The sequence below is a fragment of the Streptomyces sp. NPDC001890 genome, assembly GCF_042891445.1.
Lineage (GTDB): Bacteria > Actinomycetota > Actinomycetes > Streptomycetales > Streptomycetaceae > Streptomyces.
On sequence record NZ_JBIATE010000007.1, the window covers coordinates 1 to 111,861 of the forward strand.

At 72.1% G+C, this 111,861-nt stretch carries 105 protein-coding genes (1 of these 105 only partly in view); 49 read left to right on the plus strand and 56 right to left on the minus strand.

Annotated elements, in window-relative coordinates:
- Nucleotides 1-189: 189 nt before the first annotated feature.
- A complete protein-coding gene (locus tag ACFYY1_RS19465) occupies nt 190-711 on the minus strand; it encodes an EF-hand domain-containing protein (RefSeq protein WP_388586916.1) in 522 nt (173 codons plus the stop codon).
- Between the two features lie 95 nt (nt 712-806).
- A complete protein-coding gene (locus ACFYY1_RS19470; RefSeq protein WP_388586919.1) occupies nt 807-1,181 on the minus strand; it encodes an STAS domain-containing protein in 375 nt (124 codons plus the stop codon).
- 262 nt (nt 1,182-1,443) lie between these two features.
- On the opposite strand from ACFYY1_RS19470, the gene ACFYY1_RS19475 reads away from it, so the two are divergent.
- A complete protein-coding gene (locus ACFYY1_RS19475) occupies nt 1,444-2,019 on the plus strand; it encodes an RNA polymerase sigma factor (RefSeq protein ID WP_388586922.1) in 576 nt (191 codons plus the stop codon).
- Nucleotides 2,016-3,392, plus strand: coding sequence for a zf-HC2 domain-containing protein (locus ACFYY1_RS19480; RefSeq protein WP_388586925.1), 1,377 nt, complete (start codon nt 2,016-2,018; stop codon nt 3,390-3,392). Before ACFYY1_RS19475 ends, ACFYY1_RS19480 begins: the two co-directional genes overlap by 4 nt.
- Nucleotides 3,393-3,413: 21 nt before the next feature.
- On the opposite strand, the gene purU is transcribed toward ACFYY1_RS19480, so the two are convergent.
- Both purU and ACFYY1_RS19490 read right to left on the minus strand, forming a co-directional pair.
- Entirely contained in the window at nt 3,414-4,292 is an 879-nt protein-coding gene (gene purU, locus ACFYY1_RS19485) for a formyltetrahydrofolate deformylase (RefSeq protein WP_388586927.1), read from the minus strand.
- A gap of 28 nt (nt 4,293-4,320) precedes the next feature.
- The gene (locus ACFYY1_RS19490; protein ID WP_388586930.1) at nt 4,321-4,824 is read right to left on the minus strand and encodes a hypothetical protein; all 504 of its coding nucleotides are present in this window, start codon (nt 4,822-4,824) and stop codon (nt 4,321-4,323) included.
- Nucleotides 4,825-4,941: 117 nt separating this feature from the next.
- On the opposite strand from ACFYY1_RS19490, the gene ACFYY1_RS19495 reads away from it, so the two are divergent.
- Nucleotides 4,942-6,222 (plus strand): ABC transporter substrate-binding protein, encoded by a 1,281-nt coding sequence (locus ACFYY1_RS19495; protein ID WP_388586933.1) that lies wholly within the window; start codon nt 4,942-4,944, stop codon nt 6,220-6,222.
- 63 nt (nt 6,223-6,285) lie between these two features.
- Here ACFYY1_RS19495 and ACFYY1_RS19500 read toward each other — a convergent pair whose 3' ends face one another.
- Nucleotides 6,286-7,869 carry a hypothetical protein gene (locus ACFYY1_RS19500; RefSeq protein ID WP_388586935.1) on the minus strand — a complete coding sequence of 528 codons (1,584 nt, stop codon included), beginning with the start codon at nt 7,867-7,869 and terminating at the stop codon, nt 6,286-6,288.
- 194 nt (nt 7,870-8,063) lie between these two features.
- Entirely contained in the window at nt 8,064-9,446 is a 1,383-nt protein-coding gene (locus ACFYY1_RS19505) for a transcriptional regulator (protein WP_388586938.1), read from the minus strand.
- Nucleotides 9,447-9,799: 353 nt separating this feature from the next.
- On the opposite strand from ACFYY1_RS19505, the gene ACFYY1_RS19510 reads away from it, so the two are divergent.
- From ACFYY1_RS19510 to ACFYY1_RS19520, 3 genes are read left to right on the plus strand one after another with little or no spacing between them, the layout of a single operon-like run.
- Nucleotides 9,800-10,471 carry a bifunctional DNA primase/polymerase gene (locus ACFYY1_RS19510; RefSeq protein ID WP_388586941.1) on the plus strand — a complete coding sequence of 224 codons (672 nt, stop codon included), beginning with the start codon at nt 9,800-9,802 and terminating at the stop codon, nt 10,469-10,471.
- A 41-nt stretch (nt 10,472-10,512) separates the two neighbouring features.
- On the plus strand, nt 10,513-11,352 hold the full coding sequence (locus ACFYY1_RS19515) for an ABC transporter ATP-binding protein (RefSeq protein WP_388586944.1): 840 nt from the start codon (nt 10,513-10,515) through the stop codon (nt 11,350-11,352).
- Nucleotides 11,349-13,001 carry a transporter gene (locus ACFYY1_RS19520; protein WP_388586946.1) on the plus strand — a complete coding sequence of 551 codons (1,653 nt, stop codon included), beginning with the start codon at nt 11,349-11,351 and terminating at the stop codon, nt 12,999-13,001. Before ACFYY1_RS19515 ends, ACFYY1_RS19520 begins: the two co-directional genes overlap by 4 nt.
- Nucleotides 13,002-13,090: 89 nt before the next feature.
- Here ACFYY1_RS19520 and ACFYY1_RS19525 read toward each other — a convergent pair whose 3' ends face one another.
- Together ACFYY1_RS19525 and ACFYY1_RS19530 are read right to left on the minus strand one after the other, a co-directional pair.
- Nucleotides 13,091-13,984: an alpha/beta hydrolase gene (locus ACFYY1_RS19525; protein ID WP_351261875.1), complete on the minus strand. Its 894-nt coding sequence runs from the start codon at nt 13,982-13,984 to the stop codon at nt 13,091-13,093.
- A 669-nt stretch (nt 13,985-14,653) separates the two neighbouring features.
- Nucleotides 14,654-15,346, minus strand: coding sequence for a metal-dependent transcriptional regulator (locus ACFYY1_RS19530; protein WP_388586949.1), 693 nt, complete (start codon nt 15,344-15,346; stop codon nt 14,654-14,656).
- Between the two features lie 216 nt (nt 15,347-15,562).
- On the opposite strand from ACFYY1_RS19530, the gene ACFYY1_RS19535 reads away from it, so the two are divergent.
- Nucleotides 15,563-16,318, plus strand: a complete 756-nt coding sequence (locus ACFYY1_RS19535) for an SIS domain-containing protein (protein WP_388586952.1) — start codon at nt 15,563-15,565, stop codon at nt 16,316-16,318.
- A gap of 75 nt (nt 16,319-16,393) precedes the next feature.
- Here the strand turns inward: ACFYY1_RS19535 and ACFYY1_RS19540 are convergent, their stop codons facing one another.
- Nucleotides 16,394-17,752, minus strand: a complete 1,359-nt coding sequence (locus ACFYY1_RS19540; RefSeq protein WP_388586955.1) for a PAS domain-containing protein — start codon at nt 17,750-17,752, stop codon at nt 16,394-16,396.
- A gap of 579 nt (nt 17,753-18,331) precedes the next feature.
- On the opposite strand from ACFYY1_RS19540, the gene iscB reads away from it, so the two are divergent.
- Nucleotides 18,332-19,705: an RNA-guided endonuclease IscB gene (iscB, locus tag ACFYY1_RS19545; RefSeq protein ID WP_388587542.1), complete on the plus strand. Its 1,374-nt coding sequence runs from the start codon at nt 18,332-18,334 to the stop codon at nt 19,703-19,705.
- 251 nt (nt 19,706-19,956) lie between these two features.
- On the opposite strand, the gene pdxH is transcribed toward iscB, so the two are convergent.
- On the minus strand, nt 19,957-20,583 hold the full coding sequence (gene pdxH, locus ACFYY1_RS19550) for a pyridoxamine 5'-phosphate oxidase (RefSeq protein WP_388587544.1): 627 nt from the start codon (nt 20,581-20,583) through the stop codon (nt 19,957-19,959).
- A gap of 220 nt (nt 20,584-20,803) precedes the next feature.
- On the opposite strand from pdxH, the gene ACFYY1_RS19555 reads away from it, so the two are divergent.
- Together ACFYY1_RS19555 and ACFYY1_RS19560 are read left to right on the plus strand one after the other, a co-directional pair.
- Nucleotides 20,804-21,913: a citrate synthase 2 gene (locus ACFYY1_RS19555; RefSeq protein ID WP_388586958.1), complete on the plus strand. Its 1,110-nt coding sequence runs from the start codon at nt 20,804-20,806 to the stop codon at nt 21,911-21,913.
- Between the two features lie 494 nt (nt 21,914-22,407).
- Entirely contained in the window at nt 22,408-23,052 is a 645-nt protein-coding gene (locus tag ACFYY1_RS19560; RefSeq protein ID WP_388586961.1) for a hypothetical protein, read from the plus strand.
- Nucleotides 23,053-23,121: 69 nt separating this feature from the next.
- On the opposite strand, the gene ACFYY1_RS19565 is transcribed toward ACFYY1_RS19560, so the two are convergent.
- The 10 genes from ACFYY1_RS19565 to ACFYY1_RS19610 form a co-directional block, all read right to left on the minus strand.
- Entirely contained in the window at nt 23,122-23,709 is a 588-nt protein-coding gene (locus tag ACFYY1_RS19565; RefSeq protein WP_388586964.1) for a hypothetical protein, read from the minus strand.
- A 194-nt stretch (nt 23,710-23,903) separates the two neighbouring features.
- Nucleotides 23,904-24,449, minus strand: a complete 546-nt coding sequence (locus ACFYY1_RS19570; protein WP_388586967.1) for a GNAT family N-acetyltransferase — start codon at nt 24,447-24,449, stop codon at nt 23,904-23,906.
- 78 nt (nt 24,450-24,527) lie between these two features.
- Nucleotides 24,528-25,121, minus strand: a complete 594-nt coding sequence (locus tag ACFYY1_RS19575; protein ID WP_388586970.1) for a TetR/AcrR family transcriptional regulator — start codon at nt 25,119-25,121, stop codon at nt 24,528-24,530.
- A complete protein-coding gene (locus ACFYY1_RS19580; RefSeq protein ID WP_388586973.1) occupies nt 25,109-25,846 on the minus strand; it encodes an enoyl-CoA hydratase family protein in 738 nt (245 codons plus the stop codon). The genes ACFYY1_RS19575 and ACFYY1_RS19580 overlap by 13 nt, the downstream gene beginning before the upstream one ends.
- A 26-nt stretch (nt 25,847-25,872) precedes the next feature.
- A complete protein-coding gene (locus ACFYY1_RS19585; RefSeq protein WP_388586976.1) occupies nt 25,873-27,486 on the minus strand; it encodes a 4-coumarate--CoA ligase family protein in 1,614 nt (537 codons plus the stop codon).
- Nucleotides 27,487-27,555: 69 nt separating this feature from the next.
- Nucleotides 27,556-28,728 carry an acyl-CoA dehydrogenase family protein gene (locus ACFYY1_RS19590; RefSeq protein WP_388586979.1) on the minus strand — a complete coding sequence of 391 codons (1,173 nt, stop codon included), beginning with the start codon at nt 28,726-28,728 and terminating at the stop codon, nt 27,556-27,558.
- The gene (locus ACFYY1_RS19595; RefSeq protein ID WP_388586981.1) at nt 28,725-30,806 is read right to left on the minus strand and encodes a biotin carboxylase N-terminal domain-containing protein; all 2,082 of its coding nucleotides are present in this window, start codon (nt 30,804-30,806) and stop codon (nt 28,725-28,727) included. Before ACFYY1_RS19595 ends, ACFYY1_RS19590 begins: the two co-directional genes overlap by 4 nt.
- 7 nt (nt 30,807-30,813) lie before the next feature.
- Nucleotides 30,814-32,421 (minus strand): acyl-CoA carboxylase subunit beta, encoded by a 1,608-nt coding sequence (locus ACFYY1_RS19600; RefSeq protein ID WP_388586984.1) that lies wholly within the window; start codon nt 32,419-32,421, stop codon nt 30,814-30,816.
- Between the two features lie 54 nt (nt 32,422-32,475).
- Nucleotides 32,476-34,191 carry an acyclic terpene utilization AtuA family protein gene (locus ACFYY1_RS19605; protein ID WP_388586987.1) on the minus strand — a complete coding sequence of 572 codons (1,716 nt, stop codon included), beginning with the start codon at nt 34,189-34,191 and terminating at the stop codon, nt 32,476-32,478.
- Nucleotides 34,188-34,985 carry a TIGR03084 family metal-binding protein gene (locus tag ACFYY1_RS19610; protein WP_388586989.1) on the minus strand — a complete coding sequence of 266 codons (798 nt, stop codon included), beginning with the start codon at nt 34,983-34,985 and terminating at the stop codon, nt 34,188-34,190. Before ACFYY1_RS19610 ends, ACFYY1_RS19605 begins: the two co-directional genes overlap by 4 nt.
- 204 nt (nt 34,986-35,189) lie before the next feature.
- On the opposite strand from ACFYY1_RS19610, the gene ACFYY1_RS19615 reads away from it, so the two are divergent.
- The gene (locus ACFYY1_RS19615; protein WP_388586992.1) at nt 35,190-35,708 is read left to right on the plus strand and encodes a hypothetical protein; all 519 of its coding nucleotides are present in this window, start codon (nt 35,190-35,192) and stop codon (nt 35,706-35,708) included.
- 28 nt (nt 35,709-35,736) lie between these two features.
- On the opposite strand, the gene ACFYY1_RS19620 is transcribed toward ACFYY1_RS19615, so the two are convergent.
- Nucleotides 35,737-36,168: a DUF3592 domain-containing protein gene (locus tag ACFYY1_RS19620; protein WP_388586994.1), complete on the minus strand. Its 432-nt coding sequence runs from the start codon at nt 36,166-36,168 to the stop codon at nt 35,737-35,739.
- A gap of 82 nt (nt 36,169-36,250) precedes the next feature.
- Entirely contained in the window at nt 36,251-37,231 is a 981-nt protein-coding gene (locus ACFYY1_RS19625; protein ID WP_388586996.1) for a DMT family transporter, read from the minus strand.
- 163 nt (nt 37,232-37,394) lie between these two features.
- Between ACFYY1_RS19625 and ACFYY1_RS19630 the strand changes: the two genes are divergently transcribed.
- Nucleotides 37,395-38,297 (plus strand): LysR family transcriptional regulator, encoded by a 903-nt coding sequence (locus ACFYY1_RS19630; protein ID WP_388586997.1) that lies wholly within the window; start codon nt 37,395-37,397, stop codon nt 38,295-38,297.
- Nucleotides 38,298-38,367: 70 nt separating this feature from the next.
- Here the strand turns inward: ACFYY1_RS19630 and ACFYY1_RS19635 are convergent, their stop codons facing one another.
- The 6 genes from ACFYY1_RS19635 to ACFYY1_RS19660 form a co-directional block, all read right to left on the minus strand.
- Nucleotides 38,368-38,523, minus strand: coding sequence for a hypothetical protein (locus ACFYY1_RS19635; protein ID WP_388586999.1), 156 nt, complete (start codon nt 38,521-38,523; stop codon nt 38,368-38,370).
- A gap of 169 nt (nt 38,524-38,692) precedes the next feature.
- Complete coding sequence (locus ACFYY1_RS19640) at nt 38,693-38,893, minus strand: hypothetical protein (protein ID WP_388587001.1); 201 nt, start codon at nt 38,891-38,893, stop codon at nt 38,693-38,695.
- Nucleotides 38,894-39,126: 233 nt separating this feature from the next.
- A complete protein-coding gene (locus tag ACFYY1_RS19645; protein WP_388587003.1) occupies nt 39,127-39,963 on the minus strand; it encodes a helix-turn-helix domain-containing protein in 837 nt (278 codons plus the stop codon).
- Nucleotides 39,964-39,972: 9 nt separating this feature from the next.
- Nucleotides 39,973-40,707, minus strand: coding sequence for a DUF6879 family protein (locus ACFYY1_RS19650; protein WP_388587006.1), 735 nt, complete (start codon nt 40,705-40,707; stop codon nt 39,973-39,975).
- A gap of 181 nt (nt 40,708-40,888) precedes the next feature.
- Nucleotides 40,889-41,695, minus strand: coding sequence for a MarR family transcriptional regulator (locus ACFYY1_RS19655; protein ID WP_388587009.1), 807 nt, complete (start codon nt 41,693-41,695; stop codon nt 40,889-40,891).
- Between the two features lie 532 nt (nt 41,696-42,227).
- Nucleotides 42,228-45,161, minus strand: a complete 2,934-nt coding sequence (locus ACFYY1_RS19660) for an FAD-binding and (Fe-S)-binding domain-containing protein (RefSeq protein WP_388587012.1) — start codon at nt 45,159-45,161, stop codon at nt 42,228-42,230.
- Between the two features lie 294 nt (nt 45,162-45,455).
- Between ACFYY1_RS19660 and ACFYY1_RS19665 the strand changes: the two genes are divergently transcribed.
- The 8 genes from ACFYY1_RS19665 to ACFYY1_RS19700 all read left to right on the plus strand — a co-directional run bounded on the left by ACFYY1_RS19665 (nt 45,456) and on the right by ACFYY1_RS19700 (nt 52,886).
- Nucleotides 45,456-47,000 carry a sensor histidine kinase gene (locus ACFYY1_RS19665; protein WP_388587014.1) on the plus strand — a complete coding sequence of 515 codons (1,545 nt, stop codon included), beginning with the start codon at nt 45,456-45,458 and terminating at the stop codon, nt 46,998-47,000.
- Nucleotides 46,997-47,434: a roadblock/LC7 domain-containing protein gene (locus tag ACFYY1_RS19670; RefSeq protein ID WP_388587016.1), complete on the plus strand. Its 438-nt coding sequence runs from the start codon at nt 46,997-46,999 to the stop codon at nt 47,432-47,434. The genes ACFYY1_RS19665 and ACFYY1_RS19670 overlap by 4 nt, the downstream gene beginning before the upstream one ends.
- Entirely contained in the window at nt 47,431-47,796 is a 366-nt protein-coding gene (locus tag ACFYY1_RS19675) for a DUF742 domain-containing protein (protein WP_388587017.1), read from the plus strand. Before ACFYY1_RS19670 ends, ACFYY1_RS19675 begins: the two co-directional genes overlap by 4 nt.
- Complete coding sequence (locus ACFYY1_RS19680; RefSeq protein WP_388587019.1) at nt 47,777-48,430, plus strand: ATP/GTP-binding protein; 654 nt, start codon at nt 47,777-47,779, stop codon at nt 48,428-48,430. The genes ACFYY1_RS19675 and ACFYY1_RS19680 overlap by 20 nt, the downstream gene beginning before the upstream one ends.
- The gene (locus tag ACFYY1_RS19685) at nt 48,427-49,707 is read left to right on the plus strand and encodes a cytochrome P450 (protein WP_388587020.1); all 1,281 of its coding nucleotides are present in this window, start codon (nt 48,427-48,429) and stop codon (nt 49,705-49,707) included. Before ACFYY1_RS19680 ends, ACFYY1_RS19685 begins: the two co-directional genes overlap by 4 nt.
- Nucleotides 49,704-50,912: a cytochrome P450 gene (locus tag ACFYY1_RS19690; protein ID WP_388587022.1), complete on the plus strand. Its 1,209-nt coding sequence runs from the start codon at nt 49,704-49,706 to the stop codon at nt 50,910-50,912. Before ACFYY1_RS19685 ends, ACFYY1_RS19690 begins: the two co-directional genes overlap by 4 nt.
- A 96-nt stretch (nt 50,913-51,008) precedes the next feature.
- The gene (gene serC / locus ACFYY1_RS19695) at nt 51,009-52,127 is read left to right on the plus strand and encodes a phosphoserine transaminase (protein WP_388587024.1); all 1,119 of its coding nucleotides are present in this window, start codon (nt 51,009-51,011) and stop codon (nt 52,125-52,127) included.
- A 147-nt stretch (nt 52,128-52,274) separates the two neighbouring features.
- Entirely contained in the window at nt 52,275-52,886 is a 612-nt protein-coding gene (locus ACFYY1_RS19700; protein ID WP_388587026.1) for a Uma2 family endonuclease, read from the plus strand.
- Here ACFYY1_RS19700 and ACFYY1_RS19705 read toward each other — a convergent pair whose 3' ends face one another.
- Both ACFYY1_RS19705 and ACFYY1_RS19710 read right to left on the minus strand, forming a co-directional pair.
- A complete protein-coding gene (locus ACFYY1_RS19705; protein ID WP_388587029.1) occupies nt 52,887-53,291 on the minus strand; it encodes a DUF4259 domain-containing protein in 405 nt (134 codons plus the stop codon). It abuts the gene before it with no gap.
- Nucleotides 53,292-53,381: 90 nt separating this feature from the next.
- Nucleotides 53,382-54,383 (minus strand): WD40 repeat domain-containing protein, encoded by a 1,002-nt coding sequence (locus ACFYY1_RS19710; RefSeq protein ID WP_388587032.1) that lies wholly within the window; start codon nt 54,381-54,383, stop codon nt 53,382-53,384.
- A 58-nt stretch (nt 54,384-54,441) separates the two neighbouring features.
- Between ACFYY1_RS19710 and ACFYY1_RS19715 the strand changes: the two genes are divergently transcribed.
- Complete coding sequence (locus ACFYY1_RS19715; RefSeq protein WP_388587034.1) at nt 54,442-55,128, plus strand: GDSL-type esterase/lipase family protein; 687 nt, start codon at nt 54,442-54,444, stop codon at nt 55,126-55,128.
- Between the two features lie 22 nt (nt 55,129-55,150).
- On the plus strand, nt 55,151-55,780 hold the full coding sequence (locus ACFYY1_RS19720) for a histidine phosphatase family protein (RefSeq protein WP_388587036.1): 630 nt from the start codon (nt 55,151-55,153) through the stop codon (nt 55,778-55,780).
- Between the two features lie 4 nt (nt 55,781-55,784).
- On the opposite strand, the gene ACFYY1_RS19725 is transcribed toward ACFYY1_RS19720, so the two are convergent.
- Both ACFYY1_RS19725 and ACFYY1_RS19730 read right to left on the minus strand, forming a co-directional pair.
- Nucleotides 55,785-56,414, minus strand: coding sequence for a helix-turn-helix domain-containing protein (locus tag ACFYY1_RS19725; RefSeq protein WP_388587038.1), 630 nt, complete (start codon nt 56,412-56,414; stop codon nt 55,785-55,787).
- A 47-nt stretch (nt 56,415-56,461) separates the two neighbouring features.
- Nucleotides 56,462-57,052: a TetR/AcrR family transcriptional regulator gene (locus tag ACFYY1_RS19730; RefSeq protein ID WP_388587547.1), complete on the minus strand. Its 591-nt coding sequence runs from the start codon at nt 57,050-57,052 to the stop codon at nt 56,462-56,464.
- A 378-nt stretch (nt 57,053-57,430) separates the two neighbouring features.
- Here ACFYY1_RS19730 and ACFYY1_RS19735 point away from each other — a divergent pair, with 378 nt between their 5' ends.
- On the plus strand, nt 57,431-58,186 hold the full coding sequence (locus ACFYY1_RS19735; protein WP_388587041.1) for a class I SAM-dependent methyltransferase: 756 nt from the start codon (nt 57,431-57,433) through the stop codon (nt 58,184-58,186).
- Between the two features lie 76 nt (nt 58,187-58,262).
- Here the strand turns inward: ACFYY1_RS19735 and ACFYY1_RS19740 are convergent, their stop codons facing one another.
- From ACFYY1_RS19740 to ACFYY1_RS19750, 3 genes are all read right to left on the minus strand, one after another.
- Nucleotides 58,263-58,913 carry a hypothetical protein gene (locus tag ACFYY1_RS19740; protein ID WP_388587043.1) on the minus strand — a complete coding sequence of 217 codons (651 nt, stop codon included), beginning with the start codon at nt 58,911-58,913 and terminating at the stop codon, nt 58,263-58,265.
- Nucleotides 58,914-59,033: 120 nt separating this feature from the next.
- Nucleotides 59,034-59,618, minus strand: coding sequence for an isochorismatase family protein (locus ACFYY1_RS19745; protein WP_388587046.1), 585 nt, complete (start codon nt 59,616-59,618; stop codon nt 59,034-59,036).
- Nucleotides 59,619-59,696: 78 nt separating this feature from the next.
- Nucleotides 59,697-60,314, minus strand: coding sequence for a hypothetical protein (locus ACFYY1_RS19750; protein WP_388587049.1), 618 nt, complete (start codon nt 60,312-60,314; stop codon nt 59,697-59,699).
- Between the two features lie 87 nt (nt 60,315-60,401).
- Between ACFYY1_RS19750 and ACFYY1_RS19755 the strand changes: the two genes are divergently transcribed.
- Together ACFYY1_RS19755 and ACFYY1_RS19760 are read left to right on the plus strand one after the other, a co-directional pair.
- Nucleotides 60,402-60,680 carry a type II toxin-antitoxin system Phd/YefM family antitoxin gene (locus ACFYY1_RS19755; protein ID WP_388587051.1) on the plus strand — a complete coding sequence of 93 codons (279 nt, stop codon included), beginning with the start codon at nt 60,402-60,404 and terminating at the stop codon, nt 60,678-60,680.
- A gap of 4 nt (nt 60,681-60,684) precedes the next feature.
- On the plus strand, nt 60,685-60,963 hold the full coding sequence (locus ACFYY1_RS19760) for a type II toxin-antitoxin system RelE/ParE family toxin (protein WP_388587054.1): 279 nt from the start codon (nt 60,685-60,687) through the stop codon (nt 60,961-60,963).
- Nucleotides 60,964-61,058: 95 nt separating this feature from the next.
- On the opposite strand, the gene ACFYY1_RS19765 is transcribed toward ACFYY1_RS19760, so the two are convergent.
- Nucleotides 61,059-63,035 (minus strand): serine/threonine-protein kinase, encoded by a 1,977-nt coding sequence (locus ACFYY1_RS19765; protein WP_388587057.1) that lies wholly within the window; start codon nt 63,033-63,035, stop codon nt 61,059-61,061.
- Nucleotides 63,036-63,168: 133 nt separating this feature from the next.
- The gene (locus ACFYY1_RS19770; protein WP_388587060.1) at nt 63,169-63,663 is read right to left on the minus strand and encodes a hypothetical protein; all 495 of its coding nucleotides are present in this window, start codon (nt 63,661-63,663) and stop codon (nt 63,169-63,171) included.
- 437 nt (nt 63,664-64,100) lie between these two features.
- Between ACFYY1_RS19770 and ACFYY1_RS19775 the strand changes: the two genes are divergently transcribed.
- Together ACFYY1_RS19775 and ACFYY1_RS19780 are read left to right on the plus strand one after the other, a co-directional pair.
- Nucleotides 64,101-66,176 (plus strand): N-acetylmuramoyl-L-alanine amidase, encoded by a 2,076-nt coding sequence (locus ACFYY1_RS19775; RefSeq protein ID WP_388587548.1) that lies wholly within the window; start codon nt 64,101-64,103, stop codon nt 66,174-66,176.
- A 102-nt stretch (nt 66,177-66,278) separates the two neighbouring features.
- Nucleotides 66,279-67,274 carry an aldo/keto reductase gene (locus ACFYY1_RS19780; protein ID WP_388587062.1) on the plus strand — a complete coding sequence of 332 codons (996 nt, stop codon included), beginning with the start codon at nt 66,279-66,281 and terminating at the stop codon, nt 67,272-67,274.
- Between the two features lie 84 nt (nt 67,275-67,358).
- Here ACFYY1_RS19780 and ACFYY1_RS19785 read toward each other — a convergent pair whose 3' ends face one another.
- Entirely contained in the window at nt 67,359-67,886 is a 528-nt protein-coding gene (locus ACFYY1_RS19785; protein ID WP_388587065.1) for a PadR family transcriptional regulator, read from the minus strand.
- 142 nt (nt 67,887-68,028) lie between these two features.
- On the opposite strand from ACFYY1_RS19785, the gene ACFYY1_RS19790 reads away from it, so the two are divergent.
- Nucleotides 68,029-68,805 carry an alpha/beta fold hydrolase gene (locus tag ACFYY1_RS19790; protein WP_388587551.1) on the plus strand — a complete coding sequence of 259 codons (777 nt, stop codon included), beginning with the start codon at nt 68,029-68,031 and terminating at the stop codon, nt 68,803-68,805.
- Nucleotides 68,806-68,929: 124 nt separating this feature from the next.
- Here the strand turns inward: ACFYY1_RS19790 and thpR are convergent, their stop codons facing one another.
- The 3 genes from thpR to ACFYY1_RS19805 form a co-directional block, all read right to left on the minus strand.
- Complete coding sequence (gene thpR / locus ACFYY1_RS19795; protein WP_388587068.1) at nt 68,930-69,505, minus strand: RNA 2',3'-cyclic phosphodiesterase; 576 nt, start codon at nt 69,503-69,505, stop codon at nt 68,930-68,932.
- Nucleotides 69,506-69,751: 246 nt separating this feature from the next.
- The gene (locus ACFYY1_RS19800; protein WP_388587071.1) at nt 69,752-71,086 is read right to left on the minus strand and encodes an MFS transporter; all 1,335 of its coding nucleotides are present in this window, start codon (nt 71,084-71,086) and stop codon (nt 69,752-69,754) included.
- A gap of 95 nt (nt 71,087-71,181) precedes the next feature.
- Nucleotides 71,182-71,622: a MarR family winged helix-turn-helix transcriptional regulator gene (locus ACFYY1_RS19805; protein WP_072485764.1), complete on the minus strand. Its 441-nt coding sequence runs from the start codon at nt 71,620-71,622 to the stop codon at nt 71,182-71,184.
- A 145-nt stretch (nt 71,623-71,767) separates the two neighbouring features.
- Between ACFYY1_RS19805 and ACFYY1_RS19810 the strand changes: the two genes are divergently transcribed.
- Entirely contained in the window at nt 71,768-71,983 is a 216-nt protein-coding gene (locus ACFYY1_RS19810; RefSeq protein WP_072485765.1) for a ribbon-helix-helix protein, CopG family, read from the plus strand.
- Here ACFYY1_RS19810 and ACFYY1_RS19815 read toward each other — a convergent pair.
- A complete protein-coding gene (locus tag ACFYY1_RS19815; RefSeq protein ID WP_388587076.1) occupies nt 71,976-73,430 on the minus strand; it encodes an NCS2 family permease in 1,455 nt (484 codons plus the stop codon). The genes ACFYY1_RS19810 and ACFYY1_RS19815 overlap by 8 nt on opposite strands.
- Before the next feature lie 212 nt (nt 73,431-73,642).
- On the opposite strand from ACFYY1_RS19815, the gene ACFYY1_RS19820 reads away from it, so the two are divergent.
- A complete protein-coding gene (locus ACFYY1_RS19820) occupies nt 73,643-73,930 on the plus strand; it encodes a DUF2530 domain-containing protein (RefSeq protein ID WP_388587078.1) in 288 nt (95 codons plus the stop codon).
- 265 nt (nt 73,931-74,195) lie between these two features.
- Nucleotides 74,196-76,598, plus strand: coding sequence for an HAD-IC family P-type ATPase (locus ACFYY1_RS19825; RefSeq protein WP_388587553.1), 2,403 nt, complete (start codon nt 74,196-74,198; stop codon nt 76,596-76,598).
- Between the two features lie 34 nt (nt 76,599-76,632).
- On the opposite strand, the gene ACFYY1_RS19830 is transcribed toward ACFYY1_RS19825, so the two are convergent.
- The 4 genes from ACFYY1_RS19830 to ACFYY1_RS19845 form a co-directional block, all read right to left on the minus strand.
- Nucleotides 76,633-77,406 (minus strand): DUF5707 domain-containing protein, encoded by a 774-nt coding sequence (locus ACFYY1_RS19830; RefSeq protein WP_388587081.1) that lies wholly within the window; start codon nt 77,404-77,406, stop codon nt 76,633-76,635.
- 173 nt (nt 77,407-77,579) lie between these two features.
- On the minus strand, nt 77,580-78,467 hold the full coding sequence (locus ACFYY1_RS19835) for a calcium-binding protein (RefSeq protein WP_388587084.1): 888 nt from the start codon (nt 78,465-78,467) through the stop codon (nt 77,580-77,582).
- A gap of 233 nt (nt 78,468-78,700) precedes the next feature.
- The gene (locus ACFYY1_RS19840) at nt 78,701-81,910 is read right to left on the minus strand and encodes a sacsin N-terminal ATP-binding-like domain-containing protein (RefSeq protein ID WP_388587556.1); all 3,210 of its coding nucleotides are present in this window, start codon (nt 81,908-81,910) and stop codon (nt 78,701-78,703) included.
- A 366-nt stretch (nt 81,911-82,276) separates the two neighbouring features.
- Nucleotides 82,277-83,212 carry a DUF3027 domain-containing protein gene (locus ACFYY1_RS19845; RefSeq protein ID WP_388587087.1) on the minus strand — a complete coding sequence of 312 codons (936 nt, stop codon included), beginning with the start codon at nt 83,210-83,212 and terminating at the stop codon, nt 82,277-82,279.
- Nucleotides 83,213-83,809: 597 nt separating this feature from the next.
- Here ACFYY1_RS19845 and ACFYY1_RS19850 point away from each other — a divergent pair.
- From ACFYY1_RS19850 to ACFYY1_RS19865, 4 genes are read left to right on the plus strand one after another with little or no spacing between them, the layout of a single operon-like run.
- Nucleotides 83,810-85,243 carry an MFS transporter gene (locus tag ACFYY1_RS19850; RefSeq protein WP_388587090.1) on the plus strand — a complete coding sequence of 478 codons (1,434 nt, stop codon included), beginning with the start codon at nt 83,810-83,812 and terminating at the stop codon, nt 85,241-85,243.
- Between the two features lie 27 nt (nt 85,244-85,270).
- Nucleotides 85,271-85,750: a DUF2771 domain-containing protein gene (locus ACFYY1_RS19855; protein ID WP_388587093.1), complete on the plus strand. Its 480-nt coding sequence runs from the start codon at nt 85,271-85,273 to the stop codon at nt 85,748-85,750.
- A gap of 29 nt (nt 85,751-85,779) precedes the next feature.
- On the plus strand, nt 85,780-86,484 hold the full coding sequence (locus ACFYY1_RS19860; protein ID WP_388587095.1) for a futalosine hydrolase: 705 nt from the start codon (nt 85,780-85,782) through the stop codon (nt 86,482-86,484).
- Nucleotides 86,465-87,325, plus strand: coding sequence for a 1,4-dihydroxy-6-naphthoate synthase (locus ACFYY1_RS19865; protein ID WP_388587098.1), 861 nt, complete (start codon nt 86,465-86,467; stop codon nt 87,323-87,325). Before ACFYY1_RS19860 ends, ACFYY1_RS19865 begins: the two co-directional genes overlap by 20 nt.
- Before the next feature lie 19 nt (nt 87,326-87,344).
- On the opposite strand, the gene ACFYY1_RS19870 is transcribed toward ACFYY1_RS19865, so the two are convergent.
- Nucleotides 87,345-87,728 carry a cold-shock protein gene (locus ACFYY1_RS19870; protein ID WP_093540351.1) on the minus strand — a complete coding sequence of 128 codons (384 nt, stop codon included), beginning with the start codon at nt 87,726-87,728 and terminating at the stop codon, nt 87,345-87,347.
- A gap of 239 nt (nt 87,729-87,967) precedes the next feature.
- On the opposite strand from ACFYY1_RS19870, the gene ACFYY1_RS19875 reads away from it, so the two are divergent.
- Complete coding sequence (locus ACFYY1_RS19875) at nt 87,968-88,192, plus strand: hypothetical protein (protein ID WP_266730718.1); 225 nt, start codon at nt 87,968-87,970, stop codon at nt 88,190-88,192.
- Nucleotides 88,193-88,410: 218 nt separating this feature from the next.
- Nucleotides 88,411-88,758, plus strand: a complete 348-nt coding sequence (locus ACFYY1_RS19880; protein ID WP_358944701.1) for a hypothetical protein — start codon at nt 88,411-88,413, stop codon at nt 88,756-88,758.
- 263 nt (nt 88,759-89,021) lie between these two features.
- On the opposite strand, the gene ACFYY1_RS19885 is transcribed toward ACFYY1_RS19880, so the two are convergent.
- Nucleotides 89,022-89,228 carry a DUF397 domain-containing protein gene (locus ACFYY1_RS19885; RefSeq protein ID WP_388587102.1) on the minus strand — a complete coding sequence of 69 codons (207 nt, stop codon included), beginning with the start codon at nt 89,226-89,228 and terminating at the stop codon, nt 89,022-89,024.
- Nucleotides 89,225-90,076 carry a helix-turn-helix transcriptional regulator gene (locus tag ACFYY1_RS19890; RefSeq protein ID WP_388587105.1) on the minus strand — a complete coding sequence of 284 codons (852 nt, stop codon included), beginning with the start codon at nt 90,074-90,076 and terminating at the stop codon, nt 89,225-89,227. The genes ACFYY1_RS19885 and ACFYY1_RS19890 overlap by 4 nt, the downstream gene beginning before the upstream one ends.
- Before the next feature lie 211 nt (nt 90,077-90,287).
- On the opposite strand from ACFYY1_RS19890, the gene ACFYY1_RS19895 reads away from it, so the two are divergent.
- Nucleotides 90,288-90,722, plus strand: coding sequence for an ATP-binding protein (locus tag ACFYY1_RS19895; RefSeq protein ID WP_388587108.1), 435 nt, complete (start codon nt 90,288-90,290; stop codon nt 90,720-90,722).
- Nucleotides 90,723-90,734: 12 nt separating this feature from the next.
- Here ACFYY1_RS19895 and ACFYY1_RS19900 read toward each other — a convergent pair whose 3' ends face one another.
- Nucleotides 90,735-91,352, minus strand: coding sequence for an HAD family hydrolase (locus ACFYY1_RS19900; RefSeq protein ID WP_388587110.1), 618 nt, complete (start codon nt 91,350-91,352; stop codon nt 90,735-90,737).
- A gap of 153 nt (nt 91,353-91,505) precedes the next feature.
- Between ACFYY1_RS19900 and ACFYY1_RS19905 the strand changes: the two genes are divergently transcribed.
- From ACFYY1_RS19905 to ACFYY1_RS19920, 4 genes are all read left to right on the plus strand, one after another.
- The gene (locus ACFYY1_RS19905; protein ID WP_388587112.1) at nt 91,506-92,516 is read left to right on the plus strand and encodes a FecCD family ABC transporter permease; all 1,011 of its coding nucleotides are present in this window, start codon (nt 91,506-91,508) and stop codon (nt 92,514-92,516) included.
- Nucleotides 92,513-93,619 (plus strand): FecCD family ABC transporter permease, encoded by a 1,107-nt coding sequence (locus ACFYY1_RS19910; protein ID WP_388587114.1) that lies wholly within the window; start codon nt 92,513-92,515, stop codon nt 93,617-93,619. The genes ACFYY1_RS19905 and ACFYY1_RS19910 overlap by 4 nt, the downstream gene beginning before the upstream one ends.
- A gap of 26 nt (nt 93,620-93,645) precedes the next feature.
- On the plus strand, nt 93,646-94,503 hold the full coding sequence (locus tag ACFYY1_RS19915) for an ABC transporter ATP-binding protein (protein WP_388587559.1): 858 nt from the start codon (nt 93,646-93,648) through the stop codon (nt 94,501-94,503).
- Nucleotides 94,504-94,646: 143 nt separating this feature from the next.
- Nucleotides 94,647-95,633, plus strand: coding sequence for an ABC transporter substrate-binding protein (locus ACFYY1_RS19920; protein WP_388587117.1), 987 nt, complete (start codon nt 94,647-94,649; stop codon nt 95,631-95,633).
- A 55-nt stretch (nt 95,634-95,688) separates the two neighbouring features.
- Here ACFYY1_RS19920 and ACFYY1_RS19925 read toward each other — a convergent pair whose 3' ends face one another.
- Nucleotides 95,689-96,861, minus strand: coding sequence for a hypothetical protein (locus tag ACFYY1_RS19925; RefSeq protein ID WP_388587120.1), 1,173 nt, complete (start codon nt 96,859-96,861; stop codon nt 95,689-95,691).
- 85 nt (nt 96,862-96,946) lie between these two features.
- Here ACFYY1_RS19925 and ACFYY1_RS19930 point away from each other — a divergent pair, with 85 nt between their 5' ends.
- The 3 genes from ACFYY1_RS19930 (at nt 96,947) to ACFYY1_RS19940 (ending at nt 101,927) form a co-directional block, all read left to right on the plus strand.
- Nucleotides 96,947-99,415 (plus strand): helicase C-terminal domain-containing protein, encoded by a 2,469-nt coding sequence (locus tag ACFYY1_RS19930; protein ID WP_388587122.1) that lies wholly within the window; start codon nt 96,947-96,949, stop codon nt 99,413-99,415.
- 118 nt (nt 99,416-99,533) lie between these two features.
- Entirely contained in the window at nt 99,534-100,076 is a 543-nt protein-coding gene (locus ACFYY1_RS19935) for a hypothetical protein (protein ID WP_388587125.1), read from the plus strand.
- A gap of 198 nt (nt 100,077-100,274) precedes the next feature.
- Nucleotides 100,275-101,927: a DNA repair helicase XPB gene (locus tag ACFYY1_RS19940; protein ID WP_376632232.1), complete on the plus strand. Its 1,653-nt coding sequence runs from the start codon at nt 100,275-100,277 to the stop codon at nt 101,925-101,927.
- A 51-nt stretch (nt 101,928-101,978) separates the two neighbouring features.
- Here ACFYY1_RS19940 and ACFYY1_RS19945 read toward each other — a convergent pair whose 3' ends face one another.
- The gene (locus ACFYY1_RS19945; RefSeq protein WP_388587127.1) at nt 101,979-102,362 is read right to left on the minus strand and encodes a hypothetical protein; all 384 of its coding nucleotides are present in this window, start codon (nt 102,360-102,362) and stop codon (nt 101,979-101,981) included.
- 72 nt (nt 102,363-102,434) lie between these two features.
- Nucleotides 102,435-102,626, minus strand: coding sequence for a hypothetical protein (locus ACFYY1_RS19950; protein ID WP_388587129.1), 192 nt, complete (start codon nt 102,624-102,626; stop codon nt 102,435-102,437).
- 477 nt (nt 102,627-103,103) lie between these two features.
- On the opposite strand from ACFYY1_RS19950, the gene ACFYY1_RS19955 reads away from it, so the two are divergent.
- Nucleotides 103,104-105,197 carry a HelD family protein gene (locus ACFYY1_RS19955; protein ID WP_388587131.1) on the plus strand — a complete coding sequence of 698 codons (2,094 nt, stop codon included), beginning with the start codon at nt 103,104-103,106 and terminating at the stop codon, nt 105,195-105,197.
- Nucleotides 105,198-105,296: 99 nt separating this feature from the next.
- Here the strand turns inward: ACFYY1_RS19955 and ACFYY1_RS19960 are convergent, their stop codons facing one another.
- A complete protein-coding gene (locus ACFYY1_RS19960; protein ID WP_388587133.1) occupies nt 105,297-105,986 on the minus strand; it encodes a copper homeostasis protein CutC in 690 nt (229 codons plus the stop codon).
- Between the two features lie 246 nt (nt 105,987-106,232).
- Here ACFYY1_RS19960 and ACFYY1_RS19965 point away from each other — a divergent pair, with 246 nt between their 5' ends.
- Complete coding sequence (locus tag ACFYY1_RS19965; protein ID WP_388587136.1) at nt 106,233-108,524, plus strand: heavy metal translocating P-type ATPase; 2,292 nt, start codon at nt 106,233-106,235, stop codon at nt 108,522-108,524.
- Between the two features lie 70 nt (nt 108,525-108,594).
- Here the strand turns inward: ACFYY1_RS19965 and ACFYY1_RS19970 are convergent, their stop codons facing one another.
- Nucleotides 108,595-109,467, minus strand: a complete 873-nt coding sequence (locus ACFYY1_RS19970) for a biotin-dependent carboxyltransferase family protein (RefSeq protein WP_388587138.1) — start codon at nt 109,465-109,467, stop codon at nt 108,595-108,597.
- Nucleotides 109,464-110,129 (minus strand): allophanate hydrolase subunit 1, encoded by a 666-nt coding sequence (locus ACFYY1_RS19975; RefSeq protein ID WP_388587561.1) that lies wholly within the window; start codon nt 110,127-110,129, stop codon nt 109,464-109,466. Before ACFYY1_RS19975 ends, ACFYY1_RS19970 begins: the two co-directional genes overlap by 4 nt.
- A gap of 289 nt (nt 110,130-110,418) precedes the next feature.
- Here ACFYY1_RS19975 and ACFYY1_RS19980 point away from each other — a divergent pair, with 289 nt between their 5' ends.
- Nucleotides 110,419-111,105 (plus strand): hypothetical protein, encoded by a 687-nt coding sequence (locus ACFYY1_RS19980; RefSeq protein WP_388587141.1) that lies wholly within the window; start codon nt 110,419-110,421, stop codon nt 111,103-111,105.
- Between the two features lie 80 nt (nt 111,106-111,185).
- Nucleotides 111,186-111,861, plus strand: the 5' portion of a protein-coding gene (locus ACFYY1_RS19985) for a Cmx/CmrA family chloramphenicol efflux MFS transporter (RefSeq protein WP_388587563.1). The gene runs 557 nt beyond the window's last position; 676 of the gene's 1,233 nt are visible here — the first part of the coding sequence; it begins with the start codon at nt 111,186-111,188; the stop codon falls past the right edge of the window.

The following is a 111,861-nucleotide window of genomic DNA, read 5'->3' on the forward strand; positions in this document are numbered from 1 at the left end:
GGGGGGGGGGGGGGGCGGGGGGGGGGGGGGGGGCGGGGGGGGGCGCCCCCCCCCCGGGGGGGGGGGGGGGGGGGGGGCCGGCGGGGGGGGGGGGGGGGGGGGGGGGGGGGGGGGGGGCGGCCCCGGGGGGGGGGGGGGGGGGGGGGGGGGGGGGGGGGGGGGCCCCCCCCCACCCCCTGTCCGTACGTCCTACGCGTCCGGGGCGATCACCGTGAAGTAGCCGGCGAGCGCCGACACCGCCTCGTCCTCCACGATCCAGCCGTCCTGGTCCGCGTCCAGGCTCCGCGCGGCGAGCCGAGCCGTCCCGGCGTCCGCGCCCAGCACCCGCAGGGCCCGCTCGACGGCGGGCACGGCCGCCTTGCCCCGGCCGTCCCCGTCCGCCACCGCGATCGCCGCCCGGAGGAAGGGCCGGGCGATCTCCGCGAAGCGCTCCGGGTTGTCGCGCAGCCGTTTCACGGCCCCGCCCACGAACTCCTCACGGGTGACGCGCTGGTCCCCGTCGACATCGGCGATGCCCGCCATGCCCTGCCAGAACGCCTCGGCCCCGGTGTAGAGCGCCTGGCCCTTGTCGCAGCGTGCCGTCGTGCCGAACTCGGCGAGCAGACGGGCCGCGGCGGCGTTGAAATCCGCGCGATCGATGTATCCGTTGCCGTCCTGGTCGAAGGCGGCGAAGCGGTGGGCGATCTTGCGCTCGTACTCTGCGCTGTCCATGCGGGGAGCGTACGACGCCGGAAGGCGCCACGTGTCACTTACACGCTCCACCGATGTGACAACCCGGTCACCCGGTCACCCGGTCATCGCCGGTCTCACGCGGAGAGCGGCCGGGCCCGGTCGTCGACGGCCGTGTCCCAGTCGGGGTAGACGTCGAAGAGCCGGCGCACGCCGAGGGCGGCGAGCACCCGGTTGACGTGCGAGCCCTCCTCCGCGCCCCGGGCCGGCAGGATCAGCCGCAGCCGGCCCCCGCAGGAACGCATCAGCCGCCGGGCGGCGATCAGCACGCCGACCCCGCTGGAATCGCAGAACAGGACCTCGGAGAGGTCGAGCACCACGTCGTGGCGGCCGACGGCGACCGCGTCGTGGACGGACTGGCGCACCGCGGGCGACGTCAGCAGATCCAGCTCGCCGCGTATGTGCAGCACGGTCCATTCGCCCTGCACGGTCTCGGCCACCCTCAAAGTCACGCGACCGACCCTCTCGTTCCGGGGATTCCGACGATCCGGAAGTTTCCGTTCCTTCTCGCGGCTGCCCCGGCCGCGCCTTCATGAAACACCGAACGGCCTGTCAGGACACAGGCGGATTCAGGCAGAAATGATCACTTCACTATCATCCCAGGCCTTTTCAGGGGCGTACTTGCCGTAAAGGGACGTGCACGTCCGACACCGCCGACTACATTCGATGTGACGAGGGGAACAGGGCAGGCAGAGGGAACGGGTCGGGGGTCACATGGCCAGGAACGCACCGCCCCGCTGGGACCGCAAGATGCAGCAGCGGCTGGCACGCGGTGAGGCGGCGGCTCTCGGTGAGCTCTACGACCGGTTCGCCTCGCTGGTGCACAGCCAGGCCCATCGGATGCTGGACGACGAGACCGCTGCCGACCTGGTGACCCGCGAGGTCTTCGGCTACGTGTGGGAGAACCCGGACGCGTACGACCCCCAGCAGGGCTCGATGCGCTCCTGGGTGGCCCGGCTCACGCACCGTCAGTCCGTGCGGCGGCTGCGCGAGGAGCACGGCCGGCTCGACGACCCGGACGACGAGGGGAGCGACCTGGAGGAGCGGGTGCACCGGGCCACGGTCGCGGCCCGCGCCGACTACATCGTCGCGTCCATGCCCGCCCCGCTGCGGGCCGCGCTGGAGCTCGCGTACATCCAGCGCCGGGACTACCGGCAGACCGCGGCCGACCTCGGGGTCACCGAGGACGAGGCCCGCCGCCGGCTCCGGCTCGGGCTGCAACTGCTCTCCACCGCACACACCCGCCCGCTCGAAGGGACGTCGCCGCCCGGATACGGACGGCCCCTGTGACCGGCGACGACGAGGCGGGCGGGCGCGGCGACGACGAGGTGCGGGGCGCCCGGCGCATACCGGGACCCCGGGCCGCCGCGGACGACTTCGACCTCTCCGCCTTCCCCCTGCCGCCGCCCGTCCCCGCGACCCCGCCCGAGAAGCCGCGACCGGCCTCACCGCCGACGACACCGGAACCGGAAACCGCCGTGGCACCACCGGACCCAACGGACCCGTCGACCCCGTCGGACCCATCAGCGCTGTCGGACCCGCCGGTGCTGGCGCACCGCGTCCTCAAGGCGCTCCTCGGCGCGTGGGCCCTGGCGGCCTGTTCGGCCCAGGAGACCGAGGCCGTCGAGGCGCATCTGACCGAGTGCGCCGCCTGCGCGGACGAGGCCCTGCGGCTGCGCGACGCGGTCGGCCTGCTGCACACCGACCGCAGCCTGGACCTCGACCCGACGCTGCGCACCCGGGTGATCGACGCCTGCCTGAGCCGCCGCCCGGCCGACATCCCGGTGCCGGACTGGGCTTCCCCGTACGACGCGGAGACCGCGCGGCTCGACGCGCTGCTCCGGGACATCGGCAGCGCGGAGTGGCACGCCCCGGTGCGCCTGAAGTGGTTCGAGGGCGAGCAGGAGGCCGGCCGCAAGACCACGGTCGCGGGCGTCATCGGTCATCTCATGGCCGTCGACGGACTGATCGGCACCGCCCTCGACCTCGAAGTACCGCTCGGCGAAGGGGTCCTCGGCCTGGGCGCCGACTGGCCGCTCTCCCCCACCGGACGCACCGAGAAGTACTGGTCCGCCGCGCGGCGGCCGCCCACCCGCGCGGTCCACGAGCCGTGGCGCGCGCAGAGCCACACCCTCATCCGTACGGTGTCCTTCGCCGGCCGCGGGGTCTCGGAGCTCTCCGTCTCGTACGGCGACTTCGCCCTCCCGATGCACGACGCCCTGCTGGACCGGGCCTTCGAGTGCTGGGTGCACGGCGGCGACATCGCGGAGGCGGTGGACTATCCGTACGAGGCGCCGTCCGCCGCCCACCTCAACCGGATGATCGACCTGGCGGCCCGGCTGCTGCCCGCCGCCCTCGCCGAACGCCGCAGGACCGGTCTCGCCGGGCCCGCCCGGCAGCTGGTGACGGCCGGGTCACCGGGCCGTTCGCTGCATCTGGAGGTCGAGGGCTCGGGCGGCGGCGACTGGTACATCCCGCTGGACTCCCCGGCCGCGCTCGGCTCCCCCGCGCACACCGTGGCGCAGGTCGCGCTGGACGGTGTGGAGTTCTGCCAGCTGGTCGCCGGGCACGTGTCGCCGGTGGAGGCGGCGGCCGGTCAGGAGGGCGACCGCGAGGCCATCCGCGACGTGTTGTGCGCCGCGGCCTCGCTGAGCCGCCTCTGAGGGACAGCCCTTGGGGGCGACCTACGCGAAGATCACCGTACGGCGGCCGTTGAGCAGGATGCGGCGCTCCGCGTGCCACTTCACCGCCCGCGCCAGCGCCTGGCACTCCACGTCGCGCCCGATGGCGACCAGCTGGTCCGGCGTGACGCCGTGGCCCACCCGCTCGACCTCCTGCTCGATGATCGGCCCCTCGTCGAGGTCCGCGGTCACGTAGTGCGCCGTCGCACCGATCAGCTTCACCCCACGGGCGTGCGCCTGGTGGTACGGCTTCGCACCCTTGAAGCTCGGCAGGAAGGAGTGGTGGATGTTGATGATCCGGCCGCTCAGCTGCTTGCAGAGATCGTCCGAGAGGACCTGCATGTAGCGGGCGAGGACGACCAGCTCGACGTTCTCCGCACGGACCAGCTCCAGCAGCTCCGCCTCCGCGGCGGCCTTGGTCTCCTTGGTCACCGGGATGTGCCGGAAGGGAACGTTGTACGAGGCGACGAGCTCCGCGAAGTCCGTGTGGTTGGAGACCACGGCGGCGATCTCGACCGGCAGCGCCCCGATCCGGGAACGGAACAGCAAGTCGTTGAGGCAGTGCCCGAACTTACTGACCATCAGCACGACCCGCATCCGCTCCGCGGAGCGGTGGATCTGCCAGTCCATCCGGAAGGAGTCGCCGACCGCCGCGAAGCTGGCCCGCAGCTTCTCCACGGTCACCGGGGCGTCCGCCGAGAAGTGGACCCGCATGAAGAACAGACCCGTGTCGTGGTCGCCGAACTGCTGGCTGTCCTCGATGTTGCAGCCGGTCATGAAGAGATAGCTCGACACGGCATGCACGATGCCCTTTTTGTCGGGGCAGGAGAGAGTGAGGACGTACTGCTCGGGGGCGGTGTCGGCAGGGTGCGGCGCGGTCATCCCCGTAGCGTGCCACACCGGCCCGGAATCAGGCCGACCTGGTCATGATGCGGAGCACGTCGAGGGAGCGCGGCGGCGTGTCGGGGTCCTCGCCGTCGTTGCCCGCGAGCAGCACATGGGCCTCGCGGGCGGCCTGTACGGCCTCCTGCCAGCCGTGGTGCTCCAGATACGCCGAGACGGGGGCGTCGGCGCCGACCTGGTGCATGATGCGCAGCACCCGGAGCACGGCGACGTCGACGAGGGCGGCCTCGTCGGCGTCGCGGAAGATCGTTCCGATGTACTTCTCGGCGGACCAGTTGTCCAGCCAGGTGTCCTCGACCAGGCGGTACACGGCGTCGGTGACGTCGCCGTACCCCTCCCGGCCGGTCAGCCAGCACTCGTGGTGGAAGACGGGGTCGGAGAGCATGTGCAGCGCCGAGCGCACGTTGCTGCGCCAGCGCCACCAAGGCATGTCATTCAGCGGCATGCCGCCCATGGTGGAGGAGCGACGGCCGCGACGGGAAGAGTTCTCCGAACCTTGCTGCACGGTCATCGATCGTACGTTCCCTTTTCCGCCGCCCGCATCGCCCCCCGCAATTCACCCGGATGTCACCGAGCGTTGAGCGGAGCACACAGCGGCGTTACCCCGCGGCCGGAAATGTTCAGGCCCATGACCGGATGGCGACGCCCCACCTCCTCCCGCCCCTACAAGCTCCTCACAAGTGCGGCGGCGGCCGGGGCGTTGCTGATCACCGGTTGCGGCGTACTCCCTGGGGCCACGGGGGGCTCCAGGGAGCCCGTCACCGTGGTGACCTGGGCCCCCGGCGGGGTCGCGGGGCCGGACACGGTGAACATGGCGGGCATGACCGCCATGGCCCGCGCCTATGCCCGCTGGGCCAACGCCGACGGCGGGCTGGACGGTCACAAGCTCCGCGTCGTCACCTGCGACGAACAGGACACCTCGGCCGGGGCGGCGGACTGCGCCCGGCTGGCCGTCAAGGAGAAGGCGGTGGCGGTCGTCGGCTCGTACAGCCGGCACGGGACATCGTTCATGTCGCTGCTGGAGGCCGCCGGAATCCCCTACATCGGCGGTTACGGCGCTTCCGACGAGGAGTTCAGCAGCTACAACTCCTTCCCGGTCAACGGCGGCCAGCCCGCCCTGCTCGCGGGCAACGCCCGCCAGCTGGCCCGCAGTTGCGAGCGGGTGTCCGTGGTCCGGCCCGACACCCTGAGCGGCGACGGCCAGGCGTGGCTCCTCAAGACCGGCCTCACCGAGGCCGGCCGGCCCGCACCCGCCGACATCCGGGCCCCGGAGTCGGCCACTGCGTACGACGGGGCCGCCGCGTCCGCGCTCCGGGCGGCGGGGGCGTCCCACGGCTGCGTGACGGCCGTGCTCGGGAAGCGCACGGAGACCTTCTTCGACTCCTTCCGGCGGCTCGAACCGTCGTACGGGAGCGTCCGGATCTCCTCCGTGCTGGGCAGCGTCGACCAGCCGCTGATCGACAGCACCGGCGGCCGGAACAGCCCGTTCGAGGGGGCGTACATCACCGGTTGGTACCCGGAATCGGGCGACGCCCGCTGGGACCCGATGCGCGAAGTGATCCGCGAGCACGCCTTCGGCGACAACCGGATCGACCCGGACGACACGGGGGTGCAGACCACCTGGATCGCGTACACGGTGCTGAAGGAGCTCGTGAAGGCGATCGACTCCCCGCAGATCACCCCCTGGAAGCTCACCTCCGCCCTCAGCAAGGGCACCGCGGTCGGGACCGGCGGCCTGACCCCGGTGCTGCGCTGGGGCTTCACGGACGTGCTGGGCTCGTCCTCGTACCCCCGGATCGTCAACACCAGGGTGACGTATCAGGTGGTGCGGGACGGCCGGCTCGTCGCGGACCGGAAGGGCTTCATCGACGTCTCGAAGACCTTGTCGGACGCCAGCGCGACGCGCTGACCCGCGGCACCCGCCCGGATGAGCAGGGCGGGCGCCGCGGGAGGTGCACCGCGGGACGTCCCGTCAGAGCTGGGTGGCCGCCCGCTGGGTCAGTCCGTACTTCGTCGCGATCGAGTTCCACAGCCCGGACGCCTGCTGCTTCTGCTTGCTCGCCTCTTCGCTCTGCTGGGTGGCCGCCTGCGTCTCGGAGGTCGTACGCGCCCGCCCGTGCTTGCACACCTTCTTGCCGTTCTTGGCCTGCCCGGCCCAGTTGGCGTAGTGCTCGTCGGCTGCGGCGGAGGCCTGCCACGCCTTGGTGAGGGAGGCGGTCAGCTGGGCGTGGTTCGGCAGCTTGTCGACGGACAGCCCTTCGAGCCGGGTCACCAGATCGCGGCGCTGCTGGGCGGCGCCCTTCAGATCGGTCACGGCCTGGTCCAGATCCGTGCAGCTCTTCGTCTTCTCGACGGCCCCGATGACCGCGGCACGGCTGTCGTTGCTGTCCGCGAGGAGCTTGTCGAGCGCCTCGGCCTGCGGCTTCGCCGGATCGGCGGCGGCCTGCGTGGAGGGCTCCCCGGCGGGTGAACTCGCCGCGGCGACCGACTGCTTGTCGTCCTTGCCCTTCTCGTCGTCGCCGCCGCTCAGCAGCGCGCCCGCGCCGAGCCCGACGACGGCACAGCCGACCACGACCGCCGCGATGAGCGTGACGTGCGGCCGCTTCCTGCGCGGTTGCTGCGGCTCCTCGCCCATCGGCTGGTACGGGGCCTGCGCGGAGTGCTGGGCCTGCGCGGCGCCCTGGTACTGCGGCGGGGCGCCCTGGTGCTGCTGCCGGGGGTCGAGCAGGGGCATCTGCTGGGTGGCGCCCGCCGGTTCGTCGCTGCGGAACAGGTTGTCGAACTCGGCGGGCGGCTGCCGGTCGCCCGGGGCTCCGGGCCTGATGCCGTAAGGGGTGCCGCCGGGGACCGGCGGGATGTACTGGGTCGCCTCGGCGTCACCGCCGTTGCCGGGCTGCTGCTGGTACGCCTGCTGCTGCGGCTGCCCGGCGTGGCCGAGGAACGTCGTCGACTCCGCGGGGTTCTCCGGCGGCAGCCCGCCCGGCACGGGCCCACCGGGCACCGGCGCGATGTACTGCGTGGCCTCCGCGTCCCCGCCCGCGCTCATCCCGGGCACGGCCTCGGGCGGCAGCGGCTGCGCGAACGACTGCGGCGGCTGGGGCTGTTGCGGCATCTGCGGCGGCTGCTGCCCCTGGTGCGGCGGCTGCATGTGCTGCGGCATCGGCTGGGGCTGGTGCGGCGGCTGCTGCATGTGCTGCTGCGACTGGACGGGCGGCAGCGGCTGGGCCTGCGGCATCTGGGCGTGCTGCGGGGCGGGCGGCTGCCCGTACCCCTGCCCCGGCTGCACCTGGCCGTACTGCTCCTGCCCGTACGGCCCCTGCCCCTGGGCGGGCCCCTGGGGCAGGTGCTGCTGGTGCTGCTGCTGCTGCGAGGGGTCCTGGTGCGCCGCCTGCGGCCCCCAGGGCTGCCCCCACGGCTGGCCGCCCGCCGGGGCGGCCTGATCCGCCGGCCCCCCTGGTATCCAGGGCTCGCCGCCACCTGCGGGCAGCACGACACCTTCGTGCGTGGGTCGTACAGCAGGGAGCTGCTGCTCGTCACCCTGTCCGCTCTGCGTCACCGGGACTCCTACGTGTGAACCTACGGAATCGTCGGCTCACGCTATCGGGTGGTTGCCGCCGACCGCCAAGCGTGTGTTGTCACTCACCAGCCCTTCACAAGCGCGGTGCCGCCCGGCGCTCCCAGGACGCAGGTCGAGGGGGCACCCGGACGCGTCCACCGGCCGGGCCCCGCCCCGGGCCCTCCCGGCCCCGGTCAGGCCGCCTGGAGCTCCAGGCGGGCGCCGAATTCGCGCACCGCCGACTCGTCCCCGTACGGGATCAGCCGCTGCTGCAGATCGTCCAGATATTCCGCTCCCCGGCTGGAGCGCACCGACCCCAGCAGCTCCATCGCCCGCGTGCCCGTGTGGCAGGCCTGCTCCACCTCGCGCATCTGGACCTGGGCCGTGGCCAGCAGCACCAGGCCGATGCCCCGGCGGCGGGTCCGGGACTCCGGGTGACCGGCCAGGGACTCCTTCGCGCGGCGCGCGGCGGCCTCCGCCTGGCCGAGGTCGCGGTGGCAGTGCGCCAGCTCGTCCGCGAGATAGGCGTGGTCGAAGTGGGCGATCCAGTCGGGGTCGTCGCCCGTGCCCGGTTCGGCCCGCTCCATGGCCGCAAGCGCCCGGCCTGTCACCGCCTGGCAGGTGCGGGCGTCGCCCAGCAGGGCGTGTCCGCGCGCCTCCGCCGCGTAGAACATCGCCTCCGCCCTCGGGGTGACGCGCCCGCGCGCGCCCTCCTGCGCGGCCCGCGCCAGCTGGGCGATCTCCCGGGGGTTGCCGAGCTGCGCGGCGAGATGGCTCATCGAGGCGGCCAGCACATAACCGCCGTACGCCCGGTCCCCCGCCGCCTGGGCCAGGCGCAGCGCCTGGATGTAGTAGCGCTGGGCGAGCCCCGGCTGGCCGGTGTCGACGGCCATGTACCCGGCGAGTTCGGTGAGCCGGGCGACCGCCGCGAACAGCTGCCGGCCGACCGACTCGCGGTACGCCCCGGAGAGCAGCCCGGAGACCACGCTGTTCAGGTAGTGCACCAGGACCGGCCGCACGTGTCCGCTGCCGAACCGGTGGTCGAGGTCGACCAGCGCGGTCGTCATCGCCCGCACCGCCTCCACGTCCGAGATCCCGACCCGGGCCCCGGCAGCGCGCGCCACCTGCGGATCGGCGCCGGTGATCAGCCAGTCACGGCTGGGTTCGACGAGCGCGGACGAGGCGACCGCCGAACCGGACAGGAAGTCGCGGCGGCCGACGTCGCTGCGCCACAGCTCGCAGACCTGCTCGATCGCGCCGATCACGGTCGGGGCGAACTGGAGGCCGACGCCGGACGCCAGATTCTTGCCGTTGGCCATCCCGATCTCGTCGATCGTGACCGTACGGCCGAGTTTGCGGCCGAGCGCCTCGGCGATGATTCCCGGTGCCCTGCCGCGTGGTTGCTGTCCGCGCAGCCAACGGGCCACGGACGTCTTGTCGTAGCGCAGGTCGAGCCCACGTTCCGCGCCGACCATGTTGACGCGGCGGGCGAGGCCGGCGTTGGAGCATCCGGCTTCCTGAATGAGCGCCTGGAGCCGTTCGTTCGGCTGGCGGGCGACGAGAGGCCTGGCTGCCATGTTTCCCCCTGAGGCCGCAGTGATCATTGAGCCGATCACTGCCCGGCGAATACGCGGAAAATGCACAGATTCATCGTGTTCGTCACGTGCGTCGTGTTCCTTGTCATTCATGTCGGCATATGACAGAGGCCGACCGTTCCGGACCCGCACGACGACTGTCCGGCGGTTGCCCGTATGTGGCTACCCGCCCCGCCCGGCACCGCCTCACGCGCGCCCCCGCCCATGCATCCATGCGCCCCGTGTGCCGGATCGATACGCCGCGCCCGCGACCGCCACGCCCGTAACCCCGGGTGTTGGCCGTAGTTGTGCTGTGCGTGGAAGAGCCCATCGCAGTCGAAGAGCCCGTCGGAGTCATGGAAGCCGCGAAGGTACCCCAACAGCGGGGCGAGCAACTGCTCGACGCGGCGGTGCGGTACACGGAGGAGCGGCACTGGGACGTGTGCCCGGGCACCTGGCTGGAGGCGGCGGAGGGGAGCGAGCAGTGCTCCTGCGGCGACGCCGGCTGCCCCGCCCCCGGCGCCCACCCCACCGGCCCCGACTGGGCGGGCCAGGCGACCGGGAGCGGGGCCGCGGCCCGCCGGATGTGGTCCAGGCACCCCAAGGCGTCGATCCTGCTGCCCACCGGCCGCAGCTTCGACGCGATCGACGTACCGGAGTCCGCCGGTTTCCTGGCGCTGGCCCGGATGGAACGGATGGGCCTGCCGCTGGGCCCCGTCACCTGCAGCCCCGACCGGCGGATGTTCTTCTTCGTGCTGCCGGGTGCAGCGGCCAAGTCGGACGATCTGGTACGGAAGTTGGGCTGGCGGGCCGCCGCCATCGATCTGGTCGGCCGCGGCGAGGGCCACTACGTCACGGGTCCGCCGACCCGGGTCGGCGCCCGCGGAGCGGTGCAGTGGGCCCGCCGACCCACCCCCGCCAACCGCTGGCTGCCGGACGCGGAGGAGCTCATCAGCCCGCTCGCCTACGCCTGTGCCAGGGAAGCCGCCGACGCGCGGGCCCGCCTCTCCAGGGACACCCTTTCGTAGGCTGGTCCCGGAACACGGGGCCACCGAAAGGCAGAGGCATCATGCGTGACCGCGCAGAGACCGACAGAACGGTACCGGCGGACGGGGCGAAAGAGGCGGGCGGAGCCGGTGAGGCGACGCCCGCCGTTCGCGTACAGGGGCTGTGGAAGCGGTTCGGGGAACAGACCGCGGTCGCCGGGATCGATCTGGAGCTGCCCGCGGGCAGGTTCATCGGCCTGGTCGGTCCCAACGGCGCGGGCAAGACCACCACGTTGTCGATGGTCACCGGACTGCTCCGCCCCGACCAGGGCAAGGTGGAGGTCGCCGGCCACGACGTGTGGCGCGACCCGGTCGAGGTGAAGGCCAGGATCGGCGTGCTCCCGGAGGGGCTGCGGCTCTTCGAGCGGCTCTCGGGGCGCGAACTCCTCGCGTACACGGGCCGGTTGCGCGGGCTGCCGGGCGCCGAGGTCGACCTGCGGGCCACCCAGCTCCTCGATGTGCTCGACCTGGCGGGCGCCCAGCACAAACTGGTCGTCGACTACTCGACCGGCATGCGGAAGAAGATCGGGCTCGCGGCCGCGCTGCTGCACAACCCCGAAGTGCTGTTCCTGGACGAGCCGTTCGAGGGCGTCGACCCGGTCTCGGCGCAGACCATCCGCGAGGTCCTGGAGCGGTACACCCGCTCGGGGGCGACGGTCGTCTTCTCCAGCCATGTGATGGAGCTCGTCGAGTCGCTCTGCGACTGGGTGGCCGTCATGGCGGCGGGCCGGATCCGGGCCCAGGGCACCCTGGCGCAGGTGCGCGGCGACGCGCCCTCGCTGCAGAACGCCTTCCTCGAACTCGTCGGCGCCGGCTCCCGCGCCGCCGACGGCTCCCTCGACTGGCTGGACGGCAAGCGATGAGCGTGCTCGACGCCCCCGTGACGGCCGCCCGCGGCCGGGCCGCGGGCGAGAACCTCGTCCCCGTCTTCGTACGGCTGAAGCTGACCCTGCTGCGGAACGGGCTGCGGCAGTCGGCCGGCCGGCGGGCCGCGTACCTCGCCTCCGTCGTCGTCACCCTGCTGTGCGCCGCGGGCCTGCTGCTCGGGCTGACCGTGCTGCGCGGGCACGCCCACGCCGCGTCCCTCGTCGTGCTGCTGGCGGGGGTGACGGCGGTCGGCTGGGCCGTGATGCCGCTGTTCTTCCCCAGCGGTGACGAGACCCTCGACCCCAGCCGGCTGGTGATGCTGCCGCTGCGGCCGCGCCCGCTGGTCGCGGCGCTGCTGGCGTCCTCACTGGTCGGGATCGGCCCGCTGTTCACGCTCTGCCTGGCGGCCGGGTCGGTGTTCGCGGTGGCGCAAGGGGCGGTCGGCGCGGTGTTCGCGGTGGTGGCCGCGCCGCTCGCGCTGCTGGTGTGCGTGGCGCTGGCGCGGGCCGTGGCCACCGCCAACACCCGGCTGCTGACCTCGCGCAAGGGCCGTGATCTCGCGGTGCTCAGCGGGCTGGTGATCGCGGTGGGCTTCCAGGCCGTCAACTTCGGTGCGCAGCGGCTCGGCCGGGCCGGTGGGCTGTCCACGCTCGACCCGGCCGCGGACGTGGTGCGCTGGCTGCCGCCCGCCTCGGCGATCGGGGCGGTGGACTCGGCGTCGCGGGGCTCGTACGGGCAGGCGTCCCTGCAACTGCTGCTCTCCGTCGCGGCGCTGGCCGGGCTGCTGTGGCTGTGGCAGCGGAGTCTGGTGAAGCTGATGACGGCCCCGGACGGTTCGACGCTGGCCGCCGCCGGGCCGGGGCGCGAGAAGGCCGGCAAGGGCGGCGCGGGCCGCTCTGCGCTTGCCGCGCTGCTGCCCCAGGGGCGCACCGGGACGGTGATGGAGCGCAGTCTGCGGTACATCGCACGCGATCCGAAGACCAAGGCCGCCTGGACCACGGCGCTGGCGATCGGGCTGATCGTGCCGGTCCTCAACGCGCTCCAGGGCACCGGATCGGTCTACTTCGCCTGCTTCGCCGCGTGGATGCTCGGCATCCAGATGTACAACCAGTTCGGGCAGGACACCTCCGCGTTCTGGATGGTGGCGCTGACGATCTCCTCCACCCGGGACGCCTACCTGGAACTGCGGGCGCGGGCGCTGGCGTTGCTGCTGATCACGCTGCCGTACACGATCCTGGTGACGGTGGTGACCGCCGCGATGCTCGACGACTGGGCCGCGCTGCCGGAGGCCATGGGGCTGTCGCTCGCCCTGCTCGGCGGGATGCTGGCGACGGGCGCGGTGGCCTCGGCGAACTTCCCGTACTCGATCCCGCAGGACGGGGCGTTCAAGAACGTGGCGCCGGGGCAGGCCGGGCTCGCCTGGATCTCGATCTTCGGCGGCATGGTCGCGGCGGGGCTGCTCTGCGCACCGCTGATCGCGGTGACGATCTGGCTGCACGTCGCGGACCACGAGCAGTGGCTGTGGCTGCTGCTGCCCGTGGGGGCCGGGTACGGGGCGCTGATCACCTGGGCGGGGCTGCGGGTCGCCGCCCCGCGCACGGCGGACCGGCTCCCGGAGATCCTGGCGGCGGTCAGCAAGGGCTGAGGGCTGCGGTCGGCGAGGGCCTGAGGGCTGCGGTCGGCGAGGGCCGAGAGCGGCCGCCGCCCGGCCTCCGGGGGCGGCCGCGTCGCTCGTCACGGCGAGACGGGCTCGCGCTCCTCCTGCGGGTCCTCGGCGAACTGCTCCAGGAAGGGTTCGACCGCCGCGCGCCAGCCCTCGGGCTGGTCGTAGTGGACGAGATGGCCGGCGTCGGCCACTTCCGCGTACTGCCCGCGCGGCAGTACGCGGACCATCTCCTGGGCCTCCGCCCGGCCCAGCTCGCCGTCGAGCCCGCGGAGCACCAGGGTCGGGCAGCGGACCTGCGCCAGCTCCTCCCAGTGCGCGTCGAACACCCAGGTCGCGCGGGACCGGAGCATCTGGCGGCGGGAGAAGACGGGGCGCCAGCCGTCGGCCCGCTCGGCCATCACCTCGGCGAAGAACTCGCCGCGGGCCGGGTTGGGCCGCTCCACCCAGGGGTCGTCCTCGCCGAACCACTTCCGTACGTCGGAGAGCGTCGCGAACGGCACCGGCCAGGACTTGAACCAGTCCTCCCACTCGCGCTGAGAGGCCGCGCCCAGCGCGGAGGCCCGCATGTCGCAGATGATCAGGGCCCGGACGAGATCGGGGCGCTTGGCGGCGAGCTGCCAGGCCGTGAGCGCTCCCATCGAATGCCCGACGAGGGTGACGGGGGCGAGGCCGAGCTGTTCGATCGCGGCCTCGACGTCGGCGACGTACGCGTCACGGGTGTACGGGCCTTCGGCCGGCTTGTCGCTGCGGCCGTGCCCCCGCTGGTCGAGGCCGACCGCCCGGTGCCGCTCCGTGAGCCAGCGGGCGGTCGAGGCCCAGTGCGCGGCCCGGCCCATCAGGCCATGGAGCAATAAGACCCCGGGGGCGCGCTCGCCCTCCGTGCGCCCCTTGGGCGGGTCGGCGAACTCCCAGGCCGCGAGGCGTACGCCATCGGTCCCGGTCACATCGATGCGCCGCACCATATGTCCTGGCACCCCCTTCTGGTCCTCGATCACCGATTGATCACTGCTCGATCGCCGCCTGGCCGCGTGACGCCAGACTATCGAACTTGTATTCGAAAACTGGCTTCTGCCACCCAACACCGCTCGTTCGAGTGACCGGCTCCAAGGATTGACCGCGGTGGCGCAGGGGAGACCTTCTCCGGGAGGCGGGCCACTCGGGGATGAGGGCCCGTGGGGATCGGCCTTGAGAGCTCGGGGCTCCAGGTCGAAGCAGGGGAGGACAGGCCCCGGCGCCGCGCGGCGCCGGGGCCCTCTGCTTCCGGGAAAGCCGCCGACGGCGATGTGCATCGACGGTCTCCGGCACCGGCGCCGGGTCCAGGGGTGGCGGGGTGCGGTTCACGGGCACTGGCGCACGATTCAGGGGCGGCCTGGACCTCGGCGGTCCGGGCGGCCGGGACCTCGGCGGCCACCCTCCGGTGCACGTGCCGGACCTGCTGGACCTGCCAGTACGACGGGCGCATGCGCCTGCTCCCTCCCCGACCGCGCGGCCAGTTGGCCGACACTCTCAGGTATGCCTCAGCCACAGCCTGGCACGGGATCCGTCCGGGCGCTGCGATTCCGGACGGAAACAGGTGGCGGACGAGCCGCCTCGTCGGCGCCCGGGCACCGACTCCTACCCGCGAGCGGTTCTCAGCGCTTGGCCACGAACACGTGCGAGGCGATCTCGGTGTCCAGCTCCGCCGCCTCACCGCTGCTGCCGACCAGCACACCGCCGGGCGACTGGGTCACGCTGACCACGGAACCGGGCTGCACACCCGCACGCCGCAGCGTGTACATCAGCTGGGCGTCCGTCTGGATCGGCTCACCGATCCGGCGCACGACCACCGTCTTGCCGTCCGTCCCCGGGTCGAGCTCCGACAGGCTCACCATGCCCTCGTCGATGAACGGGTCGGCCTCGGCCTTCTCGCCCAGCTCCTCCAGGCCCGGGATCGGATTCCCGTACGGCGACTCCGTCGGGTGGCGCAGCAGCTCCAGCACCCGCCGCTCCACCGCCTCGCTCATCACATGCTCCCAGCGGCACGCCTCGGCGTGGACCTGCTCCCACTCCAGGCCGATCACATCGACGAGCAGACACTCGGCGAGCCGGTGCTTGCGCATCACGCGCGTCGCCAGGCGGCGCCCCTCGTCGGTCAGCTCCAGGTGCCGGTCGCCCGCGACCTGCACCAGGCCGTCACGCTCCATCCGCGCCACCGTCTGGCTGACCGTCGGACCGCTCTGGTCCAGCCGTTCCGCGATCCGGGCGCGCATGGGGACCACGCCTTCCTCTTCGAGTTCGAGGATGGTGCGGAGATACATCTCCGTGGTGTCGATCAGTCCGGACATTCGTGCCCCTCGATGCTGTGACAGGAAAACGTCGTAAGCGCTGCGCGCTGGCCCTCCCCCAATTCTGACGCATACCGCCGACAACCGTGCCGGGCCGGTCGAACACCGTGCGGCGGAGCCGGGCGGGCGGTATTGACATGTCACTGGTCCAGACCGCAACGTGATCCGCGGCACGGACACCCATGGACACCTCCCCCCGCCGGAAAGGGCTCCTCGATGAGCGACAGCAAGCTGGCCGGTCAGTTCTTCGACGCAGCGATCGGCCTGCTGGAGCGGGTACGCGACGAGGAGTCCGGCAACATCGCGGCCGCCGGTGCCGCGATCGCCGACACCGTCGAGGCGGGCGGCAGGCTCTTCGCCTTCGGCGCCGGACACTCCTCGCTCGCCGCGCAGGACGTCGTCTACCGGGCGGGCGGCCTCGCCCTGATGAACCTGATGGCCGTACCGGGGACGGTCGGCGTCGACGTCATGCCCGCGACACTCGGCTCCGCGCTGGAGCGGGTCGACGGACTGGCGGGCGCCGTGCTGGACTCCAGCCCCGCCGAGGCCGGCGACGTCCTCGTGATCATCTCGCTCTCCGGACGCAACGCCCTCCCCGTGGAGATGGCGCTGAACGCACGGGCGCTCGGCCTGAAGGTCATCGGCGTGACATCGGTGGCGTACGCGGACGGCACCCGCTCCCGGCACGGCTCGGGCGGCTTCCTGCGGGACCACTGCGACATCGTGCTCGACAGCAAGATCGCCATCGGCGACGCGGAGCTGACGCTCGACGGCATCGAGGCGCCGTTCGCCCCCGCGTCGACGGTCGTCACCAGCGCGCTGATGCAGGCCATGATGGCCGCCGCGGCGGAGCAGCTGGTGGCCCGGGGGATCGAGCCGCCCCTGCTGCGCTCGGGCAACGTCGACGGCGGCCACGAGTGGAACGGCCGGGTCATGACGGAGTACCGGGACCGGATCTTCTACCGCCAGTAGGAGGCGGAGCGGTGCCGGGTGACGGGCGACGGCGTCCGCGGGTGACGGGCCGCGGCCCGCGCCGTCGCCGCACCGTCACCGCGTCGTCGCCAGCACCTGCGAGAGGTCCACGGCCGCCGCCACCCGCACCGCCACGCTCTCCGCGTACGCCGCGTCGGGGCGTTCGAACGCGGCGCGATGGGCGGAGCGCAGGAACGTCACCACGCCCAGCGTGCGCCCCCGGCTCCGCAGCACCGCGCACAGCGCGTGCACGGCGTCACCCGGCCACTGCCGCTCGGCCGCCCACACCCCGGCCCCGGACCCGGCACCCGCGCTGGCCCGCACCGACCCCGTACGGTCCACCGCCTGGAGGGCCGGGTGCCCCGCCGCGTACCGCAGCGGAAGGGAACCGCCGGCCACCGGCAGGCACGGCCCCGGCTCACCGGACGGGGTCGCCGCCACCCGCACCAGCCGCTCCCCCGCCACCACATCGACCAGCGCGTGGTCCGCGAAGCCCGCGAGCGCGTAGTCCAGGTACGACGTCGCCGCCTCCATCGGGTCCTCGCACTCGGACGCCGACCGCGAGGCCCGGTGCAGCTGGTTCGACCGGAACCGCATCCGGTCCGCCTCCTGCGCCGCCAGCTTCTCCGCCGTCACGTCCTGGAACAGCCAGCCCACCCCCAGCGGAACCGGCTGCTCGGCGAGCGGCGAGGCCAGCTGCAGAAAACCGCTGCGCCAGCAGCGCCGCCGCTGCCCCTCCGCCGTCCGCAACGTCACCCACAGCTCGGCGGGCGCCGGTGGTGCGCCCTCGGCGAGCACGTGCTGCAACGCGCCCTCCAGGTCCTCGACGCCCTGCGCGATCAGCTCGCCCAGCGGGCGCCCCAGCAGCGTCGTACGGCTGCTGCCCAGCGCCCGTGCCGCGTGCGCGTTGACGATCGTCGGCCGCAGATCCGCGTCGACCAGCACCACACCCCACGACGCGTCCTCGAACAGCGCCTCGCTCAGCGCGATCGACCGCTCCAGATCGATCTGCGCATGCACCTCGCTGAACGCGCAGTACACCCCGGCCGGTCTGCCGTCCGCGCCCCGGACCCCGGCCGACTGGGTCCGCACCAGCACCCGCCCGCCGTCCTTCCGCAGCAGCGCGAACTCGTGCACCCGGCGCCCCGGCGCCTCCATCGCCGCCATCAGCCGCCCCTGCACCTCCACCGCGTCCGCCCGCCGCACCGCCCACCCGGCGAACCCGGGCCGCCCCACGGCCTCCTGGGCGGACCAGCCCAGGATCCGCTCGGCCTCGCGGTTCCAGTGGGTGATCGTGCCGGCCGCGTCGAACGCGCAGAGCGCGGCGTCCATCCCGTCGAGCAGGGCCGCGAGCAACTCGGCCCCGGGCCCCGCCCCCGGCCCCTCGTCGGGCCCGAGCGCCTCGGCCGTTCCACTGCTTGTGGACGCACTCACCCCGTACCCCCCGCAGGACGCATCCGGCATTTCCGCACGTCAGACCATTGAACTCGAACGTGACCCGGCACACACCGACTTCCCGGAAATCGACTCCCCTTCAGGTGCTGGAGCCTGCCGATTAACACATCGAACGATCACACATTCGATCTCCGCTGAAAGATCACGCATCTGTGCGGTGATACCGGCCCATCAAGCCAACTCCGACGCAGGCACGGCTAGCGTCCCTGACCAACGCGAAGAAAGGAGATCACTCGCTCCCGCTCCCTCCGCGCGAGGCGAGCCGAGTGAACAGCCCCAGTCATCGCGATCACCGATCAAAGGCAGGTGCCCTTGATGACTACGTTTCCCGCAGGCGAGCAGACCCACCGAGCTGTGCTTCCTCAGCAGCCCGCACTGGAATCCGTGAGAGCAGACAACCCTGGGAGCAGGGACGAAACGGCTCACGGACATCCCGCCCCCGCGCGGGACACCGGCAGGGAACATGGGCGAGGGGAGACCGACGGACGCGGCACCGGGCGCCGTCGGCGTCACGCCGACAAGGCAGCGAACAGGGACGGTGACGTCCCCCCACAGAACATCACCCGCAACGGCGGAACAGGCGCGGGCAGAGTCTTCGTCCTCGCAAAGGGCGGCGAGCCGCTCATGCCCTGCCACCCCGCCCGCGCACGACAACTACTCACCAACGGCCGCGCCATCGTCGCGCGGCACACCCCCTTCGCCATCCGCCTCAAGGACCGCACGGACGCCGACTCCCACGTCGACGGCGTACAGCTGCGCATCGATCCGGGTTCGAAAGGAACGGGGATCGCGCTCACCGACACGAAACAGGAAACCGCCCCGGACGGAACAGCCACGACCGTACGGCGCGGGCTCATGTCGATCGAACTGCGACACCGTGGCCAGCAGATCCACCGCGCCATGCGACAACGAACCGGATACCGCCGCAGACGGCGCTCGGCGAACCGCCGCTACCGCGCCCGCAGGTCGCACAACCGCACCCGCCCGAAAGGCTGGCTGCCACCCTCGGTACAGCATCGGATCGAGACCACACTTGCGACCGCACACCGTCTCTCCCGATACGCACCGGTCTCCGAGATCCACATCGAGCAGGTCGCCTTCGACACCCACGCCATGAGCGCGGGCCGCGACCTCACCACCGCCGATTACCGCAGCGGCACACTCGCGGGAACCGAGATCCGTGAATACCTGCTTTCCACATGGGGACGCGCCTGCGCCTACTGCGGAGCCTCCGGCGTGCCCCTGAACATCGACCACATCCAGCCCCGCAGCCGCGGCGGCTCCAACCGCGTCTCCAACCTCACGCTCGCCTGCATCAGCTGCAACCAGGCCAAAGGCTCCGCCCGCGTCGAAGACTTCCTGTCCCACCGCCCCACCCGCCTCGCGGCCATCCGCGCACAGATCAAGGCACCGCTCCGCGACGCCGCCGTCATGAATGCGACCAGGCAACTGCTCACAGACGCCCTCGCGGGCCTCGGGAAGCCAGTGCTGACCTGGTCAGGAGGGCGCACGAAGTGGAACCGCACCGCCATGGGGCTGCCGAAGACCCACACGCTCGACGCCCTCTGCGTCGGACAGCTCGACCACGAAGCGGGGAACAGGATCGTCCGCGTACCCCAGCAGGTCCAGGTCATCACAGCGACAGGACGCGGGAGCTACGCCCGCACCACTCCCGACCGGTACGGATTTCCCCGGCTCACCCGTGCGCGCAGAAAGCGGCACCACGGGTTCGCCACCGGCGACCTCGTCCACGCCTCGGTGCCCAGGGGCAAGTGGGCGGGGACCTGGACCGGGCGCATCTCCGTACGCGCCTCCGGAAAGCACAGCCTGGGCACGCCCACGGGCCGCTTCACCGTGTCTCACGTGCACCTGCGGCTACTGCAGCGGGCCGACGGGTACGCGTACAGCTACCAACAGGAAGCCGCCGAATAAATGAGTTGTGGCGTCTCCCGCCCCTTCCTAGGCTGCTGCCACACAGAGAGGAGGTGTTCCGGAAGTGATTTCTTCTCGGACTCGTGAGGTGGCTGCGGGCTGACGCCCGTTCGTCGCGCTCTTTGCAGTGCAGGCCGGTCGTCGGCCAATCCCAAGCAGTCACCGACCCGCAGGCTCGCCGGTAAGTCCGGCCGGCTCCTCCGCAAGGAGGGACCAGAGCCTGCGGGTCTCTGCATGTCCGGGCGGGGCCGCTACGGGCACAGGCGCTCGACGCGCCACTGATCGCCCTCGCGTACGTACCGCAGCCGGTCGTGCAGCCGGTTCTCGTGGCCCTGCCAGAACTCGATGGTGTCGGGGACGACGCGGAAACCGCCCCAGTCCGGGGGCGCGGGGACCTGCTGGCCCTCGGGGTAGCGGGCCGCGAGCTCCTCGTAGCGGGCGAGCAGCTCGTCGCGGGAGCCGATCACCGTCGACTGGGGGCTCGCCCAGGCGCCGAGCTGGGAGCCGTGCGGGCGGGTGCGGAAGTAGGCGGCCGTCTCGTCGCGGCCGACGCGGTCCGCCCGGCCGGTGACGATGACCTGGCGGGCCATCGGGTGCCAGGGGAAGAGCAGCGAGACGTACGGGTTGGCGGTCAGCTCGCGGCCCTTGCGGGATTCGTAGTTGGTGAAGAAGACGAAGCCGCGCTCGTCGTACTTCTTCAGCAGCACGGTGCGCGAGGAGGGCCGGCCCTCGGGGGTGGCGGTGGAGACCACCATGGCGTTGGGCTCGTGGAGCAGCCCGCCGACGGCGACCTGCCGGAACCAGTGGGCGAACTGCTGCATCGGGTCGGCGGCCAGCGTGTCCTCGGTGAAGCCCTCGGAGCGGTACTGCTCGCGCATCGCGGCCGGATCGGTGATGGAATCGGAGGGTGAATCTGCGGTGGGCACGGGGTCATCCTGCCGCAGCGGCGGTCCCGGCCAGGCAAGGAGGGTGGCGCGGGGGCGGGGCCGATTCGAGGTCCTGTGCCGGATGTCACGCTTCCCCGTGTCCCGGGTGACCCGCCAGTATCTGAGGCAGGCCACTGTGGCCCGCGCAGAGCCGTCGACCGAGGGAGCCGCCATGTCCGACTTCGTACCGGGACTAGAGGGAGTCGTCGCGTTCGAGACGGAGATCGCCGAACCGGACAAGGAAGGCGGTGCGCTCCGTTACCGGGGTGTCGACATCGAGGATCTCGTCGGCCATGTGTCGTTCGGCAACGTCTGGGGTCTGCTGGTCGACGGGGCGTTCAACCCCGGTCTGCCGCCGGCCGAGCCGTTCCCGATCCCGGTGCACTCCGGGGACATCCGGGTCGATGTGCAGTCCGCGCTGGCGATGCTCGCTCCCGTGTGGGGTCTGAGGCCGCTGCTCGACATCGATGAGGAGACGGCGCGCAACGATCTGGCGCGGGCCGCCGTGATGGCGCTGTCGTACGTCGCCCAGTCGGCGCGCGGGCAGGGGCTGCCGATGGTCCCGCAGAGCGAGATCGACAAGGCGAACTCCGTGGTCGAGCGGTTCATGATCCGCTGGCGGGGCGAGCCGGACCCCAAGCATGTGAAGGCCGTCGACGCGTACTGGACGTCGGCCGCCGAGCACGGCATGAACGCCTCGACGTTCACCGCCCGCGTCATCGCGTCGACCGGCGCGGACGTGGCGGCGGCGCTGTCGGGTGCGGTGGGCGCCATGTCCGGTCCGCTGCACGGTGGTGCGCCGTCCCGGGTGCTCGGCATGATCGAGGAGATCGAGCGGACCGGCGACGCCATCGCGTACGTGAAGAAGGCCCTGGACAAGGGCGAGCGGCTGATGGGCTTCGGGCACCGGGTCTACCGGGCGGAGGACCCCCGGGCGCGGGTGCTGCGGCGTACGGCCGAGGAGTTGGGCGCGCCGCGCTTCGAGGTGGCGCAGGCGCTGGAGAAGGCCGCCCTGGAGGAGCTGCACGCGCGGCGTCCGGACCGGGTGCTGGCGACGAACGTGGAGTTCTGGGCGGCGATCATGCTGGACTTCGCGGAGGTTCCGGCGCACATGTTCACGTCGATGTTCACGTGTGCCCGTACGGCGGGCTGGTCGGCGCACATCCTGGAGCAGAAGCGCACGGGCCGGCTGGTGCGGCCTTCGGCGCGTTACGTGGGGCCGGGCTCGCGTGATCCGCGGGAGATCCCGGGGTACGAGCAGCTGGCGGATCTGGGGAACTGAGGCCCGGCTCCGGACGGACGGGAGACTCCGCGGCACCCCGTCCGTCCGCTGGCGGCGGAGCGTTCCTCGGCGACGTACCCGACGGCTCCGGTGAGCAGGCCCTCGCGGGTCGGGAAGCAGTGCTGGGCGGCCCCGCGCGAGACGTCGGCGCGCATCGCGACGACGGAGACGGTGGAGCCCGCCCAGCCGTGTTCGACGAGGCCGGCCGCAGGAGCCACGCTCTCCGAGCCGTGCCGCGCCCGTCACGCACCTGTGCCGCACGCCTCGCGCGCGCCCTGTGCCGCACCCGCCGCGCGCCCTGTGCCGTGCCTGTGCCGTACCTGTGGCGAGTCTGTGTCATTCCCGCCACAGCCTGAGATGGCGTCGTGGCGCGCCTCGTTGACGCACCGCCGTCGTCGTGCCGCGTCGGCGCGTCCGGTCACATGGCCGGGTGCTTTGCCCAGTTGAACGTTCCGGCTGCCGTATGGGCAGCCCTCACTGCCAGTTAGGTCAAAATGACACACAAGGGACGCATCGTCTCCGCAGTTGCCCTCTCCACCCTGGCGCTCGGGCTCACGGCCTGCAACGACGGCGAGGACGCGGCATCGACGCAGGACTCGCCGCCGGCCTCCGCCCCGGCGTCGTCCGACCCGGGCAGCAAGAGCCCGTCCGCGGACCCCAGCGACGACGCCGCCGCTCCGGCCGGTGGTGACGTCGCCGCACCGGGCACGAAGTTCAAGATAGGTGACCGAGCGGTCCTGCCGTTCAAGTACGGGACCGACAAGAAGGGCACCGTCGCCGTGACCGTCACGGCGATCGAGAAGGGCGCCGAGGCCGACATGGCTTCCTTCGGTGACAAGGCGAAGGGCATGACGCCCTACTACATCCGGATGAAGGTGGAGAACGTCGGCGGCACCGACCTGTCGTACTCGTCGCTGAGGCTGCGCGGCAAGCTGGAAGGCGGAGGCCCCACGGGCGTCATTCTGATCGGCGACCTCCCGGGCAAGTGCGACAGCGAGACGGCACCCCGCGACTTCACCACCAAGGGCGCGTCGTACGAGACCTGCTCGCTCAGCGCCACGAAGACCGACCCCATCGCGGTCGCCTCGTTCGAGGAGGGTGACGCGTACAGCGACAGCCCGGTCGTCTGGACCAGCTGATCAGCCGTTCCCGTGTCCGCGGGCCGGGCATCCCGTCCCTGACGGCATGCCCGGCCCGCGGCCCACGCTCTACAGCTTCCCGGCAAGGAGCACGGTGCGGTGGCCGCCCAGCTTGCGGCCGATCTCCCGGGTGAAGTCGGACGTGAGCTCCGCCCAGCCCCAGAACGTGAACCCGAGGTACCCGCACGCGTAGTGGTCGTGCTCCCAGCTCCACCGGTCGATCCCGGACGGCCGGGCGCAGGACGGGCAGTCCACGATCCCTTCGCCACCGTCCTCGGCCCAGTCCTGGAACCGCCCCTCGAAGGGATCCCAGGCGGACTCGATGGGCTGCCACACCTCGTCGACCAGCCGGATCTCGGTCCGGCAGAGCGGGCAGGTGGCCGCGCCCGCGTCTCCCTGGCCGCTGTCGAAGACCGTACGGCCGGTCTGGACGTGAAACCCGTTGGACCACAGGTCGACCGGGTCCGGGTCGTCGACGGCCTTGGTGAAGTGCGGGCCGGGGGCGTGACCGTATCCGTCGCCGCCCAGGACGCAGTCGGTGCGCTCGGCCGCCACGATCCCTTCCGCGATCAGCCAGTCCAGGACCCGGGCCCCGAGCTCCTGCGCCTCCCGCTCGGTGGCGTCGAGGTCGACGACCGTCTGGAAGTAGTCCCCCATGATTCCCCCGGTTCCTCAGCGGCCCATGTGTGCGGCCCGAGGTGTCTTCGGGCACCGAGGGCCTGGGCTCGCAGCATCGCATGTTTCTGGGACAGGATGCCGATCGGTCCTGAGGTGGAACGACATCGTCCCGTACCCGGCCATGCACCGGCCCTGCCCCCTGCGGACCCTCACGAACCATGCGCCCCTTTGCGTCAGGGGCGGTTCAGACCCCACGTCTGCAGGACGTACGGCCGTCCCTTCTCCTCCCCCTCGATCAGCGGTACATCGAGCAGGCGGAATCCCGACTTCGTGGCCACCGCGACGCTGGACGCGTTCTCGGCCTCCAGCTCCAGGATCACCTGCTCCACGCCCAGCTGCTCGAAGGCGTACGCGGCCATCACCCGCACCGCCCGCGTGGCCAGCCCCTGGCCGCGGTGGGCCGGGCCGACCGCGTAACCGAGCTCGGTGCCCTCGGGGGCGCGCCGCAGCATCACCTCACCGAGCGCCGCGCCGCCGTCGGTGGCGATCGCGAGCAGGATGGTCGTGCCCTCCGCCCGCAGCCGCCGGGCCTTGTCCAGCCGGGCGCGGGCGGCAGCTTCGTCGAAGGGGGAGACGAGGGGTGTCCAGTACGCGGTGTCGGGGTGGTCGAACAGATCCGGCATCGCGGCCAGGTCGCCTTCGGTCCAGTCGCGCAGGACGATGCCTTCCCCCGTGAGCTCGATGCGCTCGGGAAAGGGTGATGCGGTGGTGCTGCTCATGGTGCGGGCTCCCTGGCCTGTCCGGAACGAGGAAGGATATCCGGGGGCCGACCACGCGCCTGCCCTCGGAGGGGCCTGTCACCCCAGCGCGTCCTCCACCAGCGCGGCCCACTGTGCCACGACCCTGCGGCGCCGGGCCGTGTCGTCGGTGAGTACGTTGGCCAGGCCCAGGCCGCGGGCCATGTCGAGGAGGCCCTGGACGGTTTCGCGTACGCCGGGCTTCGTCTCGTCGGCGGCGAGGAGTTCGACGGCGATGCGGTGGGTCTCACGTCCGACGCGGGCTTCGAGTTCGGTGACCCGGGGGCGCAGGGGTGCCTCGTTGGAGGCGGCCACCCAGAGCTGGAGCGCGGCGCGGAAGAGCGGGCCGGTGTAGAGGTCGACGAGGGCGGCGATCACATCCGTGCGGCCCTGGACGGGCAGGGCGCGCAGGGCGGCGGAGCGTTCCTCGGCGACGTATTCGACGGCTGCGGTGAACAGGTCCTCGCGGGTGGGGAAGTGGTGCTGGGCGGCGCCGCGCGAGACGCCCGCGCGTTCGGCGACGACGGAGACGGTGGAGCCCGCCCAGCCGTGTTCGGCGAGGCAGGAGACGGCCGCTTCGAGGAGCCGGCGGCGGGTGGCACGGCTGCGGTCCTGCTTGGGGGTCCGGTCGGTGGGGGGCGTCACAACTCCCATGCGGGGTCCCGTCGTTCGAGGAAGGCCGTCATTCCTTCCCGGGCCTCGGCGGAGGCGAAGAGGGCCGCCGAGCGGGCGATGAGGTCTTCGGCGTGCTGGTCGAAGTTGCTCAGCACAGTAGCTGTGACCAGCTCCTTCGATGCCGTCAGCCCCTGGGGGGACGCCTTGCGCAGGCCGTCCAGGACGGGGACGAGTGCCTTGTCCACCTCACCGGCGGCCAGGGTGATCAGGCCGATGCGGGCGGCCTCGGTGGCGTCGAAGCGTTCACCGGTGAGGTAGTAGCGGGCGGCGGCGCGCGGGTCGGTGCGGGGCAGCAGCGGCATCGAGATCACGGCGGGGGCCAGGCCCAGGCGGGATTCGGTGAGGGCGAAGGAGGCGTCGGGCCCGGCCGCCGAGATGTCGCAGGCGCTCAGCAGGCCGAGGCCGCCCGCCCGTACGTGACCGGTGACCCGGGCGACGACGGGTTTGGGCAGGGCGACGATCTGCCGCATCAGGGCGACGAAGGCCGCCGGGTCGGGCGGTGCGGTCAGGTCGGCGCCCGCGCAGAAGGTGTTGCCGGTGTGGGTGAGGACGACGGCCCGTACGGTGTCGTCGGCCGCGCAGGCGTCCAGGGCGGCGGTGAGCTCGCCGACCAGGGCAGCGGAGAGTGCGTTGCGGTTGGCGGGCGAGTCGAGGGTGAGGGTGGTGATGCCCCGGTCGTGCGTGGGGCCGGCGAGCGCCGTCATGGGTCGGTCTTCTCCTTGTGGTGTCGTCAGGACCCGGCAGCATTCCTGGGGTGCTTCTCCCGGTCGCGCAGTTCGCGGCGGAGGATCTTGCCGGAGGTGGCGCGTGGGATCGCGTCGATGAATTCGGCCTGCCGGATCTTCTTGTACGGGGCGACGCGCTCGGCGACGTACGCCATGACGTCGTCCGGCGTGAGGTCCGGTGCGGACGGCTGGCGGACGACGTAGGCCTTGGGGACCTCGTTGCCGTCGGCGTCGTGCACGCCGATGACGGCGGCGTCCGCGATCGCCTCGTGGCCGAGCAGCAGTGCTTCGAGTTCGGCGGGGGCGACCTGGTAGCCCTTGTACTTGATGAGTTCCTTGACCCGGTCGACGACGAACAGCCAGCCGTCGGCGTCGACGTGTCCGATGTCGCCGGTGTGCACCCAGCCGTCGGCGTCGATCATGTCGGCGGTGGCCTCGGGGCGGCCCAGGTAGCCCTTCATCACCTGCGGGCCGCGGATCAGGATCTCGCCGTCGGTGCCGGCCGGGGCGTCCTCGGGGTCGTCGCCGCCGAGCCGGGCGATCCGCATCTCGGTACTGGGCAGGAGCCTGCCGACCGCGCCCGGGGGCGGGTTCTCGGCGGAGAGCGGGACGACATGGGTGCCGGGCGAGAGTTCCGTCATGCCGTACGCCTGGCGCACGGGCGGCAGTCCCAGGCGCCGGGAGCAGGCGGCGGCGAGCTCGGCGTCGAGCGGGGCGGCGGCGCTGACGACGTACTCCAGCGAGGAGAGGTCGTACCGCTCGACCGCGGGGTGTTTCGCGAGGGCGAGGACGATCGGCGGGGCCACGTACAGGCCGGTGATCCGGTGCTTCTCGATCGCGGCGAGGAACTGGTCCAGGTCGAAGCGCGGCAGCACGACGACGGTGGCGCCCATCCGCAGCGGGGCGTTCATCAGGGCGGTGAGCCCGTATATGTGGAAGAAGGGCAGAACGGCCAGGATGCGGGCGCCGGGGCCCATGGGGACGAAGGGGCGGAGCTGCTCCAGGTTGGTGCCCATGGAGCGGTGGGTGAGCATGACGCCCTTGGGGGTTCCGGTGGTGCCGGAGGAGTAGGGCAGGGCGGCGACGTCCTCGCCGGGATCGATGGTGACGCGGGGTTCGGGTGCGGTGGTGGCGAGCATGTCGAGTACGGAGGTGTGTCCCTCGGCCCGGTCGCAGACGAGGATCTGCTCGACGGATCCGACGCGTGCGGCGGCCTCGCGGGCCGTGTCCAGGAGCGGGGAGACGGTGACGATCCAGCGGGCGGAGGAGTCGCGGAGCTGTTTGGCGAACTCCTCCGCCGTGGCCAGCGGATGGACGGTGGTGACGGTGGCGCCGGCCCGGGTCGCGCCGAAGAACACGGCCGGGTAGGCGATGGTGTTGGGGCTGTGCAGGGCCAGTACGTCGCCCTTGCGCACCCCGGCCTCGGCGAGCGCCGCGGCGATCTCGCGGTGGAAGGCGTCGAGCTGCCGGTAGGTGAGGGCGGAGCCGTCGTCCGCCGCCCCGTCGATCAGGGCCACTGTGTCGCCGTACGCGGCGGTGGCCTCTCCCAGGACCGCGTCATGGATGGGCAGGTCGAGTACCGGTACGGCGGGGTGGTCGCTGTGGAACACGTGCACCATGGCGGGTCCCTTCGGGGCGGCGGGGTGACGGTGACGGCGGCGGTGGCCTCGGGGACAGACTGCCGTGGCTCAGTACGACTTGGGGAGGCCCAGGGACTGGTGGGACACGTAGTTCAGGATCATTTCCCGGCTGACGGGGGCGATCCGGGCGACGCGGGCCGCCGTGATCAGGGACGCGAGGCCGTATTCGCGGGTGAGGCCGTTGCCGCCGAGGGTGTGCACGGCCTGGTCGACGGCCTTGACGCAGGCTTCGCCAGCCGCGTATTTCGCCATGTTGGCGGCCTCGCCGGCGCCGATGTCGTCGCCGTCGTCGTAGAGCCGGGCGGCCTTCTGCATCATCAGCCGGGCCAGTTCGAGTTCGATGTGGGCCTGGGCGAGCGGGTGGGCGATGGCCTGGTGGGAGCCGATGGGTTCCTTCCACACCTGGCGGGTCTTGGCGTACTCGACGGCGCGGGCGAGTGCGTAGCGGCCCATGCCGATGCCGAACGCGGCGGTCATGACGCGTTCGGGGTTGAGTCCGGCGAAGAGCTGGAGGAGTCCGGCGTCCTCGTCTCCGACCAGTGCGTCGGCGGGGAGGCGTACGTCGTCGAGGACCAGCTCGAACTGCTTCTCCGGGGCCTGGAGTTCCATGTCGATCTGCGAGCGCCCGAAGCCGGGGGCGTCGCGGGGGACGATGAAGAGGCAGGGCTTGAGCCGGCCCGACCGGGCGTCCTCGGTGCGGCCGACGACGAGGGTGGCGTCGGCTGTGTCCACGCCGGAGACGAAGACCTTGCGGCCGGTGAGCAGCCAGTCGGCGTCCGCCCCGGAGCCGTCCCGGCGGGCGGTGGTGGTGATGCGGTGGGAGTTGGATCCGGCGTCGGGTTCGGTGATGCCGAAGGCCATGGTGAGGCTGCCGTCGGCGAGGCCGGGGAGCCACTGCTGCTTCTGGGCCTCGGTGCCGAACCGGGCGATGACGGTGCCACAGATCGCCGGGGAGACCACCATCATCAGCAGAGGGCTGCCGGCCGCGCCCAACTCCTCAAGGACGATGGAGAGTTCGGCCATGCCGCCGCCTCCGCCGCCGTACTCCTCGGGGAGGTTCACGCCGAGGTAGCCGAGCTTGGCGGCTTCGGTCCACAGTTCGCGCGGGTGGGCGCCGTCGCGTACGACGGAGGTCATGTAGTCGCGTCCGTAGCGGTTTCCGAGTGCGGCGACGGCGGCGCGCAGGGCCTGGTGCTCTTCGGTTTCGAGGACGGTGCTCATCGCTTCGGTTCCTCCTGTACGTCTTGCACGACGGTCTGTGCGTCTTGTGCGACGGTCTGTGCGTCTTGTACGACGGCGAGCAGGGTGCCGACCTCCACCTGGAGGCCGGGTGCGGCGTGGAGTGCGGTGAGGGTGCCGGTGGCGGGGGCGAGGATGCGGTGTTCCATCTTCATCGCCTCCAGCCAGATCAGCGGCTGTCCGGCCGTGACCGCCGCCCCTTCGGCGAGCCCGTCCGCGACGCGGACGACGGTGCCGGGCATGGGGGCGAGCAGCGAGCCGGGTTCGGTGCGGTCGGTGGGGTCGGTGAAGCGGGGCAGGGCGGTGAGGGTGTACGAGCCGGTGGCGGTGTCGACGTACGCCTTGTCGCCGTGGACGGCGATGTCGAAGTGGCGGGTGATGCCGCCGGACGGGGTGGTGGCTCGGTCGGTTTCGAGGGTGGTGCCGCCGGGTTCGGCGGTGGTGCGGTCGGTTTCGGCGGTGGTGCCGCCGGTTTCGAGGGTGACGCGGTCGGGCCGGGCGGCGATGACGCGTTCTCCGGTTTCGGGCACGGGGCCGGTGCGGGTGGTGCGGTAGGCGGCCTCGTGTTCGGTGCCGTCGGGTTCGGCGCGGTAGCGCTTGGTCCGGGGCAGGGAGGAGATGTTGCGCCACGCGCCGAAGCGGGCCGGGCCGGGGCCGGGTGCCTGCTGCCGGGCGGCGGCGTCGGCGAGGGCGGCGGCCAGGGCGGCGAGGCGGGGACCGGGATCGTCCGGGGCGGGGGCCGGGGTGAGGGCGTCCAGGTGGCGGTCGTAGAAGCCGGTGTCGAGGCGGGCGGCGAGGAAGTCGGGGTGGCGCAGGGACCGTACGAGCAGCTCGCGGTTGGTGACCGGGCCGTGGATGCGGGCGCGTTCCAGGGCGCGGGCGAGCAGGCGTACGGCCTCGGTGCGGGTGGGGGCGTGGGCGACGACCTTGGCGAGCATCGGGTCGTAGTGGACGCCGATGGTGTCGCCGTCGGTGTACCCGGTGTCGAGGCGCAGGCCCGGCTCGTCGGGTACGTGGAAGGTGTGCAGTGTTCCGGTCTGCGGCTGCCAGTCGCGGGCGGGGTCCTCGGCGTAGAGGCGGGCCTCGACGGCGTGCCCGTGCGGTGCGGGGGGTGCGGTGGTGGGCAGGGGTTCGCCCTCGGCGATGCGGAGTTGGAGGGCGACGAGGTCGAGGCCGAAGACCGCTTCGGTGACGGGGTGCTCGACCTGGAGGCGGGTGTTCATCTCCAGGAAGTACGGGCGCCCGTCGGCGGCGAGCAGGAACTCGACGGTGCCCGCTCCCTGGTAGCCGACGGCGTGCGCGGCGGCCACGGCGGCGTCGTGCAGCCGGCCCCGCAGCGTGTCGTCGAGTCCGGGGGCGGGGGCTTCCTCGATGACCTTCTGGTGGCGTCGCTGGAGCGAGCAGTCGCGGGTGCCGAGCGCCCAGACCCCGCCGTGCCCGTCGGCCATGACCTGGACCTCGACGTGCCGGCCGCGCTCCACGTACGGCTCGGCGAAGACCTCGCCGTCCCCGAACGCGGCCGCCGCCTCGGCGGCAGCCGCCGTCAACCCGTCGGGCAGTTCGGCGAGTTCGCGCACGATCCGCATCCCGCGTCCGCCGCCGCCCGCCGCCGCCTTGAGCAGCAGCGGCAGGTCGTCGGCGGTGGCCCGTTCCGGGTCGACGGGGGCGAGGAGCGGCACCCCGGCGGCGGCCATCAGCTCCTTGGCGCGGGTCTTGGACGCCATCAGGTCGATGGCCTTGGCCGGCGGGCCCACCCAGAGGAGTCCGGCGTCCTGCACGGCGCGGGCGAATCCGGCGTTCTCGGAGAGGAATCCGTAGCCGGGGTGGACGGCGTCGGCACCGGCCGCGAGCGCGGCGCGCACCACGAGGTCGCCGCGGAGGTAGGTGTCGGCCGGGGCGGCGCCGGGCAGCCGTACGGCGGTGTCGGCCTCCCGTACGTGGAGCGCGTCGGCGTCCGCGTCGGAGTACACCGCGACGGTGGCGATGCCGAGCGCCCGGCAGGTGCGGAAGATCCGGCAGGCGATCTCGCCCCGGTTGGCGACGAGGAGGGTGCTGATCATGTCTTCCTCACATCCGGAAGATGCCGAAGCCGCCGCGGGCGCCTTCGACCGGGGCGGTGTGGATCGCGGACAGGCACATCCCGAGGACGGTCCTGGTGTCGCGCGGGTCGATGACCCCGTCGTCGTACAGCCGGCCGGACAGGAACATCGGCAGTGACTCGGACTCGATCTGCTGCTCGACCATGGCGCGCAGTCCGGCGTCGGCCTCGTCGTCGTAGGGCTGCCCCTTCGCGGCGGCGGAGGCGCGGGCGACGATCGACAGCACCCCGGCGAGCTGCTGCGGGCCCATGACGGCGGACTTGCTGCTGGGCCAGGCGAAAAGGAAGCGCGGGTCGTACGCCCTGCCGCACATGCCGTAGTGCCCGGCCCCGTACGAGGCGCCCATGAGCACGGACAGGTGCGGGACCTTCGAGTTCGACACCGCGTTGATCATCATCGCGCCGTGCTTGATGATGCCGCCCTGCTCGTACTCCTTGCCGACCATGTAGCCGGTGGTGTTGTGGAGGAAGAGCAGCGGGATGTCGCGCTGGTTGGCGAGCTGGATGAACTGGGCGGCCTTCTGCGACTCCTCGCTGAACAGCACGCCCTGCGCGTTGGCGAGGATGCCGACGGGGTAGCCGTGGAGCCTCGCCCAGCCGGTCACCAGGCTGGTCCCGTACAGCGGTTTGAACGCGTCGAAGTCGGAACCGTCGACGAGCCGGGCGATGACCTCGCGGGGGTCGAAGGGCACCTTCAGGTCGCCGGGCACGATGCCGATCAGCTCGTCCTCGTCGTACTTGGGCGGCTCGGCGGGGCCTGGATCGGTGTGTGCCTTGCGCCAGTTGAGGCGGGCGACGATCCGGCGGGCCTGGCGCAGCGCGTCCTGCTCGTCGACGGCGAAGTGGTCGGCGAGCCCGGAGGTGCGGGCGTGCATCTCGGCGCCGCCGAGCGATTCGTCGTCGCTCTCCTCGCCGGTCGCCATCTTCACCAGGGGCGGTCCGCCGAGGAAGACCTTGGACCGTTCCTTGATCATGACGGTGTGGTCGGACATGCCGGGGACGTACGCCCCGCCCGCGGTCGAGTTGCCGAAGACGACGGCGACGGTGGGGATGCCGGCCGCGGAGAGCCGGGTGATGTCGCGGAACAGCGCCCCGCCGGGGATGAAGATCTCCTTCTGCGAGGGGAGGTCGGCGCCGCCCGACTCGACGAGGCTGACGCAGGGCAGCCGGTTGGCGAAGGCGATCTCGTTGGCCCGCAGGGCCTTCTTCAGGGTCCAGGGGTTGGAGGCGCCGCCGCGTACGGTCGGGTCGTTGGCGGTGATCAGGCACTCCACGCCCTCGATCACCCCGATCCCGGTGATGAGCGAGGCGCCGACCGTGTACCCGGGGGCCTCGCTGCCCCAGGCGGCGAGCGGCGAGAGCTCCAGGAACGGGGTGTCCTCGTCGATCAGCAGCTCGATGCGTTCGCGGGCCAGGAGCTTGCCGCGCGAGCGGTGCCGCGCCACGTACTTCTCGCCGCCGCCCGCCTGCGCCTTGGTGTGCTCCGCGGCCAGTTCGTCGAGCTTGGCGAGCATGGCCGTGCGGTTGGCGGCGTATTCGGGGCTCGTGCTGTCGAGCGCGGTGGGCAGGACGGTCATGCGTGCACCTCCGGTACGTGGACGGTCATGCGTGCGCCTCCAGTCCGTGAAGGGTCATGCGTGCGCCTCCGGTGCGTGGACGGTCTCCAGCAGCGATACGGGAATGGGCAGGTGCCGGGAGCGCAGCCACTCCCCCACCGCCTTGGCCTGCGGGTCGAACCGGTGCTGGGCGGCGACGCCCTCGCCGAGCAGCCCGTGGACGGTGAAGTTCAGGGCGCGCAGGTTCGGCAGGAGGTGGCGTACGACGGTGAGTCCGGCGGTCTCCGGCAGCAGTTCCCGGAAGCGTTCGACGGTCAGCTCATGGGCCAGCCATCGCCAGGCGTCGTCGTCGACGGCCCACACGCCCACGTTGGCGTCCCCGCCCTTGTCGCCGCTGCGGGCGCCCGCGATCCGGCCGAGCGGGGCGGGCCGGGTGGGCCCGGGGTCCGACAGGGGTGCGGGCAACGGCGGTTGCTCGACGTCCTGGAGCGATCGGGTCGCCGTGGGCGGCACCAGGTCCAGCCGCCTCCCGTCGGGGAGCACGGCGATGTGCGGGACCTCGCCGGCCGGTACGTACCGGGCCTCGAACACCCCGTACGGTGCGCCCTTGCCGGGCGGGGCGGTGACGTGGAAGCCGGGGTAGCTGCCGAGCGCCAGCTCGATCGCGGCGCCGGAGACCGCGCGCCCGACGGTCTCCTGGTCCTGGTCGCGGACGACGAGCCGGAGCAGGGCGCTCGCGGTCTCCTCGGTGGCGGCGTCGGCCCGGTCGGTCCGGGACAGCTCCCACCGCACCTCGTCCGGTTCGGCGCCGGAGCGGGCGAGTGCGTCCGCGAACTGTTCGCGCACCAGCTGGGCCTTGGCCTCGATGTCGAGGCCGGTGAGCACGAAGACGACCTCGTTGCGCCAGCCGCCGAGCCGGTTCAGCCCGACCTTGAGGGTGGGCGGCGGGGCCTCGCCGCGTACGCCGGAGATCCTGACCCGGTCGGGTCCGTCCTGGGTCAGCCGTACGGTGTCGAGCCGGGCGGTGACGTCCGGTCCGGCGTACCGGGCGCCGCCGGTCTCGTACAGCAGTTGGGCGGTGACGGTGCCGAGGTCGACGACGCCGCCGGTGCCGTCGTGCTTGGTGATGACGCAGGAGCCGTCGGCGTGGATCTCGGCCACGGGGAAACCGGGCCGGCGCAGGTCGTGGCCCCGGAAGAACGAGTAGTTGCCCCCGGTGGCCTGGGTGCCGCACTCCAGGACGTGCCCGGCGACGACGGCCCCGGCGAGCGCGTCCAGGTCGCCGGGCCCCCAGCCGAAGCGGGCGGCGGCGGGTCCGGTGACGAGGGCCGCGTCGGTGACCCGCCCGGTGACGACGATGTCCGCGCCCGCGTCGAGGCAGGCGGCGATCCCGGCGCCGCCGAGGTAGGCGTTGGCGGTGAGGAACCCCTCGGGCACAGGGAGGCTGTCGCCCTCCACATGGGCGACGCGCACCGGGACGCCGAGCTTCCGCGCCAGCTCCCGTACGGCGTCGGCCAGTCCGGCCGGGTTGAGTCCGCCCGCGTTGGCGACGATCTTCACCCCGCGTTCGTGGGCGAGCCCGAGTCCCTCTTCGAGCTGGCGCAGGAAGGTGGTGGCGTAGCCGCGCGCGGGGTCCTTGAGCCTGCTCCGGCCGAGGATGAGCATGGTCAGTTCGGCGAGGTAGTCCCCGGTGAGGACGTCGAGGGGGCCGCCGGTGAGCATCTCGCGAAGGGCGTCGAAGCGGTCGCCGTAGAACCCGGAGGCGTTCCCTATCCGCAGCGGTGCGGTCACTTGCCTGCTCCCCGGGGTGCGCGGCCCGGTCCGGCGGGCCCGGCGAACGCCTGGGCGATGTCGAGCCACTGGTCGGCGTCGGGGCCGGTCGCCCGGACGGCGAGGTCGTCGCGGTGCGCGCGCTGGGTGACGAGCAGGCAGAAGTCGACGAGCGGGCCGGTGACCCGCTGCGGCGCGTCCTCGGGCCCGAAGACGACCGGCCCGTGGCCCGGGGCTTCGAGCTCCACCCGGAACTCCTCCCCGGGCGCCTTGATCCCCCGTACCAGATAGGCGTAGTCGCGGGCCCGCACCCCGATCCGGGCGACGTGCCGCAGCCGGGCGGTGGGGGTCCTGGTGGCCCCGAGGGCGTCGGCGACGTCCTGGCCGTGCGCCCAGGTCTCCATGATCCGGGCCGTCGCCATGGACGCGACGCTCATCGGCGGCCCGTACCAGGGGATCCGGGTGCCCGCCGGGGCCCGGCGCAGCACCGCCTCCAGCCGCTCCCGCCCGGCCCGCCACCGCGCGAGCAACGCCTCCGGGTCCAGGGCGGCGGCGATCTCCTCGGCGCCCCGGTCGACGAAGGACTCGGGCGCCTCCATGGCCCTGGCCACCTCCCCCGCGAAGGCGTCGGCATCGGTGGCGGCGAGCAGCGCGACCTCGTCGGTCCAGGTGAGATGGGCGATCTGATGCGCGATGCTCCAGCCGGGGGCGGGGGTCGCGGCGGCCCACTGGCCGGCGCTCAACTCCCGTACCAGTGCGTCGAGTTCCTGGCTCTCGTCGCGCAGATCGTCGATCACGGCTGCGACATCGGGCACGGTGCGCTCCCCTCGGGGCGTGGCGGTGTGCCCAGGAGCATGACAGCGGACCAATAAACAAGCAAGCATGCTTGCATTATTTTCTGCGGATGTTCCTCGGGGCCCTGCGCGATTCCGTACGCCCACAACGGGCGCCGGGCCGCGCGGCGTTACGCTCGTCGCCGTCGTCGCCATCGACGACACGACACGCGGGGGGCGACGTACATGAAGCGTTCGAGGGGGCCGAGCCGTCGCGCCTGGCTGTCGCTGGGCATCGGCGTCGCGGCGGCGGCCGCGGTCGGGGGGACGGTGTACGCCTCCACCGACGGTCCCGTGCCGGACCGCGAGCGGGTGCGGACGGACCTCGCCCCGCTGCGGCGCAGGTTCGGCGAGGCGGGGCGGCTGGGCGGGGCGCACTGGCTGGCGTACGACCGGGACGCGAAGGACCGCGAGTTCCTGCCGAGCCCGGACCCGCGCTACCGGGTGGTGGGCGTGGCCCGGCTGCCCGCCGGGACCGCGGCCCGGACCGTGGCGGACCCGGCGCACGCCTTCGGGCCGGCCGCGCCGCACGGGGTACCGGACGTGCTGGCCGAGTTCCTGCCCGCGCACGCGCGGTGGATGACCAGCGCCTCCTACGACGCGCTGCTCCTGGGCCCCGGACCGGTGGAAGGTCTGACAAAGGGGCGGTTCTTCCTCGACGCGGCGACCGACACCCTGTATTTCGACACCGTCAACCCCAACTGAGGGCGAACGGGGCCGGGGGTCCGGCGGGTCAGCCGACCACGGCGATGACGACCGCCGAGAGCAGGGCGAAGGAGCAGCCCGCCGCGGTGATCACGGCCCTGGCGTGGCGCATACCGAAGGACGGGGCCCGGGTCGTCGCGTCCTCGGGGTTCGCGGCGCTGTAGTGGACGGTCACGAAGTCGCCCCGGGCCGGGGTGAGGCGTGACTGACGTTCCTCGAAGCCGACGGTGCGCCCGTCGTCCGTCCGGAACTCCAGAGTGGGGTGGGTGTACACGAGGGGGCCGCCCTCGGGGCTCTGGACCTCCTCGGTGCGCAGGGAGACGCACCGGGCCTCGGCGGTGAGCCCCTCGGCCCAGGCGGCCCGGAGCCGGGGGCCCTGGAGCTGCCGGTCCAGGGTCCTTCCGAACATCACGGCCGCGCCCGCGGCGACGACGAAATAGACGGCGGCGACGACGATCATGGGCTCCCCCGGCGGGATCTCGCGTGACGGTCCGCCATGGTCCCGTGCGCGGAGCGGGCCGACAAGGGCCCGCCCCGCGATATCAGGCGCGCTTGCGGGGCTTCCCGCGCCGCGTCTGGCTCCGTACCGCGCCCATGCTCGCCCCGATGACGAGGGCGATCGCCAGCGCGTCGGTGGTCGTCAGGGCCTGGTCCAGGATCAGGAAGCCGGCCGCGGCCGCGATCGCCGGTTCCAGGCTCATCAGGATCGCGAAGGTGGGCGCGGGCAGCCGGCGCAGCGCCATGAGTTCGAGGGTGTACGGAAGCACCGAGCTCAGCAGCGCCACCGCCGCGCCCAGCCCGATCGTGGACGGGACCAGCAGTTTCGAACCCGACTCCATGATGCCGAGGGGCAGCGAGAGGACCGCCGCGACGACCATGGCCAGGGCCAGCCCGTCCGCCTGGGGGAAGCGGCGGCCGGTGCGGGCGCTGAAGACGATGTACGTCGCCCACATGGCACCGGCGCCCAGGGCGTAGGCGGCGCCGACCGGATCGAGGCGGTCGAGCCCTCCACCGCTCAGCAGCGCGACGCCGCCCAGCGCGAGCCCGGCCCAGACCACGTTGATCAGGCGGCGGGAGGCGAACACCGAGAGGGCGAGCGGTCCCAGCACCTCCAGGGTGACGGCGGCGCCCAGCGGGATGCGGTCGGCAGCCTGGTAGAAGAGCGTGTTCATGCCGCCCATGGCCAGTCCGAAGGTGAGGACCGTGCCCCAGTCGGCGCGCGAGTGGCCGCGCAGCTTCGGGCGGCAGACGACCATGAGGACGATCGCGGCCACGGCCAGGCGCAGGGTGACGACGCCGAGCGCACCGGCCCTGGGCATCAGCAGCACCGCGACCGCGGAGCCGAACTGGACGGAGAGACAGCCGCCGACCACCAGCGCGACCGGCGCGAGCGCCGCGCCCCGGCCCTTGGGGCGTGCGGGGCCCGCCGCGTCGCCCAGGGCGGAGGCCGCCTCGGGTACGGCGACGGCCGCGGCCCGCTCCACGGCCACAGCGGCCCCTGCTGCACTGCGCTGGTCGTTCACCTGCGGTGTTCCTCCCGAATCCGACAGTTCAACACAATGAACTATGCGATCTAAGATACTGCACCGAACTCCTGCGCTCCGTCCGTGCGGTACGTCCTCTTACGGTAGGTACCTCCGCGTCGCACGTGAAATGTCGACCGGGCTCCGGTTATGCTCCCCGCGCATGAGCATGGGGCGTTACGGACAAAGCGCTGGTCGCGGCATCGAAGTGCGGCATCTGCGTGCCTTTCTGGCCGTGGCCGACGAGGGCAACGTCACTCGCGCCGCCGCCCGGCTCCGCCTCACCCAGCCCGCGGTCTCCCGCACCCTCGCCGCCCTGGAGCGGCACCTCGGCATCCGCCTCGTCGACCGGTCCACCCACCATCTCGTCCTCACCCCCGAAGGCGTCGCCTTCCGGGACAAGGCCGCCGCCGCGGTCGCCGCCTTCGACGAGGCACTCGACCCCGGCGGGCTGCGCCACTGGCCGCTGCGGCTCGGGCACGCCTGGTCGGCGTTCGGCCCGTACACCACGCCGCTGCTGCGCCGCTGGCAGGAGCTGTACCCGCAGACCCCGCTCGAACTGCTGCGGATCGACGACCGCACCGCCGGGCTGACCCGGGGCGAGGTCGATGCCGCGCTGCTGCGGGGGCCCGTCGACGCTCCCGGCCTCGTCACCGAGGTGCTGTTCGACGAGGACCGGGTGGCGGCGGTGGCGGCGGACGGCCCGCTCGCGGACCGCGCCACGCTCCGGCTCGCCGATCTGGCCGACGAGACCGTCGTCCTGAACACCGTCTCCGGCACCACCACCGTCGACCTGTGGCCGCCGGGCGGCCGGCCCACCGCCACTCTCACCGTCGCCAACACCGACGACTGGCTGACCGCCATCGCGGCGGGCCGCGGGGTCGGGGTCTCCGCCGCGTCCACCGCCGGCATGCACCCGCACTCCGGGGTCGCCTACCGCCCGCTGGTCGACGCCCCGTCCGTACCCGTCCTGCTGGCCCGGCGGGACGTCCCGGGGCATCCGGCACTCCCGGCCCTCACCGCCCTCGCCCACGAGATCCTGCGCCAGGACGCCACCGGCGACTGAGCCCCGCCCGCGGCGGACGCTTGCCCGGCACCCCCGCCCAGCAGGCGCTGTCGCTTCCGCGAGGGGGAGCTCAGCGCTGCCGGTCGCGGGGCTGCGGGTACGGGTACGGGTACGGTTTCGGCCGCGCCGACGCGGGCAGCGCGCACGGACGCTCGTGGACGCGGATCGTGATGCCGGGACCGGTCGCGCCGGGGATGTCGTACGTCTTCGACTCCCCGGGAGCCATGGGCTGTTGGCAGTGGTCGCACCTCACCGGCGGCCCTCCCGTCACACCCGGCCGAGCCGGACCGCGACCGGACACGGCGCACACCGGCAGGCAGCGCACGTGCAGGTGTGACCGAGGAATGCCCGGTACGCCTCGTCGCCGCGCGAGCGGACGGTCTTCGTCAGGGGAATCACGTCGGCATGTCCTTCCGGCAGGAACGGGGGAACCAATGGACGGTGGACCCGAATACGTCGATCGCCCGGGGGCCGAGGTCGACGGCGGTTCCGGCGGACAGCGTGACACCGCAGAACACACAGCACACGCCGCGCTGCTGGGCGGTCGACAGCGACGCGACCGGGGGAGGTTCGCGGGATACACCCGTCGCAGTCATCGGAACACCTCCGTCCGGGTCCCCACGCCGCTGTCGGTGCGGACGGGCGCGAGTGCGCCGACTGCCCGCTTGCGGTGAATCAGTGCCGGGTCCGGGGCGCAGGACGCCAGCCGTTCCGAGCCCGGAGCACGTGTCCATAAGGCCATGCCCAGCAGGTTAGGAGCTCAGGAGAATCAGAGGCGGCCACGATTCGCGAATATTCTCTGCCCGCCCAGCGTGATTCCCGATGATGCTCACGAAAGGTTCAGCTGTGCCCGCGCCCGCGCGATCAGCCGGTGCGCGCCGGTCCCGTACACAGCTGATGCGGTGAGGCTGTCCCACACCCGTCGATACACACCGGTGCTCTCGGGGTCGTCGATCCAGAGTTCGGCGTGCCAGTCCTCGACGATGGCCAGCCGGTCGTCATACAGCCAGAACCCCGGCCCCGGCGGGATGGCCACCCGTGCGCCCAGCGGGACGATGCCGAGCCGGACGGTGTCCAGCCCGATCGCGCCGACGAGTCGGTCGAGCTGAGCGGCGAGCACACCGGGAGGGCACACTCCGGCGTGGAGTGCTGCCTCCCACATGACGATGTCGAACGTTCGGCCCGACTGATAAAGCAGGTCCTGGCGGTGCATACGGGCCCGTACCGCTGCCTCTATGTCACGGGGCGACCGATAGAGCGCGGCGAACCCGGTGAAGACGTGCCGGGCGTAGTCCGGGGTCTGGAGCATGCCGACGACCATGGCCCCTTGCCACGCCCGCAGTTCGGCCGATCGCTCGTACTCGACGGTGAGGGCGTCCTGTACCGGTCGGTGACCGGCACTCAACTGGCGGCGCCACGACCGGGTCCGGGTCTCCAGACCCTGGACGTGGGCGTGGAGCTCTTCGGCAGCCTCGGGTCGCCCGATGCCCGTGGCCCACGCCGTGAGGTCATCCGGGGTGGCCGTCTGCCGTCCGGTCTCCAGCTTGGAAACCTTGGCCTGCGGCCACCCCAGCTCGGCCGCCAACGCCCGTTGCGTCGTCGTGCCACGCAGCTCACGGAGCCGACGGCCGAGCGCCTCGCGGGCGTGCTGGAAGTCAGTGCTCACACGGCGAAGTTACCTTTGCACCTGGTCGTAGGGCACGGCGTGGTGCCAGGCGGCCTCGCGGACCTGCGCGTATCGGAGGACATCCACGGGGTTCGTAATCAGCTCGACTCCGGTCATCTCGTCGGCGTTGTCGTGGTGGAGCAGAGCGACAACTCGGCTGTCGAAGATCCAGAAATCTTCTTGGGGCAGTTGGAGTTCGACGGCCCCGCTGCGGAACAGAACGCGGATGTTCTCGCCCACCGCGGCGTTGCGGCGCGCGTTGTCGAGGAGGTAGCGCTGCCCCGGAGTGGGCGGCTCGTCGAGAATGCGGACGCGCTCGAACCGTTTACCGAGCGCGGACTGATCGCGTCGTCCGGTGCACCACGGGTCGTCGAGGTCCCAGTCGACGCGCCCCTCGGCGAGGAACTGCCGATAGGTGTCGGTCTCCTCGTCCGAGGCGTAGCGGCGGCGCGTCTCCAGCCTCCAAGCCGAGTGCTTCAGCTTGGCGAACATGCCTCCGAACGCGTCGAAGGTGATGAACTGGGGCACGTGCACGGGCTCCTTGGGGCCGAAGTTCGCGAGCAGTTCACGCGGGACGGTGACGGCACCTTCTTCGGGGCTGAGGTTGTCGAGCTGGTTGAGTTCGGCTGCGTCGGTAACGCGGTCGCCCTGGACGACGTATCGATCGGTACCAGGGATCTCGTACAAGGTCGGACATCCGTCGTTGCCCGAGTTGGTGCCGACCTTGCGCAGTTTTCGGACCATGAACCCCTCCTGTGGGTAGTGATCTGTGGCGCACCGTAGCCGTGCGGGTCGGCGACACAACAGAGCGCCGGAATCCCCCTGCCGGCCAGGTGGACAGCACCCCTGCCTGCGTTGCGAACGTGACACTTGGGTGGGTGTTCGACACGTTCTGCCGCTTGGCAGGGGGTGCCGCAGCAGCTGCTCAGGCCGGGTCGGGTTCGCGGCAGGGGCGGCAGAGGCCGTCGCGGAACGCTTCGGGCCGCCCGGGTGCGCCGCACTCGGTGCACTCGACCATCAGACGGCACACGGGAGTTCCCGGCGCGGCCGAGGTGGAGGCGGGCAGGCGGGGCGGGAGCTTGTCGCGGAGGCGGCGGCGGACGAAGCCGAACGGGGAGTCGACGGACGCGGGGAGCCCGGCGGTGAGCGCGTGCGTCAGGTAATCGGCGTCCACGCCTCGCGCGAACCACTCGGCGGCCATCTGTTCCAGTGCCGCGCAGTCCGCCACCGAGAGGGCCAGGCGGGAATCGGTACGGCCGAGATGGGCCAGGGCCAGGAAAGCGGGAGAGGGACGCCCCTCGGCCACCTGCGGCACAGGCACCGGCTCCGTGGTGCGTTGTCGCGGCACCGTCGTGAGGGGTGGTTGCGCCAGTACGGACGCGAGCGCTCCGGACGAGGCATCCGCCTCAGGAGCGGTGGGTTCTACGGGAACGCACGGCGGGGGCGCGGTGGTCGCCGCGACCTCTGCGGCCTCCTGCGGTGCAAAGTCGCGTTCCTCGGCGGTCAGGAAGGCGTTCCACCACTCGTTGTCGCGGGCGGTGCGGGACCAGAAGGTGCGGGTGACCCAGCGGACCTGGCCGCCGTTCTCGCCGCTCAGGCACCGGACGTGCCGCAGATGACCGGCCACCCCCAGGGCCCGTAACGCGCTGCCGACGGCCATCTGCCCGTACAGCGGCTGGCTCCGGGCCAGCGACTTGATGTCCATCGCCGCACCGTCGGGCAACGCATCCACGTAACCGGCGATATGCCGCTCACGCTCGGGCAGCAGCGCGAAATCACCCTCGTGGGGCGGTCGTTGCGCCGGGACGGAACGCTTTCCGTATCCGGGCCTGGCCTTCGGGTGGACGCGCGAGGATGCGGACGCGCACGGGGCAGGGCTAAGGTCTGAAACAACCACGGGATCGCCTTTCAGGTGCTCGATCTTGGGGCCAGACCCCGGCCGGTGCTGTAACACCGCGTCGGGGTCGTTCATTTGGCACCGTAAGCAGTCGCGACTCCGCGCCGCAAGTCGGTCACGACTAGTCATACTTGCTGGCCGTGACGGGTCCGGGAGGGTGGGGAGGTTTTCCCAACCACCTTCTTTTCCCCACCGATTGGAAGACACCGCTCGAATCCCGATGCCCGGATCCCGGCCCTCGAAGCCCGAAGCTCAAGACCCGGCCCCGAGCCCCTTCCCGTACCCACGAAGGAGTGAACAGGACCTTCCCGAAGCTCGAAGCCCGGCTCCCGAAGCTCGGGCTTCGGGTCGAGTCACCAGGTACGCGTCATGCCTCGTCGCGCCTCTCTCCGACGCCCCCTCCCGCCCCCTCCGTCAGGTCCTCGTCCAGGCCCTCCGCCAGCAGTTCCGCCAGGTGCCGTGCCCGTACGCCGCCCAGTTGTTCCAGTTGGGTCCGGCAGGAGAAGCCGTCCGCCAGGAAGGCCGTTTCCGGTTCCGATGCTCGCACCGAGGGCAGCAGGCTCTCCTCCGCGCAGGCCACCGATACGTCCCAGTGGCCCCGTTCGAAGCCGAAGTTTCCAGCCAGGCCGCAGCAGCCTCCGCTCAACTCGCCCGTCAGGCTCGCCCGTTCGCGCAGTCGGTGTTCCGCCGCGTCGCCCAGTACCGCGTGCTGGTGGCAGTGGGTCTGGCCGGTGACCGGGCGGTTCAGGCGGGGTGGTTGCCAGTCGGGGGCGTACTCCTCCAGGTATTGGGCCAATGTTCTTACCGAAGCGGCCAGTTCGGCGGCTCTCGGGTCGTCGGGGAGGAGTTCGGGCAGGTCGGTGCGGAGGGTGGCGGCGCAGCTCGGTTCGAGGACGACCAGTGGGTCGCCCGGGAGGAGGCGCATCCGGTCCAGGGTGCGGCGCATGACCTTGCGGGCCTTGTCCAGTTGGCCCGTGGACACGTAGGTGAGGCCGCAGCAGACCCCCCGGCCAGGCAGCAGGGCGGTCCGTCCCGTCGACTCCAGGACCCGGACCGCCGCCCGGCCCACCTCGGGTGACAGGTAGTTGGTGAAGGTGTCGGGCCAGACGGTGACCACCTGGTCGTCGGAGGAGGTCGCCGTCCCCCTGCCCCGGTGCCGGCCGAGCCACCGGGTGAACGTCTGCCGTGCCAGTGCCGGAATCGTGCGCTGTGGGGCGATCCCCGCCAGCCGCTTGGCCAGGCCGGCGAGCGGGCGCATCCGGGCCAGGGCGTTGAGGGCGGGGGCGAACGGGGCGGACAGGCGCAGCCATGTCGGCAGTCGGCCCATCGAGTAGTGCGCGGCCGGGCGCAGTCGCCGCCGGTAGTGGTGGTGGAGGAACTCGGCCTTGTACGTGGCCATGTCGACGCCCACCGGGCAGTCGCTGCGGCAGCCCTTGCAGGACAGGCAGAGATCGAGGGCGTCCCGTACCTCCGTCGAGCGCCAGCCGTCCGTGATCACCCCCTCCCCGTCGAACGCGCCGCCCGCCTCGCCCGCCTCGCCCGCCTCGCCCGCCTCGCCCGTCTCGCCCGTCTCGCCCGCGAGCATCTCGTGCAGCAGCCGGGCCCGGCCCCGGGTGGAGTGGGCCTCCTCGCCGGTCGCCCGGAAGGACGGGCACATCACACCGATGCCCGTCGGCTGCGGCGTACGGCATTTGGCGACGCCCACGCAGCGGCGTACCGCCGCCGAGAAGTCGCCGCCGTCGTGCGGATAGCCGAACGCGACGTCCACCGGGCGTTTCGGCAGCACTGCGAAGCGGAGGTTCTCGTCGAGCCGGGCGGGGCGGGCGAGGATGCCGGGGTTCATTCCGCCGTCCGGGTCCCAGATGTCCTTGAAGCGGGAGAAGAGGGCCACCAGTTCGTCGCCGTACATGCGCGGGAGCAGTTCGGCGCGGGCCTGGCCGTCGCCGTGTTCGCCGCTCAGGGAGCCGCCGTGCGCGACGACCAGGTCCGCGAGCTCCTCGGAGAAGCGGCGGAAGCGGGCCACACCCGGCGGGCTCAGCAGGTCGAAGTCGATCCGGACGTGGATGCAGCCGTCGCCGAAGTGGCCGTACGGGGTGCCGCGCAGTCCGTGCTCGGCGAGCAGGGCGCGGAAGTCGCGCAGGTACGGGCCGAGGCGGGCGGGCGGTACGGCGCAGTCCTCCCAGCCGGGCCACGCCTCGGTGCCGTCGGCCATCCGGGTCGCGGTGCCCGCGGCGTCCTCGCGGATGCGCCACAGGGCGCGTTGCCCGGCGGGGTCGGTGACGACGGTGCCGTCCAGGGCGTCGGCCGCTCGCAGGACGCGCTCGGCGTGCGCCCGCGCCTCGGCCGGGGTGGCGCCACCCGTCTCGACGAAGAGCCAGGCCCCGCCGCGCGGCAGCCCGGCCGGTTCCCGTACGAGGTCGGCGGCCATGCCCTCGACGGTGAGCGGGTGGTGCGGGAGCAGGCCGGGGGCGGCTTCGGCGGCCGCCGCCTCGTCGGCGTAGCCGAGGACCGCGAGGGCGCGGGCGGCCGGTGCCTCGACCAGTCGCACGGTCGCCTCCGTCACCACGCCGAGCGTTCCCTCGCTGCCGCAGAAGGCGCGGGCGAGATCGGTGCCGCGCTCGGGCAGGAGGGCGTCCAGGGCGTATCCGGAGATGCGGCGCGGGAGTTCGGGGAAACCGGTGCGGAGCAGGGCGAGGTGGGTGCGGATGAGTTCGGGGAGGCCGGGCAGGGCCTCGGGGGTTCCTCCGCGTTCCAGGCGCAGGATGTCGCCGCCGTAGCGGGTCACGGTCAGGGCGTGCGTGTTGTCGGCGGTGGTGCCCCAGGCGACCGAGTGCGCGCCGCAGGAGTTGTTGCCGATCATGCCGCCCAGCGTGCAGCGGCTGTGGGTGGACGGGTCGGGGCCGAAGGTGAGGCCGTGCGGGGCGGCGGCGGCGCGCAGGTCGTCCAGGATCACGCCGGGCTGGACGACGGCGGTGCGGGACACGGGGTCGAGGTCGACGATCCGGCGCAGGTGGCGGGTGAGATCGAGTACGACGCCGGTGCCGGTGGCCTGCCCGGCGATGGAGGTGCCGCCGCCGCGCGGCACCACGGGCACCCCGTGCGCGCGGCAGACCGCGAGGGCGGCGGCCACGTCGTCGGCGTCGCGCGGGGAGACGACGCCGAGCGGTACGCGGCGGTAGTTGGAGGCGTCCATCGTCGTCAACGCGCGGGCGGTGGTGCCGAAGTCGGTCTCGCCGCGGACCGCGGTGCGCAGGGCCTGTTCGAGTTCGGCGCGTTGCGTCGGATTCTGTTGTGCGGCCATGCGGCCCAGGATGCCGTTGATCGGGCCACTCGGCCGCCCGGCGCCGCACGTTTCCCCTGAATACGTCAATACGTCGGAATACGTCGGACGCGTAGTCACATACGTAACAAAGAACGCCACAAGCTCTTCCCAAAGAGAGCGTCAATTCTCATATAGTGACCAGGACTTAGCTTGGAATTGTCAGCTCCAGTTTCCGCGTTCAGTCCCGATGTCCCGAACTGCCCCGATCCGGGCGGTTCAGTTCGTCCCGCTTGCCCGATCCGTCCGTTCCCGTCCGCTCCCAAGGACTCCCCTTTGAGCCCCTCATCCCGGCCGACCGCAGTGGCCCTGCTGATATCGCTGGCCGTCACCGGATCCCTGTGCCTGTGGGCGGCCGTCGCCGCCCCCGACTCGGTACGGACCGAGCTGGCCTGGGGGGCGGGTGCCGGCGCCGTGCTGCTGTCGGCCGCCGTGGCCGTCGCCGTCCAGGCCCGCGCCAACGCCAACCGCCTGCGCGCCCGGCTGACCTCGGAGACCCAGCGGTTCACCGGGGATATCAGCCGCCTCGTCTCCGCCTCGGCGGCCGAGGGCCAGCGGTTCACCGCCGAGACCGCCCGGATCAAGTCCGCCGCGGCCACCGAGACGGCTCGGCTCAGGTCCGCGGCGGAGGCCGAGACCGCCCGGATCACCGCGCAGGCCGTCGCCGAGAGCGAGCGGCTCACCGCCGAGAACCAGCGGCTCAGCGCCCGTGCGACCCGCAGCGAGACCGAGCGCTCCGCCGCGGTCGCCGCCTGCGCCAACGCCGCGGGCCGAATGCAGGCCCTGGCCACCAGCATGCTCGCCGACCTGCGCGAGATGGAGCACCGGCACTCCGCCGAGGACGTGCTCGGCGATCTGCTCCACCTGGACCACCGCACCGCCCAGGCGGGCCGGCTCGCCGACTCCATCGCCGTGCTGACCGGCGCCCGCTCCGGGCGGCGCTGGGCGAAGCCGATCGTGATGGAGTCGATCCTGCGCGGCGCGATGGGCCGGATCAGCGGCTACCAGCGGGTGCGGCTCCACTCGACCAGCGATGTCGCGGTCGCCGGGCACGCCGCCGAGGGCGTCATGCACGCGCTCGCCGAGCTCCTCGACAACGCCGCCAACTTCTCGCCGCCCACGGCCGAGGTCCATGTGTACGTCGAGGAGGTGCCGGCCGGCATCGTCCTGACCGTCGAGGACAGCGGCCTGGTCATGAGCGATGTGCAGCTGCGCCGCGCCGAACGTGCGGTGTCGGCCACCGACCAGGACCTGACGGGGCTGTCCGGCACCCGGCTCGGCCTCGCCGTCGTCGGCCGGCTGGCCCGCAAGCACGGTCTCACCGTCTCGTTCCGGCCCTCCGCGCGCGGCGGCACGGGCGCCCTGATGATGCTCCCGCAGGAGCTCCTCACCCGGACCCCCGTCCCCGCTCCGGTCCCCGAACCGGAACCCTCGCACGGCACCGCGCCGGCGGTCACGGCCACCACGACGGCGACCGCCACGGCCGACGCCCAGCACCCGCAGCACGCCGAGCACGCCCCGGCCCCCACCGGACCGGCCCCCACCGAACCGGCCACCCCCGCCCCGGTGGACCCCGCCCCGGCCGACCCCTCCTCCGACACCACCGGCAACCTCCCCCGGTTCGGCGAGAGCGGCCTGCCCAAGCGCCCCCGCGGCCGTACCCTCGCCGCCGCCGAGGCCCGCGCGAACGCCCACACCGACGGCGCCGAGTCCCCCCGGCCCCGTAGCTCCGATCCCAAGGAACAAGCCGCCCGCTTCAGCAGCTTCCGCCAGGCTGTTCGGGCCAACTCCCCGCACCCGGAAGAAGGCAACACCCGATGACCGCCACCACCGACGAGAAGCTCAACTGGCTGCTGGAGGGGCTCCTGGAGCGCACCCCCGGCACTCGTCACGCCCTCGTCCTGTCCCGGGACGGCCTCAAGCTGTGCCGCACCCCCGAGCTCTCCGTCGACCAGGCCGACCAGCTGGCCGCGATCTCGGCCGGTATCCAGAGCCTGTCGCACGGCGCGTCCGTCGAGTTCGGTGACGGCACCGGCGGCGTACGGTCCGCGATGGCCGAGTTCTACGGCGGCGTGCTGTTCATCGTCGAGGCGGGCGCGGGCGCCCATCTCGCGGTCGTCGCCTCCGAGGACTCCGACGTCGGCCTCATCGGCCACAACATGAGCGAGCTCGTCGAGCAGCTCGGCGAGCACCTCAGCGCCCCGCCCCGCTCCCCCTCGGCCTCCGAGGTCACCGACGCCGAAGCGGCCGGATGACCCGCCCCCGCCGCCCCGGCCGGGACGACGATCCGGACCGGCTGTACACCCTCACCGGAGGGCGCAGCCGGTCCGACTCGGACGCGTTCGACCTGGTGACGCTGGTGGTCTCCGAGTGCGAGCCGGCCCCCGGCATGCAGTCGGAGCACGTCACGATCCTGCGGATGTGCCGGCTGCCCACCGCGGTCGTGGAGATCGCGGCGGGCCTCGGGCTGCCCGTCAGCATCGTCCGGATCATGCTGTCCGATCTGCTGGACACCGGACGGATCAGCGCCCGCCACCCCCGAACCGCCCGTGTCGCGGACCGGCTCCCCGACCCCGACATCCTGGAACAGGTGCTCGTTGGACTCCGCAACCTCTGACCGTGCCGCCCTGCGGGCGACGGCCGACAACGGACTGAAGATCGTCGTCGTCGGCGGCTTCGGCGTCGGCAAGACCACCATGGTCCGCTCCGTCAGCGAGATCCGTCCGCTGAACACGGAAGAGACCATGACCCGCGCGGGCGAGGCCGTCGACCACCTCGACGGCGTGCAGTCGAAGACGTCCACGACCGTCGCCTTCGACTTCGGCCGGATCTCGCTCGACGAACGCTCCGTGCTGTACCTCTTCGGCGCCCCCGGCCAGGAGCGCTTCTGGTTCCTGTGGGACCGGCTGTTCTCCGGCACCCTCGGCGCCGTCGTGCTCGTCGACACCCGCAGGCTCGCCGACTCCTGGTACGCGATCGACCGGCTGGAGCACCACGGCACGCCGTTCATCGTGGCCTGCAACGACTTCGGCGGCCCGCTCCACACCGAGCAGCAGATACGGGAGGCGCTCGCCCTCTCGGACGACGTGCCGCTGGTGGAGTGCGACGCCCGGGACCGTTCGTCCAGCAAGTACGTACTGATCACGCTGGTCGAGTACCTCCACACCCTCTCCCAGGGCGGGGCCGCCGCCCGCTCCGCCGCCGCCCGTCCGGAGATCGCGCCGGAGATGACCCCGGAGCCCACCCCGTGACCCAGCCCCCGGCACCGTCCTCCGGCTGCCCCGTCTCCCAGGGCCGCCTGCCGCTCTCCGGCTCCCGGTTCCAGACCGACCCGATCGGGCTCTACCGGGACATGCGCCGCGACCACGGGTCCGTGGCGCCGGTCGTCCTCGACGGCGACATCCCCGCCTGGCTCGTGATCGGCTACCGCGAACTGCACCAGGTCACCGGCGACCCGGTGCTGTTCAGCCGTGACTCCGAACTGTGGAGCCAGTGGGACCGCATCCCCGACGACTGGCCGCTGCTGCCGATGATCGGCCGCAAGCAGCCGTCGATCCTGTACACGGTCGGCCCCCGGCACACCGAGCGCGCCACGATGATCAGCGACGCGCTGGAGGCCGTCGACCCGTTCGCCCTGAAGCGGTACGCGGAGGAGTTCGCCGACGGTCTCATCGACCGGTTCTGCGCCACCGGCAGCTCCGAGATCGTCGCCGACTACGCGATGCTGCTGCCCGCCCTCGTCCTGGCGAAGATCTACGGCTTCGACAACACCGTCGCCCACGCGCTCGTCAGCTCGCTCAACGACATGATCGACGGCCGGGAGCGGGCGCTGGCCGGTCAGCAGCACCTCGCCTCGTCCATGTTCCAGCTGCTGGCCGACAAGCACGCCCGGCCCGGCAACGACGTCGCGTCGCGGATGCTCGCCGACCGCGGCGGCTTCACCGACGAGGAGGTCGCCCAGGACCTGATGGTCATGATGGCCGCGGGCCACCAGCCGACCGCCGACTGGATCGGCAACTCGCTGCGGCTGATGCTCACCGACGACCGGTTCGCCGCCTCCCTGTCGGGCGGCCGGCACAGCGTCGCCGAGGCCATGAACGAGGTCCTGTGGGAGGACACCCCGACGCAGAACGTGGCGGGCCGCTGGGCCTCGCGCGACACCCGCCTCGGCGGCCGGCACATCCAGGCGGGCGACCTGCTGATCCTGGGCATCGGCGCCGCCAACTTCGACCCGCAGGTCCGCACCGACGGCTCCACCCTGACCGGCGGCAACAACGCGTTCCTCTCCTTCGGCCACGGCGAGCACCGCTGCCCGTTCACCGCCCAGGAGACCGCCGAGGTCATCGCCCGTACCGGCATCGAGGTACTGCTCGACCGGCTCCCGGACATCGACCTCGCCGTCCCCGCCGAGCAGCTCACCCGGCGCCCCTCCCCGTGGCTGCGGGGCCTGACCGACCTGCCGTTGACCTTCACGCCCACTCCCGCCCTGGGCCCCACCACGGAAACCGCCACCGGAGGCCAGAGATGACCCGGATCGCGCTCGACCCCTTCGTCACCGACCTCGACGGCGAGAGCGCCCGACTGCGCGCCGCGGGCCCGCTCGCCAAGGTGGAACTGCCCGGCGGTGTGCACTGCTACGCGGTCACCCACCACGCCGAGGCGCGGCAACTGCTCACCGACAGCCGGATCGTGAAGGACATCGACGTCTGGAACGCCTGGCAGCGCGGCGAGATACCGATGGACTGGCCGCTGATCGGCCTCGCCAACCCGGGCCGCTCCATGCTGACGGTCGACGGCGCCGACCACCGCCGGCTGCGCACCCTGGTCGCGCAGGCACTGACCGTGAAGCGGGTGGAGCGGCTGCGGGCCGGCATCGAGGCGCTGACCACGGCGAGCCTGGACCGGCTGGCCGCGCTGCCGAAGGGCGAGCCGGTCGACCTGAAGGCGGAGTTCGCCTACCCGCTGCCGATGAACGTGATCAGCGAGCTGATGGGCGTGGACAGCGCGGACCACCCGCGGCTCAAGGAGCTGTTCGAGAAGTTCTTCTCGACGCAGACGCCGCCGGCGGAGGTCCCGCAGATGATGGCGGACCTCGGCGAGCTCTTCACGAAGATCGTCGACGGCAAGCGGAAGAACCCGGGCGACGACCTCACCAGCGCCCTGATCGCGGCCTCCGAGAACGGTGACCAGCTCACCGACGAGGAGATCGTCAACACCCTCCAGCTGATCATCGCGGCCGGTCACGAGACCACGATCAGCCTGATCGTGAACGCGGTCGTCGCCCTCCAGACCCACCCCGAACAGCGCGAGCAGGTGCTCGGCGGCCAGGTGCCGTGGGAGAACGTGATCGAGGAGACGCTGCGCTGGAACACTCCCACGTCGCACGTCCTGATCCGGTTCGCCACCGAGGACGTCCAGGTCGGCGACAAGGTCCTGCCCAAGGGGGAGGCACTGATCGTCTCCTTCGGCGCGCTCGGCCGCGACGAGGCGCAGCACGGTCCGACGGCCGGTGACTTCGACATCACCCGCTCCCCCAACCGCCACATCGCGTTCGGCCACGGCCCGCACGTCTGCCCGGGTGCCGCGCTCTCCCGGCTGGAGGCGGGTGTGGCCCTGCCCGCGCTGTACGAGCGGTTCCCGGAGCTGGAGCTCGCCGTGCCCGCGTCCGAGCTGCGGAACAAGCCGATCGTCACCCAGAACGACCTGCACGAGCTGCCGATGGAGCTGGGCTGACCGGCACTCCCCGTACGCCGTCCACGGACCGGCGCGGGTGTCTCATCCGACGGACACGGTGCTCGGCCGTGTCCGGGAGGCACTACGCTCCGGTTCGTGGCCGATATCCAGATTCCCGCTGACCTCAAGCCCGCCGACGGACGCTTCGGCGCCGGTCCTTCCAAGGTGCGGACGGAGGCGCTCGACGCGCTCGCCGCCACCGGCACGTCTCTTCTCGGTACGTCCCACCGCCAGGCCCCGGTCAAGAACCTGGTCGGCGCGGTGCGTCAGGGCGTGCGCGACCTCTTCTCCCTCCCCGAGGGCTACGAGGTGATCCTGGGCAACGGCGGCTCCACCGCCTTCTGGGACATCGCGACGCACGGACTCATCGAGACGAAGTCCCAGCACCTCAACTTCGGCGAGTTCTCGTCGAAGTTCGCGAAGGCCGCCAAGCTCGCCCCGTGGCTGGCCGACCCCACCGTGATCGCCTCCGACCCGGGCACCCACCCGGACCCGCGGGCCGAGGCCGGCGTCGACGTGTACGCCTTCACGCACAACGAGACCTCCACCGGTGTCGCCGCTCCGGTGAAGCGCGTCGCGGGCGCCGACGAGGGCGCCCTGGTCCTGGTGGACGCCACCTCCGGCGCGGGCGGCCTGCCGGTCGACATCACCGAGTCGGACGTCTACTACTTCGCCCCGCAGAAGTCCTTCGCCTCCGACGGCGGCCTGTGGATCGGCGTCTTCTCCCCGGCGGCCCTGGAGCGCGCCGCGCGCGTCCACGCCTCGGGCCGGCACATCCCGGAGTTCTTCTCGCTGCCCACGGCGATCGACAACTCCCTGAAGAACCAGACGTACAACACCCCGGCCCTGGCCACGCTGTTCCTCCTGAACGAGCAGCTGACCTGGATGAACACCCAGGGCGGCCTGGACTTCACCACCGGCCGCACGGCCGCCTCGGCGCAGAACCTGTACGGCTGGGCCGAGGAGTCGAAGTACGCGACCCCGTTCGTCACCGACCCGGCGAAGCGCTCGCAGGTCATCGGCACGATCGACTTCGCGGACGAGATCGACGCCGCCGCCGTCGCCAAGGCCCTGCGCGCCAACGGCATCGTCGACACCGAGCCGTACCGCAAACTGGGCCGCAACCAGCTGCGCGTGGCGATGTTCCCGGCGATCGACCCGTCGGACGTCCAGGCGCTGACCGCCTGCATCGACTACGTGATCGAGAAGCTGTAACGCGTACCCGTACGAGGAAGGGCTCCGCGCCGTCTGCGCGGGGCCCTTCGTCGTTCACTCGGTCGGGTGGCGGAACGGCTTTCGGGCTTTGGCGACCGGATCGGCCTACGATGATGACCTCGACATCACCCCTTCAGGAGGCCCGCAATGTCTGCAGCAGCAGTCGAGCACCCCTGTGACGGTGAGCCGGAACCGCTGCTCGCAATGGCCAACAGGCTCGCGGAGCAGAACCCGGGTTGCCGTGTCGAGATCATCGGAGGCGTCATCACCGTGGCCCCACCCCCGGACGGCTCGCATGCCAACGCGCTGACCACGCTCATGATTCCTTTCCTGGCCGCCGGCCTTCACGGCCAGGAGACCCGCGTCCTCCAAGGAATCGGCCTGTGGCTCCCCGGCGGCCCCGAGGACTACGCCATCCCCGACCTGTCGGTCGTCGACGCGGATCTCGACGAGCACCTGATCGAGAACAACTGCTACGACCCCGCCGTCTTCCGCCTCGTCCTGGAGGTCACCTCCAGCAACTACCGGAGCGACCTGCGCAACAAGGTGGTCACCTACGCCGAGGCCAAGATCCCGGTGTATGTGATCGTCGACCGCAGGCACGGGCGGGTGCACGTCCTGACCGAGCCCATGGGCGGCGGTTACGACAATCACGAGGTGTACGCCCCGGGGCAGACCGTCACCCTCCCCGAGTCGATCGGCGCCCCGGTGACCCTCGACGTCGACGAGCTCATCCGGGCCGGCCGCCCCCGCGCCTGATCACCCGGCCGCCGCCACCAGCACCTCCCGGAGCCGGGCTATGCCCGGGGCCCACTCCTTGTCCCCCGCGTCCTCCCACAGCTCGCGCAGCTCCGAATTCTCGCCCAGCACCGCGTCGAGGGCCTTCACCGCGAGAGGGCGCAGGTCCGCCGCCAGGACGGGCAGCGGGTTGTCGGGGCCGTACGGGGTGGTCACCGGCTCACCGCCGGGGCACTGGGAGGCGACCAGCGCGGCCGCCGCGACGGCGGGAGCGCCCTCGTCGCTGTCCAGGTACCCCGCCTCGATCGCGTCGGTCAACGCGTCACGGATCACCGCTTCCCGCTCAGCCTCCGGCTTGTCGTCGACCGCGCCGGAGAAGTCGGCGGCGCTGTCGTTGTCGAAATGGCCGGTGTCCCAAGTGCCCATGAGGTGCCCTCCGCAAGTGCTGTCCGTACGCGCTGTCCGTGCGTGGTCCACTCTCACATCCACCACTGACAACGCCCGGGGTCCACTCCCTCAGTTGCCCTTCCGGCGCCGCCCCATGAACACCAGGAATCCGATTCCGGCGAGCACGAGCACCCCGGTCAGGGTCGTCCCCTTCACGTCCCCCGGGCCCCCGCTCCCCGCCCCGGCGGACGAGGCCGACGAGTCGCCGCCCTTGGACGGCGACTGCCCGCCACCGCCATTGCCCCCGCCGCCCTCCACGTCCACCCGCTCCACATCGCTCCGCTCCCCCTCCGAGCCGAACATCAGCGCCGAGCCGTCCGCCGTGTACGTCACGGACTCCGCCTGCCCCTGGAGCGGGGCCGAAACCGCGTGGTCGGCGCCGAGCCTGCCGTTCTCGAAGGCGTAGCCCCGGGCGCTGAAGTAGGAGCGCAGCACCAGCTGCTTGCCGTCCGGCGAGAACGCCCCGTCCGTCACCCACGGCACCTCCCCCACCCGCCGGAAGACATTGGCGGCGCCGGTGGTCAGCTTCTCGGGGCCCTCGTACAGCCCGCCGCCGTCCTCGTTCTTCGACGCGATGTAGACGCGTCCGGTCTTCGGGTGGACCATCAGCGCCTCGGCGTTGCGCGGGCCGTCCGCGTACTTCACGTCGAACTGGGTGGCCCGGACCGTCGCGTCCTTCAGTTCCTTCGGCTCCGGGAAGCGGTAGATCCAGACGTGGTCCCAGCTGCCGTTCAGGTTGTCGCCGATGTCACCGACGTACAGATCGCCGTCCGGTCCCAGCGAGATGGCCTCCACGTCACGGGGCTCGCCCACCCCCTTCATGGTGATGGTCGCGACGGTCTTCCCGGTCCGGGAGTCGACGGCGTAGACGTACGGCCCGTCGTCGCTGTCGTTGTGCGTCCAATAGATGCCGGGGTGGGCACGGCTCGCGGCGAGGCCGCTGGACTCGGTGATCCGGGGGTCCTCGATCGTGAAGCTCCGGTCGGCCCCGTCGTCGGCCACCGCCGGGGTCGCTCCGGCGAACAGGAGGAGCAGCGCGGCGGCTCCGGACACAGTCAGGTACGAACGCATGGCGCAAGTGTCCATCGTCACGTCGCAGGCGGCAGGAATGATCCGCGATGATGACGCCATGCGGTTCACGTTTGTCGGCGATTCCATGACCATCGGCTGCGCCGGCGACTTCACCTGGCGCTACCGGATGTGGCAGCACCTCACCTCCACCCTCGGTGCGCCGTTCGCGATCGTCGGGCCGCGCAGCGCGCTGTACGACACGGTGGCGGGCGCCCCCGTCAGTCACGAGTACGGCGCACCGGAATTCCCCGCCGGGGCCCGCGCCCATCTGGCCGGCTGGGGCGAGGGCTGGCTGCACATGGCCCCGGTGATCGCCGACACGGTGGCCGGGCACGGCACGGACGTCCTGCTCGTCTCGCTCGGCCTGATAGACCTCGGGTTCTACACGGACAGCGACCAGACCACCCTGAACGCACGGGCGTTCATCGCGGCGGCGCGCACCGCCAACCCGCACGTCAAGATGGTCCTCATGCCCGTGATACCGAACATCCGGGCCGAGTCGGACGCCCCGTTCGCCGCCGAGTGCGACCGCTTCAACGAACTCCTGGCGAAGGCCGTCGCCGACCTCGACGACCCGATGTCCCCGGTCCTGCTGGCCTCCCGCCCCCCGGGGTACGACATCCACGACGACACCTACGACGGTACGCATCCCGGTCCGACCGGCGAGCACGCGCTGGCAGGTGCGTTCGCCGACGCGATGCATCAGGCGTGGGGGCTGGGCGGCCCGTACGCTCCCCGGCCGTGAACCGTCACGAAAGGGCACTGACATGACAGGAACGGCAAGCCGGTACCTCTATCTCGTCCGGCACGGCGAGGCGGCGGGGGAGGACGACGGCAGCGCGCTGACGGAGGCCGGCCGCCACCAGGCCCAGCTGCTCGGCCGGCGGCTGCGCGAGCACCCGATCTCGGTGGTGCGCCACGGCCCGCTGACCCGGGCCGCCGAGACGGCGAAGCTGATCGGCGAACAGCTCGACGGCGTCCCCGTCCAGGTCGCCGAGACGGCCGACGACTACGTTCCGCACTTCCCGGACCGGGCGGAGCTGCCCGCCGACAGCGCCGACCGCTTCATGCGGTTCCTGGAACCGTGCACCGCCGAAGAGCGGCTGCGGGGGCCGGAGTTGGCAAGCCGGGCCCTGACCGAGCTCACCGGCCCGCCGGAGGGCGACGAGGACGTCCACGAAGTCGTCGTCACCCACAGCTTCCTGGTGTCCTGGCTGATGCGGGACGCCATGGACGCGCCGAAGTGGCGCTGGCTCGGCCTCAACCACGGCAATGCCTCGCTGACGGTGATCCGCTACGCCCCGGGCCGCCCGGCGTCGGTCCTGGTCTCCAACGACATGCGGCATCTGCCCGACGAGCTGTGCTGGACGGGTTTCCCGCCGGAACTCCGGGTCTGAGCCCTCAGGGCCTTTCGTTCGAGGAGGGCCGGGCCCGTACGTGCATCCGCTCCCCCTGCTGCCCGAACAGGCTGAGGAATTCGACCGGATCGGGCCCGGCGCTCGCCCACGCGTGCGGCGTACGCGTGTCGAACTCGGCGACCTCACCGGCGGTGAGCACCAGATCGTGCTCGCCCAGCAGCAGCCGCAGCCGCCCCGCCAGTACGTACAGCCACTCGTAGCCCTCGTGCACCCGCTGCTCCAGCGGCCCCGTGGCCCCCCGGCCGCCCGGCAGGATCTGCTTGTACGCGTGCAGCCCGCCCAGGTGCCGGGTGAGCGGCACGAACGTCATGCCGTCGCGGACGAAGGGGCGGAAGTGGACGCGCGGGTCACCGGTGTCCGGGGCGCCGACCAGCTCGTCCAGCTGGACCCCGTACGCCTTGGCCAGCGGCAGCAGCAGTTCGAGCGTGGGCTTGCGGCCGCCGGACTCCAGGCGCGAGAGGGTGCTCAGCGAGATCCCGGTCGTCTCGCTGAGCTGCGCCAGGGTCGTGCCGCGTTCCTGGCGCAGGGCCCGCAGGCGTGGGCCGACGCCTGTCAGGACGGTCGTGATCTCGTCGTCGTCCGGTCGTTCCGTGTGCTCCGCGCCGTCTGCCATGGGCCCCATCATGTCCCCACCGGCGGCCGACGCGGCGACCGGACGCGTCAGGACGAAAGGATCATGGACAGCGAGAGCCGGGTCAGCTCGTCGGTCAGCCACTCTGCGTCGACCTGGCGGGGCCGGCGGCCGTGGTGGGCCATGAGCTCGTCCACCGCGTGGTTGAGCACCGTGACGGTGACCTTGTGGTCCCTGGCCACCGCCTCGCCCCGACGCACGGCCCGCTCGGCCTCGGACGTCAGGAACTCGATCCACATCGCCCGCCAGGTCTGGAGGTGGTTGTCCACCTCCCGGCTCACCCCGAGCACCTCGACGAAGGCCACCCTGGCCGCGCACTTGTCCTCGGTGACCGCCCTCACGTAGGCCTCGAAGAGCCGCCGGGTCCGTTCCGTCGTCGGGCAGTCCTCCATGCCCTCCGCCATCAGTGCGTTCTCGGCCGCGCGCAGCCCGTACGTCGCCACCTCGTCGTAGAGCGCCATCAGCAGCACTTCCCGGGAGAGGAACTCCTGATGGAAGACATGGGTGGGCACCTTCGCGCGGGCGCACAACTCCTCGACGCCGGTGTGCGCGTACCCGTAGGCGCCGAACAACTCGCGCCCCGCCCGCAGGAGTCGGTCCCGTGCTCCCAGGAGCTCCATGGGCGGCCCGACCGCCCCGTTCCGCCGGCTCGCCACGACACCCGCCATCGGTCCTCCTTCGTCGTCCGTACCGCTGCCCCCACTCTTCCCGCTCCCCTCGGTCGGTGGTGGGTCCGCCACGCACTGAGGACTCCATCACTTCCCGGGGTCCCCCGCCTCCGGAACTCCCCAAGAAACAACCCTCGGGGGGCGCGAGAACTGCCCCTTCACGCCTCGGCGCAGGCGCCCCCGCCCCCGTGGCGGGACCGTGTGCGCGGGGTTGTCGGCCCCGCCCCGCCCGCCCGCAAGGCCGCCGCCGGGAGGTTTCGCCGGGCTCTGCCCAACTGGGCTGCGCCGCCTTGCGAATCTACGATTTCCCCAGGTGGAAAGGGGGTCCCCATGGACCGGAACATACGCTCGACGGATGACGTACTGCGGCTCATGGACGGCCTGTTCGCACGGGACGCCGACCGGTGGACGGCCGAAGCGGGCTCCTGGTGGGACGGCTTCTACGCGGACGGGGAGAGGCCCGTGCCGTTCTTCGCGGCGAAGCCGGACGAGCACCTCGTCTCGTACGCCGAGCGCGGGCTGATCACCCCGGGCCGCGTCCTGGAACTCGGCTGCGGGCCCGGCCGCAACGCCGTCCATCTGGCGTCCCTGGGCTTCGAGGTCGACGCGGTGGACCTGTCCGCGTCGGCCCTCGCGCGGGCGGCGGAGCGCGCCCGCGAGGCGGGGGCGGACGTCCGGTTCCACCACGGCGACGTCTTCGAACTCGTGGCGACGGAACCGACGCTGACCGGCCCTTACGACCTGGTCCACGACTCCGGCTTCTTCCACCACCTGCCGCCGCACCGCCGCATCAGCTACCTCGCCCTGCTCGACCGGGTCCTCGCCCCCGGCGGCGGTTTCGCCCTCGCCTGCTTCGCGTCCGGCGAGGGCGGCATGGGCTCCGAACTCCCCGACGAGGCGTTCTACGAGCGGGGCGGACTCCAGGGCGGGCTCCAGGGCGGACTCGCCTACACGCCCGAGTCGTTGCGCCGGATCTTCTCCGGCCTGACGGAGATCGAGCTCCGCCGGATGCACGACGAGCCGTCCGGCTCCCCGCTCTTCGGTGAACCCTTCCTCTGGACGGCCCTGTTCCGCCGGCCCGCCTGACCCGCCCGGACCCGGCATCAGGAAACCGCGGCCGGTGAAGCGCGTGCTTCACCTGCCGCGGGGTTGTTCCGTACGGTCAGGCCTTGCCGGTGCAGATGGCGTCGTACGGCCGTCCCGGGCTCGGGAACAGCTCCAGCGGCTCACTGCCGGACGGGCATTCCTCGGCGGTCTTCGTCAGGTCGAGCACCTTGCTCACACCGGCGCCGCCACCGGCGCAGGCGACCTCCTTGGCCTGGTCGTTCACGCAGTCGCCCTTCACCAGCTGCCCGCCGCCCGCACCGGCGTCACCGGGGTGGTCGCCGCTCAGGTTGCGGCCGCAGATGGTCTTGCTGGGTATGCCGGCGCTTGCGTTGCCGGAACCGAAGGAGACCTTCACCGAGATGATCGCGTCCGTGCCGGCCGGGCACTGGATGGAGTCGGCGAACATGGCGCCGTCCTTGATCTCCAGGGCCTTGAGCGTCGCCTTGGAGTCGTCGCAGTCCAGCGGCTGGTAGGCGTCCTTCTTGCTGCTGTCGGGCCCGGCGCAGTCGCCGACCTTCCAGTCCTTGGCCTCGTGGGTCCCGTCGCTCGACGACTTGTTGCAGGCGGTGGCCGCCCCCAGGACGAGCGCGACGGCCAGCACCGCCTTCGAGCCGTTCAGAAGAGCCTTGCGAGAGCCGCGTCGCGCGGGGGAAACACTGCTGCTTCGGCTGCCGCCGTGGGGGTGCGTGCTGCCGTTGACTCTCATGCTGCTCCTTGGAGTTCGGGTATGTGGCGCGGCCCGCACAAGCACTCGGCGTGGCCCGCGCATGGTGGCGCGCGCGTGATGACGACAGGACCGGGCACCGTGGTTCCCGCTCCGGCGCATTCAGCTCCTATGCGGGACCGGCGCAACGAATTCCACGTCGGCGGCGCGCGCCACGACCTCCAGATCGCTGCCGAGTGCCCATTCGGCGACCCGCGAGACCATGGCGGCCGGGACGGGGCCGCTGATCCCCGGCGCGGCCGGGATGTCGTGCGTCGCGTGCGCGTCGTGCGGCATGACGACCCGGTACCCCAGCTCCAGCGCCGTACGGGCCGTCGCCTGTACGCACATCTCGGACATCACCCCGCAGACGGCGAGCGCCCGCACCCCCGAGTCCCTCAACAGGCCACCCAGCGGCGTGCCGTGGAACCCGTCGTCCCTGAGCTTGCGGACGACGACCTCCGTGTCCGAGGCGTCGACGCGGTGGTGCAGCTCCCAGCCGGGTGTCCCCGGCTCGTCCCCCGCCCCGGGCCGCCCGTCGTTCTGCACATGGACGACGAGCGCCCCGCTCCTGCGTGCCCGCGCGATCAGCCCCGCCGTCCGGTCCACGAGCCGGTCCGCCCCGGGCACCGCCCGTTCACCGACGACCGCGTCCGCCTGGACGTCCACGACGAGCAGTGCCTGTACGGGAAGTGCGCGATCGCTCATGCCGCCATCATGTCCGCCGGCGCCGGTGCGCCTCCACCTGTTTTGGAGCCCTGGCGCAGGGCCGACCGCCGTCCCGCGCTAGGCCCTCAGCCCCACGACGCCCCAGCCCCGCCGGGCCGCTTCGGTGAGGACGTGTCCCCACTCCGCCAGCAGCCGGGCGAACGCGTCGAAGTCGGCGATCCAGCCGTCGGGCACCGCGGCGTGCTCGTCGAACGCCTCGCGCAGCCCTTCGAGCCGCGGCCGTACGCCCTCCCAGGTCGCGACCAGCTCCCGGACGCCCTGCGGTGACCGGGCGACCATCAGGCCGTACGTGCCTTGCTGGTCACCGGCGAAGAAGTCCAGGTCCATCCGCCTCGACTCTCCGTCCACGCCGTCCCAGACCAACCCGAGCAGGAAGCTGTCCAGCTCGGCCCGCACCAGCGGATCGGCGTGCTCCCGGACGTGGTCCCAGCGGTGCGTGGCCCAGAAGTGCGGCTTGTACGAGCCCAGGGTGTGCAGGAACTCGTAGACGGCGAAGCGATCGCTGTTCGTCCCCCGCGGCCACTTCCAGTCGCCGTCGACCTCCGGGGCGTCGTGGTCCCACAGCCCTGTCTCGTCGGCGTCCCAGGCGTTCTCCAGCCGGGACAGCCGCTCGCGCGGCGGCACTTCGCCCAGCCATGACCAGTCGGTGATCAGCACCGTTATGTCGACCCCCATGGCGCGAGGCTACCGGCCACGGCCGGGCCGCCGTCGCGGTTGCGCCTGCGCATCGCGTAACAGATGTACATCTGATACATTCGCAACATGAGTGAGCCTGTCATCGAATCCATGGCGGAGGTTCGCCGTCACCTCGCCGATGCCATAGACCGTGCACACCGGGACGACACCCCGACGATCATCACGCGCCGCGGCAGGCGCGAAGCCGTGCTGGTCGATATCGACGAGTACCTGCGCCTGAAGCAGGCCGCCGAACAGCAAGAGGACGAGTGGCTGAACCGACTGGCCGACGAAGCCGAGTCCGAGGGTCTGGAAGGTTCGGTCTCCATGGAGGAAATGGCCGCACTCCTGCGATCGGCGCCCTGACCGGATGGGACACGTCACGCGATTCACCTCGCACGCACAACGGGACCTGCTGAAAGTTCCCCGCCAGGACGCGCTGCGCATCCTCATCCGGCTCAGCGAGCTTCAGAAGGCACTGGACACAGGCGACACCACGGCCTTCGACATCAAGGCGCTCCAGGGTCATTCCGATCGCTGGCGGCTGAGAATCGGCGACTACCGCGCCGTCTACACGATCGAGGACGGCCGGCTGATCCTCTGGGTGCTGACGGTCGGACACCGCCGCGAGGTCTACCGCGGTCGGTGACAGCAGCCGACGGCCCCCGAAGGGCCACCGCCCAGGCCGCCCCGGCCGGCGCGGCCTGGGCGGTCGACCGCTGAACCGGTCCGTGGATCAGGACGTCAGGACGGGCATTCCGCCAGCTTCGGCTTGTTCGGCGGGCTCGCCCGGTTCAGCAGGGGGGCGAGGTGGTCGGCGTACAGCTGCTCCCAGACACCGTCGGTCATGATCTTCTTCAGTGCCGAACACACCTCCCTCTTCAGCCCCTTCTCGTCCGGCTTCATGGCGACGCCGTAGCCCTCCGCACCCGGACCGCTGTCCAGCCGCTTCAGCTCGGTGGGCTTGTCCTTGACGAAGCCGGCGAGGATGACGTCGTCCGTGCTCACCGCGTAGACCGACGACGCCGGGTCCAACAGGTCGCGCACGCAACGGTCGTAGCCGTTCGGCAGCGACTCCGTCATGTTGTAGCCCGCCTTGGGCAGCCATGACTCGTACGTCGAACTCCTGGCGGTGCACACCTCGAACTGCTTGTTGCGCAGCATCCGGGAGTCGTCGATCGCCCCCGCCTTCGCCTTCTTGCGGACCATGAAGCTCCGGCTGGCCACGTAGTACGGCCCGGCGAACGCGACGCTGTAGTCGGGCGCCTTCGCGTGCTTGCGCTCCTCCGTGATGCTGTAGGTGGCGATGACCAGATCCACATCGCCCTTCTGCAGTATCGTGCTCCGGTTCTCGCTGCTCACGGGCTCGAAGGTGACCTGGTCACGGCTGTAGCCCATGTCGCGCGCGATGGCATGGGCGACGTCGATCTCGTACCCGCGGTACGTGCCGTTCCTGGTCTTCTCGCTCAGTCCGGGCTGATCGGCCTTGACGCCCACCTTCAGGACCGGGTGCGTCCTGATGTACGGGGCGGCCGGGGACCCGCCGCCCGGACGGCCGCCCGCCTCCGACGTACCGTCCCCCTGCATCCGGTCCACGGCGAACCATCCGAGACCGGCCACCAACGCGGCGCACACCGCGACCGCCGAGAGCTTCTGCCATCGCGGGACGCCCTTCTTCGGCCGCCGGGGCGGCACGGGCGATGCCTGAGGAGGTACGGGCACGGGCACGGGCTCGGGCGCAGGGGCAGGTACCGGGACGGGTACCGGCACCGGGTCCGGCTTGGCGGCGGAGTCGCGGAGGATGCTCCGGAGCATCTCCTCCGCGCTCCCGGCGCTCAGCCGGCGGCGCGGATCCTTGTGCATCAGCCGCTCCACGACCTCGGCCAGCTCCCCGCCGTGCTCCATCGGCAGGGGGTCGTACTGGCAGGCGGCGAACAGGACCTCGTGCCCGTTCGGCCGGTCGAAGGGGTGCCTGCCCTCGACCATCTCGTACAGCGTGACGCCCAGCGACCACAGGTCGGAGGCGGGTGTCGCGGTGCTCTTCTGCGCCGTCGGGGCGAGCAGCTCGGGCGCCAGGTACTTGTACGTGCCGATGAGCTCACCGGCCCTGGTGAGCGGGGCGGCACCGTCGAAGGTCGCGATCCCGAAGTCCGCCAGGATCGCGAAGTCCTCCTTGCCGAAGAGGATGTTGGCCGGCTTCACATCGCGGTGGACCACCCCCTCCTTGTGGACCTCCCGGAGCCCGCTCAGCACCTGGAGGCCGATCGCGGCCGTCCGCCGCACCGGCAGCCGGTGCTCGGTGCGCATCAGGTCCGCCAGGGAACGCGCGTCGAGCAGGTCCATCACGATCCAGACCTGTTTGCCGGACTCGACCCGGTCGTGCACCGACACCACGTTGGGATGCTTGATCTTGGCGATGGCCGCGGCCTCCCGCCGGGCCCGCTGCATCATCTGCTCCTGCGTGGCCGCCCCCGCGGGGTACCGGCCGAGCAGACCCTTCACCGCGACACGCCGGCCCAGGCGGGTGTCCAGGGCCTCCCAGACCTCGCCCATGCCACCGCGCCCGAGGCTGCGCAGCAACTCGTAACGTCCGTCGATCACATGGTGCGGTGCGGGGGCCGCCGCTTGTTCCGGCGACCGGGACGGCTCCGACGCCGGCTCGGTCTCCGGCCACGACTGCCCGTGGTCCGCATCGCGACCGTCCGTACCCTCGCTGTGCATGCGACCCCCTGTGGACTACATGGAGGCAACAGACTAGACGCTCGGTCATACCCCGAAGCGGCTCGCAGCACTTGTGATTCGGTCACTTCAGGAGCGCCTTCCGGACCGGCGCCGTCTCCGTCCGCCGTGCCCATCACCCGTCCGTGAACCGCTCCCCGCACCGGCTGCAGAACACCGGCTCCGGGTCCCGCGAGAGGCCGCCGCACCCCGGGCAGACCAGGTCCAGCATGCAGGGCGCCTCCCCGCCCTCGTACGAGAGTGCCGGGGCGGCCGCGGACTTGATGGTGAGGCCGGGGCGGCGTCGGTGGACGGTCAGGAAGGTGAGGCCGCCAGGGCCGGCCACGAGGGCGCGGCGGGAGGTGCGGGGCAGCCAGACGACGGTGGTGGGGGTCAGCTCCAGCGATTCGCCCCCCGCGTCGATCCGGCCGTCGCCCGCGACGACGACCAGGAGGACGTCGAGCACGTCCTCCTGGTGCTCACCCACCTCGCCGCCGGGCGGAAGGCGTACCAGGTTGGCGTCCAATTCGCGGCCCTGCTCGGCCAGTTGCCACAGGGCCCCGCGCCGGTCGGGGGTCGCGTCGCGGAGCAGCTCGTCGAGTACGGCGAGAACGCGCGGTACGGAAGTCACGGCAGCCAGGCTACGCCCGGCCGGGGGCAGTGCCCGGGGGCGGTGCCGGACTGTCCCACCGGCATGCGAAGCTGTGCTTCCGCTGTATGCGCGCGCCGGCACTCGTACCCCCCACCGGTCACCTGTGACCTGTGCCGTCGCCTGCCCCAGCGGTTCATGGCAACGAACAACGAAGACGATCCTTGGGGTACGACTTGAGATCGAAGCGCAGAATCACCAATCAGCCCTTCTCGAAGCGAAGAATCTGGGTCACGGCCGCCGTGGCGACCGCGGCCGTCGCCGGTGTCCTGGTCTTCGAGGGGGTGACGGGCAACTCCTCGGTGGACACCGACGCCAAGTCCGGCCCGCCGAAGACCGATGTGCGCGCCACCTCGCTGAAGGTCGGCGACGACGGCACGTCCGCCGTCCTGGGCAAGCGGGACACCGCGCCGTTCAGCATGCTGGGCATCACCTGGACCGACCCGGCGGCCAGGGTCACCGGAGCCGTGGAGGTCCGCACCAAGTCTGCGACCAGCGGGAACTGGACGTCCTGGGTGCCGCTCGAAACCGACCTGGACGGGCGTACGGAGACCGGCCGGTCCGGCGTACGAGGGAGCACCGAGCCCCGCTGGGTGGGGCCATCGAACGGTGTGGAGGTACGGATCAACGCGGGCGGCAAGGTCTCCGCGAAGCTGCCCGCGGGGCTGCGGCTGAACACCGTGGACCCGGGCCGGGGCGGCTCGCCCGCCGCGGAACCGGCCGCCTTCGCGGCCGATCTGCCCGCCGAGGACCCGTCGGCCACACCCTCCACCGACCCGACGGACCCGGTCCCGTCCGAACCGGCGGCCACGCCGGGCGACGGCACGGAACCGCCCGCCGAGCCCACGCCGTCCGAACCGGCGTCACCGGCCCCGTCCGAACCGGCCACCGAGGAGCCCACTCCCCCGGCGAGCCCGAGCCCCTCGGCGTCGCCCAGCTCCTCCCCGGCCGAGACCCTGCCGCCCGCGCCGCCGTCGACCGTGCCGAAGCCGCCGATCGTCTCGCGGGCCGGCTGGAGTGCCGACGAGTCGATCAGCCCGGAGGCGCCGGAGTACCTGGACGGCGTCAAGGCCGTGTTCGTCCACCACACCGCGGGGAGCAACAACTACTCCTGCGCCGACTCCGCGGCGGTGGTGCGGAGCCTGTACGCGTACCACGTCCTGAGCGAGAAGTGGAAGGACATCGGCTACAACTTCCTGGTCGACAAGTGCGGGACTGTCTTCGAGGGCCGTAAGGGCGGTGTGGACCGGCCGGTGTTCGGCGCGCACACCTACGGCTTCAACCGGGAGTCGGCCGGTATCGCGGTCATCGGCACGTACACGGACGCGACCGCGCCCAGCGCGGTGACCACGGCGGTGGCCCGGGTCGCCGCGTGGAAGCTCGGCCAGTACCAGGGCGACCCGGCGGGCAGCACCATGCTCACCGCGGGCGCCACCGGCAGCAACTACTTCGGCACGAAGTTCACCGCCGGTACGAAGTACTCCTTCAAGCAGATCTCCGGGCACCGCGACGGCTTCAACACCCAGTGCCCCGGCACCATGCTGTACGGGCAGCTGAAGTCGATCCGCGATCTCGCCGCGGGCCCCGTCACCGGGCTGGCCGTCAAGTCGGTGACCGGCGCCGGGCTCTCGGGCACGACGTACTACACCAGGTCCGCGATCACCGTGGGCTGGTCGGCGAGCACCCCGAGCGCGTTCATCTCCAAGTACGAGCTGCTCGTCGACGGCAAGTCCGTGGCCACCACCGCGGGCACCGCCACCTCCGCGCCGGCCACCCTCGCCCTCGGCACCCACCAGGTGCAGGTCCGCGCCACCCACCAGTCGGGCAAGGTCACCACGTCGGCGGCGGCCACCGTGGTCGCCGAGCAGACGGCGCCCACGTTCTCCACCAAGCCGAACCTGGCGCTGCGCACCGGCACGGTGAACACCACGGCCGTCCCGCTCACCCTGAAGTGGAAGGCCACCGACGCCGCTTCGCTCAAGGAGGTCCGGCTCACCGCACCAGTCGCCAAGACCTACGGCCCGACGACCACCAGCGCCTCGCACACCGCCAAGTCCGGGGTGGCGACCACCTGGTCCATGAAGGCGTACGACCGGGCGGGCAACACCGCCACCGCCTCGGTCGCCGGTACGCCGGTCATCGTGCAGGAGAGCTCGGCGACGAAGTCCGGTACGTGGACGACGCGGTCCTCGTCGAGCTACCTCGGCGGCAAGTCGTACTCCAGCTCGTCGAAGGGCGCTTCGCTGAGCTGGACGTTCACCGGCCGCTCGGTCGCCCTGGTGGCGTCCCGGGCGACCACCTCCGGCCAGGCGTACGTCTATGTGGACGGGGTGAAGGTGTCCACGGTGGATCTGAAGTCCAGCACCACCAAGTACCGTGACGCGCTGTGGACGAAGAGCTGGTCGTCCAGTGCCAAGCACACCGTCAAGATCGTCGTCGTCGCCACCTCCGGCCGGCCGACGGTCACCACCGACGGCATCGTGTACCTGAAGTAGTCCGCACCATGCACCGCCGACTGCCCCCGGCCCCTTCGCCGGGGGCAGTCGCATGCGCCCACCCTTGCTTCGAGCGGACTCGAAGGCGTTGGCTTGATCCCCATGGAGTACACACAGCTCGGACGCACCGGGCTCAAGGTCAGCCGTCTCGTCCTCGGCACCATGAACTTCGGCCCGCAGACCGACGAGGTGGACAGCCACGCCATCATGGACGCGGCGCTGGACACGGGTCTGAACTTCTTCGACACCGCGAACGTGTACGGCTGGGGCGAGAACAAGGGCCGCACCGAGGAGATCATCGGCACCTGGTTCGCCAAGGGCGGCGAACGCCGCGACAAGGTGGTCCTGGCCACCAAGATGTACGGGAACATGGGCGCCGACGGCGAGGCCTGGCCCAACCACGACAAGCTCTCGGCCGTGAACATCCGGCGCTCCGTCGATGCCTCGCTGAAGCGGCTCCGGACGGACTACATCGACCTCTACCAGTTCCACCACGTCGACCGGAACACCCCCTTCGAGGAGATCTGGCAGGCGATCGACGTCCTGGTCCAGCAGGGCAAGATCCTGTACGCGGGTTCGTCGAACTTCGCCGGTTACAAGATCGCCCAGGCCAATGAACTGGCCGCCCGGCGCGGCTCGCTGGGCCTGGTCAGCGAGCAGTGCATCTACAACCTGATCGAGCGCCGCGCCGAGATGGAGGTCATCCCGGCCGCGCAGGACTACGGCCTCGGCGTCATCCCGTGGTCCCCGCTGCACGGCGGGCTGCTGGGCGGTGTGCTGAAGAAGGAGCGCGAGGGCACGGCCGGCCGCTCGGCCTCGGGCCGCAGCGCGGACGCGCTGAAGGATGCGGCGCAGCGCGCGAAGATCCAGGCGTACGAGGACCTGCTCGACAAGCACGGTCTGGAGCCGGGCGAGGTCGGCCTGGCCTGGCTGCTCACCCGGCCGGGGGTGACGGGGCCGATCGTCGGGCCGCGCAACCAGGAGCAGCTGGACTCGGCGCTGCGGGCGCTGGAGCTCGACCTCTCGGCGGAGCTGCTGGCCTCGCTGGACGAGATCTTCCCGGGCCCGGGGCCCTCGCCGGAGGCGTTCGCCTGGTAAGGGTCTCTTCGTGAGGCCCCTTCGACGGGCCGCCGCCGTCCCCGCCCCCGGCGGGGCGGGCGGCGGCCCGTTCGCGTACCCGGTTCAGGACGCGTCCAGTTCCTTCAGGGTCGCCGCCAGCCAGTCCAGCTCCGCCTCGCTGGTCGCACGGGCGATCCTCAGCAGCCCGCGCCGGAACGGGTCGTCGAACGACTCGGCGCCCAGCGGGCGATCCCCCTCGTAGAAGAAGCTGCTCGGCTCCTCCAGGAACGCGAGCCGGCGCCGCAGTACGTCCGCCTGCTCGGCCGGGGACGAGAGGTGGCGCAGAAAGGCGAGGACGGTGAACCAGCGGTTCTCGTCGCTGATGTCCACCTCGTCGGCCTCCCGCAGCCGGTGCCGCAGTTCCTCGCGCCCCGCACCGGTCAGGGTGAGGGTGTGCCGGGGGGCGGCCCTGCTGCCGGGTTCGGTGCGGCGCTCCAGCCATCCGGCGCGCTCCAGGCGCTTGATCGCCGGGTACAGCGTGCCGTCGGCGATGGGGCGGACGTGTCCGGTGAGGTGGGCGACCCGGCGCTTCAGCTCGTAGCCGTGCAGCGGTTGCTCGTACAGAAATCCAAGGATGGCCAGTTCCAGCATGTGCGTATCCTCTCCGACGCACTTTATACATCGGCATCTATGTATAGTCTCCCCGATACTTAATGGCAGTGACGGCAGTGACGGCAGCGACGGCAATGGCGGTGGCGGTGGCGGTGGCCGCAGCGCCGACGAGGAGGACGACATGCACAACGCCCGGGTGACCGAAGGCGGCGCGCGTATCCGGTGGGTGGAGCTCCCCGGCCGGTCCGGAAGTTCGCGGACCAGGGTCTACCTGCACGGACTCGGGGCCTCGTCCGGCCCGTACTTCACCGCGAGCGCCGCCCATCCGCTGCTGGCGGACGGCCGCTCGCTGCTCATGGATCTGCTCGGCTTCGGGATCAGCGACCGCCCCACGGAGTTCGGCTACACGCTGGAGGAGCACGCCGACGCGGTGGCCGCGGCGCTGGAGGCGGCCGGGGCGTGCGGCGCGGACGTGATCGCGCACAGCATGGGCGGGGCGGTGGCCGTCGTGCTCGCGGCGCGCCATCCGCACCTGGTGGCCCGGCTGGTCCTGGTCGACGCCAATCTGGACCCGGTCGCCCCCGGCCCCGCCCGGCCGGGCAGCAGCGGCATCGCGGCGTACTCGGAGGAGGAGTTCCTGTCGTACGGCCGCTTCGAGGTGCGCGAGCGGGTGGGGCCGCACTGGTGGGCGACCATGCGCCTGGCGGGCCACGAGGCGCTGCACCGCAGCGCGGTGCACCTCGCCGCCGGGACGACGCCGACGATGCGGGAAATCCTGCTGGGCCTGAAGATCCCGCGTACGTTCCTGCGCCCGTCGGCCGACGGTCCGCTGCCCGGCGAGGAGACGCTCGTCGGGCACGGGGTGCGGGTCGTGGCGGTCCCGGACTGCGGGCACAACATCATGCTGGACAACCCGCAGGCGTTCGCCGAGGAGACCGCGCGGGCCCTCGCGGTCTGAGGGCCGGCCGGGTCACGCCCCGACGGCGGCCGCCACGGCGACGACGACGAACATCAGTACGAGCGCGGCCGCCATGATGCGGTTTCTGGTCTTCGGATCCACCCTTCGAGCCTAACCGCCGGTCTCAGTGCCCCAGCGACCAGGATGCGACCACCTCGTACCTGGGCCGCTCGCCCGGCACCCCGGAGTCCGGCAGATTGCTCTGCACGAGGGCCATCTCGCCGACCTGCCACCCGGTGCCCTCGAAGCTTCCGAGCGCCTCGACGCAGGGCCGCAGGTCGACCTCGGTGCGGCGGCTGCGGGCGAGGGTGAGGTGCGGGTGGTAGGCGCGGTGCTGGTCCATCGGGATGCCGGAGCGGCGGGCGGCGGCGTCCGCGCGCTCGGCGAGCAGCCGCAGCGTGTCCAGGGCGCCCGCGGCCCCCGCCCACAGGGCCCGCCCGCCGAACCGGCCGGCGCCGTGGATGCGGAGCGGGAAGGGCTCGGTGCGGCGGGCGGCCCGCGCGAGGCGCTCCTCCAGCTCGGGCAGCAGCTCCTCGTCCACGGGCCCGAGAAACGCCAGCGTGAAGTGCCAGCCGGGCACCCCGGTCCAGCGCAGCCGCTCGGCCTCGGGCAGCGCGTGCAGCGGGGCGACGGCGCGGCGCAGTTCCTCGACGGCGGGGGCGGGCGGCAGCACGGCGACGAAGAGTCTGAGACGGCTCATGCGCCGAGTGTCGCACCGTACCGGCGTGCCCTGGTCTCCGTACGTATCGTTGTACTGCGCGGCTGCCCGCGCCCGCGCGGCAGCGGGGAGGAGCGCCACGGTGACCGTCGTAGAGACCGACAGGGCCTGAGCCTGGAGACCGGCGACTTCCCCCGCGACTGACTCCCCCCGGCGCACGGCGGCCCCGGCCGGTGCTCACCGGTCGGGGCCGTACCAGGTTCCTCGTCGCTCCTCGTCGGAGGTGGCTCACGCCGCCGCGGCCAGCTCCTCCCGGGGGACGAACCGGACGTGCGGGCGGCCGGGGCGCAGGTCCACGCGCAGGCGCAGGCCGCCCACGCGGGCCAGCATGAAGCCGACGCCGAGTGCGGCCACCAGCGAGAACGCGCCGCCGACCGCCATGCCCGTACGGACCCCGTAGGCGTCGCTGATCCAGCCGACGATCGGGGCGCCCACCGGCGTACCGCCGGCGAAGACCATCATGTACAGGCTCATGACCCGGCCGCGCATGGCCGGGTCGGCGGCCATCTGGACGCTGGTGTTCGCGCTGATGTTGGTCGTCAGGCCGATCATGCCGATCGGGACCAGCAGGATCGCGAAGAGCCAGACGGACGGCGCCAGGGACGCGATGATCTCCAGCAGACCGAACGCCGTTCCCGCGGCCACCAGCATCCGCAGCCGGGAGGAGCGGCGGCGGGCGGCCAGCAGGGCGCCGGCCAGGGAACCGGCCGCCATGAGGATGTTGAAGAAGGAGTACATCCCGGCGCCGCCGTGGAAGATCTCGTCCGCGAAGGCCGTCAGCCAGATCGGGAAGTTGAACCCGAACGTGCCGACGAAGCCGACCAGGACGATCGGCCAGATCAGCTCGGGGCGGCCGGAGACGTAGCGCAGGCCCTCCCGCAGCTGGCCCTTGGCGCGGGGCACGACGGTGGTCTTGTGCAGCTCGCTGGTACGCATCATCAGCAGGCCGATGAGCGGGGCGGCGAAGGACAGGCCGTTGAACATGAAGGCCCAGCCGCTGCCGACCGTGGTGATCAGGACACCGGCGACGGCCGGGCCGATGAGCCGGGCGGACTGGAAGTTCGCCGAGTTGAGGCTGACCGCGTTGCGCAGCTGGGCGGGTCCGACCATCTCGGACACGAAGGACTGGCGGGCCGGGTTGTCGACCACCGTCACCATGCCGAGCAGGAACGCGATGAGGTAGACGTGCCACACCTGGACGACACCGGAGAGCGTGAGCACCGCGAGGGCGATCCCGCAGAGGCCGAGCGCCGCCTGGCTGACGAGGAGCAGCTTCCGCTTCGGGAGGCGGTCCGCGATGACGCCGCCGTAGAGGCCGAACAGAAGCATGGGGAGGAACTGGAGGGCCGTGGTGATACCGACGGCGGCGGCGGACCCGGTGAGGCTCAGGACGAGCCAGTCCTGCGTGATGCGGGACATCCAGGTACCGGTGTTGGAGATCACGGCGCCCGTGGCGAACAGGCGGTAGTTACGGATCTTCAGCGACGAGAAGGTCCCGCCGGGCTTGCTCTCGTGGGTGGAAGTCGGTGCGGGGGCGGAGTCTGCTCCGGATCCCGTACTCAAAAGGGTTCGCCTCCTCGGGCGTATACGTTTCGCTGGCTGACGGGGTGCGGCGGGGTGGGCGGTGCGCCGGCTGTGGTCCGGCGCGGCCCGTGCCGCTACAGGTGGGCGAGCTTCTCCAGCACGGGTGCCGCCTTGCGCAGCGTCTCCCACTCGTCCTCGTCCAGGCCCTCGGCGAGGGCGGTCAGCCAGGCGTTCCGCTTGGAGCGGCTCTCTTCGAGCATGGCCTCGGCCTGCTCGGTCTGGCTGACCACCTTCTGGCGACGGTCATCGGGGTGCGGTTCCAGTCTGACCAGTCCCTTCGCTTCCAGCAGCGCGACGATGCGGGTCATCGACGGAGGCTGCACATGCTCCTTGCGGGCCAGCTCGCCCGGCGTGGCCGAGCCGCACCTGGCGAGCGTGCCGAGCACCGACATCTCGGTGGGGCTCAGCGACTCGTCGACACGCTGGTGCTTGAGGCGCCGGCTGAGCAGCATCACGGCGGAGCGAAGGGAGCTCACGGCGGCCGCACTGTCGCCGTCGTGGATCAGGTCAGGCATGTTTATTAGCGTAACTCATTAGTCGCCCTAAAGACCATTCGTGTTACACGAGCAAGTGCCGCTTCGCCCAATCGATCACCCGAACGAGTGAGTCGGCTCCGGAAAGTAACGCGAAACGACCCGGTGGGCCGTAACCCTGCTTGCCATGGGATCGACTGTGCTCAGCCTGCGGATAGACGGTGAGCTGCTCGACCGGCTCCGGCAGCATGCCGCCAAACGCGGAATGAGCGTCCAGGACTATGTGGTCCGGACGCTCATTCGCGATGATTTCGACGAGCGCTTCAAGGCGGCCGTCGACGAGACGGAGAGGTTCTACGGCCCGGAGGGGACCGCGGGGATCAGGGCCGAAGAGGTCACGTGAGACCGAGGGCCGGCATCGCGTAGTAGAAGACGAAGACGGCCGACACCACGTACATCGGCACCGGCACCTCGCGCCAGCGCCCGGCCGCCACCCGCAGCACGGAGAAGGCAATGAAGCCGATGCCGATGCCGTTGGTGATCGAGTACGTGAACGGCATCATCACCATGGCCAGGAAGGCCGGGATGGCGAGCGTGTAGTCGCTCCAGTCGATGTCCCGCACCGAGCCCGCGATGATCAGGAAGCCCACCGCCAGCAGCGCGGGGGTGGCCGCCTGCGAGGGGACCATGGTCGCCAGCGGCGTCAGGAACAGCGCCACCGTGAACAGCAGGCCCGTCACGATGCTCGCGAAGCCGGTGCGGGCCCCCTCGCCGACACCCGCCGTGGACTCCACGAAGCAGGTGCCCGCCGAAGCGGAGCTCGCACCGCCCGCGGCGACCGCGATGCCGTCCACGAACAGCACCTTGTTGATGCCGGGGAAGTTGCCGTCCTTGTCCGTCAGCTTCGCCTCGTCGCCGACACCGAGGATGGTGCCCATCGCGTCGAAGAAGCAGGACAGCAGCACGGTGAAGACGAACAGGATGCCGGTCAGGACGCCGACCTTCTCGAAGCCTCCGAACAGACTGACCTCGCCCAGCAGCCCGAAGTCCGGGGTCGAGACCGGATTGCCCGGCCACTTCGGGACGGTCAGCCCCCAGGCGCCGTCCGGCAGGCCCGCAATCGCGTTGACGATCAGCGCGAGGACCGTCATCGCCACGATGGAGATCAGGATCGCGCCCGGCACCTTGCGGACGATCAGCGCCAGGGTGAGCAGCACACCGATGACGAAGATGAGGACGGGCCAGCCGTTGAGGTGGCCGTCGCTGCCGAGCTGGAGCGGGACGGTGGTCTCCGCCTTGTCCGGGATGCGGGAGACGAAGCCCGAGTCGACCAGGCCGATCAGCAGGATGAAGAGGCCGATACCGATCGCGATGCCCTTGCGGAGCGACATCGGCACGGCGCGCATCACGCGTTCCCGCAGGCCCGTCGCGACCATCAGCATCACCACGATGCCCGCGAGGACGACCATGCCCATCGCGTCGGGCCAGGTCATCCGGGGGGCGAGCTGGAGCGCGACGACGGTGTTGACGCCGAGACCGGCGGCCAGCGCGATCGGCACGTTGCCGATGACACCCATGAGGAGCGTGGAGAACGCCGCCGTGATCACGGTCGCCGTGACCAGCTGGCCATGGTTGAGGTAGTGCTCATTGATGTCGTGCGCGCTGCCGAGGATGATCGGGTTCAGCACGATGATGTACGCCATCGCGAAGAACGTGGCGAATCCGCCACGGATTTCGCGTGCGACCGACGACCCCCGCTCGGAGATCTTGAAGAAACGATCCAGGCGGCCCTGCGGCTGGGAAGCCGGGGGCTGCTCGGCGTCGACCGGAGCGGTGGCCGAGGGGGACATGTATGACCTCAGTCGTACGTAGAGGGGGGAAGAAAAGTGGTCAGCTTTGGACTTTTACACGAACAATTCGAGTCAGTCTTAAGCAGATTCAGTATGAATACATAAGACGAAGATCGCTATCTCCGCGCGTAGACCCTTGGGCCGCCTGGACGTCGCAGGCTTCGGGACCGCCGTCCTCACGGGGCCGCACGGGGGCCCCATACACTGAGGTCATGGCGAAGTGGACACCGAAGCACGAGGCACCCGAGCCCCTGGAGGGGCCCGTCGTCGCCACCATCACCGGCGGCACGATCCTCTGGTTCGTCCTCTTCCTGGTCCAGCTCCCGTTCTACAACTGGTTCGACGACCACGGCCACCTGTGGTGGGTGTGGACCTGTCTCGCCGGTGCGGGGCTCGGCCTGATCGGCATCTGGTACGTACGGGGACGTGACGCCGCGATCAAGCGGGCGGCGGCCGCCGCCGAGGCGTCGGGCGACGCGGCGAAGGGCGCCACCGCCTGAGAGCGGGTGCCCCCTAGGGCCCGCCACCGGCCGAGTGGCACCACAGGACCATTACCCCTCCTCCCCCGGTCTGATCTTCGGACCACCCAGTGGGTGCATCGGACCATCCCCCCGTACCGTCGGAACCATGACGCAGCGGGCATCCCATTCCTTCGGCGAAGAGACCGGCGAAGAGACCGGCGCAGAAACCGGTGAAAAGACCGGTGAAGAGACCGGTGAGCGGATCCCCGGGACGACCGGCTCCCCCGGCCACCCGGGTTCGGCCATGATCGACGCCGGGGCCGAGCTCGACCCGGTCCACCCGGTGAAGCTGCCCGCCCCTGCCGTGGACCCGCGCGGACTGACCGCCGCCGAGGTGGCCGAGCGGATCGCCCGCGGCGAGGTCAACGACGTACCCGTCCGCTCGTCCCGCTCCGTGCGCGAGATCGTCCGCGCCAACGTCTTCACCCGGTTCAACCTGATCATCGGCGTGCTCTGGCTGATCATGCTGTTCGTCGCGCCGATCCAGGACAGCCTCTTCGGCTTCGTGATCATCGCCAACACCGGCATCGGCATCGTCCAGGAATGGCGGGCCAAGAAGACCCTGGACAGCCTCGCGGTCATCGGCGAGGCGAAACCCACGGTGCGGCGCGACGGGGTCGCGGCCGAGATCTCCACCTCCGAGATCGTCCTCGGCGACCTCATCGAGCTGGGCCCCGGCGACAAGGCCGTCGTGGACGGCACGGTCGCCGAGGCCGACAGTCTGGAAATCGACGAGTCGCTGCTCACCGGCGAGGCCGACCCGGTACTGAAACAGCCCGGCGACCCCGTGATGTCCGGCAGCTTCGTGGTCGCCGGCGGCGGCGCCTTCACCGCCACCAAGGTCGGCCGCGAGGCCTACGCCGCCCAGCTCGCCGAGGAGGCGTCCCGCTTCACCCTCGTCCAGTCCGAGCTGCGCACCGGCATCTCCACGATCCTCAAGTACGTCACCTGGATGATGGTGCCGACCGCGATCGGCCTGGTCATCAGCCAGCTCTTCGTCAACGACAACGACCTCAAGGGCTCGATCGCCCGGACCGTCGGCGGGATCGTCCCGATGATCCCCGAGGGCCTGGTGCTGCTCACCTCGGTCGCGTTCGCGATCGGCGTCGTACGGCTCGGCCGCAAGCAGTGCCTGGTGCAGGAGCTCCCGGCCATCGAGGGGCTCGCCCGGGTCGACGTCGTCTGTCTGGACAAGACCGGCACCCTCACCGAGGGCGGCATGGACGTCACCGAGGTACGGACGCTGGGCGGCGCGGACGACACGTACGTGCGGAGCGTGCTGGGCGCCCTCGGCTCGTCCGACCCGCGCCCCAACGCCAGCCTCCAGGCCATCGTGGACGCCTACCCGGACGGCGAGAAGTGGCTGTGCACCCAGACGCTGCCGTTCTCCTCGGCCCGCAAGTACAGCGGCGCCGCGTTCGACGAGGGCGGCGGCCGGGAGACGTCCTGGCTGCTCGGCGCCCCCGATGTGCTGCTGCCCGAGCACGACCCGGCGCTCACCGAGATCGAGCAGCTCAACGAGAAGGGCCTGCGGGTGCTGCTGCTGGCCCGCGCCGAGGGTGCGCTCGACGGGCCGGACATCGCGGCCGGGGCCGTACCGAACGCGCTGGTCGTGCTGGAGCAGCGGCTGCGGCCCGACGCCGCGCAGACCCTGTCCTACTTCGCCGACCAGCGGGTCGCCACGAAGGTCATCTCCGGCGACAACGCGGTCTCGGTCGGCGCGGTCGCCGGAAAGCTGGGCCTGCCGGGCGCCGAGCACACCCTGGACGCCCGCAGGCTGCCCACCGACCCGGACGACATGGCCACGGCCATGGAGGAGAACGCGGTCTTCGGCCGGGTCACCCCGCAGCAGAAGCGGGACATGGTCGCCGCCCTCCAGTCCCGCGGCCACACGGTCGCCATGACCGGCGACGGCGTCAACGACGTGCTCGCGCTGAAGGACGCCGACATCGGCGTCTCCATGGGATCGGGTTCCGAGGCGACCCGGGCCGTCGCCCAGATCGTGCTGCTGAACAACAGCTTCGCGACGCTGCCGTCCGTGGTCGCCGAGGGCCGCCGGGTGATCGGCAACATCACCCGGGTCGCCACCCTGTTCCTGACCAAGACCGTCTACTCGGTGCTGCTCGCGGTCCTGGTGGTCTGCACGCAGGTCGACTACCCGTTCCTGCCGCGCCACCTGACCCTGCTGTCGACGCTGACGATCGGCGTGCCGGCCTTCTTCCTGGCCCTCGCCCCCAACAAGGAACGGGCCCATCCGCACTTCGTGCGCCGGGTCATGCGGTACTCGATCCCGTCGGGCGTCATCGCCGCCGCGGCCACCTTCACCACGTATCTGATCGCCCGGGACCACTACTCGGGTCCGGGCGCCCTCGAAGCGGAGACCAGCGCGGCCACACTCACGCTGTTCCTGGTCTCGATGTGGGTGCTGGCGATCATCGCCCGCCCGTACACCTGGTGGCGGGTCGCCCTGGTGGCGGCGATGGGTCTGGCGTTCCTGGTCGTGCTGGTGGTGCCGTGGCTCCAGGAGTTCTTCGCGCTGAAGCTGGTCGGGACGACGATGCCGTGGGCGGCGGTGGGCATCGCGGTGGTGGCGTCGGCCGGCCTGGAGTACGCCTGGCGGCTGGTCGGCCGACGCTTCCCGGTGTAGCCGTGCGGATCCGCCCGGCCGTTGCGGAACGCCGTTACTTCACGTCGACGAAGTCGCCGGCGGTGGTGACGGCCGGGGTGGTGGACGTACCCGCGAAGCTGTAGCGCCAGTAACCGTCGACCGAGGCCTTGACCGTGGTCTTCAGGGTGCCGGTGCTGCTCGTCCTGATCGTCTTGACGGTGCTGTACGTGGAGCTGGTCTTCTTGCGGAACTGGAGCTTCACGGACTGCGTCGCGTAACCGTGGTACGCGTGGTCCTCCCAGTTCGCCCGCGACAGCTTCCCGGTGACCGTGATGGTCTTGCCCTTCTTCACCGGCTCGGGCGAGGCGTTGACCGTCAGCTTCGACAGCCGCTGGATCTTCGCCGTGGCGGCATAGTCCGAGTAGTAGCTGGAGCCGTCCTTGGCCTCCGCACCCGCGAGCACGTGCCAGGAGCCCGCCAGGGCGTTCTTGTACAGGTCGACCCTGGGGTCGATGGTGACGGTGAGGGAGCAGGTGCTGGTGGTCGCGCTCGCGGCCTTGCAGGTCGCGTCGTCCTCGTTGGGCAGCAGCGCACCGTCCATGCCCTCGTCCTGGTCCTTGCCGTGCCACAGGAGCAGCCAGCCGTTTTCGATGCCGGAGGCGTGCGAGGCGGTCACCGAGACGGTGACGGTCTTCTTGGCGGTGGTGCCCAGGACGATGTCCTTGCCACCGTTGACGGTGATCTTGGATATGACGGGATCGGCCGTTGCCGCGTGCGCAGCCGGAACGGCGAGGGCGGACAGGACCAGCGCGCCGGAGGCTGCGGCGACAGTGGCACGAATGCGCATGGACTTCTCCGTGGAGAAAGGCCGTGGGGCCGGACGAGGCCTTGGGGCCGGATGGGGATGCACAGGACGGATGCGTGAGCAGCGGGACCCCTCGGGGGAGGGATCCCGCTGCTCACGGTGGCCACGGGTGGCCGTGATGTGTCCGGGGGCCCGAGGGCCTGGGGCCGGGAGGGCTACCTCACGTCGACGAAGTCGCCGGCGGTGGTGACGGCCGGGGTGGTGGACGTACCCGCGAAGCTGTAGCGCCAGTAACCGTCGACCGAGGCCTTGACCGTGGTCTTCAGGGTGCCGGTGCTGCTCGTCTTGATCGTCTTGATCGTGGTGTACGTGGAGCTGGTCTTCTTGCGGAACTGGAGCTTCACGGACTGCGTCGCGTATCCGTGGTACGCGTGGTCCTCCCAGTTCGCCCGCGACAGCTTCCCGGTGACCGTGATGGTCCCGCCCTTCTTCACCGGCTCCGGAGCGGCGTTGACCGTCAGCTTCGACAGCCGCTGCACCCGGGCGGTGCTGAAGTAGTCGTTCCACGCGATGTCGGTCTGGTTACCGGCGAGCGCGCCCGCGGTGACGTGCCAGGTGCCGGCCAGGGAGTTCTTGTACAGGTCGTAGCGCGGGTCGATCGTGAACGTCAGCTTGCAGGTCGAGGTCGTCTCGTTGACCTTGGTGCACGTCGACACGTCCTCGTTCGGCAGGATCAAGCCGTCGATGGTGTCCGGCGAGTCCGGGTTGGTGCCGTGCCACAGGTCGGCGTAGGCGTCGACGACACCGGAGGCGTGCGAGGCGGTGACGGAGATGGAGATCGTCTTCAGGGCGGTGGTGCCCAGGACCACGTCCTTGCCGCCGTTGACGACGACCTTGGAGATGACGGGTTCCGAGGCGTCGGCGGCGGTGGCCGCGGCGGCCTTCGAGGCGCCCCGCTCGGCGGCGGTGCCGAAGACCTCGGCGCCCGACGTCGGCTTGTTCAGGTTCGGAACGGAGTGGTCGCCGGCGAGGGCGGCCGGGACAGCCAGAGCAGACAGGGCCAGGGCGCCAGAGACGGCGGCCACGGTGGCACGAATTCGCATGTGTTTCCCCAGTGGAGAAAGGCCCCGCGGGCGCGTGACGCGCCACGGGCGGGGCTGGTTCGGACTGTGAGTCTGCTGACTCGCCAAACCAGACCCGCGACGCATGTGAAGGGTTGTACCCCGAGATGAACTTCTTGCGAAGATCCTCCGAAGGGCGCATCCGGGCGCCCGTGACAGCCCGTCAGACCGCCCGCCCGTCAGTCCGTCAGTCGGTCGGTAGGCCGGTCGGCCCGTCAGTCGAACCAGCGGTCCCGGGCGAGCTCCTCCGTACGGGACGGGTCCTCCAGCAGCGCCGCGACCTCGAAGCGGCGCGGCCACTGCCCCGCCGCCCAGGCCAGGCCCGCCGCGACGCCCTCCAGCGTGGCGGCGTGCACCGTGCCGTCGGGGGCGCGGCGCCAGTCCAGTTCGACGCCGCCCGCGCGCAGTTCGCCGTGCTCGACGTACACGTCCGGGGTCCCGGCGCCGAGCAGCACCCGTACCGCGTCCGGCACCTGATGCTCCTCGCCCTCCGTCGACACCTCCGCCTCGACGCTCTCGCCGAGCCGGCGCACCTGGAACAGCTCGGCCAGGTCCGCCGCCCGCGTCGGGGCGACCGGGAGCAGCGGGAGCCCTTCGGTGAGCGGCAGCAGATCGGGGGCGTCCGCGATCACGGCGTCCGCCGCGTCGACGACCCGTACCTCGCCGTCGACCACGGCCCGCAGCTCGTCCGGCAGCGTGACCTGTTCCGGGTCGAGATCGGCCAGCGCGGTGTACAGCGAGTGCAGTTGTACGGGGCCGACCGGGCGGTCCTCGTCCGCGAGCCGGCCGAGGAGTTCGGCGGCGCCGCCCGGCTCGTCGAGCAGGGCGGCGACGGAGGTCCGTACGCCGAGGGCGCGCAGCACCTGCGCGTCGTCGAACCCGGTCGCGTCGGCGGAGTCGTACAGCCCGGCCAGCCGGGGGTCGCCGCCCGCGGCCCGCAGTCCGGCGGGGCGGCGGCCGTCGAGCACCGGGTGGTCGCGCAGCCACCAGGCCGTGTACGGGCGTACCGACCGGGTGGTGCCGTCCGGCAGCAGCACCCGCACCGGCTGGGTCAGCGCGTCGCGCAACGGCGGCTGCGCGAGCATGGCGAGCGCCTGCGGCCAGGCGTCGTCGTCGACCAGGTCCAGATCGCGGACGGCGACGATCTCGGTGGCGACCGGCGGTACGGGGGCGTCGGGCAGCTGGTCGAGGACGTCCTCGCACCACACGTCCACGGCGTCCAGCAGACCGGCGTCGTCGGGCTCGGTGAAGTCGCCCTCGCGCGGCTCCAGTTCGTCCGGGTCCAGTACGACATCGGTGGCCCGTACGAGGGCGAAGGTGGCGAGCACGCCGCAGGCGGTGAGCGGCTGCTCGCCCCAGCGGTCGGCCAGCTCCTGGTCGCAGAGGGCGAGTTCGCCCTCCCTCATGATGGCCGCGAACGGGCTCGCGGGCAGCACGAGTTCACCGGCCGGGGCGGGTTCGCCGTCCTCGTCGGGGAGGGCGAGCGCGCCGAGCCAGGGCTCGTCGCCGGGTGCCAGTTCGGCGTCCCGGACGAGGGTGAGGACGGTCTCGGCGAGCTCGTCGGCGTCCAGCGCGTCCTCGTCCCAGATCTCGCCCGCGTCCAGCGATCCGGCGACGGCGGCCCGCACCTGCGGAGTCGTCAGCACGGCGCGCGGGGTGGCGGGCAGGGCGCCCAGCTTCTCCAGCAGCGGGTGGGCGGCGTCCGGGTGGGCGACCTTCAGCCCGAGCCGGGCGAGCCGCTCCAGCGCCGGTCCGGCGGCCGCGTCGGGAAGCGGGAGGAGGACCTGGCGGGGGCCGATGGTGGTGCGGGGCACGGCCGGGGTCCCGGGGTCGGCGGCCTCCGGTGTTCCGGCCAGCGGTACGGGCAGGCCGGAGAGGCGGTCCGGGTCGATGCCGGACAGGCTGTCGTACAGCCGCCGCCACCAGCCGGGGTCGCGCTCCAGACCGGCGAGGCGGTCGATCGCCTCGGTCAGCGGGACCCGGGCGACCTGGAGCGTACGCAGCTCGCTGCGGCGTTCCAGCCCGGCGGGCAGCAGACACGGCAGGACCTCGGCGAGCACCCGTACCGTCTCGGCGCCGACGCCCTCCAGCACCTCGGCCTCGATGGGCCGCAGCGCCGTGGTGGCCGCCTGGGGGAGGCCGTCCGCCTGCGCGTCCCAGGTGTCCCACCGGTCCGCCTCGGCGGCAGTGGTGTCGCGCGGGGCGGCGGGCGCCAGGAACGCGACGCGCGGCAGCCGCTCCAGGATCGCGCCGCGCAGCGCCCCGTCCAGTTCGCCCTTGCCGAGCGGTCCCGGTACGAGGTCGATGGTGTCGACGGACACCGGCTGCCAGCCGGCGAGCAGTTCGGCGTACGCGTCGGCGGCGCGCTGCACCAGGAAGTCGGTGAGCGGCCCCGGCGCGAAGTGGCGGCGGGCGGTGTCGAGCGGCAGCGAGGCGATGAGCAGCGCGGGGATGCCGAGGGGTTCGTCGGTGGGGGTCGGGGCGTGGACGACGGGGAGGGTGCGGGGGCGGACCGGGGCCCCTTCCGCGTCGACCGGGACCGCCCAGGTGACCGACCAGTGCGGGCGCAGCCGTTCCTCGCGGGGGCGGTCGGCGAGCAGGGCGGGCTCGACGGGGCCGTGGTGGGTGACGGTGCGCCAGCGGTTCGTGCCGTGCGCGGAGTCCTCGACGTGGGTGTACGGACCGTGCTGCGAGCGGCGCAGCGTCCGTACGGTGTCCGGGGTCTCGATCACGATCTCGTCGAGGCCGCGCAGGGTGAGCAGCAGGGCGTCGTCGACCGCGTCGAGCAGCCGGACCACGAGGTCCTCGGCGCCGCCGTCGCGCAGCGGGAGGACCACGACCGTGTCGTACCCCTCGGGTGCGGTGCCCTCGGCGGGCAGCGGGAGCCGGAGCAGCGGTACGTGGCCGTCGCGGCGGCGCAGTTCGTCGCCGAGGCCGGGGCTGGCGACGGCCGCCCGCGCGGCGAGGTCGCGGGCCTCGGCGAGGGACCAGCGGACACCGCCGTGCCGGCCGACGACGGCGGGCTCGTCGCTCACCGCGAGCACGGCGGCGAACCCGACGCCGAACCTGCCGACGGCGCCTTCGTGCCCTTCGCGCTTGGCGGAGGCGCGCAGCGTGGAGAGCGACTCCACGCCGGTGGCGTCGAGCGGGGCGCCGGTGTTGGCGGCGGCGAGGAGCGCGGGGTTGTCCGGGGTCGCCGGGTGCAGGGTGAGGCGGAGCCGGCCGGGGACCTGGGCGCGGGCGGCGGCGTCGGCGGCGTTCTGGGCCAGCTCGACGACGAGGCGGTCGCGGTAGCCGCCGAGCGCGAGGTCCTCCTCGGCGTTGGCGTCCTCGCGGAACCTGGCGGGGCCGGCGCCCCAGGCGTCGAGCACACCGCGCCGGAGCCGTGCGGTCCCGAACGGATCGGCCCCCTCGGTCGCATTCATGCTCACGCTCTGACTCCGCTCTTTCCGGTTGCGCACTGCCCGTGCCGCCAAGTGTGCGCCCGAAGGTACCGGGTCATCGCGCCGGACGGGCGCCGCCGAACAGCGCTTCGGCCGGTTCGGACCCGTGGCCGAGGCGGCCGGGCGGTGAAATCGGGCCCGCCCGGCGATCGAGGACGCAACCGGCCCGCCGGACGAGCGGCGAACCCCCGGACGAGCGGCGGGACGAAGCCCGTCCGGCGTTTGAGGACGGACCCGGTTCGCCGGAGCGGAGCACCCGGGCGCCGCGCCCCGGAGCAACCCGCGCTCCGCGAGGCCGCGCCCCACGGGGAGGCCGCGCTCCGCGGGAACCCCCGCCCCGGCCACCGCCTACGAGTGGCCGAGGTCCTCCGTCGGCGCGTCCGCCTCCGCCGGGACGGAGCCGGAGTCCCGGGCCGGCCGCAACGGGTACTCGTCCACCTGCATCGTGTCCAGCGCGTGCGGCGCCGGCTTCGGCGGCTTCGGCATCACCGCCGCCTCCGAGTGCCCACCGCACCCGTACGACAGCGACACGACCCGCCCGTCCGCCGGACCGAACTCGTTCGCGCACACCCCGAAGGCCTGCTTGAGCGAGCCCGCCAGGGGCACCAGGAACGCACAGGTGACACACGAGGCCGGGGCCGCCTGCGCCATCGGCGTCTTCGCGCCGAACGCCTCGTCCCACCGGTCGGCCGCCGCGTGCAGCCCGTACCGGGACAGCACCCGCGCCCGCCGCATGCCGAGCTCGTCCGCGACCGCCGCGATCGAGCCCCGGCTCGTCGTCGCGGGGCGGGTCGTCAGCTCCGCGTCCTCCGCGTCGACGAGGTCGGCCATCTCCTGCGACACCTCGGAGACCGCGGAGTTCGGCGGCGGCTCGTCCTCACCGGTGTAGCCGGGCTCCAGGCGGATGTCGTCCGCCTCGGTGGGCAGCAGATCGCCCGGCCCCATGTCGCCGGGGCGCAGCCGCTCGCTCCACGGCACCCACTCCGGGGCGAGCAGCGCGTCACTGCCGGGCAGCAGCACCGTTTCGTCGAGGGTGACGTTCTTCGCGCGGGAGGCGCGGGCGACCGTCACCGCCCAGCGCCAGCCCCGGTAGCCGGGCTCCTTGCACTCGAAGAAGTGCGTGACGACCCGGTCCCCCTCGGAGACCACGGCCACATGCTCGCCGACGGCCCCCGGCGCGGCTGCCTCCTCGGCCGCCGCGCGGGCCAGGTCTACCGCCTCGGCGCACAGACGGTCGGGAACAGGGGTACGGGCCGTACGGCTTCGCGTCGTCGCAGCACTCACAGGTCTCGCTTCTCTCCTACGCCAGTCTCACGAGCGCGCCAGCACATCCATCGGTTTCGGCCATGACGGGTGAGGGCGGAGCGGACCTGGGGGCCGCGTCGACGTCCACACCCGTTACTGCCTGCCTCGGGCACACCTTCTGCAACCCATTCTGCGGGATCGCCGAGAGGCGCGCGGCCGAGAACAACCGCCGGTGGCGCGCTACGCACGCTACCCTCTCCGCCGCCCCCCGCCCACCTGCCCGTCCCAAACAGCACCGGATCCCGTGCCGAACAGCACCGGATCCCGTGCCAAACAGCACCGGATCCCGTGCCAAACAGCACCGGATCCCGTGCCGAACAGCACCAGATCCCGTGGCGAACATCGCCGTATCCGGTGACGAACATCGCCGTATCCCCTGCCGAACATCGCCGTATCCGGGTGCCACGACATCGCCGTGCTCGCTGCCACGGACCGTCCCGGGTGCCCCCGGCGCCCCCGGGAGCCCCCGGGAGCCGCCGTCCGGGCGGGGCGGCTCACTGGCCCGACAGGGCGGAGTGCGCCCCGCCCCGCCCCGTCGCCGGTTCGCCGCCACTGTGGCTGGGGCACTATGACGAAGTGACTTCCGCCAGGTCGCACAAAGAATCCGGCCCGCTCCGCAGGGCGGGCCGGGCGGTCGGTCATGCCCTGCACAAACCGTTCACCGGAACCGCCAAGGGCATCCGTAAGGCGACGCACGCCCACGGCGCCGGGGAGTCCGGGCTCGGCAAACTGATCGAGCTGCACGCCGTGAACGGCGCGGGCGACGTGATGATCACGGTCGCGCTCGCCTCGACGGTGTTCTTCTCCGTACCGACGGACGAGGCCCGCGGCCGGGTCGCCCTCTACCTCGCCGTCACCATGGCGCCCTTCACGCTCCTCGCCCCCGTGATCGGCCCGCTCCTGGACCGGCTGCCGCACGGCCGCCGCGCCGCGATGGCCGGCTCGATGCTGGCCCGCGCGGTGCTCGCGATCACCATGTCGGGCGCGGTCGCCACCGGCGGCCTGGAGCTGTATCCGGCCGCGCTGGGCGTCCTGGTCTGCTCCAAGGCGTACGGGGTGGTGCGCAGCGCCGTCGTGCCGCGTCTGCTGCCGCCCCGCTTCTCCCTGGTGAAGGCGAACTCCCGGGTCACCCTGGCCGGGCTCCTGGCGACCGGGGTGGCGGCCCCGGTCGGGGCGGGGCTCCAGACCGTCGGGCCCGGCTGGCCGCTGTACGGCGCGTGCGCGATCTTCCTCGCCGGGACCGTGCTCGCCTTCACGCTGCCGCCGAAGGTCGACTCCGCGAAGGGCGAGCGGAAGGCCCAGCTGGTGCCGCCGCACGGCGTGGCGGTCTCCCGGAGCGAGTCGGGGCGCGGCGCGGGCGGGCGGCCGGAGCGGGCGCGGCGCCGGGACCGGGACCGGAACGGCGAGAAGCGGCCCGGCCTGCGGTCCGTGGGCCCGTCCGTGCTGAACGGGCTCCAGGCCAACTGCGCGCACCGCGCGCTCTCCGGTTTCCTGATCTTCTTCCTGGCGTTCCTGCTGCGCGAGAACCCGCTCGCCGGGCAGAGCGCCGCCGTCTCGCTCGGCATCGCCGGTGTCGCGGCCGGCGTGGGCAACGCGTCCGGTACGGCGGTCGGCTCCTGGCTGCGGGCCCGTGCCCCCGAGGCGATCGTCGTCTCGATGCTGGCCCTGGCCCTGGGGGTCGCGGTGCTCGCCGCGCTCCTCTTCGGCACGGTCATGGTCGCCGCGCTCAGCGCCACCGCGGGTTTCACGCTGGCCCTGTCGAAGCTCTCGCTGGACGCGATGATCCAGCGAGACGTGCCCGAGGAGGTACGCAGCTCCGCGTTCGCCCGGTCCGAGACCGTGCTCCAGATGGCCTGGGTGATCGGCGGCGGCATCGGCATCGCCCTCCCCCTCAACGGCGTACTGGGCATGTCGGTCGCCGCGGGCATCCTCGCCCTCGGCGCCGCAACGTCCGTACGGGGTCTGCTGGGCGCGGCGCGCCGCGGCTCGCCGCACCCCCGCGTGGCATGAACCGGAGCGACCGATAGCCTTCGGCCCATGACCGTTGCGTTCTTCTCCGGTAAGGGCCGCCGAATCGGCGTCGCTCTTGGTGCCGTGTCCGCGGGACTCCTTGTCCTCTCCGCCTGCGACAAGCCGACGCCGCTCGCGACCGTAACGGTCGGCGGCAACTCGGTGAGCTCCGAGGCGTCCTGCTACAACGACGGCGAGGCGCTCAAGCCGTCCGAGTACCAGAGCTGCCTGAACAAGAAGGCGGAGAAGTCCGTCGAAGTCGCGATGGACGACAAGGTCCGCTTCGGCGTCGACCCCGAGGTCGCGGAGAACGGCTGGACGCTGTTCATCAACGGTCAGCAGGCCGAGCAGGAGCCGTACAAGAAGACCTACCGGTCCATCCCGGGCAGCGCCTTCTTCTCCAGCCAGACCGGCGAGACCACGAACAAGACGCAGATCAGCATCGTGGAGACGAAGGGCAAGAAGCTCGTCGGCATCTGGCACTTCGAGCTGAAGAAGACCTCCTGATCCCCTCCTGACCTCGGAGGCTCTCCCCCGTGCGTGTGCTCGTCGTGACCGCTGTCCCAGCAGAACGGGACGCGGTCACGCGCGCGTTCGGGGACGGTTCCGAGGCGTCGGTCTTCTTCGTCCCGGGCGCGGAGATCCACCGCGTGGGCTCCTTCGACGTCCTGGCGGGCGGCGCGGGGCCGGGCGCGGCAGCGGCCTCGGCCGCTTTCGGGCTGGCCTCGGACCGCTACGGCCTGGTGATCTCGGCCGGCATCGGTGGCGGGTTCACCGGCGTCGCACCGGTCGGCTCCCTGGTGGTGGCCGACCGCATCGGCGCGGCGGATCTGGGCGCCGAGACCGCGACGGGCTTCGTGCCGGTCACCGAGCTCGGCTTCGGCCGGGCCTGGCATTTCCCGCCCCGGTCGCTGGTACGAGAGGTGGCCGCCGCCACCGGCGCGGTCACCGGCGCCGTCCTCACCGTCTCGACCGTGACCGGCTCCGCCGACCGCGCCGCCGCCCTGCTCGCCGCGCACCCTCGGGCCGCCGCCGAGGCCATGGAGGGCTTCGGGGTCGCGGAGGCCGCCGAGCGCGTCGGCCTGCCCGTCCTGGAGATCAGGGCGGTCTCGAACGCCGTGGGCCCGCGTGACCGGGACGCCTGGCGCATCGGCGACGCGCTGGCCGCGCTCACCGAGGCGTTCGGGAAGCTCGCACCCGTACTGGAAGGTTGGACCCACCATGACCGACACGAATCCTGACCCGCTGCGGATCGCTTTCTCGCCCTGCCCGAACGACACCTTCGTCTTCGACGCCTGGGCGCACGGAAGGGTCCCCGGCGCGCCCGCCCTCGATGTCACCTTCGCGGACATCGACATCACCAACGGCATGGCCGAGCGCGGCGAGCTCGACGTCCTCAAGGTGTCGTACGCGGTGCTGCCGTGGGTGCTCGACGAGTACGCGCTGCTGCCGTGCGGCGGGGCGCTGGGCAGGGGCTGCGGCCCGCTGGTCCTCACGAGGGAGGGCGCGGACCCGGACCTGACCGGCCGGACCGTGGCCGTGCCGAGCGAGCGCTCCACCGCGTATCTGCTGTTCCGCCTCTGGGCGGCCGAGGTGGTGCCGGGCGGCGTCGGCGAGATCGTCGTGATGCCGTTCGACGAGATCATGCCGGCGGTGCGCGACGGCAAGGTGGACGCCGGCCTGGTCATCCACGAGGCCCGGTTCACGTACCAGAACTACGGGCTCCACAACCTCGCCGACATGGGCCGGCACTGGGAGGAGACGACCGGGCTGCCGATCCCGCTCGGCGCGATCATCGCCAAGCGCTCGCTGGGCGCGGACACACTGAAGCTGCTCGCCGACTCGGTGCGCACCTCGGTACGGATGGCCTGGGACGACCCGGAGACGTCCCGGCCCTACGTGCTGGCCCACGCCCAGGAGATGGACCCGGCGGTGGCGGACCAGCACATCGGGCTGTACGTCAACGAGTTCACCGCCGACCTGGGCGAGGACGGCTACGCGGCGATCCGTGGACTGCTGACCCGCGCGGCGGCCGAGGGACTGGTACCGCCCCTCGGCCCCGACGCGCTGTCGTTCGTCTGAGCGCTCTTCTGGTCGGTTTTCAGACGTCGAGCTGGTCGGCGACCGCGCGCAGCAGGCCGCCGATCTTCTTCCCGGCCGCCTTGTCGGGGTAGCGGCCGCGCTCCAGCATCGGCGTGATGTTCTCCAGCAGGGTGGTCAGGTCCTGCACGATGGACGCGAGCTCGTCCGGCTTGCGGCGCTGCGCGGCCGCGACGGACGGGGTCGGGTCCAAGACCGCCACCGAGAGCGCCTGGTCACCACGCTGACCTGCGACGACCCCGAATTCGACCCGTTGGCCGGGCTTGAGGGCGTCGACGCCGTCGGGGAGCACGGAGGAGTGTACGAAGACGTCGCCGCCGTCGTCGCGGGAGAGGAAGCCGAAGCCCTTCTCGCTGTTGAACCACTTGACCTTGCCAGTCGGCAAAGCACGCACCCCATCTCAACCCGTATGCAACCTGTATGCCGGAACCCGGAACAAATCCTCAGCAGGTCAGGCTATCCAGTGGTGGTGCTCCCCTGCTGGCAGCAGCCTCCCCAGGGGGAGTACCCCTCGTCAAGCCTGGTCATCCGGACTCTGTCCGGAAACGGCGCCTGCTTCACGCGCCGGTGGCCGCGGGGGCGACCGCGGGGCGGTTCTCCGCCGCCGGGAACTACCCTGGCCCGGTGAGTACTACACCTTCTGGCGCGGGTGACCGGCTGGTCCGGATCGGCGCGATCGTCTTCTTCATCGGCGCACTGTCCACCCTGGCCACCATGGCCCCCCTCTTCCTCGGCACCCATCCGCTGCCGTCCATCGCCTGGTCGCTGTGCATGCTGATGGGCGTCGGCTTCCTGATCGCTGCGGCGGGCGTGATCCGGTCGGTGCGGGCGGGGGCGGCGAAGCGGTAGGGCGGGTCGGACATCCGTGTGGCATGGGCATTCCTCTCATAGCTGCTGACTGATGCGGTGGATCAGGTCCTGGGTGTCCTGGCGCGGATCCGCGGATCCCGACGCATCTCCCTCGCCCCGCCGACTATGGAGAAGTCACCCCATCGCGGGAGCCCCGTCCATATGATCGGCCTCGGCTCCCGCGGGTGGGGCGGGAGCGACGACAGGAGGAGGAGACCATGTCGGAGATTTCCAGACGGTCGCTGCTGGGGTACTCGGGAACCGCCGCGGCCGGTGCCGTGTTCGCGTCCGCCGGGACGGCCAGGGCAGCCGGGACCGAGGAAGCGCAGTCGGCCCCGGCGGAGTTCGGCCCGGGGACTGAGTTCAAGGCGCAGCAGAGCATGGCCGAGTCCGACCTCATGATGGAGATGACGTTCAGCGTGCGGGTGGACTGGCCCAACGGTTCCCCGTCGGCGCAGGAGATCACAGCCCTGGAGGTGGCCCAGGCACTGTCCGCGATCGCCGAGTCGAAGGGCTGGCCGCCGCTCACCTTCTACGGCACTCCGGCTCCCGCGCCGCTGACCTGATCTGCCGCCGGAGGGCCCGCCCGTCACGGCCCTTCAACAGGGTGAACTCCCGTACCGCGAACACCGCTTCGTCACCGAGGAGGACGGCTTCGGGTACTGGCCGTACGGCCGCGCGCACCACCCATACGTACGCGAGATACCGGCCGCCGGGAAGCGGGAACCCGGCGGCCGGGGCGGGAGCGGCAGGGCAGAGGGAGCGCGGGAACGCACGGTGAAGCCGTGGGCTGCGGGGCGGGAGCCGGACGGCCGCGAGGATGCGGGAGTCAGCCCTGGCAGTGGCCCTCTTTGAGGGTGCGTACGAGGGCGGCCCACACGTGTGGTGTGGTGCGGAGTATCGCTCCGGTGGGGTCGCTGCTCTCAGTGAGCTTGACGCCGCCGACATCCGTGGCGACATGTACACACGAGTCTCCCTGGGCACAGTAGGACGACTTCTGCCAATGGTCGTGTGCGGGCATCGGCATTCCTCTCATAGCTGCTGACTGATGTGGTGGATCAGATCCCTGGTGTCCTGGGACGACAGTGCGGCGCCCTCAATTCTGCTGAACAGGGTCCGGTAGTTCCGCAGTTGAGTCTCGGCGTCGAGGAACGCGAGGCCGTGGGACTGATCGAGGTGGACGGTGTCCAGTTCGGGGACTCGGCCGTACGCGTAGTAGATGGACTGGCCGGAGCCGGGGATCGCGCCTGCCTTGAACGGGATGACCTGGATGGTGACGTGGTCCTCCTCGCTCGTGTCGAGGAGGCGCCGCAACTGCGCCCGCGCCGTCTTGGGGCCGCCGACTTCGGTGCGGAGCGCGGCCTCGTGGATGAGCGCTTGGTACGAGGTGGGCTCGGCCCCACACAGTACGGCCTGGCGCTTCATCCGGAAGGAGACACGGTGCTCGATGTCCGACGGCGGGAGCTCCGGAACATGCTGCCGGAAGATCTCCCGCGCGTGGTCGGCACTCTGGAGCAGTCCGGGGATGTGCGCCGCGATGGCACCGCGTAGTCGTTCTGCGTGGTATTCCAGCTCTGCAAGGTCCAGGAGAGAGGTCGGCAGGAGTTCCTGGTAATCGGACCACCAGCCGCGCTTCCGGTCATTGACCATGTCGACCAGAGCTTCGACGAAGGCGTGGTCGGAGCACTCGTAATTCTGCGCCATGGTGCGCAGCCGCTCGCCGCTCACCCCGAACCTGGCCGTTTCGATGTTGCTCAGCTGGCCCTGGCCGATGCCATGCACGCGTGCCGCCTCGGTGGCGGTGAGACCGGCACGCTCGCGCAACTTGCGCAGCTCGGTGGCGATCCGGATGCGCCGGCCGGTCGGGGCAGATCTGCCCGCCATGTAACTCCTCCTTTGCGGAGTCGAGTTCGACTCATCGCTCGCGCGAGGGAATCTGCGTGCCGTTTCACGGGCGCAGTGCAAGTAGAACTTGCAGAGGCCCTAGTCTCGGCCTCAGGCCACCCGCCCGGAAGCACCCCGCTCGACGGAGCGGCCTCGTCACCGGGCAGCAGGAAATCCGCGATCCAACTCCCTCCCGTGAACGGAGACTTCCATGGTCGGTTCCACGGTATCCCCGCCCTGGACATACACCCTCCAACTCCCGCAGGATCCCCGCGCCCCCGGCGTCGCCCGTACCACCCTCCGTAACGTCCTGCGCGTGCATGGCATGCGCGACCTCACGGAGACCGCCGAGCTGTTGGCGAGCGAGCTGGTCACCAACGCCTACCTGTACTCCTCGGGGCCGTACTCGCTCCGACTGCGCGACGCCGGGCGCAGCCGCGTACGGATGAGCGTGTGGGACACCGACCCGCACATCCCCGCCCCGTTCCGGTGGGGCGCACCTGCGCCGGAGGAACTGGCCGAGCGGGGAAGGGGGTTGTACCTCGTCACGCTGTACGCGGAGTGCTGGGGCGCGTACCCCATGCGGGGCGGGCTGCCCGGGCAGGGCGGGAAGCTGCTCTGGGTGGAGTGCGCGGCCAAGACGTAGCGGCCCCGCACATCAGCCCGCCACGTACCCCTCCAGCCACGCCGGGAACTCCGTCAGGGACGACAGGACGACGTCCGCGCCCGCCTCGCGGAGTTCGCGTTCGTCGCACGGGCCCGTGGCGACCGCGACCGACAGGGCGCCTGCGGTGCGGGCGCCGCGTACGTCGCCGGTGTGGTCGCCGACGTAGATGTGGGCGCCGTGCTCGCGCAGGGCGTGGCCCTTCGCCTCGGCCCACAGGCCGCCGATGACCGCGTCGGGCTCGATGCCCAGATGGGTCAGGTGGAGTTTCGCGCTCGGTTCGTGCTTGGCGGTGACGACCAGCGTCCGGCCGCCCCGTTCGCGGATCGCCGCGACCGACTCCCGGGCGCCCGGGAGCGCGAGGCTGGGGGCGATGGCGTGTGTGGCGTAGATCTCGCGGTAGCGGTCGGCGGTCGCCGCCACCTTGTCGGCGGGGAACCAGTTCCGCAGCTCCTCGTCGACCGGCGGGCCGAGCCTGCTCACCACCAGATCGGCGTCGATCGGCGTCCCCGTTTCGGCGGAAAGTGCCTGGTAGGCGGCCTTGATGCCGGGCCGGGTGTCGAGGAGCGTCATGTCGAGGTCGAAGCCGACCGTCAAGGGGTGCGAGGGCATGGCATCCATTGTCCGTGGGAGCCTCCGTCGCTCCGGCGCCGGTGCGGCCTTCGGGCCCGGAAGGGCCGTGCTTAGACTTAGCCAAGCCTAACCTTTGCACCGTTCGCGCCACTTGTTCTTCGCCACTTGCTCGTCACCACTTGATTGGGTCCGATGTCAGCCGCCGCACCTCGCCGCTCCAGACGCGCACTCGCGACGGCGGCGGCCGTCGTGGCGCTGCTCGTGGCGGTCCTCCTCAGCCTGGCCGTGGGGGCCCGCTCCATACCCCCGTCCGAAGTGTTCGACGTCCTGCTGCACGGCGGGCACTCCGACAACGCCGAAGTCATCCGGAACATGCGCGTGCCGCGCACCCTGATCGGGCTGATGGTCGGCGCCGCGCTGGCCATCGCGGGCACGGTGCTCCAGGGCATCACCCGTAACCCCATCGCCGACCCCGGCATCCTCGGCATCAGCCAGGGCGCCTCGGTGGGTGTGGTGCTGGCCATCGCGTACGCCGGGGTCCACAGCCTGACGGGGTACGTGTGGTTCGGCTTCGCGGGGGCGGCGATCGCCGCCGTCGCCGTGTACGCGATCGCGTCGAGCGGGCGCGGCGGCGCCACGCCCGTGAAGCTGGCGCTGGGCGGCGCCGCCATCAACGCGCTGCTGGTGTCGGTGGTCTCGGCGGTGCTGACGACCAAGGCGTCCGCGCTGGACGAGTTCCGCTTCTGGCAGGTCGGCTCGATCGCCGGGCGCGAGGCCGAGGTGGCGCAGCAGATCTGGCCGTTCCTGCTGGTGGGGATCCTGCTCGTGCTGTCCGTCGCCCGGGGGCTCGACGCGCTGGCGCTCGGCGAGGACGTCGCGAAGGGGCTCGGGCAGAACGTCGCGACGGTCCGGGTCGTCGGCGGCATCGGGGCCACGGTGCTGACCGGTGCCGGGGTCGCGGCGGCCGGGCCGATCGCGTTCATCGGGCTCGCCGTGCCGCACATCGCCCGCGCGGTCGTCGGCTCCGACCACCGCTGGGTGCTGCCGATGGCGGCGCTGATCGGGCCCGTGATGCTGCTGGTGTCGGATGTGATCGGCCGCGTCCTCTTCCCGCCGAGCGAGGTCCCGGCGGGTGTGATGACGGCGCTGATCGGGGTGCCGTTCCTGGTCGCCCTCGTACGCCGGAAGGCGGTGCCCGCATGAATGCCGGTACGGAGGTCCGGGCCGAGAGCCGGACGAAGGTCCGGGTGCGGCCCGCCGGGTACCACGTCGTACGGATCGGGGCGCGGGGGCGGTTCCTGCTGCACCGGCGGGCGGGCCTGGTCGCCGTCGCGCTCGTCGTGCTGCTGGCCGCCGTCTGTGTCGCGTACCTCTGCGTCGGCGAGAGCTTCGTCGCTCCCGGCGAGGTCGTGAAGGTGGTGCTGGGGCAGCCGTCCCCGGACGAGCTGGTCGTCGGCACGCTGCGGCTGCCGCGGATGACCGTGGGGCTGCTGGTCGGCGTGGCCTTCGGGATCGCCGGTGCGCTGATCCAGACCGTCGCCCGCAACCCCCTCGCCAGCCCCGACATCATCGGCATCAGCCAGGGCGCGAGCGCGCTCACGGTCGGCGCGATGACCTTCGGCATCACCTCGTACACCGTGCTGCCGTACCTCTCCGTCATCGGCGGGATGGCCGCGGCGGCGCTGGTGTACGTCTTCGCCTGGCGCGGCGGGCTGCACGCCACCCGCTTCGTCCTCATCGGCATCGGCTTCGCCATCGCGCTGCGCTCGGTCACCACGCTGTTCCTGACGAAGGGCGACTACCTGGTCGCCCAGCAGGCCCAGATCTGGATGACCGGCTCGCTCAACGGGCGCGGCTGGGCCGAGGTCGCGCCGATCGGCTGGACGCTGCTGATCCTGCTGCCCGCCGTGCTGTGGGCCGCCCGCGCCCAGCGCTCCGTCTCGATGGACGACGACACCGCGACCGGGCTCGGGGTGCGGCTGGGGCGGGTACGGCTGGGTCTGGTCGCGCTCGGCGTGATCCTGGCGTCCGTGGCGACCGGCACGGCCGGCCCGGTCGACTTCGTGGCGCTGCTCGCCCCGCAGATCGCCCGCCGGATGACCCGCACCGCGCAGATCCCGCTGTTCTGCTCGGCGCTGCTCGGCGCGGTGATCGTGGTGTTCGCGGACCTGCTGGCGCGCAGGCTCTTCTCGCCCACCGAACTGCCGGTGGGCGTACTGACGGCGGCGGTCGGCGCCCCGTATCTGATCTGGCTGATCATCCGCGGTCAGCGTGGCGGCCGCGGCCGTAGTGGAGGCACAGCATGAGTTCGACCCCGATGTCGTCCGACGCCATGGTGGCCGGGACGGCTGCGACCGGCTCCGCCGCGGCCACGACCGGTCGGCTCGGCGCGCGGGAGCTGACGCTCGCGTACGAGGACCGCACCGTCGTCGAGGCGCTGGACCTCGACATCCCGGACGGCCGGGTCACGGTCATCGTCGGCCCGAACGCCTGCGGCAAGTCGACCACCCTGCGCGCGCTCGGCCGGCTCCTGAAGCCGCGCGGCGGAACCGTGCTCCTCGACGGCACCGAGCTGTCGAAGATCCCCACCCGGAAGATCGCCCAGTCGATCGGGCTGCTGCCGCAGACCCCGGTGGCCCCGGAGGCGATCACCGTCAGCGACCTCGTCGCCCGCGGGCGCCAGCCGCACCAGCACTGGTGGCAGCAGTGGTCGGACGAGGACGAGCGGGCGGTGACGGACGCGATGGAGCGTACGGATGTCACCGCGCTCGGCGACCGGTCCGTGGACGAGCTGTCCGGCGGTCAGCGCCAGCGGGTCTGGATCGCGATGGCGCTCGCCCAGGAGACCGATCTGCTGCTGCTCGACGAGCCGACCACGTACCTCGACATCGCCCATCAGGTGGAGGTCCTGGACCTGGTGCGCCGGCTCACCGCCCCGGCGGCGGACGGAACCCGCGGCCGGACCGTCGTCACCGTGCTCCACGACCTCAACCAGGCCGCCCGGTACGCGGACCACCTGGTCGCCATGAAGGCGGGCCGGATCGTCGCCGAGGGCAGCCCGCAGGACATCGTCACCGCCGGACTCGTGCGCGAGGTCTTCGGGCTGGAAGCGGTGGTCGTCCCGTGCCCGGTGACGGGTTCGCCGCTCGTGGTGCCGGGGGCGCCGTGGCAGGCCGACACGGCTTCGTGAGCCCGCGCGCATCCCCACTTCTGACTTCTGACTTCTGACTTCTGACTGATGGCTGCGGACTGCGGGCTGCCGGCTGCGGGCTGCCGGCTTCTGACTCCTGACCTCCTGACTCCTGACTCCTGACTCCTACGAAAGGCACCCCCATGGCCCCCTCCGTCCGCCGTCGCGGTCTCGCTCTCGGCGCCCTCTCCCTGGCCGGCGCGCTCACGCTCACCGCCTGCGGTTCGTCCGACTCCGGCTCCGGCTCCGGCAGCGCGGACGGTGGCTCCGCCGCCGCGAAGACCCACACCGTCAAGACGGCCATGGGCGATGTCGAGGTCCCGGTCGCCCCCGAGCGCGTCGTGGTGCTGGACACCGGTGAGCTGGACTCCGCGCTGACCCTCGGCGTACAGCCGGTCGGCGCGACGCACTCGGCGTCGGAGGAAAGCTTCCCCTCGTACCTGCCGGCGGACCGGACCAAGGGCATCAAGGAGGTGGGCGAGATCGCCAACCCCAACCTGGAGACCGTCGCCTCGCTGAAGCCGGACCTGATCCTCACCTCCAAGGTGCGGGACGGCGACCGCTACGAGCAGCTGAAGGCGATCGCCCCGACCGTGATGACGGAGTCCACCGGAACGGCCTGGAAGGAGAACTTCCAGCTGCACGCGGAGGCGCTCGGCAAGCAGGCCGAGGCGAAGAAGGCCGTCGCCGCGTACGACGCCCACGTCGCGAAGGTGACCGAGGCGGTCGGCGGCAAGGAGAAGGCCGCCGCCACCGAGGTCAACTTCGTCCGCTTCGTCGAGGGTGCCGACATCCGCATCTACGGCAAGCAGAACTACATCGGCTCGATCCTCGCCGACCTGGGCATGGGCCGCCCCGCAATCACCGACAAGGCCAAGGACGGCTTCTCGTACGACGTGTCGCCCGAGAAGATCGACCTCGCGGACGCGGACGTCGTCTTCACGTCGACGTACGGCGACCCGGCGAAGGCGGGGACGACGAAGACGATGAACAGCGGCCTGTGGAAGGGGCTGAAGGCGTCCAAGGACGGCAAGGTCTTCAAGGTCGACGACCGGCTGTGGATCGCGGGCATCGGCTACACCGCCGCGGACAAGATCCTCGACGAGTTCCAGGCGAAGATGACCGGCTGACGTTCCTTCATTCCGGGCGACGGCTTCCTCCATTCCGGGCGACGGCGCCCGGCCGTCACGGCCGTGGTCTCCGCGACCGCCACACCAGGTAGAGCGCGGAGGCCACGGCCGCCCCCCGCACCACCCACGGCCACATCTCACCGATCGCGTCGCTCATCTGCCCGGCCCCGATGGGCTCGCCCCACCGGCCGTCGGTCCTGCCCCACAGCCAGACCAGCGCGCCCGCCGCGACCACACCCGGCAGCCCCATCGCGGCCCACTTCGCCTCCGCGCGGGACAGCGTGCGCGAGCTGTACGCGAGGAGCCAGCCACCTGCCAGGGCCAGCCAGGACCCCGTCACGACGCCCGCCAGCAGCAGCACGGCGGCGAGCAGCAGCAGCGGGTGGGAGAAGCCGTGGCCGCCCGCCCCGCGCTCGCGCGGCGCACGGCGGCCGAGCCGCAGGAGCCGGCGGCGGCGCGGCGCGGTCTCCTCCGCTTCACCCTCTTCGCCCGCTTCGCCCTCTTCTGCCTCTTCTGCCTCTTCCTCCGCGTCCGCCGCGTCCGCCGCGTCCTTTTCGTGTCGCGCCACGCGCGGGCGTGGCACCGCGTCCCGGGACGGCGGCGGCTTCATCATGTCCGGGACCTCGACGCCGCCGACGAACCCCGGCACGTCGACCCCGGCACCGAACGGCCCGGGTTCGACCCGCCACCAGTCGGCCTCGCCCCCGGACGGGCCCAGCTCGTCCGTACCGGCCATGTGCGGCGGCGACGGCACGTGGCCGTCCGGCGCGGCGGGCGCGGCGAATGCGTCCGGCACACCAGGTCCGTCCGGCACACCGGCTCCGCCCGGGGCACCAGGTCCGTCCGGCGCACCCGGTCCGGGCTCCTGCGGCCGCGACGCGCCCTTGCCAGAACTGTCTTTGCCGTCCTTCCGGAGCATCCCCTTGCGCGGACGGGGAATGCCGCGCCCCACGTCCGCCACGGGCTCCGGCCGCCCCGCGAGTTCGACCGTCCCGTCGCCCGACGCGGCCGCGGCGGCCACCAGTTCGTCCGGTGCGCCGAGCCTCCCGATGATGCGGCGGACCGCCGCCGGACTGTCCCCGGACTGCTTTCCGCGCTGCCGGTCGATCTCGCCCCGGAGCGTCGAGACGAGCCGCATCCGGGCTGCCGAGGACAGTTGTTGCTGCTGTGCCAGGTCCCCGACCCGGCTCAGATAGTCGTAGACCAGCTGGTCGCTCTCGATCCCCACGCGATCGTTCCCCTCTACCGCCCTGCACCGACGGTAGCGCCCTGAGAGCCTCTCAGGTCTGTCCGGAGCGACTACCGTGGGACGGATGGGGATGACCACACCACCGCGGACGCTCGCCGAAGCGCTCCGGGCCCGGGACGACGAGTCGTTGGCCGCGCTGCTGCGCGCCCGTCCCGATCTCCTCAGCCCGGTGCCCGGCGACATCACCCAGCTCGCGACGAGGGCCGGCACCCGCGCCTCCGTCGTACGCGCGCTGGAGCACCTCGACAAGTTCGCCCTGCAGACCGCCGAGGCGCTCGCGGTGGCCGCCGACCCCGCCCCGTACGAGACGCTGCTCGGCCTGCTCACCGGTGACGGCCGGGACGACGGCGAGCACCGCGACGACGCGGGTACGGCGATCGCCGACGCGCTGCCCGGCGCCCTGGCCACGCTGCGCGAACAGGCCCTGGTCTGGGGCGAGGGCGAGCGGCTGCGGCTGGTGCGCACGGCGCGCGAGATCCTCGCGCCGTCCCCTCAGCACGCCTCCCCCACCGGTCTCGGGCCGACCGTCGCCGAGGCGACCTCCGGCATGTCCCCGGGCCGCCTCCAGGAGATCCTGGCCGCGGCCGGGCTGCCCGCCACGCACGACCCGGTCTCCGCCGTGACCGCCCTGTCCGCGCTCTTCACCGACCGGGCCAGGATGGGCGAACTGCTGGACTCCGCCCCGGCCGAGGCCCTGTCCGTGCTGGACCGGCTGGTGTGGGGGCCGCCGTACGGGGAGGTGACCCCGAACCCCACCCCGCCCGTGAAGTGGCTGCGCGACCACGGGCTGCTGCTGCCGGTGTCGACCCGCACCGTGGTGCTGCCCCGCGAGGCCGCCCTGCATCTGCGGGCGGGACGCGCCCACCGCGTACCGGAGCCGCGGCCGCCGGCCGTGGAGGCGGTCGCCAGCCGCGATCCACAGGCTGTGGACAGCGCCGCGGCCGGCCAGGCGCTGCTGGCCGTGAACACCGTCGAGGAACTGCTGAAGAGCTGGAACGGCGGCGGGCCCCCGATACTGCGGGCCGGCGGGCTCAGCGTCCGCGAGCTGAAGAAGGCCGCCACCGCCCTGGAGGTCCCCGAGCCGGTCGCCGCGTTCTGGGTCGAACTCGCCTACGCGGCCGGGCTGCTGGCCTCCGACGGGGAGGCCGACGAGCGGTACGCGCCGACGCCCGCGTACGACGACTGGGCCGACCTCCCCGCCCAGGAACGCTGGACGCGCCTCGCCACCGCCTGGCTCGCCACCACCCGCACCCCGGGCCTGGTCGGCGGCCAGGACGCCAAGGGCCGGGCCCTGTCCGCACTGGGCCCCGAGCTCGACCGCTCCGCGGCCCCGGAGGTACGCCACCGGGTCCTCGCCCTCCTCGCCGGCCTGGAACCCGGCACCGCCCCCGACCCGGAGACCGTCCTCGCCCGGCTGCGCTGGGAACGCCCCCTGCGCGGCGCCTCCGCCTCGGCCGGGGACGGCACGGACCTGCGGTCCCGGATCGCCCTGTGGACGCTCAACGAGTCCGAGCTCCTCGGCATCACCGGCCGCGGCGCGCTCGCCGCGCACACCCGCGCCCTGCTCGACGCCGGACCGGCCGAGGCCGCCACGCTGCTCGCGCCGCTCATCCCGGAGCCGCTGGACCACGTGCTGCTCCAGGCCGACCTGACGGCCGTCGCCCCCGGCCCGCTGGAACGCCCCCTGGCCGACATGCTCTCCGCCCTCGCGGACATCGAGTCGAAGGGCGGCGCGACGGTCTACCGCTTCACCCCCGGCTCCGTGCGCCGCGCCCTGGACGCCGGGCAGTCCGCGGCCGACCTGCACGCCTTCCTCGCCGCCCACAGCCGCACGCCCGTCCCGCAGCCGCTCAGCTACCTCATCGACGACGTCGCCCGCCGCCACGGCCACCTCCGGATCGGCGCCGCCTCCTCGTACGTGCGCTGCGACGACGAGGCCGTGCTGAACGAGATCCTGGCCGACAAGCGCTCGGCCACCCTGCGGCTGCGCCGCCTCGCACCGACCGTCCTGGCCGCCCAGGTAGACCCGGCGTCCCTGCTGGAAGGGCTGCGCGACATGGGATACGCCCCGGCCGCCGAGTCCGCCGAGGGCGACGTCCTGATCACCCGCGCGGGCGCCCGCCGCACCCCGCCCCGCACCGCCCCCGTCCCCGTCCCCGAGGGCCCTCCGGTGCCGGACGCCACCCTGCTCGGCGCGGCGGTCCGGGCGATCCGGGCGGGGGACACGGCCGCCACGGTGGTCCGCAAGGACGCCCCGGAGTCCCCCGGCGCCCCCGAGGCCACGCCCGGCGCCCTGCCCCGTACGACCTCCGCCGAGACCCTCGCCACCGTCCAGGCCGCCGCGATGACCGGTTCGGCGCTCTGGATCGGTTACGTGAACGCGGACGGGGCCGCCAGCCAGCGCGTCATCGCTCCGGTCCGGGTCGAGGGCGGCTTCGTCACGGCGTACGACCACACGGCGGACGAGGTCCGCACGTACCCGCTGCACCGCATCACCGGCGTCGCGGAACTGGCGGACGACCAGACGGCGTGATGGAGGCGAGGGGTGCGCCCCCGTCCTCGTTCCCGTCGCGCAGTGCGGGCGAATCGGGGGCGGGCCGACTGTCCGAAGGGCAGACTCTGGCGTGTCCACGACACTGGAGGGGGATGTCATGCGGCGCACCGATGCGGCCAGGCAGCTGGGGGGATTCGTCCGTGAGCACCGTACCGACGGGGGCAGACGGATGCGGCAGGCCGGAATCCTGCTCGTCGTCGGAGCGGTGGGCCTGGCCTTCGGAATACCGGTGACCATCGCGTCGATCGGCACCACCGACGGGGCTCCGCAGCTGGCCGGCCTGCTGCTCGGCGTCGGGCTGGTGGGGCTGGGCCTGGGGATCTGGCGGCTGATCCAGGGCTTCCGTACCCGTGAGCAGAGCTTCGACGTCCACGAGCGGGGACTGACCCACCGGGTGGCGGGCACCGCGACCCTGATCCCGTGGCAGGACATCGCGTCCGTCGGCGCGCACGGCGATGACGGCCGGCCGCTGGCCGAGGCCCGCGGCATGGGCTTCACCTGCAACATCACGCTGACCGACGGACGCGCGATCCGCATCGACACCTTCACCGAGGACGCCCGGCAACTGGCGGTGACCGCCCACCGCGCCGTGCACCTGGGTCAGCTCCCCGAAGGACGCGGCCACCGCCGGAGGGACTGACCGACGGACGGGCCACCGCCGGACGGACCGACGGGCGGGCACGCGGGTCCGTACTCGGCACGATCGCGCCCGTACCCGGCACGATCGCGCCCGTACCCGGCACGACGGTGCCAGTACCCGGCACGACCGCGCCCGCATGCGGCACACTGGACGTTTGGCCGCATCCGTGGCCGCACCCCGCAGAAAGGGCCGACGCGCGTGACCGGACCCCTCATCGTCCAGAGCGACAAGACGCTGCTCCTCGAAGTCGATCACGACCAGGCGGACGCCTGCCGTCGTGCCATCGCGCCCTTCGCCGAGCTGGAGCGAGCGCCCGAGCACATCCACACCTACCGGCTGACCCCGCTCGGGCTGTGGAACGCGCGGGCCGCCGGGCACGACGCCGAGCAGGTCGTCGACGCGCTCGTGCAGTACTCGCGCTATCCCGTTCCGCACGCGCTGCTCGTCGACATCGCCGAGACGATGGCCCGGTACGGCCGCCTCACCCTGTCCAAGCACCCGGTCCACGGCCTGGTGCTGACCTCCACCGACCGGCCCGTGCTGGAGGAGATCCTCCGCTCGAAGAAGGTGCAGCCGCTGGTCGGGGCGCGGATCGACCCGGACACCGTGGCCGTGCACCCGTCCGAGCGCGGGCAGATCAAGCAGACCCTGCTGAAGCTGGGCTGGCCGGCCGAGGACCTCGCCGGATACGTGGACGGCGAGGCGCACCCCATCGATCTCGCCGAGGACGGCTGGGCGCTGCGGCCGTACCAGAAGCAGGCCGTCGAGGGGTTCTGGCACGGCGGCTCGGGTGTCGTCGTACTGCCCTGCGGTGCGGGCAAGACGCTGGTCGGGGCCGGTGCGATGGCCCAGGCGAAGGCGACCACGCTGATCCTGGTGACGAACACCGTCTCGGCCCGGCAGTGGAAGCACGAGCTGGTGAAGCGGACCTCGCTGACCGAGGACGAGATCGGCGAGTACAGCGGTACCCGCAAGGAGATCCGGCCGGTCACCATCGCCACGTACCAGGTGCTGACGACCCGTCGCAAGGGCGTCTACCCGCACCTGGAACTGTTCGACTCCCGCGACTGGGGGCTGGTGATCTACGACGAGGTGCATCTGCTGCCCGCGCCCGTCTTCAAGTTCACCGCCGATCTCCAGGCCCGGCGGCGGCTCGGCCTCACGGCGACGCTGGTGCGTGAGGACGGCCGCGAGTCGGACGTCTTCTCGCTGATCGGGCCCAAGCGATTCGACGCCCCGTGGAAGGAGATCGAGGCGCAGGGCTACATCGCGCCGGCCGACTGCGTCGAGGTGCGGGTCAATCTGACGGACTCGGAGCGCCTCGCGTACGCGACCGCCGAGGCCGAGGAGAAGTACCGGTTCTGTGCGACGACCGCGACGAAGCGGAAGGTGACGGAGGCGCTGGTGCGCAAGCACCGCGGCGAGCAGACCCTGGTCATCGGGCAGTACATCGACCAGCTCGACGAGCTGGGCGAGCACCTGAACGCCCCGGTGATCAAGGGCGAGACGAGCAACGCCCAGCGCGAGAAGCTCTTCGACGCGTTCCGGGAGGGCGAGCTCAACGTCCTGGTCGTCTCGAAGGTCGCGAACTTCTCCATCGACCTGCCGGAGGCGACCGTCGCCATCCAGGTGTCGGGGACGTTCGGCTCGCGCCAGGAGGAGGCGCAGCGCCTGGGCCGGGTGCTGCGGCCGAAGGCGGACGGGCACGAGGCGCGGTTCTACTCGGTGGTCGCGCGCGACACGATCGACCAGGACTTCGCGGCGCACCGCCAGCGGTTCCTGGCCGAGCAGGGGTACGCGTACCGGATCGTGGACGCGGACGAGCTGCTGACCGAGAACACCGAGAACTGAGACAGCGGTCGAAGGCAGCGGTCAGCGGCGATCAGCGGCGGTCAGCGGCGGTCAGCTGCCGAAGACCAGCAGGGGCGGCAGGGACGCCGTGATCACCGCGTGCGGCAGGAACGCGAAGGCCGTGGCCCGGCGACGGGCCGCGGTCCAGCGCGAGCGCCACGGCAGCATCCACGTGACGAGCAGGCCCAGAGGTGTCACGTACGGAATCGACCTGGCGGCGGTCCCCATGACGCTGCGGGTGGCTTCGGCGCCCCAGGAGCAGCCGTCGCGCACGTCGTCGCAGTTGCCGGGGCCCAGGAAGGCGAAGAGGACGACCATCAGGGCCGCGTAGGAGAGGATCACCGCGGCCACGGTGGCGATGGCGGGGGCGATCCAGCCGTCGAGGCGGATCGGGTCCTCGGGCGGCGTGGGCTTCGTCGGGGCGGGGTTCTCCATGCCGCTACCCAATCCCGGGGCAGGGCCGGGCCACCTCCGGTCGGATACTCATACCGGGGCGGTTCCGGGTACTCAGCGGGACCTGTGGCGGACGCCCGCCTCCTCCGCGTACTCGCCGAGCACGACCACGCCGAACGCGGCGCGGGCGAAGACCTTGACGGCGCGGACCGCGTCGCCGACACGGTGGGGGCGGTAGTGACCGGTGGCCGCGGTCGCGCCGTGCGCGGGGCCGGTCCTGCGGGGGTTCAGAAGGACTGTGCTCATGTATTCCATGGTCCTGCGCCCGGCCGGAACGGGCATCGGCCCTCAGGCTGAATCCGGCGGGGGCGCGGGTGGACCCACGGGCGGAAACCGGCGGTGGTCCGGGTAGGTCTGCGGTCGGATGCCGTCCCCTACGGGATGGACCCGGCGGTGAACCCGGCGGTGAACCCGGCCGTGGACCCGGCGGTGGACCCGGCAGGCGGGATCAGGGGTCCCGGCGGTAATCCGCTCGCCCCGGGCGGCCTCGGTCGATACAATCGCCGGTCTGCCCGCCTCCCGCACCGTGGTACCGGCAGCGGCCCGCGAGGGCCCGCCGGCAGCCGGGGGAGCGCCGCCGACCGGACGGAAACCGGCCGACAGCCGTACGCGCACCTGCTGCGCGTACCCGTGATCGATCCCCGAGCGGACCGCATCGCCCCGAGCACCGTCCGGGGCCGGACGTGGTCCGCCGTCCTGCGTTGAACAGCCGGAGGCAAGACCGTGCCCGCGCACGAACACGAGAGCGACACCACCAACGATCCGCTGGCTCGCGAACGCGCCCATCTCACCGCGTCCCGCGCCGCGCTGCGCGCCATGCGTGAGGACGCCCAGGCCCTGGACATCCGCGATGTCACCGCGAACTGGGTCAACGCGGCAGTACTTCAGGCCCAGATCGACGAGCGCATCAAGTCGCTCGCCGATCTCGCCCACACCCCGCTCTTCTTCGGGCGCCTGGACTATCTGCACCGGGTCGGTGCGGATCGGGCCGAAGGGGCGGAGGGCGAGCAGTTCTACATCGGACGCCGCCATGTCCACGATGCCGACGGCGACCCGATGGTCATCGACTGGCGCGCGCCCGTCTCGCAGCCGTTCTACCGGGCCTCCAAGAAGGACCCCCAGGACGTGGGGCAGCGCCGCCGGTTCGGCTACACCGGCGGTGAGCTGACCGCGTACGAGGACGAGCACCTCACCGATCCCGCCGAGGCCGAGCAGACGAGCAGGCTCCTGCAGGCGGAGATCGAGCGGCCGCGCGTCGGCCCGATGCGGGACATCGTCGCGACGATCCAGCCGGAGCAGGACGAGATCGTCCGCAGCGAGCTCGGCGGAACGGTCTGTGTGCAGGGTGGTCCCGGCACCGGCAAGACGGCCGTGGGCCTGCACCGGGTGGCGTACCTGCTGTACGCGCACCGCGAGCGGCTGGCCCGTACCGGCACGCTGGTCATCGGGCCGAACCGGTCCTTCCTCCAGTACATCGAGCAGGTGCTGCCGGCCCTCGGCGAGCTGGCGGTGCAGCAGGCGACCGTCGACGATCTGGTGACGGCCGGCATCGAGGTCCGCGGCACGGACGCGGCGGCCGCCGCCGTCGTCAAGGGCGACGCCCGGATGGCCGAGGTGCTGCGGCGGGCGATCCGTTCGCATGTGACGCCCCCGGTGGAGCCGGTCGTGGTGGTGCGCGGTTCGCGGCGCTGGCGGGTGCCCGCGTACGAGATCGCGGAGATGGTCGACGAGCTGCTGGCCCGCGACATGCGGTACGGCTCCGCCCACGAAGCGCTTCCGCAGCGCATCGCGCACGCCGTCCTGGTCCGGATGGAGGAGGCGGGCGAGGCCCCCGACGACCGGGTGCAGAACGCGGTGGCCCGCAACCCCGCGGTGAAGGCGGCCGTGAAGGCGATCTGGCCGGCCGTCGACCCGGCGAAGCTGGTGCTGCGGCTGCTGTCCGACGCGGAGTTCCTGGCCGCCCACGCCCAGGGACTGCTCACCGAGGACGAGCAGAAGGCGATCCTGTGGGCGAAGCCGGCCCGGAGCGTGAAGTCGGCGAAGTGGTCGGCGGCGGACGCGGTGCTGATCGACGAGGCGAACGACCTGGTGGCGCGGACGCATTCGCTCGGCCATGTGGTGCTCGACGAGGCGCAGGACCTGTCCCCCATGCAGTACCGGGCGGTGGGCCGGCGCTGCACGACCGGTTCGGCGACGGTCCTCGGTGACCTGGCGCAGGGCACGACGCCCTGGTCGACGGAGAGCTGGGCGCAGGCGCTGCACCATCTCGGCAAGTCGGACGCGGTGGTGGAGGAGCTGACGGCGGGCTTCCGTGTGCCGCGCGAGGTGATCGCGTACGCCTCGCGGCTGCTGCCGGTGATCTCGCCGGGCCTCGCGGCGGTGGAGTCGGTGCGTGAGTCGCCGGGTTCGCTGGAGGTACGGGAGGTGGCCGGTCCGGCGGAGCTGGACGCGGCGGTACTGGCGGAGTGCGAGGCGTCCCTGAAACGGGAGGGTTCGATCGGCCTGATCGCCGCCGACGCCCGGATCCCCGCGCTGGCCGAGGCCCTGAGCGCGGCGGGCCACGCGTACCTCTCCCCCGGCGAGGAGACGACCGCCGAGTCCCGGCTGACCCTGGTCCCGGCGTCGCTGGCGAAGGGCCTGGAGTACGACTACGTGGTGCTGGACGAGCCGGCCGCGGTGGTGGACGGCGAGCCGGACGAGCGCACGGGCCTGCGCCGCCTGTACGTGGCGCTGACGCGAGCGGTGTCGGGGCTGACGGTGGTACACGCGGCGGAGCTGCCGGACGAGCTGGCGAAATCCAGCCCCTCCGGCGTTTGAGGAGCGGGGGTCCGGGGGCGGAGCCCCCGGATACGGGAAGGGGCGGGGTAAGGAACCAGGCCCGCCGCAGGCGACCCGCCCCACCCCGCCCCGCACCCGCTACGCGTCGAGCACCGTTCGCCACTCCCGTACCGCCGCCGCGTCCACCGGCCCCGACCACCCGTGCGGTCGCGCCGCACCGCCGATGTGCACCGCGTCGATGCCCGCGGCCAGCAGCTCCGGCAGGTGTTCGAGCCGCAGCCCGCCCCCCACCAGGATCTGCGGCTCGTAGCCGGGCTCGCCCTGGCGCGCCGCCTCCACCAGCAGCGTCGGGATGCCGTCGTCGACGCCCTTGGGCGAGCCGGCGGTGAGGTACGTGTCCAGGCCGGGCAGGTCCGCCAGCTGCTTGCGCAGGGCGTCCCGGTCGGCGGCCCGGTCGATCGCGCGGTGGAAGGTCCAGCGGCAGCCGTCCAGCTCGGCGACGAGCCGTTCGACGGCGACCAGGTCCGGGTGGCCCTCGGCGTCGAGGAACCCGAGCACGAATTCCTCGGCCCCCGCCGCGCGCAGCTCGCGCGCCTTCGCCACCAGCACCTCGATGTCACCGGCCGCGAAGCCGTCCGCCACCCTGAGCATCACCCGCAGCGGAATGTCCACCGCCGCCCGGATCTCCGCGAAGGTCGCACAGGACGGGGTCAGGCCGTCCGACGCCATGTCGGTGACCAGCTCAAGCCGGTCCGCACCACCCGCCTGGGCGGCGATCGCGTCCTCGGCGTCGAGAGCGATCACCTCCAGGACTGCACGGTTGCTCATGGGCCCCATCCTCCAGGAAGCATCAATAGGTCTAGTCCAATGGCCAGCCTACGGGTCAGTACACCGAGGATGCAGCCTCAATGCCAGCCGAAGATACGTGAGGTCAGCCGCACATCGGGTGATCGAATGATCACGAGGCGGATCCGGCGGTACATCCGCCCTTGCGTTTCATAGGGGAGGGGGGTATACCTGAGTCAGCAATGCATACCCCCTAGGGGTATCAACGTCTCCGCCAGGGAGGACATCGTGTCCGCGCACACCGCCACAACCGGCACCGGTACCGCCACCGGCACCGCCGCAGAGGTCGAGCTCGCGATCGGCGGCATGACCTGCGCCTCCTGCGCGGCCCGTATCGAGAAGAAGCTCAACCGGATGGACGGCGTCGAGGCCACCGTCAATTACGCCACCGAGAAGGCCAAGGTCAGCTACCGGGGCGAGGACATCTCCGTACAGGACCTGATCGCCACCGTCGAGAAGACCGGCTACACCGCGCACGAGCCCGCTCCCCCGGCGCGCACCGCCGAGGACGGCGCCGCCGCCCCCGGCGCCGGCGAGGCCGACGAGCTGCGGCCCCTGCGCCAGCGGCTGCTGACCGCTGTCGCGCTCGCCGTGCCGGTGATCGCGATGTCGATGATCCCGGCGCTCCAGTTCGACTACTGGCAGTGGCTCTCGCTGACGCTGACGGCCCCGGTCGTCACGTACGCCGCCTGGCCGTTCCACAAGGCCGCGTTCACCAACGCCCGGCACGGCGCGGCGACGATGGACACGCTGATCTCGGTCGGCACCACGGCCGCGTTCCTCTGGTCGCTGTGGGCGCTGTTCTTCGGCACGGCGGGCATGGTCGGCATGACCCACCCGTTCGAGCTGACCATCGGGCGGAGCGACGGCGCGGGCAACATCTACCTGGAGGCCGCCGCCGGAGTCACCGCCTTCATCCTGGCCGGCCGCTACTTCGAGGCCCGGTCCAAGCGGAAGGCGGGCGCGGCTCTCAAGGCGCTGCTCGAACTCGGCGCCAAGGAAGTGACCGTGCTGCGCGGCGGCCGTGAGGTGACCGTGCCCACCGCCGAACTCCAGGTCGGGGACCGGTTCCTGGTCCGCCCCGGCGAGAAGATCGCCACCGACGGCACCGTCGTCGAGGGTGCCTCGGCCGTGGACGCGTCCATGCTGACCGGCGAGTCCGTGCCCGTGGAGGTCGGCGTCGGCGACTCCGTCACCGGGGCGACGCTCAACGCGGGCGGCCGGCTCGTCGTGGAGGCCACCCGGATCGGCGCCGACACCCAGCTCGCCAGGATGGCGAAGCTCGTCGAGGACGCCCAGAACGGCAAGGCTGCGGCCCAGCGCCTCGCGGACCGGATCTCCGCCGTCTTCGTACCCGTGGTCATCGCCCTGGCGCTCGGCACGCTCGGCTTCTGGCTCGGCAACGGCGGGGGCCTGACCGCCGCGTTCACCGCCGCCGTCGCCGTACTGATCATCGCCTGCCCCTGCGCCCTGGGCCTGGCCACCCCCACCGCCCTCATGGTCGGCACCGGGCGCGGCGCCCAGCTCGGCATCCTGATCAAGGGCCCGGAAGTCCTGGAGACCACCCGCCGCGTCGACACGATCGTCCTGGACAAGACCGGCACCGTCACCACCGGCCGCATGACCCTCCTCGACGTCCACACCGCCGAGGGCACCACCGAGACCGACGTACTGCGCCTCGCCGGAGCCCTGGAACACGCCTCCGAGCACCCCATCGCCCAGGCCGTCGCCACCGGAGCCACCGAACGCACCGGCACCACCCTCCCCACCCCCGAGGACTTCGCCAACATCGCCGGACTCGGCGTCCAGGGCGTCGTCGAGGGCCACGCCGTCCTCGTCGGCCGTGAGCAGCTGCTCGCCGAGTGGGAGATCCACCTCCCCGTGGAGCTGGCCCGCCGCAAGGCCGAGGCGGAGGCCGCGGGCCGGACGGCCATCGCGGTGGCCTGGGACGGCGAGGCACGGGCGGTGCTCGAAGTCGCCGACGCGGTGAAGGACACCAGCGCGGAGGCCATCGAGCGGCTGCGGGCCCTGGGCCTCACCCCGATCCTGCTGACCGGCGACAACCGGGCGGTGGCCGAGGCGGTCGCGGCCGAGGTCGGGATCGAGAAGGTGTACGCGGAGGTCATGCCGGAGGACAAGGTCGACGTCGTCAAGAAGCTCCAGGCGGAGGGCCGTTCGGTCGCCATGGTCGGCGACGGGGTCAACGACGCGGCCGCCCTCGCCCAGGCCGATCTGGGCCTGGCGATGGGGACCGGCACGGACGCCGCGATCGAGGCCGGCGACCTGACGCTGGTACGCGGCGACCTGCGGGCCGCGGCGGACGCCATCCGGCTGTCGCGCAAGACCCTCGGCACCATCCGTACGAACCTGTTCTGGGCCTTCGCCTACAACGTGGGCGCCCTGCCGCTCGCCGCGGCCGGGCTGCTCAACCCGATGATCGCGGGCGCCGCGATGGCCTTCTCCTCGGTCTTCGTGGTCGGCAACTCGCTGCGGCTGCGGGGGTTCAGGGCGGCGGCGTAGGGACGGGGCCCGGCCCCTCAGGCGGTCGGGGAACCGTGGGGTAGGGGGCCTCCCGTGCTCGGGAGGCCCCCTACCCCACCACCACGAACCGCACGCGCACCCCCGGCACCGCCTGTGCCGCCCCCACCAGCGCGGCCTCCGGCACCACCCCCACCACCGGGTATCCCCCCGTCGTCGGATGGTCGTTGAGGAACACCACCGGCCGCCCGTCCGGCGGTATCTGGACGGCCCCCAGGACCATGCCCTCGCTCGGCAGCTCCCCCTCCCGCGCACGTTCCAGCACGGGCCCCTCCGTCCGCAGCCCGATGCGGTTGCTGTGCGGCGACACCCTGTACGCGGCGGTGGCGAGAGTCCGCAGCGCGCCGTCCGTGAACCAGGCATGACGTGGCCCCAGCCGAACCGGCAGGACGAGTTCGGTGGGCACCCCCGGCCACGGCACGGCGTCCGGTACCGGCGGAACGGGCCCCGCAGGCGTCCCCAGCGGCTCCACATCCCCGTCCCGCAGCGGCGCCGGCCCCAGCCCGGACAGCAGGTCCGCCGAACGACTGCCGAGCACCGGTTTCGGCGCCAGGCCGCCACGGAACGCCAGATAGCTCCGCAGACCGTCCTCAGCCGGACCGGCGTCCAGCACCGCTCCCGCCGGTACGGGAACGGGGACGCCCCATGCCACCGGTCGCCCGTCCACCGTGACGCGGCACGCGGCACCGCCCACCACAACCACCGTGGAACGTCTGGGCCGTACCCCGCACCCGGTGGCCGTCGTCTCCAGTACCGCCGCGTCCTCCGCATTGCCGACCAGCCGGTTGGCGAGGCGGAGGGCCGGTGCGTCCAGTGCGCCGGCCCTGGGTACCCCGAGGTGTGCCCAGCCGGCCCGCCCCTCGTCCTGCACGGTGGTCAGCGCCCCGGCCCGGACCACATCGAGAGCGTCCGTCGTCTCGGTCACTCCGCCGCCCCTGCCGCCCCGGCTCCCCTTGTCGCCCCTGCCACCACGAACCGCACCCGCACACCCGGCCTCAGCAACGCCGCCGGTTCTCGTGCCGGGTCCCACAGCTCCTCGGGGTCCGGCATCCGCCCGATGAGCTGCCATCCTCCGGGCGACGCGCGCGGGTACACCCCGGCGTACGGCCCCGCGAGACCCACCGCCCCCGCCGGGACCTTCGTGCGCGGAGTCGCACGCCGCGGCACATGAAGGTGACCGGGCAGGCCGGTCAGATAGCCGAAGCCGGGCGCGAACCCACAGAACGCCACCCGGAACTCCGTATCGGCATGAATGCCCGGCACCTCGTCGGCGTCGACGCCCCACGTCCTGGCGACCTCGTCGAGATCCGGCCCGTCGTAGACGACAGGGATCTCGACCGCGTCCCCGGACCCACGCCGCATCGGCGGTATCTGCCAGGACACGAGTTCGCGGGCGAACCGCACCCGGGCCTGACGCGTATGGTCCGCGATGCCGTCGAGCAGCACGCTTCGCGCGCCAGGCACAACCTCCCTCATGGCGGGCAGTTCGCCGCGCGCACGGCGGCGCAACAGCTCGACATGGAAGGCCTCGGCATGCTCGGCGGAGGACAACTCGACGAGCAGCGCCTCCCGGCCGACGGGCAGCACCAGCACCTCGGCGCCGAATCCGTCTCCGTTCGCGCGTCGACGGTGAGAATTCAGTTCCCGAACCCTTCACCGAGGTCCGCGTCGAGACCCATCGAACGGGCTGGACTCGTCAGATCCATCACGGGCGCACACTAGCGATTACCCGATAATCCGACAATGGCTGTTCCTGCTCGAATCGGAGCAGGAACAACCGTACGGGGACTGGCCGTTCCGCCGACCGCACAAGCACGTCGCGGAGCCCCTCAGCACCGTCCCATCCCGGGCCAGGGCCTTTCGTTAGGGTCGTCCCATGACCGACAGCTCGCGTGCGAACGGTGCCCCCGACGGGGCGGACCGTACCGACGACTCCCTCCGTGAACGCTGGCGGGAGGCGCTCACCCGCGCCCGGGGCGGCGCCCCCGGCCCCGACCCGCTGCCGTACGCCGACAACCTCCTGGCGCGCTGGGCCGAGCCGCAGCGGCGGTACCACACCACCGCGCACCTGGTCGCGGTGCTGGATCACGTCGACACGCTCGCCGGGTACGCGGCCGACCCGGACGCGGTACGCCTCGCCGCCTGGTTCCACGACGCGGTATACCGGCCCGACCGGTCCGAGAACGAGGAGCGCAGCGCCGCGCTGGCCGAGCGCGCCCTCGCGGAGGCCGGTGTGCCGGACGGGGTCACGGCGGAGGTGGCCCGGCTCGTACGGCTCACCGTCACCCACGACCCGGCGGACGGCGACAGCAACGGCGAGGTGCTCTGCGACGCGGATCTGGCCATCCTCGCGGCGCCCCCGGGCCAGTACGCGGCCTACGCGGCGCAGGTGCGCGAGGAGTACGGCTTCGTGCCCGACGACGCGTTCCAGGAGGGGCGGGCGACGGTGCTGCGCCAGTTGCTCGGGCTGCCGCGACTGTTCCGTACGCCGTACGGGGCGGAGCACTGGGAGCCGCGGGCCCGGCAGAACCTGATGACCGAATGGGAGCTGCTCAGCCACTGAGCCGCGGCGGCCGGGGAATGCCAGGGGCGTGGCCGCTGTTGGCAGCTGTCATGCCCGACTCTGCCGCTCGCCGCTCCCGCATGCCCCTGGCCGTGTACATCCTGGGTCTCTCGGTCTTCGCCCTGGGAACCAGCGAATTCATGCTCTCCGGGCTCCTGCCGCCCATCGCCGACGACATGAACGTGTCGATACCCCGGGCCGGACTTCTCATATCCGCCTTCGCGATCGGCATGGTGATCGGCGCCCCGCTGCTCGCCGTGGCCACGCTCCGGCTGCCGCGCCGCACCACCCTGATCGCCCTGATCTCCGTCTTCGGCCTCGGCCAGGTCGCGGGCGCGCTGGCCCCGACGTACGAGGTGCTCTTCGCGTCCCGGGTGGTGAGCGCGTTCGCCTGCGCCGGGTTCTGGGCGGTGGGGGCGGCCGTCGCCATCGCGATGGTGCCGGTGAACTCGCGGGCCCGTGCGATGGCCGTGATGATCGGCGGTCTGTCGATCGCCAATGTGCTGGGCGTGCCGCTGGGCGCGTTCCTCGGTGAGAACTTCGGCTGGCGGTCGGCGTTCTGGGCCGTGGGCGCGGCGTCCGCCGTGGCGCTGGTCGGGGTGACGACGCTGATTCCGCGCATCCCGCTGCCGGAGCAGAAGCCCCGGCTGAAGCAGGAGATGAGCATCTACCGGGACCGTCAGGTGTGGCTGTCGATCGTGATCACGGCGCTCGCCGCGGGCGGGGTGTTCTGCGCGTTCAGCTATCTGGCGCCGC

Excerpts from the sequence above, each read along its gene's own strand:
- ACFYY1_RS19465 (WP_388586916.1), bottom strand. The coding sequence starts at position 711 with ATGGACAGCGCAGAGTACGAGCGCAAGATCGCCCACCGCTTCGCCGCC.
- ACFYY1_RS19475 (WP_388586922.1), top strand. The coding sequence starts at position 1,444 with ATGGCCAGGAACGCACCGCCCCGCTGGGACCGCAAGATGCAGCAGCGG.
- purU (WP_388586927.1), bottom strand. The coding sequence starts at position 4,292 with ATGACCGCGCCGCACCCTGCCGACACCGCCCCCGAGCAGTACGTCCTC.
- ACFYY1_RS19490 (WP_388586930.1), bottom strand. The coding sequence starts at position 4,824 with ATGACCGTGCAGCAAGGTTCGGAGAACTCTTCCCGTCGCGGCCGTCGC.
- ACFYY1_RS19495 (WP_388586933.1), top strand. The coding sequence starts at position 4,942 with ATGACCGGATGGCGACGCCCCACCTCCTCCCGCCCCTACAAGCTCCTC.
- ACFYY1_RS19505 (WP_388586938.1), bottom strand. The coding sequence starts at position 9,446 with ATGGCAGCCAGGCCTCTCGTCGCCCGCCAGCCGAACGAACGGCTCCAG.
- ACFYY1_RS19510 (WP_388586941.1), top strand. The coding sequence starts at position 9,800 with ATGGAAGCCGCGAAGGTACCCCAACAGCGGGGCGAGCAACTGCTCGAC.
- ACFYY1_RS19515 (WP_388586944.1), top strand. The coding sequence starts at position 10,513 with ATGCGTGACCGCGCAGAGACCGACAGAACGGTACCGGCGGACGGGGCG.
- ACFYY1_RS19520 (WP_388586946.1), top strand. The coding sequence starts at position 11,349 with ATGAGCGTGCTCGACGCCCCCGTGACGGCCGCCCGCGGCCGGGCCGCG.
- ACFYY1_RS19525 (WP_351261875.1), bottom strand. The coding sequence starts at position 13,984 with ATGGTGCGGCGCATCGATGTGACCGGGACCGATGGCGTACGCCTCGCG.
- ACFYY1_RS19530 (WP_388586949.1), bottom strand. The coding sequence starts at position 15,346 with ATGTCCGGACTGATCGACACCACGGAGATGTATCTCCGCACCATCCTC.
- ACFYY1_RS19535 (WP_388586952.1), top strand. The coding sequence starts at position 15,563 with ATGAGCGACAGCAAGCTGGCCGGTCAGTTCTTCGACGCAGCGATCGGC.
- pdxH (WP_388587544.1), bottom strand. The coding sequence starts at position 20,583 with ATGCGCGAGCAGTACCGCTCCGAGGGCTTCACCGAGGACACGCTGGCC.
- ACFYY1_RS19555 (WP_388586958.1), top strand. The coding sequence starts at position 20,804 with ATGTCCGACTTCGTACCGGGACTAGAGGGAGTCGTCGCGTTCGAGACG.
- ACFYY1_RS19560 (WP_388586961.1), top strand. The coding sequence starts at position 22,408 with ATGACACACAAGGGACGCATCGTCTCCGCAGTTGCCCTCTCCACCCTG.
- ACFYY1_RS19565 (WP_388586964.1), bottom strand. The coding sequence starts at position 23,709 with ATGGGGGACTACTTCCAGACGGTCGTCGACCTCGACGCCACCGAGCGG.
- ACFYY1_RS19570 (WP_388586967.1), bottom strand. The coding sequence starts at position 24,449 with ATGAGCAGCACCACCGCATCACCCTTTCCCGAGCGCATCGAGCTCACG.
- ACFYY1_RS19575 (WP_388586970.1), bottom strand. The coding sequence starts at position 25,121 with ATGGGAGTTGTGACGCCCCCCACCGACCGGACCCCCAAGCAGGACCGC.
- ACFYY1_RS19580 (WP_388586973.1), bottom strand. The coding sequence starts at position 25,846 with ATGACGGCGCTCGCCGGCCCCACGCACGACCGGGGCATCACCACCCTC.
- ACFYY1_RS19585 (WP_388586976.1), bottom strand. The coding sequence starts at position 27,486 with ATGGTGCACGTGTTCCACAGCGACCACCCCGCCGTACCGGTACTCGAC.
- ACFYY1_RS19590 (WP_388586979.1), bottom strand. The coding sequence starts at position 28,728 with ATGAGCACCGTCCTCGAAACCGAAGAGCACCAGGCCCTGCGCGCCGCC.
- ACFYY1_RS19595 (WP_388586981.1), bottom strand. The coding sequence starts at position 30,806 with ATGATCAGCACCCTCCTCGTCGCCAACCGGGGCGAGATCGCCTGCCGG.
- ACFYY1_RS19600 (WP_388586984.1), bottom strand. The coding sequence starts at position 32,421 with ATGACCGTCCTGCCCACCGCGCTCGACAGCACGAGCCCCGAATACGCC.
- ACFYY1_RS19615 (WP_388586992.1), top strand. The coding sequence starts at position 35,190 with ATGAAGCGTTCGAGGGGGCCGAGCCGTCGCGCCTGGCTGTCGCTGGGC.
- ACFYY1_RS19620 (WP_388586994.1), bottom strand. The coding sequence starts at position 36,168 with ATGATCGTCGTCGCCGCCGTCTATTTCGTCGTCGCCGCGGGCGCGGCC.
- ACFYY1_RS19630 (WP_388586997.1), top strand. The coding sequence starts at position 37,395 with ATGAGCATGGGGCGTTACGGACAAAGCGCTGGTCGCGGCATCGAAGTG.
- ACFYY1_RS19635 (WP_388586999.1), bottom strand. The coding sequence starts at position 38,523 with ATGGCTCCCGGGGAGTCGAAGACGTACGACATCCCCGGCGCGACCGGT.
- ACFYY1_RS19640 (WP_388587001.1), bottom strand. The coding sequence starts at position 38,893 with ATGACTGCGACGGGTGTATCCCGCGAACCTCCCCCGGTCGCGTCGCTG.
- ACFYY1_RS19650 (WP_388587006.1), bottom strand. The coding sequence starts at position 40,707 with ATGGTCCGAAAACTGCGCAAGGTCGGCACCAACTCGGGCAACGACGGA.
- ACFYY1_RS19660 (WP_388587012.1), bottom strand. The coding sequence starts at position 45,161 with ATGGCCGCACAACAGAATCCGACGCAACGCGCCGAACTCGAACAGGCC.
- ACFYY1_RS19670 (WP_388587016.1), top strand. The coding sequence starts at position 46,997 with ATGACCGCCACCACCGACGAGAAGCTCAACTGGCTGCTGGAGGGGCTC.
- ACFYY1_RS19675 (WP_388587017.1), top strand. The coding sequence starts at position 47,431 with ATGACCCGCCCCCGCCGCCCCGGCCGGGACGACGATCCGGACCGGCTG.
- ACFYY1_RS19690 (WP_388587022.1), top strand. The coding sequence starts at position 49,704 with ATGACCCGGATCGCGCTCGACCCCTTCGTCACCGACCTCGACGGCGAG.
- ACFYY1_RS19700 (WP_388587026.1), top strand. The coding sequence starts at position 52,275 with ATGTCTGCAGCAGCAGTCGAGCACCCCTGTGACGGTGAGCCGGAACCG.
- ACFYY1_RS19705 (WP_388587029.1), bottom strand. The coding sequence starts at position 53,291 with ATGGGCACTTGGGACACCGGCCATTTCGACAACGACAGCGCCGCCGAC.
- ACFYY1_RS19710 (WP_388587032.1), bottom strand. The coding sequence starts at position 54,383 with ATGCGTTCGTACCTGACTGTGTCCGGAGCCGCCGCGCTGCTCCTCCTG.
- ACFYY1_RS19715 (WP_388587034.1), top strand. The coding sequence starts at position 54,442 with ATGCGGTTCACGTTTGTCGGCGATTCCATGACCATCGGCTGCGCCGGC.
- ACFYY1_RS19720 (WP_388587036.1), top strand. The coding sequence starts at position 55,151 with ATGACAGGAACGGCAAGCCGGTACCTCTATCTCGTCCGGCACGGCGAG.
- ACFYY1_RS19725 (WP_388587038.1), bottom strand. The coding sequence starts at position 56,414 with ATGGCAGACGGCGCGGAGCACACGGAACGACCGGACGACGACGAGATC.
- ACFYY1_RS19730 (WP_388587547.1), bottom strand. The coding sequence starts at position 57,052 with ATGGAGCTCCTGGGAGCACGGGACCGACTCCTGCGGGCGGGGCGCGAG.
- ACFYY1_RS19735 (WP_388587041.1), top strand. The coding sequence starts at position 57,431 with ATGGACCGGAACATACGCTCGACGGATGACGTACTGCGGCTCATGGAC.
- ACFYY1_RS19740 (WP_388587043.1), bottom strand. The coding sequence starts at position 58,913 with ATGAGAGTCAACGGCAGCACGCACCCCCACGGCGGCAGCCGAAGCAGC.
- ACFYY1_RS19745 (WP_388587046.1), bottom strand. The coding sequence starts at position 59,618 with ATGAGCGATCGCGCACTTCCCGTACAGGCACTGCTCGTCGTGGACGTC.
- ACFYY1_RS19750 (WP_388587049.1), bottom strand. The coding sequence starts at position 60,314 with ATGGGGGTCGACATAACGGTGCTGATCACCGACTGGTCATGGCTGGGC.
- ACFYY1_RS19755 (WP_388587051.1), top strand. The coding sequence starts at position 60,402 with ATGAGTGAGCCTGTCATCGAATCCATGGCGGAGGTTCGCCGTCACCTC.
- ACFYY1_RS19760 (WP_388587054.1), top strand. The coding sequence starts at position 60,685 with ATGGGACACGTCACGCGATTCACCTCGCACGCACAACGGGACCTGCTG.
- ACFYY1_RS19765 (WP_388587057.1), bottom strand. The coding sequence starts at position 63,035 with ATGCACAGCGAGGGTACGGACGGTCGCGATGCGGACCACGGGCAGTCG.
- ACFYY1_RS19775 (WP_388587548.1), top strand. The coding sequence starts at position 64,101 with ATGCTGGGCATCACCTGGACCGACCCGGCGGCCAGGGTCACCGGAGCC.
- ACFYY1_RS19780 (WP_388587062.1), top strand. The coding sequence starts at position 66,279 with ATGGAGTACACACAGCTCGGACGCACCGGGCTCAAGGTCAGCCGTCTC.
- ACFYY1_RS19785 (WP_388587065.1), bottom strand. The coding sequence starts at position 67,886 with ATGCTGGAACTGGCCATCCTTGGATTTCTGTACGAGCAACCGCTGCAC.
- ACFYY1_RS19790 (WP_388587551.1), top strand. The coding sequence starts at position 68,029 with ATGCACAACGCCCGGGTGACCGAAGGCGGCGCGCGTATCCGGTGGGTG.
- thpR (WP_388587068.1), bottom strand. The coding sequence starts at position 69,505 with ATGAGCCGTCTCAGACTCTTCGTCGCCGTGCTGCCGCCCGCCCCCGCC.
- ACFYY1_RS19805 (WP_072485764.1), bottom strand. The coding sequence starts at position 71,622 with ATGCCTGACCTGATCCACGACGGCGACAGTGCGGCCGCCGTGAGCTCC.
- ACFYY1_RS19810 (WP_072485765.1), top strand. The coding sequence starts at position 71,768 with ATGGGATCGACTGTGCTCAGCCTGCGGATAGACGGTGAGCTGCTCGAC.
- ACFYY1_RS19815 (WP_388587076.1), bottom strand. The coding sequence starts at position 73,430 with ATGTCCCCCTCGGCCACCGCTCCGGTCGACGCCGAGCAGCCCCCGGCT.
- ACFYY1_RS19820 (WP_388587078.1), top strand. The coding sequence starts at position 73,643 with ATGGCGAAGTGGACACCGAAGCACGAGGCACCCGAGCCCCTGGAGGGG.
- ACFYY1_RS19825 (WP_388587553.1), top strand. The coding sequence starts at position 74,196 with ATGATCGACGCCGGGGCCGAGCTCGACCCGGTCCACCCGGTGAAGCTG.
- ACFYY1_RS19830 (WP_388587081.1), bottom strand. The coding sequence starts at position 77,406 with ATGCGCATTCGTGCCACTGTCGCCGCAGCCTCCGGCGCGCTGGTCCTG.
- ACFYY1_RS19835 (WP_388587084.1), bottom strand. The coding sequence starts at position 78,467 with ATGCGAATTCGTGCCACCGTGGCCGCCGTCTCTGGCGCCCTGGCCCTG.
- ACFYY1_RS19840 (WP_388587556.1), bottom strand. The coding sequence starts at position 81,910 with ATGAATGCGACCGAGGGGGCCGATCCGTTCGGGACCGCACGGCTCCGG.
- ACFYY1_RS19855 (WP_388587093.1), top strand. The coding sequence starts at position 85,271 with ATGACCGTTGCGTTCTTCTCCGGTAAGGGCCGCCGAATCGGCGTCGCT.
- ACFYY1_RS19865 (WP_388587098.1), top strand. The coding sequence starts at position 86,465 with ATGACCGACACGAATCCTGACCCGCTGCGGATCGCTTTCTCGCCCTGC.
- ACFYY1_RS19880 (WP_358944701.1), top strand. The coding sequence starts at position 88,411 with ATGTCGGAGATTTCCAGACGGTCGCTGCTGGGGTACTCGGGAACCGCC.
- ACFYY1_RS19885 (WP_388587102.1), bottom strand. The coding sequence starts at position 89,228 with ATGAGAGGAATGCCGATGCCCGCACACGACCATTGGCAGAAGTCGTCC.
- ACFYY1_RS19890 (WP_388587105.1), bottom strand. The coding sequence starts at position 90,076 with ATGGCGGGCAGATCTGCCCCGACCGGCCGGCGCATCCGGATCGCCACC.
- ACFYY1_RS19895 (WP_388587108.1), top strand. The coding sequence starts at position 90,288 with ATGGTCGGTTCCACGGTATCCCCGCCCTGGACATACACCCTCCAACTC.
- ACFYY1_RS19900 (WP_388587110.1), bottom strand. The coding sequence starts at position 91,352 with ATGCCCTCGCACCCCTTGACGGTCGGCTTCGACCTCGACATGACGCTC.
- ACFYY1_RS19905 (WP_388587112.1), top strand. The coding sequence starts at position 91,506 with ATGTCAGCCGCCGCACCTCGCCGCTCCAGACGCGCACTCGCGACGGCG.
- ACFYY1_RS19910 (WP_388587114.1), top strand. The coding sequence starts at position 92,513 with ATGAATGCCGGTACGGAGGTCCGGGCCGAGAGCCGGACGAAGGTCCGG.
- ACFYY1_RS19915 (WP_388587559.1), top strand. The coding sequence starts at position 93,646 with ATGGTGGCCGGGACGGCTGCGACCGGCTCCGCCGCGGCCACGACCGGT.
- ACFYY1_RS19920 (WP_388587117.1), top strand. The coding sequence starts at position 94,647 with ATGGCCCCCTCCGTCCGCCGTCGCGGTCTCGCTCTCGGCGCCCTCTCC.
- ACFYY1_RS19930 (WP_388587122.1), top strand. The coding sequence starts at position 96,947 with ATGGGGATGACCACACCACCGCGGACGCTCGCCGAAGCGCTCCGGGCC.
- ACFYY1_RS19935 (WP_388587125.1), top strand. The coding sequence starts at position 99,534 with ATGCGGCGCACCGATGCGGCCAGGCAGCTGGGGGGATTCGTCCGTGAG.
- ACFYY1_RS19945 (WP_388587127.1), bottom strand. The coding sequence starts at position 102,362 with ATGGAGAACCCCGCCCCGACGAAGCCCACGCCGCCCGAGGACCCGATC.
- ACFYY1_RS19950 (WP_388587129.1), bottom strand. The coding sequence starts at position 102,626 with ATGAGCACAGTCCTTCTGAACCCCCGCAGGACCGGCCCCGCGCACGGC.
- ACFYY1_RS19960 (WP_388587133.1), bottom strand. The coding sequence starts at position 105,986 with ATGAGCAACCGTGCAGTCCTGGAGGTGATCGCTCTCGACGCCGAGGAC.
- ACFYY1_RS19980 (WP_388587141.1), top strand. The coding sequence starts at position 110,419 with ATGACCGACAGCTCGCGTGCGAACGGTGCCCCCGACGGGGCGGACCGT.